The sequence below is a fragment of the Massilia pseudoviolaceinigra genome (assembly GCF_030846505.1).
In the GTDB taxonomy this organism is placed as follows: Bacteria; Pseudomonadota; Gammaproteobacteria; order Burkholderiales; family Burkholderiaceae_D; genus Telluria_A; species Telluria_A violaceinigra.
This window is the reverse complement of record NZ_JAVCWL010000024.1, coordinates 1-115,343: the sequence shown is the minus strand read 5'-3', so window position 1 is coordinate 115,343 and position 115,343 is coordinate 1. Positions and strand designations below refer to the sequence as shown.

Here is a 115,343-nt window from a genome sequence, read left to right as displayed (position 1 = left end):
CCGGCCCGTTCGACGAGGCGATGATCTTGCCGGTTCCGAGCAGGGTCAGGTAGCCCGGCAAGGTCGATTCCTGGCAGATCACGTTCTTCGTAAAGCCCAGCAGGTTCTTGGCCCGGATCGTCATGTTGGCCGCGTCCAGGTCGTAGCAGGCCAGGTCGTTGCCGTTGTCGCCCAAGATCAGCTGGCCATTGCCCTGCGCGACCACGAAGTTGTGGATGTACTTGGGCGCGTTAAAGGCGTGGCGCGCCAGCATGTCGACCACGCTGCTGCCCATGGCCTCGAAGGTCAGGTTGCCGTAAAAGGCAATCATCTTGCCCTTGCGGATGAAGATCTGGTCGTTCACATCCACCACGAAGGCAAACCGGTTCAGGTTATCGTTCTTGGGTAAATTCACTGGATTGTAGATTGTCATGATTTACCTCTCGCTCGCTTGAATGTAGACCGTGCCCTGGCCAGTGAATTTGACTTGATACGATTCGCCCGAGGCCTGGCCGACGAAGGTCTTCCAGTTCAGGTCGGTGATGATGGTCGAGCTCAACTGCCCGGTATGGCCAATGTAGGCTTGCGGATCGACGCAGACCGGCACATCGGGCGTGACCGGCAAGCCGATGGCGTTGCCGTCCGACAGGATCGCCACATCGCCCGTGCCCTGGAAGGTGCTGGTGAACAAACCCTGGCCCGACACGGCGCCGCGCGCCATGCCCTGGATGCCGCCCTGGTTGCCGAGGAACATGGTTCCGGCGGTCAGGCGCGCGTCGAAGGCGAGCACATTGTCGCTTTCGACGTACAGGGTGTCGCCGCGCACCGGGACGATGGTGACGAACAGGCCGTCGTAGGCGTAGTAGACCGAGCCGCGGCCCTTGGCCAGCATCAGCGAGTAGCCCTCGTTGGTGGCGGCGCGCATGGCCAGGGTCTGCACGCCCTGCCCCGCGAGGAAGGAACGGCTGAAGGCAATCTCGCCCTGGTACGAAATCATCGCACCCTTCTTGGCGAAGACTTCTTCGTTATTGAGTTTGACCTCAATCATTTTTTCGTTGATTTGCTGGTACGCCGGCATGGCATTCTCCACTTGATTCGATTATCGGTAGCGCGTCGCGCCGCCCTGTCAGCGTTCCGCAGGCTGGATGAAGACCACGCCCTGGCCGGAGAATTTGTGCTGGTAGGATTCGCCCGAGGCTTCGCCCACCATGGTGCGCCAGTTGACGTCGAACACGAATTCCTGGGTGATATTGCCCTTGTAACCGATAAAGGCGTCCGGATCGACGCGCAGCGGGGTGGAGGGCGTCACTTCCAGCATGATCAGGTTGCCGCGCGAGATGACGGCGATGTTGCCCTGCCCCTCGACCGTGGTGCTGAACAGGCCCTGGCCCGAGACCGCGCCGCGCAGGCCGGCGAAGCTGGTGCCGGTCTTGAGCGAGGTATCGTAGGCCAGCAGGCTGCTGCTTTCGATGGTCATTTTTTCGCCGGATAGCGGAATGACGGTGATTTCGGCCGCGTTCTGCGCGAAAAACACGGTGCCGGTGCCCGAGGTTTGCATCAGTTGCATGCCCTCGTTGGTCACCTTGCGCTTGAGGGCGCCGAAGATGCCCTCGCCGCCGAGAATGGATTTTTCGAATTTGATGGCGCCCGTGTAGGCAACCATGGAACCGGCGATGGCAAGCACCTTCTCGTTTTGAAGGGTCACTTCCAGCAGGCGATCGGAATTATTACGGAAACGGGTCACGGCTTACTCCTGACAAAAGCGGTCGCGGCGCGGCCGCCGGCAACCAGAACGTCTCATTCTGGTTGTGTCAGGCAGGTGTGTCAAGACAGCAATGCGTGGCTCGCCCCGGCGGACCTGGCAACCCCACCGGGCGCCCGGCGCGCCGGATCAGTGCTAGCGCGAGCGAGACCGGTGCAGACCGCCCGAATCGCTGCTCTCGCGCGCATCCTTGATGCGGAAGTCCGAGGCCGGGCTGGTGCCCGAGCGCTCGTCGTCGTTCTTGTGGCGCTGGTCGCGCTCGCGCTCGATTTCGCGTTCGATGCGCGAGGCCGGCCGGGGATCGGGTTTGGTGGTTTTCATATCACACGCTCCGGCGCGAGGTGCAGCGCATAAAATTGGCGATGCGGTCATTGCTGGAAACGGTCAACTGCGGGGTTTTCATGATGTCTTTCAGTGAGAACAATTACTGCATGAACTCAGTATGCGCACGCGAACCTGCGCCGTATGTTCGACTCTTAACACAAATCATTGAAATCCCGCACCCCTTGATCCTAATAGGCCTTTCCGGTCAGGCCCAGCTGTATTTGCCAGAGCGCGCCGGCGCCCGTGATGAACAAGGTCTTGCCGTCCGCGCCACCGAATGCCGCGTTGGTGATGTTGGCATCCACTTTGATCGTGGCCAGTTCCTTGCCGGCCGGCGAAAACACGCGCAGGCGCTGCGCCGTGTGTTCGGTCACGTAAATATTGCCCTGGCAATCGACGGTCATCCCGTCGGGCACGGCCAGGCCCTTGACCAGGTCGCGTCCCTCGCCCGGCACACCGCGCACGATCGGGTAGGCACGCAGCACGCCGTGCTCGCCGCCGCCATTCACATACAGGATATCGCCCGCCGGCGACAAGGCCACGCCGTTCGGGTTGGCGATGCCGCGTTCGACCACCGTCACCTTGCCGCCGGGCGCCACGCGGTAGACGCGGGGGGCGTCCTGCCCGCCCGGGGCGGCGTCGCGCTGGAAGGATGGATCGGTGAAATAGATCGTGCCATCGGCGGCAATGGCGAGGTCGTTGGGCGAATTGAAGACCTGTCCGTTGTAGGTGCCGGCGACCCGGGTGCGCTTGCCGCCGGGGAGAGCGAAGCGCGACACACCCTTGTATTTGTGGGTGCCGGCAACGATGTTGCCGCGCGCATCGACGGCCAGGCCATTGCTGCCGCTGTCGGCGATCACCGTGCCGACCTTGCCGTCCGGCCCCAGCCGCTGGATACGCGACGGAAAACCGGCGCCGAAGGTGAAGTCGGAAAAATACAGGGAATCGCCGATCCATACCGGGCCTTCGTACAGGCCCGCTTCCGCATGGGCCGGCGCCGTACCGGCCACGCGCGCGGCTGTCAGCACGCCGCTGGGGGCCACGCCGGCGCACTGCGCCGCGGCCGCGCTGTGCGGCACGGTCAAGCCAAGCGGCAAGCTCAGTGCCAGGGCCAGGCGCAGCGTCAGGCGCGGCAGGGAACGCAGGGGCAGGGTCGGCAGCATCGGTATCCTTGTGAAATGTTAGCGCTATCAAAATGATCATTGTAGCAGCGGTTCGTGCGCGCGGGCCGGCGTGGCCCGACTCGCCTATACTCCACGCATCGCCCTGACGCACCGTGCGCAGCGGCATCTGATCAGTGAGGAATCATGGAACGTGAACACCCGGCCGGCGCCACGCCGACCCTGTCGCAGGAGCACTTGGCCGAATTGCAGCAAGCCAAGCGCCTGCTGGAGCATCCCGGCTACGTGGCCCGCATCACCGATGTGATCGGCATGCCGCTCGAAGCGGCCGTCAAGGCCCTTCCCGCCGCGTGGACCAGCAAGATTGCCGCCGTCACCAACGCGTCGCTGACCAAATGCCTGAACGTGGCCAACGCTACCTTGCGCCCATCCGGCACCTCGTCGTTTCCCAAGCTGCACAGCGCGGCGGTGGCGCTGAGCGGCGCGGCCGGTGGCGCCTTCGGCATTGCCGGACTGGCGGTGGAATTGCCGGTGTCCACGGTCGTCATGCTGCGTTCGATCGCCGATATCGGCCGCTCGCAAGGCGAAAACCTCGCCTCGGGCGAAGCGCAGCTGGCCTGCCTGATGGTGTTTTCGCTGGGGGGCAAAACGGCCGCCGACGATGCATCGGAATCGGGCTACTACGCGGCGCGCATTGCGCTGGCGCAGGCCATGTCCGAGGCGACGGTCTATCTTGCCAAGCACAGCCTGGCCAGCGAAAGCGCGCCGGCGCTGGTGCGTCTGATCGCCCAGATCGCCACCCGCTTCAATGTGCACGTGTCGCAGAAAGCGGCGGCGATGATGGTGCCGATCATCGGCGCGGCCGGCGGCGCGCTGGTCAATACCCTGTTCATCAATCACTTCCAGGACATGGCGCGCGGCCATTTCACGGTGCGCCGGCTGGAGCGGCTGTACGGTCCGGATGCGGTCAGCTCCGCGTATCTGCAATTGCAAGGCTGAACCGCGAAGGTGCCCACACTGTTGTCTGGCGCACAGACCAGCAGTGACCGCGACAGGCACAGTATGTCCACGACAGTTACTCATGCCGCAGGACAAACATGCCTTACGACCGCACCGCCATGCCGAACCGTATTTCCACCTACACCGAGCCGCGCACGCCCGGCTGGGGCAGTATCGCCCTGCTCGCGGCCGCCGGCCTGGCCGCTTCGGCGATGTATGTGCAATCCAAAAAGCGCGAGGCCGAGCTGGCCAATCCGGCGCAAGGCAATGTGATCGAAGTCGATGGCGTGCGCCTGCACTATCTTGAGCAAGGCGATGGACCGCCGCTGGTGCTGCTGCACGGGAATGGCCTGCATGCGGACGACTTCGCTCTCAGCGGCCTGCTGGAAACCGCGGCCGAATCGCATCGCGTGATCGCGTTCGACCGCCCGGGATTCGGGCACAGCGAACGGCCCGACAACACCAGCTGGACCCCGGAAGCGCAGGCGCGCCTGATTTACAAGGCATTACGCATGCTGGGGGTGGAGCGGCCGGTCATTGTGGGGCATTCCTGGGGCACGCTCGTGACGCTGGCGCTGGCGCTGGAGTATCCGCGCTACGTGCGCGGCATTACGCTGGTGTCGGGCTATTACTATCCAAGTTTGCGTCTTGATGTGCCGCTGGCGTCGGCGCCCGCGCTGCCGCTGCTCGGGCAGGTGCTGCGCAACACCGTGGCGCCGCTGCTGGGCCGCCTGCTGTGGCCCGCCCTGACGCGGCGCATGTTCGGCCCGGCCGCGGTGCCGGAACGCTTCAGCGAGTTTCCGGCGTGGATGTCACTGCGGCCGGAGCAGCTGGGCGCCAGCGCCGCCGAAAGCGGCATGCTGGTGGCCGCAGCCGAGCGCCTGTCGCAGCGTTACGGCGAGCTGCGCCTGCCGATTGCCGTGCTGGCCGGCTGCGAAGACCGGGTTGTCAGCGCCGAAGGCCAGGCGGTACGGTTCCATCACGAAGTTCCCCATAGCGACCTGCAGCTGGAAGACGGCTGCGGGCACATGCTGCACTACGCTCGTCCCGACCTCATCATGGCAGCGGTTGCCAGGCTTGAGGTCGGGGCACGCGCGGGCCTCGCGCATATTCCGGCGTGGGCCCAGCACGACACCGGCGCGACGCTGCACTAAGGCGACGCCGCGCTTATCTTTTTTTCACTGCCACAAGGAGAACTACCATGACCCAATCGAAATCTGAAGGTACGCAAAACAAACAATCGGGCAGCCCGGAAACCGAAGCGGACGTTAATTCGGCGGCCGGCAAGAAGGATGACAAAAGCAGCCACGATGCCAAAAGCAATGTAAAAGCGGGGAGCGATGAAGGTGCGGGTGGCGGGGCGAAGCAGAAGCAAAACCACTAAGCTCACAACTGTCGTTTCCACCACTGGCGGAAACGATCCATCCGTCACTGGTGGAAGCGACTTTCCGCCAGTGGTTGATATGACAGTGCTAACTTACCCACGCTTTTGCGGCGTGTTTTTCGCGAGCGTCTTGCGCAGCAGCGCCGCCAGTTCAATCGGCACGAATTTGGCAATATAAGCATCGGCCCCCACGCCATTGACGTGGTTTTCATTCGCCGCGCCAGAGAGCGAGGAATGAATGATCACCGGGATCGTCGAGAACCGGCTGTCCTGCTTGATATTACGCGTGAGCGTAAATCCATCCATCTCCGGCATTTCCAGGTCGCTCAGCACCAGCGCCACCTTGTCACGCGCCGTCTTGCCCTCTTTTTTCGCCGCGATATCGATCGCCTCGAGCTTGTCCCAAGCCTGCTTGCCGGAATTGGTCATCACGTATTGCGCACCCATCGCCTGCAGCGCGTTTTCGATCAGCGCGCGCGCAATCACGGAGTCGTCCGCGGCAAGAATGACCTGGCCCTCGGGCAGGTTGAGCGGCGCCCCAATCGAATCGACGTCCACATCCGGTTCATCATTGCTGTGCAACTGGCGCAAAATCGATTCCACGTCGAGTACCTGGGCCAGGCGCGTATTGGGCACGTCGCCATCGACCTTGGCAATGCTGGTCACCAGCGCGCCGCTGGCCGTCTTATCGCCCGGCAGCACCGAGGTCCACTCCAGGCGCACGATTTCTTCCACCGCTTCGACCGCGAACGCTTGCGTCGTGCGGGCGAATTCGGTGATCAACAGCAGCTTGAGGCCCGCCGCCGGGATGCATCCCACCACCGCAGGAAGATTAATAACAGGAATAATCTGCTCGCGCAGATTTACAACACCCAACATGTGCGGATGAGAATCAGCGATCGGCGTGACATGCGGCATCGCGACGATTTCGCGAATCTTGAACACGTTGATCGCATACAGTTCCGAGTGGTTGCCGTCGGCATCGCCGCCCAGGCGGAACAAGAGCAATTCCAGTTTGTTGAGACTGGTGAGATTGCTTCTTTCGTCGATATCCTGTTGAACGTTATTCATCGTTTCCTTTTCCCTGCGCCCGGCCCCAACGGCGGCCGGCAGCAACTGTGTTAGCGCGTCGGGCGACGCGAACCTGGCGTTCTGATGCATCGGCGGGCTTGGGCCGACAGGCGGATCTGGGATCCCGGGGGATGGGGGATCAGGTAAGAGGTAAACCAGCCGGAGGCGGGGAAATCCCCAGTCCAGTCCAATCGATTATACGTGTAAATATTCCTGCGGCATCATCGTGATTCGCCTGCCCCCCCGGGTTTGTTGCGCCGTTCGTACGTTTAATGCCACAGAGCATTAAATTTCTTTCGATGCTACAATTTGTTGCATGAGCCCTGACCCGCTCGTCCCGGCCCTGGCGGCCCGCCCGATACTGTCCATCGGGCGGCCCCGCCTGCCTTGCTATTCGATGCCCATTCCCCGCATCCTTCCCTTGTTACCAGTGACAACGAGCGCATCGGATGGAATTGCGTTCACGATGTGGCCCGGCGCTCAGGGCAAAAAGGCATGCTTATGAACACCTGCAACGAATCCGACCGCCTGCTGGCCCTGCGCAAGCTCAACTTGCTCGACACTGCGCCCAGCGAAGCGTTCGACCGCATCACGCGCATGGCCGCGCGCGTCTTCGGCTTGCCGATTGCGGCCGTGTCCCTGACCGACAGCGACCGCCAATGGTTCAAGTCGCGCGTGGGCGTCGGCCACACCGCGATTCCCCGCGTCAAAGCGCCCTGCGCCACCGTGACCGATAGCGGCGCCATGCTGGTAATTAACGACTTGCATGAGGATGCGTTTTTCCGCGACAGCCATCTGGCCCACAGCGGCGTGCGCTTTTACGCCGGCGCGCCGCTGATCACCAGCGACGGCTACAAGCTCGGCGCGATGTGCGTGCTGGGGCTGGAACCGCGCGCCGTCAGCAGCACCGAACGCGATGCGCTGACCGACCTGGCGGCCATGGTCATGGCCCAGATCGAGCTGCAGCACACCCTGGGCCGGGTCGACCCGCTCAGCGGCATGCCGAACCGCAAACAATTCATCGAAGACTATGCCGACCTGCAAATGGACCGCCCGCACGGCGAGCGGCGCGTGGCGGTGCTGGTCAACATGGCCAATCAGGAACAGCTCAACAACGCCGCGCGCGTGATGGGCGCCTCCTACTTCGACGACCTGATGGACGAGGCGATCCGCTCCTACCGCGCGGTCATCGGCGAAGAGCACAAGGTGTACCAGCTGGCCGCGACCCAGTTCATCACCATCGCCCCGCCCGGCATCGACGATGGCGCCGAGGACGGCACTTACCGGGCGCGCCTGGCGCACTGGCTCGACAGCCGCGGCGAGTGGTGCACCTCGCGCTTCGTGACCACCCCCGCGATCGGCATGGCGCCCTTCCTGCTCGGCCGCACCGATTGCCTGGACGTGCTGCGCATCGCCCAGAACGCCATGCAGGACGCGCACCAGACCGGCCAGCTGATCGGCACCTATTCCTCCGAGCAGGACGCCGCCTACCGCCGCCGCTTCACCCTGCTCAACGCTTTCGATGCGGCGCTCCACGATACGCACCAGCTGCGCCTGGTCTACCAGCCCCGCATCGACCTCGGCACGGGGCGCTGCGTCGGCGCCGAAGCCTTGCTGCGCTGGCGCCATCCGGAGCTGGGGGACGTGCCGCCGGGCGAGTTCATGCCGGTGGTCGAGCAAACCTCGATGGTGCGCGCCGCCACCAACTGGGTGATCCGCGAAGCCGTGCGCCAGCTGGCCGCCTGGCATGGCGCCGGCCTGCAACTGCAGATGTCGGTCAACGTATCGGCCGCCAACCTGCTGGAAAAGGATTTCGTCAGCAACCTCGCCGCGCTGCTGAACCAGCACCGCATGGCGCCGGGCTGGCTGGAGCTGGAAGTAACGGAAAGCGCGATCATGGAAAACCAGGGCACGGCGCTGGCCACGCTGGCGGCGCTCGATGAAGCCGGCGTGCGCCTGGCGATCGACGACTTCGGCACCGGCTACAGCAGCCTGTCCTACCTGCAGAGCATGCCGGCGCACGTGGTCAAGATCGACCAGTCTTTCGTGCGCAACATGGCTGGCGGCGAGCGCAACCGCACACTGGTGAACACCATGATTTCACTCTCGCACGAGCTGGGTTTTCGCGTGGTGGCCGAAGGCATCGAAACCGATGACGTCCGGCAGTTGCTGCGCGATCAGGGCTGCGACGAGGGACAAGGCTACCTGTTCGCCAGGCCGCTGGCGCCGGAAGTCCTGTTGGCCTGGTGCGCACGCGAGCAAGCCGGGCAGGCCGCCCCGCGCGCGCCCTGGAAACCTATTTGCCCGCAGATGCCTTCGCCGGCGCGTCATACTGCAACCTGACCACCCGTCCGCTGCGGTCCTCGACCAGGAAAATCTCGCCGTCGCGCCCCTGCTTGACGTCGACCGGCGCTCCGGCCGACTGGTTCGGCTTGGCGGTCCAGTCGCTGATCAGTTCGATTTTCTTGCCCAGCGGCGCGCCTTGCGCATCGGGCAGGAAAGCCACCAGGCGGTGGCCGTGCTCGCGGTAGCCGTGAAATCCCATGATCAGGCTATTTTTGTATTGCGGCGGGAACATGTCGCCCGTGTAGAACGTCATGCCCAGCGGCGCGGAATGGGCGGGCAGCAGGCGCGCCGGAGCCCGGTAGCTGGCGCACTTGGCGGCCGGATACTCCGGACTGGCCACATTGTTATCGTAGCAGTAGGGCCAGCCGTAGTTGCCCTTCGCTTCGATCAGGTTCAGCTCATCGTGCGGCAGATCGTTGTCGTTCTTCAATCCCTTCATCGCCGCCTGGATCGCATCGCGCGAGTTTTCGCCCTGCCACACCGCATGCGTGACCGGGTGCACCGCCAGCGCCATCGAATTGCGCAAGCCCGTGGCGTGCACTTCCCAGCTCTTGACGGTGCCGGCCGGCCATTGCATCTGGTACTTGCGCAGCACGCCCAGGGCATTCGGCCCGCTGGCCTCGGCGCACGGTTTGGCCGGGTCCGGCGCCTTGCCGCCCTTGCCTTCGCAATGGTCGCTGCCCGAGCCGACGTTGACGATCAGGTCGCCCTTGGCGTCGAAGCGCAGGGCCGTCAGCGGATGACGGCCGATACCGGGCAGCGCCGCCACGCCGGACTTGCCGCCGATAATGTCCTTGGTGGTGCCGTCCGGATCGCGCGGGTCGAAGCGGAACACGCGCTTGATGGCGCCCACGTACACCAGCCCGTCCGGCCCCAGCACAATGCCGTTCGGACGGTCGATTTTCTTCATCAGCAATGTTTTCTGATACCCGGCCGCGCTCGGCCGCAGCGTCCAGATGCTGCCCTGATTGGGCTGCCAGCCGCCCAGGTCGACCACCAGCACGTCGCCATTGTCCAGCGGCTGCACGCCGCGCGCAAACTTGAAGCCGCCGGCGATGATGCCCGCGCAAAAGCCCGGCGGCGTCGTTACAGCCAGGCGCGGTGCGCCGCCGCATTTATCGGCCGCGGCGGCGCCACCGGACATCAGGGAAAGAGCGGCGGCCAGCGCCGGGCGAAGAAGATTGCGGGAGTCGAAAGGCGTCATGCGGCATCCAATGAAGAAGGTGCGGGAATTATAGAGTATTGAATGCACGCAGCATTTCCAGCGGCAATGTCTGAGCGATCACTCTATTATTGATTGGTCAATTTTGATGTGCGTCAATTTTTTTGCGTTCACTGTATGCGATTCTGCATGCCTCCGGACGATGCTGCGTCGCAACAAATGGCAGATGCCAATGTCGTCCGGAACTTGCCTGTCCGGATACACCGGACACCGATGCACCTTTTTGGACGATCCCCACATGAACAACAATTTACGCGCCTATCTGCTCGGCGGCGGTATCGGCTCGCTGTCGGCAGCCGCTTTTATGATCCGCGACGGCAATGTCCACGGTGAAAACATCCGCATTTATGAAGCCGCTCCCCTGCTCGGCGGCAGCCTGGACGGCGCGGGAACGCCCGATCACGGCTATTCGCTGCGCGGCGGACGCATGCTCACGTTCGATAACTACGAGTGCACCTGGGATCTGTTCAAGTCGATTCCCTCGCTCGCGGACGAAAACAAGAGCGTGTTCGATGAAACCGTCGACTTCAACGAGCTGCACAAGTCCCACTCGCAAGCGCGCCTGGTCGACAAGCGCCGCGCCAAGGTGCCGGTGACGTCGATGGGCTTTTCGATGCACGACCGCGCGCAGTTGCTCAAGCTGAGCCTGGCCGACGAAGAGACGCTGGGCGCCGACACCATCGGCGACTGGCTCGATCCTTCTTTTTTCGAGACCGAGTTCTGGTATATGTGGGCCACCACGTTCGCTTTCCAGCCTTGGCACAGCGCGGTTGAATTCAAGCGCTACCTGCACCGCTTCATGCTGGAGTTTTCGCGCATCGAGACGCTCGCCGGCGTACGCCGCACGGTCTACAACCAGTACGATTCGCTGGTGCGCCCGCTCCAGGAGTGGCTGCAGCAGCAAGGCGTGCAGTTCATCCTCGACTGCAAGGTGACCGACATCGGCCACGCCAGCGTCGATGGCAAGTTCGTCGTCACGGGTTTCGACTGCATCCGAAGCGGCAACAGCGAGCATGTGGACGTGGCTGCGGGCGACCTGGTGTTCTTCCAGAACGGTTCGATGACCGACGCGTCGAGCCTGGGCAGCATGACCAGCGCTCCGGAAAAACTCGACAAGACCGACAGCCATGGCTGGACCTTGTGGGAAAAGCTGGCGGCCGCGCAGCCGGGTTTCGGCAATCCGGCCGCGTTCAACAGCAGCATTGCGGAATCGTACTGGGAATCGTTCACCGTGACCCAGCAGGATTCGGCCTTCTTCGACAAGATGCAGCAATTTAGCGGCAATGAAGCCGGCACCGGCGGGCTGGTCACGTTCAAGGATTCGAACTGGTTCATGTCGATCGTGCTGGCGCACCAGCCGCACTTTGCCAACCAGCCGGCCGGCGTGAAGGTATTCTGGGGTTATGCGCTGTCACCGGACCGGATCGGCAATTTTGTCGCCAAGCCGATGTCGGACTGCACCGGCGAAGAAATCCTGCGCGAGCTGTGCGGCCATTTGCGCTTCGATCTCGATGCGGTGGAAACGGCCAATTGCATCCCTTGCCGCATGCCGTACATCACCAGCATGTTCATGCCGCGTTTGCACAGCGACCGTCCGCTGCCGGTGCCGAAGGAATCGAAAAACCTGGCGTTCATCAGCCAGTTTGTCGAGATTGCCGATGATGTGGTGTTCACGGTGGAGTATTCGGTGCGGGCCGCGCAGATGGCGGTGTATGAACTGCTCGATATCAAACGTGAAGTGCCGCCGATCAAACAGCACGATCACGCACTGAGCACGCAGTTTGAAGCCTTGTTCAAGGCCCTGAAGTAGACAAGGCTGCAGGCGTCGCGGCGGGAGCACGCCGCACGGAGTCGATTTGAATTACCAGCGGGTGAAAATAACCGCGCACGATCATCCGCTCGCCCTGGCGCAGGGCGGGCTGCACCTCGTCGACGCATAATGTCCGTATCCGTCGATTCGAAGCGTAACAAGGTCGCCGCCCGGTATCGGCAACTGTTGCATTTTCTGCCTGTGCATTCATGCGTCGCGCCGACTCTGAATTCCCGCTCCACCAGCGGCGGCGACATCAACAGCGCAACAATCCAGAGCGCGCTGGTCATCCATCCGTAAAATATCAGGCCGGTGATGCCGAGCATTGCCAGGTAGGTGACCCACGAAAAGCGCGTTCCACGCGGCAGGCTGGCGTGCGTGCCCGTCTCGATATCGCGTCGCGCCGTGCGCATCATTGGCAGCGCGAGCAGTACAAGGCCCATGCCGGCCGCTGCAAGACCAAGCCATATGGATGGCTGCGTAAAGTAAATGCTCCAGGAACAATACACTGCTATCGGGCCCCAAAACAGCACGATGATGAGCGCGATGGCGAGCACATTGCGAGTCAGGCTCACCGGGGCGGGGCGAGATGATTTGTAGCGCATGGGATGGACAAGCAAGATGAGCGAACACCATTCTACCCCGCGGCGGGGAGATGCTTTTCCATTTCCACGCAGTCCAGCGCAATGCCGCACGGGTGCGCATACACCGCATTGCGCAGCACGACAAATCCCGCCGCCCGATAAAACGCCACCGCATTGAGCGAGGCCGATAAATACAAGCGCGTGCAGCTGCGCTGCAGCGCCATCCGCTCCAGGGCGGCCAGCATCGTCTTCCCGATACCGCGCCCACCCGCCGCCGGATCGGCAAACACCGCATCGACTTCGCCGGCAATCAGGTCGACAATCGCATAGCCCAACATGGTGCCCTGCTCTTGCGCAATGACGGCACCGCCGCTGGCAACCAGCCCGGGATACGATCGCGGCACCGGGGCCGCCGACCATGTCTCGACCACCCCGGCCGGATAATGACCGGCGCAACCGATGCGCACCGCGCGTGTGCGCAGAGCCCACATGGCATCGATATCGGCCAGCGTGGCCGCCCGTAATGTCAGCATGGACCGCTCCTCAATCGACGATAAACAGCTTGGCGCCACTGCGTGTGCAGGAGCGATGCGCTTCGGCGTTATCGGCCACCTGGTAACTGATGCCTGGCGCGAGGATGAATTTGCGGCCGTCGGCCAGCTCGCTTTCGAGTTCACCCTCAAGGCATAACAGAATATGTCCTTTGCTGCACCAGTGATCGGCCAGGTAACCGGGGCTGTATTCCACCACGCGCACGCGGATGGCGCCGAACTGGCGCGTTTGCCAGTACGCCATGCCGGTTTCGCCGGGGTGCTCGGTGCGTTCCACGCTGGCCCAGTCGGTAATACCAAAGGGAATATCGGAGATGTTCATGCGCATGCCTTGTTCAATGCCGTCACTGGAACCGGACGCAGTATTGAGCATCCGTAACGGCATAACATAGCATGCAGGAAGACATTGCGCCCGGCCCGCCGTCGGTCGGCGGCCCTGGAAAATGAGGATGGCAGCGCGGGCGGTGATGTGCTGTCCGCGCCGCCAGGGTAACGGTTAAGCGTTATTCCAGGCCGTGTCGTGCATCTGCTCGAAACCGATCTTGCCGGCGCGGTAGCAGGTACCGGCGCAGTCTTCCAGGCCAGCGCGGTCGAGGATGGCGACGGTGCCGCGGCGATACTGGATCAGGCCGTCCGCTTGCAGCTTGCGCGCGGTCATGGTGATGGTTTCGCGGCGCACACCGAGCATGGTTGCCATGGTGTCTTGCGTGACCTTGATTTCGTCCGACAGCGAACGGTCCAGGCGGTCGAGCAGCCAGCGGCACAGCTTTTGTTCGATGGTGCAGTGGCGGCCACCGACGACGTTCTGGGCCAGCTGGGCGAACATGGCGAAGGTGTAGCGCATCAGCAGCTGGGCCATGGCGCCGCCGGAGGCGACCAGCTCGCGCAGCACGCTGCTCTTGAGGCGGTAAGCGTAGCCGGCGGTCTGCACCACGGCGCTGCAGGTAGCGCGCTCGGCTTCGTACATCGCCACGCCCAGCACGCCTTCGCGGCCGACCACGCCGATTTCGGTGGTGGCGCCGTCTTCCATGACATACATCAGCGAGACAATGGCGTTGGTCGGGAAGTAAGCGTAGTCGAACTTGCTGCCGAAGTCGTACAGATGCTTACCTGCCGGCATGGGAACCAGTTCGAGGTGCGGGAACAGGGCTTCCAGGTCCGTGCGGGACAAGGCACGCAGCAGTTCGTTCTGCTGGGCGCCAGCAACGCTGATCATCGGCTTCGCGGAGGCCGGCTTGGTGGCGGCGGTACCCAGGGCGATGGAGCGGATGGCGTTGGTGGCGTTGCTGTTCGAATCGATATTTTGCGTGCGGTACATGGTATGCCTCTGTGTTGTTAGGTTCAACTCATCAATGGCTCTACTGTAAAGCTCGCTAGAAAAACCAGCCATCGGACCAGTGGATGACACGCTGTAGGCATGAACAATGACTCTTTGTCATCTATATCCTACGTGGATGATGTGTCTCCCTCCCCACGGACATGGGCGGGAATGCGTCCGGGCCCCGTTTCCAGCACCCTGCGGTACTCCAGCATGCGCGTCCCGAGCGCGATCAGATCGAGCTTGCTCTTGCGCAGGCGCGGGAACATTTTTTCCTCTTCCTCGCGTGCATGGCGCGTCACCTGGTCCCACAGTACTTTGATGGTGGCATCGAACAATTCGTTCTCCGGCTCCATCTGACGTATGCGCCCGATCAGCTCACGCGCGCTGGCATGCTCGACGATGGCCTCGGCAACCAGGTCGGCATCCTTGAGCGTGGTCCGCACTGCGGGGTAAAGAATCTCCTGCTCCAGCAGGGCGTGAATGGTCAGGGCGTCGCAGATATCCTCGGAGATGCGTTTCTTGCTGTCTTTCGAGCGGACGCTCAGACCGCGGAACTGCTCGAACAGGGCAGTGACCTCCTCGTGTTCAATGATTAATATGTCAATCGCATCGTCTTGCATGCCTTCGATGTCCATGTTCGCTCCGAAACTATTAGTATAGATACAAAAGCATACCAAAAGTATACGACTGCGCCGAGTGGAATCCGCCAGCTGTGCATTCAGCGTAGTGCAATCGACAATACCGCGTGATAGACTCGCCGCGTCTTGCCGCGCGACATGGCTGCGGCAGCCAGCCAACGAAAGCCCCGACTTGATGAAGCCCACCTGCGCCCTGACCTTGCTGGCCCTGACGCTCGCCTGCGGTAGCGCCTGCGCCCAGGGTGCGCCTGTTTATCTTCCGCCGACAGCGGCCAGCACGCCGCTGACGGTCACGCCGGACCGCGCCGACTGGACCTATCCCCTGGGCGCGCCTGCCAGTGTGCGCGTGAAGCTCGCGCTCGATCCCTACCCGGCGGCCGGCGTGACGATCCGCTACCGCCTCGGTCCCGACATGCTCGAAGGAGCGCAGCGCACGGCCGTGGTGCCGGCCGACGGCCTGGTGCTGCCGGTACCGGCGCCGTCCACGCCCGCCTTCATGCGCATCATCGCCAGCGCCGACGTGGGTAGCCAGAGCCTGACCACGCTGGCCACGCTCGGCTTCGCGCCGGACAAGATCGTGCCTACCCAGGTCAATCCGGCCGATTTCGACGCCTTCTGGACCCGCCAGAAAGCGGCACTGGCGCAGGTGCCGCCCGATTACCGCCTCACCCCCGCGCCGGAACTGTCGAATGACAAGATCGAGGTGTCCTACCTCAGTTTCCGCAATGTCGGCGGCGGCACGCTGACCAGCCGTTTCTATGGCGTGCTGGCGGTGCCGCGCGGCGCCGGCCCCTTCCCTGCCGTGCTGGAACTGCCGGGCGCGGGCATCGAAGCGCGCACCGGAGCACGTGCCCTGGCCGAAAAAGGTGCCATTTCGCTGCAGGTGGGCATCCACGGCATTCCATTGAACCTGGCGCCGGAGGTCTACGAGTCGCTGGCGGGGGGCGCGCTGTTCGGCTACAGCCGGATCAACCTCGACGAGCGCGAAAACTATTATTTCCGGCGCGTGAATCTGGGCGTGCTGCGCGCGGCCGATTACCTGGCGACGCATCCCAAGTGGAACAGGCAGCAGTTGCTGGCCATGGGCGGCAGCCAGGGGGGCATGCTGAGCATCATGGCGGCGGCACTGGAGCCGCGCGTGACTGCCATCGTGGCCAACAATCCCGGCTTTAGCGACGTCACCGGCTATCTGAGCGGTCGCGCGGGCGGCTGGCCGGCCCTGTTCAAACCCGGCCCGGATGGCGCTCCCACGGACGCACCGGTCGCGGCCAAGGCGGCGACGAGCGCGTATTACGACACGGTGAACTTCGCGCGGCGCCTGCGCGTGCCGGGATTTTACTTTTGGGGTTACAACGATGTCCTTACCCCGCCCACCTCGACCTTCGCGGCCTACAACGTGATCACGGCCCCGAAACAGCTGACCGTGGCGCCGGCGCAAGGCCATGCCATGTCACCCGAGCAGCTGGACATGGTCCAGCAGTGGGTGCTGCGGCAACTGGGGCTGGCTAAATAGCGGCGAGCCGCGCGCATGCCTGTATCAGGCGCTGTGCCCCCGTGCCGTGCACGACTGTGAAAGGCACGCCGCGCCGGGTCAGCTCGTCCACATACCAGGCATGCTGGCGCTGGCGAAAGCCATCGTCCCGGCGCGTGCCATCCTGGACGAACGCAAAGTCGGGTGCGCACAGCAGCGTCACGTCATACGGCTGCGCGGCCAATTCGTGCAGGGCGGGATCGGTACGGCCGAACATCGCATCGCTGTAGAACAGGGTGGTCAGCGGGCTGGTATCGCACACCAGCCAGCGCGTGGCGTGCCGCAGCAGCGCCCGTTCGCGCGCGAGCTGGGCATGTCCGATCACCAGCATGTCGTCGAACACCAGCGCGCCATCCTTCTCGAGCCACAGTTCACGGCCGAACTCCGGTGCCCAGACGCTGTCCAACTGCTGTGCCAACGCTGCCGCCAGGGTGGTTTTGCCGCTCGACTCGCCACCGAGCAGGCACACCTTGCGCACGAAGCTGGCATACACCAGCGGATGGAGGAATGCGCGCATGGCGTGCGGATCGGCGCGGATGGCCGTGCCGGACACGGGCACCAGCGCACGCGCGCGGTCCACGGACACGTGCTGTACTGGCGCACCCGGCCCGCGCCGGGCATCGAAATAGCCGCTCAGTGCGCGCGCGAAGCCGTCGCCGTAGTCTTCGCTGGTAAAGACGGCATCGACCGTCACGCCCAGCACATCCATGCAGAGCCAGCCGCAAAAGTCGCGCTGGACCGCATCGGGCGCATCGTTGTGCGGCACCTGCACAACCGTGGTGCCGCCTTGGAGGCTGGCCAGGCTGGCGTCGTCGAGCACCAGCACGCGAACCTGCGGGTACAGCGCGCGCAGCCATGCCTCGCGCAGCGCCCTGCCGCAGCCGGCGAACTCCGGCTTGGTGTAGCTGATGACGATGACGTCATCGCAGGCGGCCAGCGCGCTATCGATCACCAGCATGTGGCCACGGTGCAGCGGACAGAACTTGCCCACCACGAGGCCGCGGCGCCGCTGTTTGGCAGGTGCGTTCATGCGCCCTGGCGCGCCAGCCGGCGCCACCACAGCCACGACACGATCGCGTTGAGCCAGTAGCAGGCGTACAGGAACGCGGTCAGGTACAGGCCGCGGCTGGCATACAGCGGCACGGCGACCGTGTTCACGAGAATCCAGAATGCCCAGTTTTCGACTTTGCGCTGCATCAGCAGCAACTGGGCCACGACGCTGAACACCAGCACGGCCGAATCGATAAACGGCGCGTACGCATCGGTATAGTGATGCAGCAGCGTGCCATACGCGGCGGCGGCCACCACGCCGGCCGGAACGATCCAGGCCAGCGCGCCAATCTTCGCGTGGCTGATCGGCAGCGCGCTGCCGTCATCACCACGGCGCCACTGCACCCATCCCACCACGCTCGAGACGATAAAAAAGCCTTGCAGCGCCACGTCGGCATACAGTTTCGACTGGTAGAACAGCACGCCGAACAGAGCGCAGCCGATGATGCCGGTCCACCAGGTGTGGACGCTGTTACGCCCGGCCAGCAGGATGGCTGCGGTAGCCCCCACGTTGGCCGCGATTTCAAGGTTGCCGATCACGCCGCGCTCTCGTCAGGCATGCTTGCTGTTCGCTTCATGAAAGCGGTCGAACAGGCGGCAGGCCATGTCGTCGATCTCGGCACGCATGCTGATCTTGTCAAGCCAGCCTGCCGGAATCGCGTCCACGCCGTACCAGGCGCCGGCGATCTGGCCGACGATGGCGGCCGTGGTATCGGCGTCGTCGCCCAGGTTGGTCGCGCGCAGCACGGCCGCTTCATAACTGTCGGTATGGAAGAAGCACCACAGCGCCGCTTCCAGCGAATCGACCGCGTAGCCGGTGCCCCGGATGTCGCTGTCGGCCTTGTCGAGAAACGCGCCGCTTGCAAACGCCGCCAGTTTCGGTTCGGTCGGCGTAAAGCCGGCGTTGGCCAGCAGCGCGCTTTTCGGCTGGCCGTCGAGCGCCGCGCTCAATATGCCCGCAAACAGCTGGCAGGCCTGCACCGCTTCCGGCGCGCCATGCGTGGTACGCGAGCTGTCGGCCGCATGCTGGAACACGCGCGCGCGGTCCGGATAGGCGAACAGCACCGCCGGCACGAGCCGCATCAGCGAGCCGTTGCCGGCGCTGCGCGGGTTGGTGGAGCCGCTGTATGGGTCGCCGGTGACGGCATAGCGCGACAGGGCATCCTGCACTGTCATGCCGATGTCGAAACAGGTGCCGGTCGAACTCAGGTAGCCCCACTGCCACCAATTGCGGTAGCGGTTGATCTGGTCGGCCGCATCGAAGGCGTCCTTGGTCAGAAAACTCTCGGCCAGGCACAGCGCCATCGAGGTGTCGTCGGTCCACTGGCCAGGTTTGAGCCTGAACGGACCGCCCCCGGTCATGTCGGTCACCGGGGCGAACGAGCCGCGCGCGGAAAACTCCACGGTGGTGCCGACGGCATCGCCGCAGGCCAGCCCCAGCAAGCTGCCGCGATAACGGTCGCGTGTGCTGATCATGATGGCTCCTCGCTCAGCGACAGGAACGAGTCGAGAATGTGGAAGTGGTCCTCGAAGAACTGGTCTTCCATGCCGGCCAGCTCCACGATGGGGATCCAGGCGGCGTGCGAGGCGTCGTCCGACGCTTCCACCGGCGGCAGGTTCTCGGTTTGCAGATCAAAAAAGTGAGCGTGGGTGATGGTGCGCCCGCGCTGGCTGCGGTCGGGATGGTCGAATACCTTGACATCGACCAGCATGCCTTCGAGCGTGGCGCCGAGCAGCGCCAGCTTGGTTTCTTCGGCCAGCTCGCGAATGGCCGCGTGCAGCAGGCGTTCGCGCTGTTCGACGAAGCCGCCCGGAACAGCCCACTGCCCTTTTCCGGGATAGCCGCCGCGCCGGATCAGCAGCACATTGCCGCCGCTGACCACCACGGCGTCGGCAGTGGTGAAAATCGGCGGGTACGGCGCGCTTTTCCATGCCGTTTTATAGGCCACGATGCGGCGGTGCTCTTCCACCAGAGCGGCATAGTGCGGCAGCAGCGCCCAGGCTTTCAGGTACTGGCGCACCGCGCTCGGCACCATGTCGTCTAACACGCTGAGCGAAATGTCGAGGTCTTCCGCTTCAAAGAACACGCGCCGCACGCAGGTGGCGTCGATGGCCCGTTCGGATTCGACGACGATGTTTTCCCATTTCGGAAAATGATTCAGGTAGTAGCTCGACGCATCCTTGAAGTGGCCCACCAGCGCCACGTGCGCCGCGTCCGGCGCGCTTTGCGCGACCGCCTTGCGCACCGCAGCAGACCACAGGGAATCGTCATAGTAGTCGCGCACGGCGACAAAACTGACGCGCGCCCGGTCTTCCGTGCTCAGGGTAGCGCCGATCATCGCGGCGCGCTCCTCCCAGGTGAACGGATTTTTCGCATTACGCGCCTGGAACGAGGAGCCGAGTACCAGCACCACGTGCGGTGCGCTCACCAGCGCGCGCTGCAGCAGCACCACGTGCCCGCGATGGAATGGCTGGAAACGGCCGATCAGAACGGCGACGTCGGTGGAAGTTTGGTTCATTTGTGCGTTCATGGTCATCAATAGTGAGCGGCAATCGGCAATTGACGGCCGCTGCCAAAGGCGCGCGAACGCACCCGGATAATCGGAGGCGCCTGGCGCCGTTTGTATTCATTGCGCGCAACCATGCCGTGGATGCGCTTGACCAGCGCCGCGCCACTCGCATCGGCCAGCAGGCCGGCGACGAACTGCCCGGCGAGCGCCGCTTCGGCGGCCGGCAGGCGGCGCCCTTCGATGTGCCATTTGAGGATCTCGTCGAGCACCTCGTACTCGGGCAGGCTGTCGGTATCCTGCTGGCCCGGCGCCAGTTCGGCCGATGGCGGCTTGGTCAGCACCGCGTCGGGAATGAGCTCGCGCCCGGCGCGCTGGTTCACGTGGCGCGACAAGGCGTAGACTTCGGTCTTATACAGGTCGCCGATCAGGCCAAGGCCGCCGTTGGTATCGCCATATAAAGTGCAGTAGCCGACCGAGATTTCGCTCTTGTTGCCGGTGGTGAGCAGCAAGGTGCCGGACGCATTCGAGTACGCCATCAGGATCGTGCCGCGCACGCGCGCCTGCAGGTTTTCCAGCGGCAGGCCTTGCAGCGGGCGGTCGAACGCGCCCTCGAAACCGATGCCGTACTGCTTGACCAGGTCCAGGATCGGATGCGTGTAGAGCGTGATGCCCAGGTTGCGGCACAGCGCGACCGAATCGCTGACCGAGCCTTCGCTCGAAAACGCCGATGGCATGGTCACCGCGATCACATTCTCCGGTCCCAGTGCGTCCACCGCCAGCGCCAGCGTGAGGGCCGAATCGATACCGCCCGAGGAACCGACGACGACCTTGGAAAAGCCGCAGCGGCGCGCATAATCCTGCAGGCCGAGCACGATCTGGCGGCGCGCGAATTCGGCCACCGGCAGGCCGTCGGCGCCGGGTGCTGGCAGCGCGAAGCCATCGGCTGCGCTGAAGCGGCCTTGCGTAAAGCCGATGACCTGAAAATCCTCGCTGAAGCGTTGCGCCTCGAAGGCAATGCCCTGCGAGGGCGACACGGCAAACGAGGCGCCGTCGTACACCAGCTGGTCCTGCCCGCCGACCTGGTTCACGTACAGGATCGGCAGTTCGTTATGGACCGACGCGGTGCGAAACAGCTTGTGGCGCAGTTCGCGCTTGCCGATATCGGACGGGCTGGCGTTGATGCTCACCACCAGATCGGGCCGGGCCTCGCGCAACGCGGTGAACGGATTGACTTTATAGTCGCGCCCTTCGTGGTTCCAGCCATCCTCGCAAATCAGAAAACCGATGCGATGATCGCCGACCTGAAGCACGCAGGCGCCTTCCGGCCCCGGCTCGAAGTGGCGGCGGTCGTCGAACACGCCGTAGGTCGGCAAGAGCTGCTTGTAGTATTCGGCGACGATGACGCCATCGCGGATCGCCAGCAAGGCGTTGAACAAGGGCTTGCCGGGACCGTCGTTGGCACGCACGGCGCCGACGACCGAGACCAGAGCGGGCAAGCCGCGCGAAGCCTCCAGCACGCGCTGCAGGCCAGCCTGCATGCGGTCCAGGAAAGCCGTTTCTTCCAGCAGGTCGCCCGGATAATAGCCGCACAGGGCCAGCTCGGTGAACACGGCCAGGTCGGCGCCCTGCGCGGCGGCGCGCTGCATGGCGGCGATGATGGCGCTGCTGTTGCCGTCGATATCACCGACGGTCGGATTCAATTGGGCGATGGCGATTTTCAGCATCGGATTCTTTCTGTTCTCAGGCAGCGGGGTGATTGAACACCTGGCGCAGATACGCCAGGAAGGTCTCGTCCTTGCACAGTGTTTTACCTTTCGAGTCGGACAGCTTGGCGACCGGCTGGCCATTGCAGGACATGAGCTTCATCACGATATTGAGCGGAGTGATGCCCACGTCATTCGACAGGTTGGTGCCGATGCCGAAACCGGTCATGGTGCGGTCGGCAAAATGGCGGTACAGCGAAAACGCGGTCGGCAGATCGAGGCCGTCGGAAAACACCAGGCGGCGCGTATGGGCGTCGAGACGCAGTTTGGCGTAGTGCGCCAGCGCCTTTTCGCCCCACTCCACCGGGTCGCCCGAATCGTGGCGCAGGCCGTCGAAGAGCTTGGCGAAATACAGGTCGAAGTCGCTCAGGAAGGCATCCATGCCCACCACGTCGGTCAGCGCGGTACCGAGGTCGCCCCGGTATTCCTGCACCCAGTCTTCCAGCGCGGCCTTCTGAAAGTCGCGCAGGCGCACGCCGAAGGACTGGAAGCTTTGCAGGTATTCATGCGCCATGGTCCCGATCGGCACGAGTTTGTACTTCATGGCGAAGTACACATTCGAGGTGCCCTTGAAGTACGCCGGCACTTCGCGCGCCAGGGTGGCGACGACTTCCTCGTGCCAGGCGCCGGAAAAGCGGCGGCGCACGCCGAAGTCGAAAAACTCGAACGGATGGCGCCTGGCCGGCTCGCTGGCCAGCTCGCGCAGCAGGGCGATCTTGGCCTGCAGGCGCTTGCGGCCCTCGGCCAGCGCGGCCTCCTGGTCGAAACGGCGGAAATACAGCTCGTTGACGATGTACAGGACGTAGATTTCAAAGCCCATCACGTGCACTTGCGGGCCGGTGGCGCGGATCTGCAGCTCGTCGCCATCGGTTTCCACGCTCAGGAAGTGGCGCTGGAAGCGGAACACGGTCAGGAAATCGGCAAAGTCGCTCTTGATGAAGCGCAGGCCGCGCAGGTACGCGATTTCCTCGGGCTTGAACGAGAGCGAACACAGATGATCGAGTTCGCGTTCCACGTCGGCCTTCAGTTCGGAGAGCGGATAGGCGCTCTGGTTGCGGCAGGTGAAAGCATATTCGGCCTGGGCGGCCGGGTGGCGGTGCAACAGCGCCTGCCACATCGTGAATTTATACAGGTCGGTTTCGAGCAGGCTATGGACAATCGGGGCAATCGGCGTCATATGGTTCGCGTAAGAACGCGTCGGAGAAAGGAAAGGGAAAAGACCGGATCAGCGCCGCGCGTTGGCAAGCAGCTCGGGCACGATATCAGCGGCCCGCGCAATCTGCAGGCCGCGCGAGCGCATGTCGCGCACGAAGTCGTCGTACTGGGCGTCGAAGCCAGTCACGGGACTCATGCAATCGGTCAGCAGCACCAGCTGCGCCAACTGGCGCGGGTCCCAGTTGGCGACGATATGCTCGGTGGTGGCGCGCACGCAGTGGCTGCCCGCTTCACCGGTGATATACACCTGGTCGGACCCGCGCAAGAGACTCAGGAAGGCTTGATTGACCTGGGTGCTGTCGTCATCGGCGTCCGGCACCTCGGCCTGCACCGCCGAATAGTGCTCGGTCCAGGGATTGCTGCCCTTGCTGATCTTGCCCACCATGCCCAGCGCGCTGTCTTCCCACGCGTTGTAGGCGGCACGCACGTCGGCGTGCACGTTGTGGCCCCACGAGCCCATCTCGCAGTGCACCGGCCAGGCCATCAGGGTGTAGCGGCCCGCCGCCTCCAGCGCATCCAGGTAAGCCAGCACGCGCGGCAGCGCACTCGCCTTGCGCGGCAGGTACTTGCCCTGCCTGACGTCGGCCGCCGTGATCTGGGTGAACGGGTTGATCGCGCCCTGCTGCGCATCCATCCAGAAGGAACTGTGCGCCACGTCGAAGCGGTGATGCGAGTCGAGCGTGATAGTGATGGCGGCCAGGCCATCCCGTCCGCTGCGAATCAGGTCGGCCACGCGCAGCATGTCGGCGTGCGCGCCGCTGACCGGCAGCGCCGGCGCCAGCGCGGCGTTGGCGCCCACGGGCGGCGGCAGATAATCGGCCGGCAAATCGCAGAAATCGTTTTGCGGATCGATCACGAGCAGATGGAGGTTGCGTTTCATTGCCTTGTCCTTGTGAGTACAGTACGACAAGCATAAGCTACTTAATTTACTTTTGCAACTAACTATGCAATAATTTGTTCATCCGATGGTTGGCCTGATCTATATGAAGGAAAAACAATGTCCGGGAAGTTAATTATGAGCAATTTTCAGCACAGCGCGACGGCGGCCGGCGCATGAGCGCGGTGATCTGCACTGTCGATATCGTGCTGCTCACCCTGGTCGGCGAAGAGTTGGCCGCCGTGCTGCTGCGGCGCGAGCACGCCCCCTTCCAGGGCGCGCTGGCCATACCGGGCGGCTATGTGCATCCGGAAGACGATTTGAGCGCCCACGATGCGGCCATGCGCGTCATCAAGGACAAGACCGGCATCGTCGCGCCCTATCTGGAGCAACTGGCTACCTTCTCGGGGGCCGAGCGCGATCCGCGCGGCTGGTCGTTGTCGGTCGCTCACTACGCGCTGGTACCGCACGAGCTGCTGGCCGCGCGCAATGACGCCGCCGTGCATGTCGTACCCCTGTCGCAGCTTGGAACGTTGCCATTTGACCACAACGAAATTATCGCCACGGCGCTGGAACGCTTGCGCAACAAAAGCCAGTATTCGTCCCTGCCCTGCTTTCTGGCCGGCGACACGTTCACCCTGCCGCAACTGCAGCGCATCTATGAACTGCTGCTCGGCGAGCCCCTGAACAAGGTGAGCTTTCGCCGCAAGATGAGTGAAATGGACATGCTCGACCCGGTCGACGGCCAGTTCGAAGCGGCCGGCGCCCATCGTCCGGCCCAACTGTACCGCCTGAAAGCGGCGGTGAGAAAAACCCTCACCCTGCTTGAACGTGGCCTGTAGTGGGGTTTCATGCAACAGCAATAGCATATTATCTTGCTATCTTTGCATTGCTGTCACGTATAATTATGAGACATGACTAAACGTAAAAATATAAAAGAACAATCATTTCATTTGATGAGCGACTCCAACCGTACCGTTGCAATCAGTAAATTCCTGTCCCTGATTCTCCGCCACAGCCCTGGCACCATCGGGCTCACGCTCGACCAGAACGGCTGGGCAGATATCGACGAACTGATTACGCGCGCCGCCAAGCATGGCAAGCGCATCACCCCCGAACTGCTGCTGGAAGTCGTTGCCGACAACGATAAAAAGCGCTTCGCCATCAGCGACGACGGCAAGCGTATCCGCGCCAACCAGGGGCACTCGGTGGCCGGCGTCGACCTCGCACTGGTGGCGGTGACCCCGCCGCCATTGCTGTACCACGGCACCGCTTCGCGCTTTACCGCGTCGATCCGCGACCAGGGCCTCATTCCCGCCTCGCGCCACCATGTGCACCTGTCGGCCGACACCGCCACCGCGCTGTCCGTCGGCCAGCGCCACGGCGTGCCGGTGGTACTGACGGTCCAGGCGCTCGCCCTGCATGAACAGGGCCAGGAATTTTATCTGTCCGCTAACGGTGTGTGGCTGACCGGCCCGGTGAACAAGCGCTTTATCACCTTCCCTTGATTTTTCTCTGCGGCAATTGATCGCAGCGCCCGGACAATGGCAAGGCATGCTCGTATTCGCTTTATGAAACAACAGACAAGCATTCCTTGAGTAAATATTTGATTCCAGTTCGCATGCGCTAAGGTAGAATGGCCGCTCTATTATTCAATCACCGCGCGTATCCGGTCAGCCCTGGCCAACTCGCCTTGCGGAGCTACGACGATGTGAGTGCAGGCGCCATGTTGCGATTCGATCCACACTGCATGAACACGCCGCCCGCCCCGGGCGCATCGCGCGCGCACGCGCCCCACGACACTTTCCGAACGCGACCTTCCCCGCCATGAAAGCTGATAAGCATGTACCGCCCGTGACAGACCTCGATGGCAAAAAGCGGCCGCTGATCGCTATTGCCGCGTCGTTTCTGCTCGTCGTCTGCATTTCGCTGGTGGCAGTGCAGGGCTGGAGCATTTACAGCGCGCGCGAAACCCAGCTGGCGCAAAGCGCGGCGGCGACCGCCAACATGGCGCGCGCCCTGGCCGACCATGCCGACAGCACCATCGAGCTGGTCGACACCATCCTGGCCAGCGTGGTCGAGAGCGTGCAGCACGACGGCATTACCCATTACGGCGAGCGCCTGCACCTGCACCTGATCGACCACGTCAGCCGCACGCCGTCGCTGCAGGGCATGACTATCTACGACGCCAGCGGCAACTGGGCCCTGCACTCGCTGCGCGAGCCGATCCCGGTCCTGAATAATGCCGACCGCGAATATTTCGTTTATCACAAGACGCACAAGGACAAGCTGGCCCATGTCGGCCCGCCGATCCGCAGCCGCTCGACCGACACCTGGGTGCTGCCGGTGTCGCGCCGCCTGGAAGACAAGGACGGCAATTTCATCGGGGTGGCCCTGGCCACGGTGCAACTGAGCTTCTTCCGCACCTTTTACGACAGTTTCGACATCGGCAAGGAAGGCAACATCACGATCGCCCTCGATAGCGGGGCGCTGGTGATGCGTCGCCCTTACGTGCAAGAAAACATCGGCACGTCGATCGCCAAGGAACCCATGTTCAAGCAGTGGCGCGCCACGCCCGCTTCGCGCGCCGTGCCGGTCGACCTCGATACGCTCGACCGCATGTACAGCTACCGTCCCTTGCGGCGCTACCCGCTGTTCGTGGCGGTGGGCCTGTCGACCGACGAGACGCTGGCGAACTGGTGGGCCAACGCGTATATTTCGACGGCTTGGGTGGTGATCCTGCTGCTGATCCTGATGTGGATGGGCTTGCGCCTGTTCCGCCAGGTGACCCTGCGCGACGAGCTGGAAGAACAGCTGCGCAACGCCCAGCTGGCGCTGGTGACCAAGAACCGTTCGCTCAAACTGCTGGCCCGCAACGACGGCCTGACCGGGATCGCCAACCGGCGCCTGTTCGACGCCCGCCTCGACGCCGAGTTCAACCGCGCAGTGCGCGACGGCACCTCGCTGGCGCTGGTGCTGCTCGACGTCGATTTCTTCAAGAAGTACAACGATCATTACGGCCATCCGGCCGGGGATGCCTGCCTGCAGTTCATCGGCCAGTGCATCCGCGCCGGGCGGCGCCGCGCCGGCAATCTGGCCGCGCGCGTGGGTGGCGAAGAGTTTGCGATCCTGCTGCCCAATACCGACCTGTACGGGGCGATCGTGGTGGCCGAGTCGGTGCGCAGGTCGATTGCATCGGCCGCGCGCGAGCATCAGGCCAATCCGGCCGGCATCGTCACCATCAGCTGCGGCGTGCACGCGCTGGTGCCGACGAAGGGAATGGAGTCGAAACAGCTGGTCGAAGCGGCCGACAAGGCGCTGTACCTGGCCAAGTCGACCGGGCGCAACCGGGTTTGCCCGGATGCGCCGGCGGTGTCCTCGCGGCGCGAGCGCGCGTCGATCCTGGGCAGCTAGGGACGGTTCGTTCAGCCGAAAGTGCACAGCGACGCGAGCGTACGGCTTGGTCCGGTCGACGGGTAAATGTTTCTTATGGCATGTTGCCTGCCGGCTTACAGCCCCCATGCGCGGGCCGCCGCCGGCTATGAAGCGGGGCACGGCTTCGGGCAGGAATGCACGGTGTTCGTGCCGCGCCAAGACCCGCTCGCGAAGCGCCCGATCACGACAACCCACGCCAACCTGCCCTGCTGAAACCATCCTGTTCGTCTGGCACGGCGCCCTCCCGGCGCAGGAAATCTACGCCGACAAGACCGTCCCCTACCTGTACGAGCCGGACAGCTTCGTGCCGCTCGCGCGCATCGAATCAGATGCAGGCATCGACAGCGACACGCGGGTGGACACGCATCTGGAGCAAAATGGAAGGAACGAATTACCGGTCGCGAGAAAATTATGAAGATTGACGAGGAGGGTTATTGCCGTTGAACGAAAAGTAAGCTGTACTTTATTGCAGAAACAAGTTGAGCATGTATACCCTCCCCCCACGAATACATGGCATGAACGTCGTCGTGGGGCACCTCGGCGCCAACCGCGAATGCCCTCAACGCGCGCCGCGCCGACCACCGCTGGGCCGACCGGTTTTACGCCATTCGCACGACAGGCTAACTTCTGCCGGCGGCGAGCGAGCCAGAATCAGGGACACCGAATGGAAAATCATATAGAAATAGAAAAGCAGATGGTATTGGAAGCGCTCACCGAGTTGAACTGGCTGGATACTAAATTATTCAGGCTCGGAACAGCGCTTGCCGCAAGCAATTCTTCTCAACAAGAAATTGCCGCGTCATTGCTAGATTTTTTCATTGAAAATGATGTTGGGAATAAAATAGCAAAAATAAAAAATTCCTTAAGGGAGGCAATTGAAGCTGACCTTGATTATGATGAATCAGGCATCAGCGAGCTTGAGCGAATGTATGAACACCGACTCGCCCAACCCTCCCCGACTTTGAGTGAACCCAAACCGGGCGAGCCTTAAGAACGAAGTCACGTCACGGTGCCCACCAAAAACATGCGCACCATGCAGTGCGCCGAAGCTGCCGATGAGATCCCCGGCCTGGTCAGGTCGACGCCGCGCTAGCGGGGCTGATCCGATGGGCCGGCCTCCTCGCGCCGCGAACGCGCCCTAGTGCGCAGCCGCCACGTCCTACGCCTCCCCGCTGCGCCAAGCCACAATATCGGCCACCGACAGCACCGGCAAACCCCGGTCCGCCGCAAAACGTTCGATCTGCGCCCCACGCATCATGGTCCCGTCCGCGTTCATCAGTTCGCACAGCACGGCCGCCGGGCGCAGGCCCGCCAACACCGCCAGATCGACCGATCCCTCGGTATGGCCGCGCCGCGCCAGCACGCCACCAGCCTTGGCCGCGAGCGGAAACACATGGCCCGGGCTCGCCACGTCGCCCGGCTGCGCGCTTGGCGCAACCGCCGCACGGATCGTGGCCACCCGGTCCGCCGCCGACACCCCGGTAGTTACTCCCTCCCTCGCCTCGATCGACACGGTAAACGCCGTCCCATGCCGGCTGCCGTTGCGCGCGCTCATGGGAACAAGCGCCAGCGCGCTCACCGTTTCCGGCGGCAGGCACAGACACACGATGCCGCTGCATTCGCGGATCATCAGCGCCATCGTTTCCACCGTCAGCCGCTCGGCCGCCACGATCAGGTCAGCCTCGTTTTCGCGGTCGTGATCGTCCATCAGGATCACCGGCACGCCCGCGCGCATCGCGTCGAGCGCGGCATGGATGCGATTGGCCAGAACGCTGGCAGGCAAGGTATCAGTGTGGTCCAACATAAGTTCCAACTCCCTTAACATAGAAAAATGATCAGGCGGGCCGGGTCGCCAGCAAGCGCAGCGCCACGAAGGCGGATGACGCCACCGCGACCGCGCCAGCCAGATACACGCTGCCCACCTCCCAGCGCATCGCCACCAGCCCCGCCAGCGGCCCGCTGACGGCCAGCGACATATCGAGAAAAGCGACATACGCCCCCATCGCGGCGGCGCGGCTTTGCGGCGGCGCGCGGCGTACCGCTTCCACCCCGAAGCCCGGAAACGCGAGCGAGTAGCCGAATCCGGTGATGGCCGCGCCAGCGCAGGCCAGCAAGGCCGACGGCGCGCTCCACATCAGCACCTGGCCGGCAGCTTCGATCAGCACGCACACCAGCGCCACGTTCGCGCCGCCAAGCGTATCGGGAAGATGGCCGAACAGCAGCCGCGCGCCGATAAAGGCAGCACCAAACGCCGTGAACGCCAGCGCCGCGTCGCCCCAGCCACGGGCGCCAAACAGCAACGCCACAAAGGCGGTAATCACGCTGAACCCCATGCTCGACAGCGCCAGGCCCAGACCGGGCAGCCATACCGCGCGCAATACCTTATAAAACGGCACGCGCACCGTGTGCGACGGCGCCAACGCCCTCACCGGCGCCACGATGGCCAGCGCCACCAGGGGAATCGCCACGCTGGCGAGCGCAATGCCGGCAAAGCCGTAGCGGCCGTACACGAACACGCCGAGCGGCGCGCCAGCGGCATACGCGCCGTACATGGCGATGCCGACCCACGCCATGACCTTGCCCGCGTGCTGCGGCCCGGCCAGACCCACGCCCCAGCCCAGTGCACCGGTCACGACCAGGCTTTCGGCACAGCCGAGCAGCACCCGCGCACCGATCAGGATCGCCACGGCACCGTACCCGGCCGGCGCCCCCAGCGACGCCAGGCAAGCGGCACCCGAACACGCGCCCAGCCCCAGGCCAAGCAGCACCGCGCGCTTGGCGCCGCGCGTATCGACGGCATTGCCGGCCCACGCCCGCGTCAGAAGCGCCGCCACGAACTGGCTGCCAAGCACAATCCCGATCACCACCGGACTCATCGACAACGCCGACTGCACATGCAGCGGCAGCACCGGCAACGCCAGGCCCAGCGTCAGGAAAGCGACGAACACGGTCAGTGAGATGGGAAAGAATTCAACGAACAGACTGCGCGGCGCGGCGGCGGCGTACGGCTGTAACTGCATGATGGCCTCACAGGAAGACGAGCAATTGCTCGGGATGTGAGAGAATACGAGCAATTACTCGTATTGAAAACTCGCATTCCAAGGACCGCATGCGCCCTCTTCCCACGCCCCGCAAAGCGCCGCGCCAGGCGCGTTCCCAGCACATGGTCGAGCAGATTTTGCAGGCCACGGCTCGCATTCTCGAAGAACGCGGCTACGCAGGCATGAACACCAATGCCGTGGCGGCCCGCGCCGGAGTGAGCGTGGGATCGGTCTACCAGTATTTTCCCAACAAGGATTCGCTGATCACGGCGCTGCACGAACGCCATGGCGCCCAGATGTACGCCGCCATCGACGCCGTGCTTGGCGGCGAAGAGCCGCGCACCCTGCGCGAACACCTGGCGGCCATGGTGCACGCCTGGCTGGTCGCGCACCAGCTCGAACCGGAACTGCACAAGGTGCTGGAAAAGGAATTCCCCTTTTTCGATGTGCCCAGCCAGGACAGTCCGGTGGACAATAATTCCTTTCAGCGCATTCTGCACCTGCTGGAACGGCACAAGGACGAGATCGGCCAACCCGACCCCGACCTCGCCACCTGGGTGCTGCTGCGCATGATGGAGTCGCTGGTGCACGCGGCCGTGATGGACGCGCCGGCGCGCTTTGCCGGCGCCGACATCGAGCGCAGCATCGTCGACGCGCTGGAAGGCTTCCTGCGTGCCGGCGCCGCCGGTCAGCGCGCGCTGGCGTAGCCACTATCGGCCAGGAAGCGCTTGAAATCCTTGGTACTCGGAATATCGATACCGGCCTGGCGCTTGTACCTGGCCTGCTTGTAGTACGCTTCGGTGATGCGAAAGCCCATGACGTAGCCCAGGTCGGCCGGGCGCTCGCCGTCCGCCGCGCCGCTGTACAGCCAGCGCGTGTAGTCAGTGCCGTCCATCGCCGCCAACAATTCCCTTTTTAGCTGCGCTTCATGGGCGTAGCCATAGCGATAGATAGCTGCGTCGAAATTGCCGTTCGCCACCAGCGAGGCAAGAAAATTGCACGAACCTTCCTTGATTGCATGACCGCGCGCCCGATACGAGCGGCACTGGCTGCATATTGATAGTCCATCAGCATGCTGGCGTAGCCGCTGTCGGCCGCCTGGCGAGAGGCGTCCAGCGCTGCCTGATGGTCCTGCCTGTCGCGTGCCACCTCGCCCGTATCGGCCCAGGCCCGTCCGGACAGTTGCCCCTGTGCCGGGCCGGCCAGCACGATGACAAGGATTACCGTGGTTTTTTCATGGATCCACGCTGGCGTTATGGATGAAAACGCCAGTCTCGCGGCGCCGGCGTCTTGCCGGGAGTACCCTGCGACAGCTTGCCGAATCAAGGGAACAGGCCGGTCAGGCCCTGCTCCCCGCCGGATCGCGCCCGATATCGTTAAGCCGGATGGTGGTCGCCAGCCCGCGGCTCAGGTCGGCGAGGGTATCGGCATCGTCGAGGTTGAAATGGATATCGCGGTCGTCATGGCTCATCACCCAGATGGTCCCGTAGAACGCGCCGTACTGACCAATCAGCGGTGCCACCAGCGCTTCGTTGATGGGAACGCCGGTTTGCGCCATCCACGCGAAATGGCGGTGCGGTTGAAGGAGCAAAAGTGTCTTGCGATACGAAAAGCACAGCCCGCACGGGCTGTTGGAGCGGGGAAAACGGCGCCCTTCAAAGGGCCCCAGCACCCCCACGGTGGCGGCCCAGGTCAGCTCGTCCAGGTCGTCGTTGTCGAAAATGCTGATGCCGGCCGACTGCGCCGAACAGCGCAGCAGCGCCTCCTCGCAACGTGGGCGCAAGGTGTCGCGCAAGCTGGCGCCATCGGACGGCATCGCGCGCGACATGGGGCGCGGTTCGGTCCGTGCCACTCCAGTGCGCGGGCGGAGTTCGAGTTGCTCAGTTGCAATGATATCGGACAGTGTCATGCATTCCCCGGTGGGTTGCCGCAATCGGCCTGAGTATCCAGCATACGCCGATTTTTTCGTCTTGACGATTCGCAAACAAAACCCTCTGTCGCATTTATGCATATACCTGCAGTTCAAGGCGCAGCGCCCCAGGGTTAGGCAACGCACACTGGCGCGCTGCGCCGCGCCGGATAATGGCAGCCCAGGTCGAATCACGCGAAAAACCCATGTCCAATGCCCATGCCATTGTCGTCCACGGCGGCGCCGGTACCTCCAGGGAAAACGAAGATGGCTGCACCCTGGCCGCCGGCCTGGCGCTGGCCGCCCTGCGGCGCGGCGGCGACGCGCTTGACGCCGCCGTGGCCGCCGTCGTGTCGATGGAGGACGACGGCCGCTTCAACGCCGGCACCGGCTCGGTGCTGTGCCTGGACGGCCAGACCATCGAAATGGATGCCGCCGTCATGGATACCCGGAGCCGCCTGGGCGGCGTGGCCTGCATCACGCAAGTGAAGAACCCGGTGCTGGTAGCGCGCGCGGTGGCGGACAGCCCGCACTGGCTGCTGGCCGGCGACGGCGCCACCCGTTTCGCCCGTGCCGGCGGCCACCCGCCCTTCCGCCAGCCGACCGACAAGGCACGCGCGGCCCATGCGCGGCTGCTCGCCTCGCTGGGCGAGCGGCCCGCATTCGCCCGCCTGTGGAACTACGAACGTCCGCTGGACCAGGCCGCAGAGAGCGCCTGCGACACGGTCGGCGCGGTGGTGCGCGGCGCCGACGGGCACTTCGCCGTAGCAAGCTCGACCGGCGGCGCGGCCCCTTCCCTGCTCGGCCGCGTCGGCGACACGCCGATCATCGGCAGCGGCTTCTATGCCGGCCCCGAGGGCGCGGTGGCAGCCACCGGCTTCGGCGAGCAGATTGTGCGCCACCTGCTGGCCTTCACGGTGTACCAGTGGATCGCGGCCGGCACCCCGCTGGAGCAGGCGCTACAGCGCGGCATCGGCCTGTTCGACCCGGCGGTGGCCGTCGGCCTGATCGCCGTGAGCCAGACCGATCAGGCAGCGTGCAGCAACCGCGCCATGCCGCGGGCAATAATCCAGGATCTCGCGTAATCGTTGTCTTACACAAGCACAGCTTGACCACCGATACGAGGCACGCGGGGCGGCAGCGATAATGAGGCCTCTCTGAAAAACCCAGACCTCGCACCCATGTCCAACATGCAAAGCACCGCGTTCGCCACGCCACCCGTCATCGCTGCGCGCCGCTGCGCGCCCGCCGCGACCAGCTGCCGTGCGCTGTACGAGACTCTTTCCCAGCCCGATGCGCCTGCCGGCGCCGCCGCCGACGCCCAGGCCTACCTGGTGGGCCAGCTGGCCCGTGCCGCGTCCCACCCGTGCGACCTGCCCGACACCGCGGCCGGCCTGAACGCCTGGATCGCGCCGCGCAGCGCCGCCATCGGCGCCCAGTACCAGCAATACCTGGCCAGCCGCCGCGATGGCGCCCCGCGCCGCTTCTTCACCAACAAGGCGCATGCGCTGTACTTCCTGCGCTGCGTGGCGCCGACCAAGCTGGTGGACGGTGCCTGGCTGTACGGCGCCCTGCAGCGCTGGCAGGAGAACGACTTCCGCCCACTGGTCAAGACCTATGTCGAGGAACTGGGCGATGGCCTGCCCGACAAGAACCACGTGGTGCTGTACCAGCGCCTGCTCGACAACCACGGCTGCGCCGAATGGGACGACCTCGATGGCGCCCATTTCACCCAGGGCGCGCTGCAACTGGCGCTGGCGCATGCGGGCGAAAGCTTCCTGCCGGAGATGATCGGCTATAACCTCGGCTACGAACAGCTGCCGCTGCACCTGCTCATCACCGCCTACGAATTGAACGAGCTGGGAATCGACCCGTACTACTTCACGCTGCACATCACGGTCGACAATGGCTCGACCGGGCACGCGCGCGACGCGGTCGACGCACTGCAACGGATTGCGGCGCGCGCCGCCGATCCGGCCGAGTTCTATCGCCGCGTACGAGAAGGCTACAAGCTCAATGAACTGGGCGAAAACACCAACTCCGTGATCGCTTCCTTCGACCTGGAAGAAGAACTGGTGCGCATCCTCGCGGCCAAGGCCGTGGTCGGACAGAACATGCACAGCGACTACTGCCGCGTGGCCGGAAAGACCATCAACGCCTGGCTGGCCGATCCGGAACAAATCCCCGGCCTGCTGCGCGCCTTTGAAAGCACCGGCTGGATCAAACGCGGTGCGGCGCCCCAGGAAAGCCGCTTCTGGGGCCTGCTCCAGGGCGACCATGCCGAAATGTTCGGCGTTTTCTCAAGCTACGAACAGCAGGTGCTTGCCGACTGGATCGCTTCCCCGGCGCAGCCGGGCGGCCCCACCACCGACGCTCCGCGCGTGGCCTCGTTTCGCGCCCGCCAGCGCGCGCTCGCCCCGGCCCGCAGCGCGCCGCCGAAAGCCCACGGCGCGCGCGCCCTGATCCGCTATCCGTACGCCGGCCATGCCGGCGAACATGAAGCCGAAAACGACCAGCTGCGCCGCCTCGAACAAGCCGTCGCGCTGGCGCCATCGACCAGCGCCGCCATGAAACTGCTGGTGGCGCACATGGCGCCATCCAGACACCACACCGCTACCGGCCTGATGGCAACGCGCATGTTCGTGCGCCTGCTCGGCTGACCGACAAAACCACAACGACAGGAACAGCATGAGCGCCTCCATTATCTCCATCGACGGTCACCGGCTCGACCAGGCGCCGCCCATCGGCATCGCCGGCGAGGAACGCAAGGCCGCGCTGCATGCGCTGGGCTGCGCCCTGAAGCAGCACGGCTACGCCTTCACCACCGTCACCCCCCTCACCCACAGCCGCGTCAATGCGCGCCTGGCCAGCGGCTGGGCACATGACCTGTCGGGCATCTTCGGCTGGAGCCGCGCCTTCAAGCCGGCCGTGGTCAACGCCACGCTGATAGACCTGATGCACGACGCCGAAGTGATCAACCACGACAACGGCATGCTGCGCAGCGTGCTGCGCGCCTCCACCCTGGACGGGCAGCTGTACCTGCATTCGGCCTATCCGACCACTGCGGCCGACGCCGTGTTCTTTGGCCCCGACACCTACCGCTTCGTGCGCGCCATGCGCGCCTCGCTGGCGGCGCGCACGGCGCCAGTCAGGCGCGCGGCGGACATCGGCTGCGGCGCGGGGCCTGGCGCCATCACGATCGCGCTGGTCCATCCCGGCGCCCACGTGTTCGCGGCCGACATCAACCCGGCCGCGCTGGTGCTCACCGAAATCAACGCCTGCATCGCCGGCGTGACCAACCTCACGCCCGTCGACAGCAACCTGCTGTCGGCCGTCGACGGCCAGTTCGACCTGATCGTCGCCAACCCGCCCTACCTGATCGACCGCGAGCAGCGCGCCTACCGCCACGGCGGCGGCGACCTGGGTGCCGGCCTGTCGGTGGCCATCGTCGATGAAGCCATCAAGCGCCTGGCCCCGGGCGGCACGCTCATGCTGTACACCGGCGCGGCCATCGTGGCCAATGCCGACCCGTTCCGCCAGGCGGTGGAACCGCGCCTGCGCGCCGCCGGCTTTCACTGGACCTACGACGAAATCGACCCCGACGTGTTCGGCGAAGAACTCGACGAAGCCCCGTACGCGTATGCGGACCGGATCGCGGCGGTGTGGCTGTGCGCCACCCGCCCCGACGGCAGGGCATGAGCGAGACGGCGCATGCCGATCCGCGCCGGGGCAGCCTCCTGATCATCGGCGGCAGCGAAGACCGCGAAGACGACATGCAGATCCTGGAGCGCTTCATCGCCCTGTGCGGTGGGCCGGACAAGCGCGTCGCGGTACTGACGGCGGCCAGCCGCGTGCCCGAGCGCATGTGGGCCATCTACGACGCCGCATTCGGCGGCATGAACGTGACCAGCCGCAAGCCGGTGCACATTGCCAGCCGCGCCGAGGCCAACGATGCGGCCATGGCGGCCGAGGTGGCGCAGGCGGACGGCATTTTCATCACCGGCGGCGACCAGAAACGGCTGCTGGCGCTGATCGGCGGAACCAGGCTTGACGAAGCCCTGCACGCGGCCCTTGCGCACGGGGCCTGCGTTGCCGGCACCAGCGCCGGCGCGTCGGCCATGTCGGCCCACATGCTGGCCGACGGCAAAGCCGACCTGCATCCGGAAAAAGGTACGGTGAGCCTGGGCGCCGGCATCGGCTTCGTGCAGCGCGTGGTGATCGACCAGCACTTCTCGCAGCGCCAGCGCCTCGCCCGGCTGCTTACCGTGGTCGCGCAAAACCCATATCTGCTCGGCGTGGGCATCGACGAAGACACGGCCCTGCTGATCGAAGCGGGCGGCGGCATCGAGATCCTGGGCGCCGGCGCCGTCACCGTCATCGACGGCCGTCACATGGTGTCGAACGTGGCTGACATCCGCAACCGCAGCGTGCCGGAAATGGTGGATGTGCGCCTTCACTTGCTGCCGTCCGGCTCGCGCTACGGTGCGGCCAGCGACAGCGCAACGCCGGCCGCCTTGTCCGACTTTTTGAAAATCGTAACCAACATCGCATAAATATCATGAACATCATCGAACAGCGCGTCCTGCGCGGTCCCAATCGCTGGTCCCGGCTGACCTGCCTGCAAACCATCGTCGATGCCGGCGAGCTCTCTGGCATGGTCCCTGGTTTCACTGATACGCTGCTTGCCCAACTGCCCGGCATCGCCGGCCGGCGCAGCTACGCAACGTTGGCGCATGCGGCCGAACAGGTCGCGTTGGAGCTGCAAAGCATGGCCGGTACGCCCGTCAGCTTTGGCTTGACCGGCAAAGTCGATGAAACGCGCTGGCGCATCGTGGTCGCTTACCAGCGCGAGCAGGTCGCCGTCGAGGCAATGGCCCTGGCGCTCGACATGGTGCAGGCACTGGCGCGCGGCGAAGCGCAAGACTGGAGCGGGCGTCTTGAAGCGCTTCACGAAGTGGCCGCACGTGGCGCCATCGGCACCAGCACGGCCGCCGTGGTCAGCGCGGCGCAGGCGCGCGGCATCCCCGCGGTACGCCTGACCGACGAAGCCAATCTGTTCCAGCTTGGCTGGGGCAGCCGCCAGAAGCGCCTGCAGGCGACCGTCACCGGCGACACCTCCACCATCGCGGTCGGTATCGCCAGCAACAAGCAGTTGACCAAGACCCTGCTCGAACAGGGCGGCATACCGGTACCCAAGGGCGGTGTGGTCGGCACGGCCGATGAAGCGGTGGCGCTGGCAACGCGCCTGCGCTTTCCCGTCACCGTCAAGCCGCTCGACGCCAACCAGGGCAAGGGCGTCACCACGCAATGCAGCGATGCCGACACGGTCCGTACCGCCTTCGATTTCGCGCGCCAGTACGGGCGCCGCGTCATCGTCGAACGCTTCATCGAAGGGCGCGACTACCGGCTGCTGGTCACCGGCGGCAAGCTCGCCGCCGCCTCGCTGCGCCGCCCGCCTTCCATCACCGGCGACGGCGCATCCACCGTGCAGGAACTGGTCGATCGTGAAAACCGCAATCCCGCGCGCGGCGACGGCCACGCCAACATCCTCACGCGCCTGCGGCTCGACGACCTGGCGCTGGCGCTGCTGGCGGAGCAAGGCTACACCCTCGATTCGGTGGTGCCGAACGGCGTCGAGGTGCAGTTGCGCGGCAACGCCAACCTGTCCACCGGCGGCACCGCCGAAGACGTCACCGACCGGGTGCACCCTGCCACGCGCGAAATGTGCATCCGCGCCGCGCAGATCATCGGCCTGGACGTGGCCGGCATCGACGTGATCTGCAGCGACATTTCGCTGTGCCTGCGCGTCCAGCGCGGTGCCCTGATTGAAGTGAACGCCGCGCCCGGCATCCGCATGCACGAATATCCGAGCCAGGGCCAGGCCCGCAATGCCGGCGAGTCCATCGTCGAGGCGATGTTCGGCGAAGGCGACGGCCGCATTCCCGTCATCGCCGTCACCGGCACCAACGGCAAGACCACGACCTCGCTGATGATCGCGCATGCGGCCCGCCTGGCCGGCCTGTGCACCGGCGTGACCACCACCGAGGGCGTGTTCATCGACGGCCACCAGATCATCGATGGCGACTGCGCCGGCTACCATTCGGCCCGCACCCTGCTCACCACGCCGAGCGTCGATATCGCCGTGCTGGAAACGGCGCGCGGCGGCATCCTCAAGCGCGGCCTGGCGTTCGACCGCTGCGCGGTGGCGGTGGTGCTCAACGTGTCGGCCGACCATCTGGGGCTAGACGGCGTCGAGACCGTGGCCGAACTGGCGGCGGTCAAGGCGGTGGTGGCCAATGCCGCTTCGCGCGCGGTGGTGTTGAATGCCGACGACCGGCTGTGCGTGGCGATGAGCGCCCAGGTGTCGGCCGACGTGGAGCGCATCTTCTTTTCCATGGAGCCGGAAAACCCGGTCCTGCTGCGCCACCTCGACAACGGCGGGCGCGCCACCTGGTTCCAGGACAATGCGCTGTTCCTCGACGACGGCTCGCGCAGGCTGGAACTGCTGCGCGCGCAGCGCATGCCGGCAAGCCTGCACGGCCACGCGGGCTACAACATCGCCAATGCGCTGGCGGCGGCGGCCGCGCTGATGGGGGCGGACTTCACCCCTGCCCAGATTGTCGCGGCCTTGTCCACGTTTGTGTCGGACCGCGACAACAATCCGCTGCGCTCGAACATTTACAGCGCACAGGGCGTGACCATCGTAGTCGACTATGCGCACAACCCGGCGGCCTATGCGGCCATGGCGTCGATGGCGAAGTCGCTCTCGGGCGGGCGCCGTATTGCGGTGCTTACCTGCCCCGGCGACCGGCGCGAGGCCGACCTGCTCGACATCGGCCACACCTGCGCCGAAGGTTTCGATGAACTGTTCGTGTACGAAGCCGACCCGCGCGGGCGCGCCAGCGGCGAGACGGCGCGCACCATTCTCGATGGCGCGCGCCGCGCCGGCAAAGAAGACCACCTGCTGCACGCTATCGTGCCGGTCAGCGATGCGTTCACGGCGGCGATGGCGTGCTGCCAGCCGGGCGACGTGCTGGTATTTGCCTGTGGCTCGGCCGCCACCGCCTTGCGCGAAACGGCGCGCTATGTTGACCCGGCGCCAGGGTTGCCAGCCGCCGCGCCATCAGTACATCAGGCGACCGTCCCGCTTGAATAAGGCGATATCGACGAATTCGGACATGGTGCTCTTGCGGTCGGACGACATGATTGTCATGCCGCCGATGTCGATCGGGGCACGGCTGGCGGCCATCGTCTGCAGGGCGCCGCGCCCGCCCGCTTCCATCTGAATCGCCTTCACCAGCGTCTTGGCGACGGCGAAGCCTTCGAGCGTGATGGCCGATACCGGCTCGTCGCGGAATTTTTTCATCATGTCGATATGCTCGGACTGCAGCCTTGAGGCGGTACTGCCCGGATTGGGCACCACCTGCGAAAACACGGTCCACTCGGTGGCGCGGGCGCCGGCGATTTCGCTCAAGGTGGCCAGGTTGATCAGCGAGGTGCCGGCGACAAACGTGCTCGCATCATGCTTGCGGAAGGCTTTCAGGAACTGCGACGCGCCGATGGTATCGGCGATCATCAGCACCACTTTCGCGCCGGAGCCACTTAACTGCTTCGCGTCGGCCTCGATATTGGCCGACACGCGCGCGGTGCCGGCCAGGGACATGCCGCGCTTGCGCACTTCCTCGGCGACCATCTGGTAGGTCTTCTGGTTCTGCGGCGTGTCCTGCAGGACGATGCCGACCTTCTTGAGTCCCAGCTTGTCGAAGTAGGCGAGGATGAACTGGCACTCGCGCTCCATGCTGGGGCGCCAGAAAATGACGCGCCCGCGCGGCGCCGCAAAGGCGTCGGTCAGCGGCGCGAACAGCACGTGGCGCGAGTCGGCAAAGGCCGGCGCGGCCAGGATGGCCTGGGTCGACTCGGCTCCGATGGCGCCGAGCAGGTAGTTGGCGCGGTCTTGCTGGATCAGCGAGGTGGCCAGCCTGGCCGATTCGGCCGCCACGCCGCGGTCGTCGCGCACGGTGTACACGATCTTCTTGCCGTTGATGCCGCCCTTGACATTGATACTGTCGAAATAGGTGGTGATGCCGGCCACGTAATCGCGGCCGATGCTGCCGTTGGGACCGGACAGGTCGATCGCATGGCCCACCACGATCTGCTCGGCGGCGCCGGCGCGGGTGGCCAGCAGGGTTAAACAGACACTCATTGCCAGCCACAGGGCACGGATACAGGACTTCACGGTCGACTCTCAGGGGTGAAAACCGCGATGGTACGCACGAGGTATGACAGCGTGATGACGTGATGCAACTAAGATTTCATTTTCACTTCAACCATATCAAAGTCACCATGATTCTCAGCGCCCTGCTATAATCCGCGCTCTTCGTTGTATTGGCTGCTGCCTCTGAAGAAACCGCCTTTTCGAAGGTGCGTTTTTCTTCGTCCCCTGAAAGCAGCCAAAAATGAGCACTACCGTATCGGCCAAACGCCTGGCCAAAGCCCTTGCCTCCCACAATATCTTCGCCGAACGCGAAGGCAATATCCTGCGTGTGCAGTCGACCTTGCGGTCCGACGTGCGCGCCGAAATCCTGCTGCCCGACAGCCTGCCGCTGGAAGCGAAAGCGGTCAGCCAGCTGCTGGCGTTCGCCGGCATGCGCCATCCGCACGGCGGGCATGTCTGCCGTGCCTGCGCCACGCCCGACTTCCATCCCGGCGCGCCGGTACCGGTGGGCAGCATCCTCGTCACCAACCACGACTTCGTGGTGCCCGAATCGATCGGGCGCGACATCAACTGCGGCATGCGCCTGCACGTGCTCGATGTACCGCTCGAACGATTTCTGGCACACAAGGAGCGCCTGGTCGCCCTGCTCAAGGGCGATCTGCTGGAGGCTGCGCGCAACGTGCCGACCACGCCGGCGGCCATGACGGCGCTGTTTTCCGACGGCCTGGGCGCTTTCTGGCGCGCCATGCGCAATACGCGCGAGGGCCTGTTCGCGCACGTCGACCTCGCCCAGGTCGAAGCGGAAACGGCGCGCCTGTTCGCGGCCTCGCACATCGCCGGCAACGCGCAGTATGCGCCCGAAGCGCTGCAGGATACCCGCCGCGGGCTGCTGCGCGATCCGGGCCTGGCCACGCTCGGCGCCGGTAATCACTTCTGCGAGTTTCAATATGTGTCGCAAGTGCTGGACCGCCACCGCGCCTTTGAACTGGGCGTGCGGCCCGGCCAGCTGGCGCTGATGGTGCACAGCGGCTCGCGCGATGTGGGTTCATACATCGGCACGCGCTGGATGGACCGTGCCAGGGCCGAGTGGCCATCGGGCGTAAAGCATCCGGAGTCCGGCCTGTATGGCCTGTGCGGGCCGCTGGCGGCCGAATACCTGACGGCGATGCACGCCGCCGCCCATTATGCCGACGCCAACCGGGCGCTGATCGTGGAACTGGTGCGCCAGCGCATCCGCCAGGTATTCGGCGACCAGTCGATGCCGCTGGTGTGCGACGTGCCGCACAATATCGTGCTCAGTGAAGCGGGCGGCAATGTGCACCGCAAGGGCGCCACGCCCGCGCATGCCGGGCAGCCGCTGCTCATTCCCGGTTCGATGGGCGACGACTCGTACCTGCTCGACGGCCTCGGTCACGAACGCTGGGCCAGTTCGGCCAGCCATGGCGCGGGACGGGCGGTATCGCGCATGGAGATGGCGTGGAAGTCGAAGCACGACGCGGGCGCGGGCACGCAGCGCCAGTTCGAGTGCATCACGCTGCGCGAGGAGCGCCGCATCGAAGAAGCGCCGGGGGCCTACAAGCCGATCGGGCCGGTGATCGAATCGCAGGTGGAAGAAGGACTGGTGCGCCCGATCGCCAAGCTGTCGCCGCTGCTGACCTTCAAGGCGTGACCGTGGCGCCGAACCATTCGCCGCCGCCGCGATCCAAACAGGATCGCCTTGCAGGACTGTCATATGAACGACGCCAGCCACCCTCCTCCCGGCGCCGGTGCCGCCGTCTACACCTGCCCGATGCACCCGCGGATTCGCCAGAGCGGGCCAGGCACCTGCCCGATCTGCGGCATGGCGCTCGAGCCGCTCATGCCGGCGCTCGACGACGACAATCCCGAGCTGCGCGTCATGCAGCGGCGCTTCTGGCTGTCGCTGCCCCTCACCGTGCTGCTGATGGTCGTGGCAATGGGCGGGTACCGGCTGCTGCCGCCCGGATGGCCGCAGCACTGGATCGAACTGGTCCTGAGCACGCCGGTGGTGCTGTGGGCCGGCTGGCCCTTCTTCGTGCGCTGGCGCGACTCGCTGCGCAACCGCAGTCCGAACATGTGGACCCTGATCGGCACCGGCGTGGCGGCCGCCTACGGCTACAGCGTGGCGGCGACGGTCACGCCGGGCATTTTTCCGGCCGCACTGGCGGCCGATGGCATGGCTGGCGTGTATTTCGAGGCGGCGGCGGTCATCGTCTCGCTCACCTTGCTCGGCCAGGTACTCGAACTGCGCGCGCGGGCCCGGACCTCGCTGGCGATCAAGGCGCTGCTGGGGCTTGCCCCCGCCAGCGCGCACCGCCTGCGCGAGGACGGCGCCGAGGACGAAGTGCCGCTGGCCGAGGTGCGGGTGGGCGACCGCCTGCGCGTGCGTCCCGGCGATAAAATACCGGTCGACGGCGTGGTGCTCGAAGGCGAGAGCGCCGTCGACGAATCGATGCTGACGGGCGAACCGGTCCCGGCCAGCAAGCGCCCGGGCGAGAAGCTGATCGGCGCCACCATCAATACCAGCGGCAGCCTGGTGATGCGGGCCGACCAGGTCGGCGCGCACACCGTGCTGGCGCGCATCGTCGAGCTGGTGGCCAGCGCCCAGCGCTCGCGCGCACCGCTGCAACGGCTGGCCGACGTGGTGGCGGGGTATTTCGTGCTGGCGGTCGCCGCCATCGCCCTGCTCACGCTGCTCGGCTGGGGATGGTTCGGGCCGCAGCCCGGCTGGGCCTACGGCTTTCTGAATGCGGTGGCGGTGCTGATCATCGCCTGTCCGTGCGCGCTCGGGCTCGCCACGCCCATGTCGGTGATGGCGGCAACCGGGCGCGCCGCCACGCAGGGCATCCTGTTTCGGGACGCGGCCGCCATCGAAGCGCTGCGCAAGGTCGATACCCTGATCGTCGACAAGACCGGCACCCTGACCGAAGGCAAGCCGGCCTTCGAGCGGGTAATCGCGGTACCGGGCGCGAGCGAGCAGGACGTACTGCGGCTGGCCGCCAGCCTGGACCAGGGGAGCGAACACCCGCTGGCCCAAGCGATCGTGCGCGAAGCGCGCCGGCGCGGCCTGCCACTGGCCACGCCCGAGAGGTTTGAATCGGCCAGCGGCATCGGCGTGCGCGGCAGCATGGCGGGCCGCCGTCTGGCGCTTGGCAACACGCGGCTGATGGAACAGGAACAGGTCGACTGGCTTGGCCTGGCGGCGCCGGCCGAAACGCTGCGCCAGCAAGGCGCCAGCGTCGTTTTCCTGGCAGTCGACGCACGCCTGGCCGGCCTGGTGGCGCTGGCCGATCCGCTCAAGGCCGGCACGCCGGAAGCCATGCGCGCTCTGCGCGATGCCGGCCTGCGCGTCATCATGGCCACCGGCGACGGCATGACCACGGCCAGGCACGTGGCGAACCAATTGGGCATCGGCGAGGTCATCGGCGAAGCACGGCCGGACACCAAGCTCGATCTGGTGGAACGGCTGCAGCAATCGGGCAAGGTGGTGGCGATGGCGGGCGACGGCATCAACGACGCGCCAGCGCTGGCCAGGGCAGATGTCGGCATCGCGATGGGTAGCGGCACCGATGTGGCCATCAACAGCGCCCACGTGACGCTAATCAAAGGCGACCTGCGCGCGATTGCGCGGGCGCGCCAGCTGTCGGTCGAGACGGTGCGCAATATGCGCCAGAACCTGGCCTTTGCCTTCCTCTACAACGCGCTGGGCATTCCGCTGGCGGCCGGCGCGCTGTATCCGTTCACGGGGCAATTGCTGTCGCCCATGGTGGCGGCGCTGGCAATGAGCCTGAGTTCAGTGTCGGTGATCGTCAACGCGCTGCGTCTGCGTGCGCGGCGCGCATGACAGCGTCAGACGTGCAAGACGCGCGTGCGGCGAGCGGCAGGCCCGCAGGCCGTCAGCGGCATTTACTGGACGGTCAATTGCTTGCCGCCGCCGCCCGGCTTCTTGGGCAGGGTCAGTTCGAGCACACCATCACGGCAGGTGGCGGTCGCCTTCTCTTCGTCCACCTGCTGGGGCAGCGTGAAGCTGCGGTATTGCTGGCCGCGGAAGCGCTCGCGCCACACGCTGCTGCCCTCCTTGTGCTCCTGCTCCTGGCTGACATCGGCGCTGATGGTGACTTCGTTGCCGTCGATGGCGACCTTGACGTCTTCCTTCTTGACGCCCGGCATGTCGGCCCGGACCACGAAGGCCTGATCGGTCTCGCTGACGTCCATGCGGATGCGCTCGGTGTCGAACGCGCGCAGGGGGCGCATCAGGTCGAAGGCGTTGAAAAGACTGTCGAAACTGCGGAAAGGGTCCATCCGGCTGATCGGGCCCACGGGGTCGAAACGGGTGAGATGACTGGCCATCGCGTTCTCCTTCAGTTGGGTTGTTCGGATTGGGGATTGTGGATCGGCGGCGGCTGAGGCTTGTGCCTTGTGCCGCACCCACGCCACTTCAGGTATCCGATCATAGACGCTCAATCGCCGCGTTATCTGAGCCAGCTCAAACGCGTGCCACTTTGTTGCGCTAAGCACTTATGCCCGCGCAAAGAGGGGATTCCCGCAGTTGCATCCCGCGCGTGCCTCACGCGCTTGCATCCCGTGCTTGCGCACGCCCTTACGCTAGCCCATGTATTGCCCACCGTTGATATCGAAGGTGGCGCCTGTGATGAATCCGGCGTCATCGGAAGCGAGGAACGCCGCCGTGCGGCCGATATCGGCCGGGGTTCCCATCCTGCCGACGGGTATTGCGGCAACGATGCTCCGCAGCGTGTCGGGCGCCAGGGCGGCGACCATCGCGGTATCGCAGTAGCCGGGCGCGATGGCATTGACCGTGATATTCCTGGAGGCGTTTTCCAGCGCCAGCGCCCTGGTAAAGCCGAGCACGCCCGCCTTGCTGGCGGCGTAGTTGGCCTGGCCCGCCTGTCCCTTGCGTCCGTTGACCGAGCTGATGTTGATAATGCGGCCGAAGCGCCGCTCGCGCATGCCGCCAACCACCTGGCGCGCCATGTTGAACATCGACCCGAGATTGGTTTGGACCACGTTCCACCACTGCTCGGGCGTCATTTTGTGCAGCATGGCGTCGGCCGTCACGCCAGCGTTGTTAACCAGGATATCGACCGGCCCCAGCTCGTACGCCACCTTCAGCACGCCAAGGCGGCAGGCGTGAAAATCGCCGACGTTCCACTTGTAAGCGGGGATGGAGGTGTCGTCCGTGAAGCGGAGCGCAGCATCGGTGTCGCGCAGGTAGACCACGGCCGGACGGTGCCCGGCGTCACGCAGCGCAAGCGCAATGGCCCTGCCCAGCCCGCGCGTGCCTCCGGTAACGAGGGCGATACGTTGCATGGCGTTGCTCCCGGCGTCAGGCTGCCATGAGCACCGGCAGCGTCATGGACTTGAGGACCGTCCGGGTGGCGCCGCCGAGCAGCAGTTCGCGCAGGCGCGAGTGGCCGTAGCAGCCCATAACCAGCAACTGCGCCCCGCGCTCGCCAGCCAGCGCGAGCAAGGCGCCGCCCGCGTCGCCGGCGCGCTCGCGCTGTATGACCTCGGCCCGTACCCCTTGGCGCGACAGGGCCTGGCCGATGGCCGTGACCGGGCGCAGCTCGCTGCCCGCTTCCAACTCGAGCGCCGCGGTGTCGAAGATCGCCACGTCGACCGCGCTGGCGCGCTGCAACAGCGGCAGCGCGAAGCGCATGGCGCGCGCGGCCTCGCGGCTGCCGTTCCAGCCGAGCAGGATGCGCCGGATAGGCAAGGCCGGTGCCTGCGCGCGCGGCACCATCAGCACGGGCGTTCCGCTGTCCTTGGCAACCTCGGCCGCCAGGCCGGCGCCCTGCGACGCGCTGCCCTGACTGAGGATGCACAGGTCGCAGTAGCGCGCCAGCGCGCTCAGGCCGTGGCCCGGCTCGTCATCGACGGCGCGCCGTTCGCAGCCGGCCAGCGTGAAGCCGGCCGCAGCGCGCTCGAACTGGTCGAGTGCGTGCGCGGCGCGCTCGCGCATGGTGTCGAGATAGGGCGCGATGGATGGGGCGGCGTAATTCATCGCGACCGTCTCGCGCAAAAAACGCGATACGCCGCTGCTGGCCAGGCCGATCAGATGGGCCTGTTCAACCCGCGCCAGCTCGGCCGCGAACGTGTAGCACGCCCCGGCATTGGGTATGTCGTCAACATGCACGACAATTGTTTTATAGCTCATGGTTCCCCCTCGCATCCACGACCGCAAAGGCGCGGTTCTCCGCCCTGCTCCGCTTCCACTGTATGGCGCAGGTCAAGCAAGGATTTGAGGGACATCAAGGTGCGCATCCGAACCAAACGGCGTGCGCGATGACGCACGCCGCCGGTGGGGAGCTTACGGGGCCATCACCTTGTCGGGCGTCATCGGCGTGCTGCGCACGCGGCGGCCGGTGGCGTGATAGATCGCATTGCAGACCGCCGCCGCCACGCCCACCTGGCCGATTTCGCCCACGCCCTTGGCGCCCAAGCGGCTGACGATGCGGTCATCCTCCTGCACGAACACGACGTCGATATCGTGGATGTCGGCGTTGACCGAGACGTGATATTCACCCAGGTTGTGGTTCATGAAGCGGCCGATGCGGTCGTCGGACTGGGTTTCTTCGTGCAGCGCCTGGCCGATGCCCCACACCACCCCGCCGATGATCTGGCTGCGCGCCGCCTTGGCGTTGATGATGCGCCCGGCCGCGACGGCGCTGACCACACGCGTCACGCGCACCGTGCCGAACGCTTCGTCGACGCGCACTTCGACGAACACCGCCGAGTGCGTGGCGCGCAGGTAATTTTGCTGCTTGAGCACATTCGGCAGCATCATGTATTTTTCTTCGAGCCGCCCGGCGCCATCGAACGCCACGATCGCCCCCAGCGGCACCGCCTGCGCCGGCTGCGCGCGCAGGCGCAGGGCGCCCCCTGCGAACTCGGCATCCTCGAAGCGCGCCTTGGCAAACGGCGAATCGGGCATCTTGCGGGCCAGCTTGAACAGGCTCTTTTGCAGCTTCTCGCACACGCCCTGCACCGCCGAGCCGACCGTGGCCACGTGCGAGGAACCGCCTTCGATGGGCGCGACCGGCAGGGTCGAGTCGCCCAGCTGGAAGCGCACCCGTTCGAGCGGCATGCCCATGGCGTCGGCGGCGATGATGCACATCGCCGTGTAGGTGCCGGTGCCGATGTCGGTGGCGGCGCTGCTCACCACCAGGTTGCCGTCGGCGTGCAGCACGGCGCTGGCGCGCGCGAACATCTGCATCGCGTCCCACATGCCGGTCGCCATGCCCCAGCCGATCAACTCGTGGCCTTCGCGCATCGAGCGCACCTCCCCCGGGCGCTGGGCCCAGCCGAAGCGCTGCGCACCCTGCTCGTAGCAGGCGCGCAGTTCCTTGGTCGAATACGGCAGTCCCTCGGTCGGATCGAGGTCGGCGTAGTTTTTCAGGCGCAGCGCCAGCGGGTCCATTTTCAGTTCGTACGACAGTTCGTCCATCGCCACTTCGAGCGCGTGCACGCCGTGCGTCGCACCGGGCGCGCGCATGTCGATGGGGCTGAAGCGGTCCAGCGCCACCAGTTTATAGCCGAGGCGGATATGCTCGCAGGCGTACAGCTGGCCCGACCAGTTGACCACCACTTCCACATAATCCTCGTTGCGCGACGTTTCGGCCAGCGCTTCGTGGATGATGGCCGTGAGCGTGCCGTCCGGGCGCGCACCGAGGCGCACCCGCTGGATGGTTTCGGGACGGTGCCCGAAGCTGAACATCTGCTGGCGCGTGAGCACCACCCGCACCGAGCGTTCCAGCTTGAGCGCGGCCATCACGGCCAGCGCCAGCTGGTACTGCGGGCGCAGGCCGGAACCGAAGGCGCCGCCCACGTACGGATTGCGCACCGTGACCTTGTCCTTGGACAGCCCGAACACGTGCGACACATACCAGCGGCTGTTCTGCGAGCTCTGGGTCTTGTCGTAGATGGTCAGGTGGCCGTCAAGGCCGCGCACCACGGTGGAGGCGAACATTTCGAGCGGGTTGTGGTGCTCGACGCCGCTGTAATACTCGCCTTCCATCCGCACCAGTGCCTTGTCCCAGACTTCGTCGGCAAAGCCCTTCGGTTCGGGCGGCGGCGTGTAGCCGGCCTTGAGACGGCTCGGCTTGTGGCTGCGTTCGACGTGGTCGAGCAGGCAGGTTTCGTGCGCTTCGGTCTCGTACGCGATCTCGACCAGCGAAGAGGCGTAACGGGCCGCCTCGAACGTCTCGGCCACCACCAGCGCGACCGGCTGGCCGCTGCTGTGGATCTTGTCGTCGTACAGCGGGCGGAAAGGCGAGCCGCCGGGTGCCGTCATGTCCTTGTAAAACAGGTCGAAGGAACGCAGGCGCGGACGGTTCTCGTGGGTGATCACCTCGATCACGCCGGGGACGGCGAGCGCCTTGCCGGCATCGATGGAGACGATACGCCCCTTGGTGACGGTGCCGCTGACGACCACGCCGTATAGCAGCCCCTCGGCCGGGTGTTCGGCGGCGTAGCGTGCCTGCCCGGTGACCTTGTCGCGGCCGTCGACGCGCGAGACGGCCATGCCGATGGTGACAGGGCCGGTGCCTTCGTCGGCGACCGGGGTGCGCAGTGCTTCAATCAGGTCGGTCACAGTGGCTCCTTGGCGGCGCTGTCGGCCGGTGCATGCATGTTGTCGATGGTACCGGCGGCGGCCTGTTCGAGCGCGCGCACCACGGCGCGGCGCGCCATCGGAATCTTGAAATCGTTTTGTCCCTGGCCACGCGCGCCCGCCAGCAGCAGATCGGCACAGGCCTCGAAGGTGGCGCCGCCGGCCTGCCGGCCAACCAGCAGCTCCTCGGCGGCCTGCACGCGCCACGGTTTGTGGGCCACGCTGCCCAGGGCCACGCGCGCGGCGCGCACGGCGCCGTCCGGGCCGATGTCGAGGGCGGCTGCGACGGACACCAGTGCAAAGGCGTACGAAGCGCGGTCGCGGAACTTGAGGTAGGCCGAATGGGCCGCGAACTGCCCGGCCGGCGGCAGTTCGATGGCGTTGATCAGCTCACCGGGCAGCAGCGTGTTATCGCGCTCGGGATTGGCCCCGGGCAGGCGGTGGAAATCGGCGAAATCGATACGCCGTTCGCCCTGCTCCGAGCTGACGTGGACCACGGCGTCCAGCGCCGCCAGCGCCACGCACATGTCCGACGGATGGGTCGCGATGCAATGCTCGCTCGCGCCCAGGATCGCGTGCTGGCGCGTCAGCCCGCCGATGGCCGAACAGCCGCTGCCCGGTGCGCGCTTGTTGCAGGGCACGGCGATATCGTAAAAATAGTGGCAGCGCGTGCGTTGCAGCAGGTTGCCGCCATCAGTGGCCATGTTGCGGATCTGGGGCGAGGCGCCGGCCAGAATCGCCGCCGACAGCAGCGGGTAGCGGCTGCGCACCAGCGGGTGGTACGCGGTGTCGGCGTTGCGCGCGGTGGCGCCGAGCAGCAGGCCGCCTTGTGCCGTCGTGTCGATGGCGTCGAGCGGCAGGTTGTTGATATCGACCAGCGCTGCGGGGCGCATGACGCCCTCTTTCATCAGGTCGATCAGATTGGTGCCGCCGGCGATGAAGGCGGCGTTGCCGCCGGCGGCCTGGCGCAGCGCCTCGGCGCTGGCCTGCGGCGCATGGAAAGTGATCGGGTTCATGCCGGCACCGTGCCGGGAATATAAGGGCGGTCCGGATTGTCCTTGTGTTCGGCCAGGCCCATCACCTGCGTAACGGCGGCGACGATCTGCGGATAGGCGCCGCAGCGGCAGACGTTGCCGCTCATCAGTTCGCGCACTTCGGCTACCGTGCGCGCTTCACCTTCCTTCATCAAGCCAATGGCCGAACACAGCTGGCCGGGCGTGCAGTAGCCGCACTGGAAAGCATCGTGATCGATGAAGGCTTGTTGCAGCGGATGAAGCCGGTCGCCATCGGCCAAGCCTTCCACCGTGACGATGTCCTTGCCATTTTGCATGACCGCCAGGGTCAGGCAGGAATTGATGCGCTTGCCGCCAACGAGCACGGTGCAGGCACCGCACTGCCCGTGGTCGCAGCCCTTCTTGGTGCCGGTCATGCTCAGGCGCTCGCGCAGCAGGTCAAGCAGGGTGACCCAGGCTTCCACCTCGACTTGCCGCTGTTCGCCATTAATGCGCAGACTGATGGGATAGGTAGCGGCGGCGGGCGTGCGCGCGGCGTTGGTGTGTGCGTCCATGGGATAGTCAACTCAGCTTGTGCGGGAGTTAACTTTATCCAGAATGCACTGTTTTATCTGTTAGCGAACGAACGTTCGTAAATTACGGTCAATAATTTTTGCGTCGTATCGTTCACAATTTTGGGAGAGACGCGCGGCTGGCTCAGCCGCAAGTTCCCTTGACGCTGTCGTGGAAATGAAACTGCTCCCAATCGGTGAGGCGGCGCGTCGCCGCGCCCAGGAGCACCCGCTCGGCCACGGCGACGGGCACTTCCGACGCGCGGAAATACGCAAGCGCCACCTGGCGGCTGAGAGTGCGGTCGTACGTGACGCCAAGGTCGACCAGTAAGGACAAGCCGCTGTTGTCGCATCGGCGGCGATCGGGAGCATTCAAGTGTCAGCCTTTCTGGTCGGGTTTCACTACCCTTTTTTTACGATAACCGAGATTTATCGCATTCACAAATAGTGCTTTGCTATTGATGATTTCCTAACTTGAAAATGTACAACAATTTCCTGACGCCATTGGTTCTGTTGAACCCACCCCTGTTGCTTAACTGTGTTGGCGTGCTTCATAAAGCAGTGTTAAATTGTCTACTTTTGGTAACTGAGGAGGCGCGATGGAACGCTATGAACGCCACTTCGTATCTCAGCGAATTGGCAGAGCGGTTGGTGCGGTGAAGTTTGATGGCGGTGGGTTGGGCGTGGTGGAAATCAGGGCAACGGATACGCCGGCGCGGATGTCGTTTTCGTTCACCCTGGCAGGCAGCACGGATGAGCAGCAGGCAACGCCGGTCCTGGCCGAAGTGCTGTTGAGGACAGCGATATCCCAGGTTCACAAGGAGCTCCTCAAGCCCCAGCCAATCGGGACGGACGGGCACCGCTGCCTGTCGAATGCGTGTGCTCCCTGGATCGGCGACCTGGAGGTGGCGCCGTACGGCGGTGCGACGTCCGGCTATGCCTCCCAGGCGGAGCGCGCGGGAGGTTAGCGCAGGCGGTGCGTCAAGACGGCGAGTCGGGACAGGATGCTCGTATCAGTGGCGAGCGTCGCGGCCGCCGCCGTGACTGTGACTGAGTGTTTCCACCGGTGCGCTGGCGCCGTTCACGCCTTCAAAAAAGAAGGGCTTGCGTGCTTTCGGGGTGGCGCCGACCTCGTTCATCGTCGCCGTCTCGTACACGCGGCCCCCGATCATCACGTGCGTGAGCCGGTCCGAGCTGCGAATATCCTTTACCACATCGCCGTCGATGATCGCCAGGTCGGCCAGCTTGCCCACTTCGAGCGATCCGACATCCTTGTCCAGCCCCAGGTAACGGGCGCCGTTGAGGGTGGCGGCGCGGATCGCTTCGAGCGGGGTCATGCCGCCGTTAACGAGCGACCACATCTCCCAGTGCGCACCCAGTCCTTCGCGCTGGCCGTGCGCGCCGATGTTGACCGGTACGCCCACCCGCTGCAAGGCTGTGGCCGTGCGCGCCACGCGGTGCACATTGAAGTCTTCTTCCGGCGCCGTCTCGCGCCGGATGCTGCGCGGCTCCAGCACCGCACGCGGCACGTAGCGCGACAGGATCGGATGGCGCCACACATCGGTGCGCGCGTACCAGTAATGCTCGCCATCGAGGCCGCCGTAGGACACCACCAGCGTCGGCGTGTAGCCTACCTTTGTCTGCGACCACAGCTGCTTGACGTCGTCATAGGCGTTTTCCACCGGCAGCGAGTGCTCGACGCCGGTGTGGCCGTCCACCACCATCGTCATATTGTGCTGGAACAGCGAGCCGCCTTCGGGCACCACCATCATGCCCGTCTGGCGCGCCGCTTCCAGGATTTGCTGGCGCTGCTCGCGGCGCGGCTGGTTGTAGCTCTTGACACTGATCGCCCCACCCTCCTTGAGGCGGCGCACATGGGTCAGCGCATCGTCCAGGCTGTCGACGGGCGCGCTGAAATTGCCCTTGGCGCCGTACAGGATCGTGCCGGTCGAATAGATGCGCGGCGCCACGATCTGGCCGCTGCGCTGCAGCTCGCTGTGGGTGAAGATGGTGCCGGTGTCGTTGGACGGGTCGTGCACGGTGGTCACGCCGAAGGCCAGGCCGGCGTAATCGACCCAGCTTTGCTGCGGCACGATGCCGTCCTCGCCCATCGCGCCGTGCCAGTGCGCGTCGACCAGCCCCGGAATGATGCTCTTGCCGGTGGCGTCGATGCGGGTCGCACCAGGCGGCACGGCAACGTCGGCCGCCTTGCCGATGGCGGCGATGCGCTTGTCGCGGATGACGATGCGCCCGTTCTCGATGACTTCGTCGCCCTTCATCGTCACGATGCGCGCGCCATCGATGACGACGGTGGCGCGCGGCGAGCTAGAAGGCGCGCGAAAGCCGATTTTCACGCCAGGCTGGGCCGCCAGCGCGATCATGCGCAGCTTTTCCTTCTTGGCGTCCGGGTCGCTCGGTGCAAAGGCGTTTTTGAGCTCGCGCGTAAACAGCTGCTCGCCCAGCGAATAATGCAGCGCGCTGCTGTCGCCCGACCAGTGCAGGTAGTCGCCGGCGTCGGCGTCGAGCTGGCGCACCGGCAAGGCTTCGGTCTTTTCGCCGATGGTGATGACCTTGCCGGCCAGCGGCAGCGGCGCCACCCAGGTGTGGAAACGCTCGCCGTAAGCGAGCCAGGCGCCGTCCGGCGACAGGCTGAAATTGGTCACGAACTCGCCCTTGGCGATGGCGTGCTCTTCATGTTTGTCGAGGCGGATGCGCACCAGCGAGGTCATCGCATCGACTTCGCCCGTGCTGGCCGTGCGCGTGACGTACACATGGTTGCCGTCGGCGGCGTATTGGGGCGCGCGGCCATCGTCGGTCACCAGCACCGGTTTGCCCTTGCCGTCGCTGGCGACCTTGTAGACGCCCGTGTCGAGCCCATGCCACGGGCTGAGCAGGAAGCGGCCCTGGCTCTTGACGTAGACCACGTCCTTGCCGTCGGGCGAGAACGCCGGCTCCAGGTATTTGCCGGGCGCCGTGGTCAGGGTGGTTTCCTTGCCGCTTTTCAGATCGAGCGTGCGGATCGAGCCCAGTTTTTCGTCATCCCAGGTGGCGAAGACGATGCGCTGGCCGTCGCGCGAGAACTTGGGGAAGTATTCAAAGTGGTCGCCCTGGCGCGTCAGGCGCCGCGGCTCGCCGTTGGGCAAGTCGCGCACATACAGATGACCTAGCGCGGAGTAGACGACTTTATTGCCCTGTGGCGCAACGTTGACCCAGCGCAGCTGGCGCACGTCGAACTGGTCCGGTGCGACGGCGTGGGTAAAGCGCAGCGCCTCGCGCACCTCGCGCGTGTCCTTGACGTGGAATGGAATTTCCCTGGCCGACTTCGCAAACGGATCGACGCGCCAGATCTTGCCCTTGGCCCAGACCACGATCTCCTTACTGCCCGGCATCCAGCTAAACGCCGGATACACGCCATGGACGGCCCAGGCTTCCTGCAGATCACGTTCCAGCCCATCCCAGACGGGCGTTTCGATGCCGCTGGCAAGATCCTTCAGGAACAGGGTCGACTGATTGCGTACCCGGCGCACGAAGGCCAGGTAGTTGCCGTCCGGCGACGGGGTCGGCCGCACGGCGCCGCCCGGGCCGCTGACGAAGGGCTTGGTTTTTTCTTCTTTCAAGTCGCGCCGGAAGATCTGGTAGATCTGCGCGTTGGAATTCTTGTTGTACTCGAACACCGTGCCGGCGGTCGTGTCCTGCGAGTAGTAGACGTAGCGTCCGTCCGGCGAAAACGCGGGCTCGCCCAGGTCCTTCTGCCAGTTCGGCTTTTCGTTGAGCTGCACCCCGCCGCCTTGGGTATGGAACATCCAGATTTCGCCGGAACCGAGCGAGCGCGTGCCGGAATAATGCTTGCGCGCGGCGATGAACTTGCCGTTCGGATGCCATACCGGGTTGTTCAACAGGCGAAATTTCTCCTTGCTCACTTCGCGCGCGCCGCTGCCGTCGACATTCATGATCCAGACATTGTCGCCGCCGGCCGCGTCCGACATGTAAGCGAGCTGCTTGCCGTCCGGCGAAAAGCGCGCCTGCATTTCCCAGGCCACCGAATGGGTCAGCGGTTTCGCTTCGCCGCCGGCAACCGGCAACAGATACAGGTCGCCGAGCAGGTCGAACACGATGTGCTTGCCGTCGGGGCTGACGTCGACGCTCATCCAGGTGCCGCTGGCGGTATCGATCTTGACGATGCTGGCCGTGCCGGGGGGATTGTTGACGTCCCACTTTTTCTTGTCGGCGTCGTCATCGGCGCTGGCGCCTGAGGCGAAGGAGGCCAGGATGGCGGCCAGGACGGTTGCGCGAAGTGGGTGCATGCGGCTCTGAGTGGAATGGGTTGACGGTGCGGCGGCGCGCTCGGGCGCTGCCTGGGAGCCACCGATTCTACGATGAGGAAGACGCGCCCGGCAAACCTTCGCGCGCCCCGGCGCCGTGTAAAGACGCACGGATGCGACAATGTGCCGCTAACGCATGCGCGCCAGGTAGTACACGGTCAAAGCAGGCGCAATTCGCGCGCCCGCGCAATCGCGGCGGTGCGGCTGCCGACTTGCAGCTTCTGGTAGATATTTCTCAAATACCATTTGGCCGTCCCTTCCGAAATGCCCATCTGCACGGCCACGCGCCGGTTATCCAAACCGCATTGCACCAGTTTCAAAATCTCGACTTCGCGCGCGCTGATCACCGCCGCGCCGAGTGCGGCGCCGAAGGCGCGCGTGCTGGCCACGGCAAAATTGCACGCGCTGAGCAGGCTGCCCAAGCCATCCTGCGCCGCCAACGGCGTGCGCCGGCGCAGTTCCTCCAGCACGGCCCGCACTTCCGGCCCCTCGTCCACGATCGAGCGGCACAAGCCGCCGGCGCTGGCCAGTCCGACCGCCGTGTCGAGCACGGCGCAGGCGTCGTCCATCCTGCCGGTCTGCTGCAGCAGCACGCTTTTCAGCGCCAGCAGGCGCACCGTCAGGCGCACGCGCTGCTGTTTGCGCGTCTGCATCAGCAAGTCGTCGATCGCCAGGCCCAGTCCCTGCAGGCGCCCGGTGGCCAGCCGCAGGCGCAGTTCGATCAGCACCAGATCGGACGAGCGCGCCAGCGCGCCCGCCTCGCCCGGCTGCGCCAGATCGATCCCGGCGCCGCGCCCGACCTTGAGCGCGTCGTCGATGCGGCCCTGCTGCAGGTAGACGCGCACGCGCTCGGCCTGCAAGGCCACGGTCAGGCGCGGCAGGCTGCGCTCGCGGCCGAGCGCCAGGCCCTCCGACAGACAGGCATCGGCCGCCTCGCCTTGCTGATCGAAGCGCAGCACGCGCGACGAGGTCAAAAAGGCAGCGATAAAATTGGTCACCAGGCCGTACTTGGACGACATGCCGAAGGCGCTGGCCAGCACCTTGCGCGCAAGGTCGACCTGGCCGCGCTCATACGCGGCATCGGCCAGTTGAATGCCGGTGTTGGCGGCAATGATCGAATAGCGCCCCAGCTCGCGGCAGTTTTCCTCGTACAGGGCGCTCAGGCCCCGTTCGGCCTCGCGCGCCTGGCCGCGTTCGAGCGCGATCACGTAGCGCATGCGGCGGCAGCCGGCCACGCCCGCATAATAATCGCAGCGTTCGTAAAACGCCTGCGCGCTCTGGCCCAGCGCCACGGCCTCGCGATAATCGTGTTCGATAAAGGCGAAGCACGCCGCCGCCAGCTTGACGCGCGCGATGTCGATCGGATTGCCGGTGCGCTCCCATTGCGCGCCCCAGGTCCGTTTGCTTTCGCGCACGCGCTCGACCCGGTTGCTGAACACATGAAACATATACCAGCAGATCTGCAGGTCGCCCAGGATGGCCGCATCGATCGCGTCCTTGCCGTCGTAGACGCTGACCGCATAGCGCAGCGCCAGGTCCGACTCGATCGCCAGCAGCGCGCTTTGCGCTTCGCGCAGGCGCCCGCTCCACATCACCGAGCGCACATACGACAGGCGCAGGGTGATGCGGTCGAACAGCGTCTCCTCCGGCAGGCGCTGATACCAGCGGATCACCTGATCGTGCTCGCCGCGGCGCTGCGTGACATCCTCGACGCAGCGCTCGATCAGGTCCGCCGCCAGATTCACGTCGCCGCTCTGGAAGGCGCAGCGGATCGCCTCGTCGCGCAACCCTTCGCGCGCGAACCAGGCGCTGGCCGCGCGGTTGGCCAGGCACACCTGGTCGGGCGCGCCGGCGGCGGTGGCGCCGCGCAGATAGTCGGACAACAGATGATGGTAGCGATACCACTGCCCGCCATCGTCGAGCACAATCAAAAACAGATTGTGGGCGCGAATCCACGCCATCGTCGCGCTAGCATCGTGCTGCCCCAGCGCCTCGCTGCACAGCGCCAGCGAAAAGCGGTCGAACAAGGCCGTCAGGCTCAGAAAGCGCATGACGGTCGGCGGCACCTGCGACAGCACCGCTTCGAGCAGATAGGCGCTCACGTCGCAGTCGGCGCCGGAAAATTCGTCGATGAAGGCGCCGCCGCGGCCGTCGGCCTGCAGCGCCATCGCCACCAGCTGCAAGCCGGCGGCCCAGCCCTCCGTGCGCTCGAACAAGGTGCGCACCTGGTCGGCGTCCAGCGCCGGCAGCTGCGCCGCGTGCAGGAAGCACGCGGTTTCGTCCAGGGTCAGACTCAGTTCGGCGGTGCCGATGTCGGCCAGCACCTGCTGGCGGCGCAGGTCGTCCATGGTGGACGGCAGCCGGTAGCGGCTGGCGATCAGCACGCGCAGGCAGTCCGGGCTCACGCTCAGCAGCCACGCCAGCACCGCGTGGATGGCTGGATTGTCGATCAGGTGATAATCGTCGAGGAACAGCGCCAGCGGCGTGGCGCGCGCGGCCAGGTCCTCGCACACCGAACGCAGAATCGCCTTGAGCGCGTCGACGTTAGCCTCGCACACGTCGGCCAGCCGGTACTCGCCGATGCCGGGCAGCGCGCGCTGGGCCGCTTCGATCACATACTGCAAGAAGCGCGCCGTCTCGTTGTCTTCCGGGTCCAGGTTCACCCAGCAGGTGGGGCAGCCGTCGGCGTCGAGCGCGCGGGCCAGTTTCAGCAGCGAGGTGGTCTTGCCGAAACCGGCCGGCGCGCTCAGGCACACCACGCGCCGCTCCAGGGCCGCCGCCAGCGCGCGGTCGAGCCGCGCCAGCGCCACCAGTTCACCCGCCACCGACGGCCGGCGGAACTTGGTTTCGATGAAGCGCCCTTCCGGGCGCGGCGCGCGCGGCATCGTCACGGCTGGATCGGGTGTGGCCATCTGGTCACAGCAGGTTCAGGCTGCGTGCGCGCGCGACGGCGCTGCTGCGGTTGCGCACCGCCAGCTTGGCGAAGATATTATGCAGATGCCACTTGACCGTCCCTTCCGAGACGAACAGCTGCGCGGCCAGCTCGCGGTTGGCCAGCCCGCGTTCGGCCAGTCTGAGCACCTGCACCTCGCGCGGCGACAGGGCATGCGCCTCCGGCGCCGCGGCCGGTGCCACCTCGTCCGCCGCGGCGTCGGCCGCCGTGCCGCAAGCAGCCAGCACCTGTGCCAGGTAGTCCGGCGTCACCAGGCGCGCATCGCGCCGGTGCGACTGCGACTGCCACGCACCGTGACCGGCGACGATGGCGCGCACGTGCGGCGCCTCGTCGGCGATCGAGCGGCACAAGCCACCCTCGTCGCCGATCAGCAGCGCCTCATGGATCGCCGCTCCCGCTTCTTCGTGCTCGGCCCGTCCGCCGTGGTAGCGCGCCTGCAGGCACAGGAGCTTGACCAGCATGCGCATGCGCCCCTGGAGTCGCGCGCGAGCGATCAGTTCCTGGAGCCGGGCGGCGATGGCATCGGCATCGGTCGCGCCCTGCTCCAGGCGCAGCCGGATGCGCGCGATGCCGACCGCGACTTCCTCGGCCTCGCCACGGCCTTGGACGGCCGGTCCGGCCGCCGCATCGATGGCATCGAGCGCGCTTTCGTGGCTGGCCGCCAGCGCCACATCGTCGCGCAGCAGCGCCAGCCGGATGCGCTCGGCCATCAGGATGCGCGCCAGGCGCAGCTGCTTGCACTGGAGGGCGCCGGCCACGCCGTTCGACAGCACCGCGTCGGCGGCGCCGGCCTGGCCCTGCACGCACAGCAGGCGCGCGCGGGTCAGGTAAGCGGCCATGTAGTCTTCGAGCAGTCCGAAACCGTTGGGAAGCGCGCTGCCCTCCCCGTCCGCCGGCAGGACCGGATCGGTCGGAATCGTCAGCGCGCTGTCGAGCGCCGCGTCGGCCGCATCGATCTTGTTCAGTTCATAGGCCGCCTGCGCCAGATGCACGCCGGTGTGCGAGGCCACCATCGAATCGGCGCCGAGCCGGGCGCGGTTGGTCAGGTACAGCGCCGCCAGTACCCGCTCGGCCTCGCGCGCCTGGCCTTGTTCGAGCCGGATGATGCTGATGAAACGCTCGGTCCACACCACGCCGGAATAGAAATCGGCGGCGGCGTAAAAGGTCTCGGCGCTCTGGTAAGACTGTTCGGCGACGGCGTAATCGTGCGCCACGAAGGCGCTGTAGCCGATCGCGATATGCGCACGCGCGATATCGGACGGCGGCGCCGACGGACCCCAGCGCTCCAGCCACGCGCGGCTGCGGCTGGCCGCCAGCGCGGTCTTGTCCTGGAACGCATACAGCAGGCACCACAGCATCTCCATGCTGCACAGGGCGGCAGCGGCACCGGGCACGGGAGGGCCGCTCCCCAGGTCGTATTCCAGCTCGGCCAGCGCGTTTTCGGCCTGCTCGAAGCGGTTGTTCCAGATGCTTGAGCGGATGAAGGTCAGGCGCAGCTGCACGCGCTGGGTCAGCAACCGGTACGGGACGGCGGACATCCAGCGCAGCAGGGTGTCGAAACCGGCGCGGCCACGGATAAGCTCATCGACACAGCCCGCGATCAGGTCGATCGCGCGCGTGCTCTCGTCGCCGGCCAGGGCATAGCGGATCGCTTCATCGTTGGCGCCGGCGCGCTCGCACCAATGGCTGGCGGCGCGGTAGTCGGCGCGCGCCGCGTCGGCGTCCGTGTCCAGGTAGCGCTTGCGCAGGTGGTCGCTCAGCAGATGGTGATAGCGAAACCACTGGCCGCGCCGGTCGAGCGGGATCAAGAACAGGTTGTGCGCGCCGATCCAGTCGATCAGTTCCGGCGCGTCGCGCAGCGCCAGCGCATCCTGGCACAAGCTGCTCGAAAAACGGTCGAACAAGGCCGTGCGCGACATGAACTGGTCGACGTGGGGCGGCAGGCGCGCCAGCACCGCGTTCATCAGATACGACGCGATATCGTGCGCGCTGCCCGAAAAATCGCGGATAAAACGTTCCCGGTCGCTGGCATTTTGCAGCGCGATGGCGGCCAGCTGCAGCCCCGCCGCCCAGCCTTCGGTGCGTTCGTACAGCACGCCGCCGTGAGCGGCGTCGAGCGCGCCCGCGCCCACCACGCCCATGAAGGCGCACGCTTCGTCGCGCGTCAGGCTCAAGTCGGCCGCGCCAAGGTCGGCCACGCCGCCGCACAGGCGCAGGCGGCTCAGTTTCAGGGGAATCCGGCTGCGCGATCCGATATACAGGGTCAGCTGGACCGGGCTGACCGCCAGCACCCAGTCCATCAGCTCGTGCACGGCCGGATTGGTGATGACATGGTAGTCGTCGAAAAACAGCGCCACGTCGCAGCTCTGGTGCGCCAGGCGGTTGCACATGGCCAGCAGTTGCGCGCGGCCCGTGGCGTGCGCCGTGGCGCTGGCCACCGGGGCGTGCGCGGCGGCCAGCGCGGCCGTCATGTGGTCCAGGAAGCACTCGACATCGTTGTCGGCCTCGTCGAGATTGATCCAGCAGGTGCCCACCGCGCGCGTTGCCAGCGCGGCCAGCTGCTGCGCCATGGTCGTGCTCTTGCCGAAACCGGCCGGGGCGGTCAGGCACACGATGCGGGCGGCCGCCACCGCCGCGATGCGCTCATGCAGGCGCGGAACGGGGAAAAACCTGGCCGGCAATGCCGGCGGATGAAATTTCGATTCGTTTTGCATGGGTCGGGCGAGCGAAAACACAGAACTGGCGGCTGCATATGCCACCGCCAAATCGTGAACCATGGCGGTTAGATTTGTGACAATTGCATTACATCTTAACCGAAAAGCATCTAACGAAAAGAGTGAATTGTTACTTTTTCACCGCACCGGCCTGCACGGCATGCACAATTGCCCAACAGAATAGTTCATGACGGATATACAAATTTGCAGGAGGAATTTAGTTGAATAAGCAGGGAAGCGAACCTAACTTTCGATAGGTAGCCATTGCGGCGCTTCATGCTCTGATGTACTCACGGGCGCCTTTCGCGACCGGCCCAGCGGCCAAGAGACTGCCGCCGTATCAAAAACAATCATAAGGATAATCTATGCGCGCACATATTTATGTTGGCGGAAAGCAATTGCATGAAAGCTGCATGGCAAACATTCGTGAGTTTCGCTCCGCTGGCGCTTGCAATGAACTGCTCGCCTTCACCGAACTCGACGTCTCGGTGCTCAATGTGCACGGCGGCAGTGCCGACTTCCTGTGCGACGCCAGCCTGGCCAATATCCTGCTGGTCGACAGCCGCGAATACCATCTGCTCGACGCCATCGCCCCGGCCCAGCGCATGGCGCGCGGCCTGGCCGGCCAGGGCCTCTGTCCCGCGCCCCTGATCCTGGCGGTCGATGCCCATCAGCCTCCGCCCGGCGCCACCGACAGCCTGGTACGGGCGGCCGACTGGGTATTCGCGCCGGTCAGCCCGACCGACCTGCTGCGCCGCGCATCGCTGCTGCTGCGCCGTATGCAAACGCTGTACCAGGGCACGCTCGACGCGGTCCAGCCGCGAGCGGCATTCCCGTCCGCGCCATCGCTGACGCTGCATGCCGCGTCGCTCTCGGTGGCCTACCAGGACCGCACCATCCGCCTGAGCCGCGCCGAATTCATGCTGGTCGATCTGTTTCTCAGCCGCACGGGCGGCGTGGTCTCGTTCGGCGAACTGTCCGAATTCTTCCAGACGCAGGGCAAGGCCGACACGCGCAGCAATATTCGCGTCGGCATCTTCGAGCTGCGCCTCAAGCTCGAACAACTGAGCGGTTGCGCGCTGGGCCTGGTCAGCATTTACCGCCAGGGCTATGCCTTGCGCCACACCAGCGGCCGCAGCCCGCGGCAGTGCGGCGACTACCTCACAAGCGGGTCAGGCAGCGACTGGCCTCGGCAATCTCGCGCTGAAACGGGTTGTTGACACTGCTGGCCTTCAGTTCATACCTGAAGACCACCTCGTCGACGTCGAAACTGAGCGCAAAGCGGTCCGCTTGCGCGGTTTCTTGCGGGCGCCCCAGGTCGAGCATGTGCAGCCAGGCCCAGGCCCCCTCGGTATGCAAGGCTGCGCCGGCGGCGGACCCGGGCAGCCGCCGCACTTGCTCGCTGCCTTTGCTGTCAGGCACCTGGAAGCGCGTCGCGGCGCTTGCCCCGGCGGCCCCATGGCTGAGAAGCTGGCCCTCGATATCGGGCACTGCCCTGGCCTCGGCCAGGTCGAGCAGCGTGACGGGATGCGATTCGGGTACAGCGACGCGGTGGTCGAGCTGGTGACGCTGCGTTGTACCGAGAGCGGGCCGGGCGGCCGGATGATCGATGCAATCCTGACCAACTCGATGCTGCCCGATTTCAGCCCCAGTTCCTCACCGGCGGAATATAATCTGCCGGAACCGCACGCTGCGTCGAATTCCCGCCGCCCGCCGAATGTGTGCCGGATGCACTTTCAGGCCCAAGGATGGGTAAGCGATTTTTGCAGACTTTGAAAAGTTCTACTGATGAAAATTTACGAATGGGAGCGGGAAATCGCTCGGGTTTTTTCGGCAGAAAAAGTTACCGCTGATTTTTATGCTTATGCAGAATTTGATGGCATGAACAGCGGCACCAATATTGTTTGCACGATTGATGACGTCACATATGAGGTTCCCATCGGCACGCCGCTTGAGATTGTAGCCAGAGTTATCCAGTTTAATTCTTGCCCATCATTTGCGGAGATACGAGTGGTAGCGGCAGTCGGCGGCGTTCTTGATGAGGAACAGCGTTTCGTACCGCACGCAAAGTATTTTTTCGCCAAGCTCTACTACAACGAAGACTTTAAAGTGTACAGCGCGGATGTGGAGAGGTTTCAATAGTCAGTTGATTTTCTTTCAAGGAGGCTAGAACTGGCGCTCAGCGACTGTCCCGCGCCAACACGTAAAAAAGCCCGCTGCATGGCGGGCCTGATTATCTGGTCGCGCACTGTTGCCGCCTACCAGAGAGCAACAGGGCGCAGCGCCAGCATAAGCTATCAGAAATCGAACGCCGCCGACAAACGCACAGCACGCGGCGCACCCAGATTCACACGCCCCGCTCCCCACGCGCTTTCAAAGTACTCCTTGTCGGCCACGTTGGTCACGTAGGCACGCAGCACCACCGGCATCGCGCCGAAGCGCGTCGCGTAACGCGCGCCAAGATCCAGGGTCGTCCACGAATCGAGCTTCAGGGTGATGTCCTGCGACAGCCACTGCGAACCGGTGTAGTTCACGCGCGAGCTCAGTTCCAGCCCCGGCACCGCAGCAATCGCGTGATCGACGCCGATGTTGGCCGTCAGGCGCGGAATACCGAACTGCGCCTTGCCCTGATTGAGACCCTTGGCGGTCTTGGTCTGCTCGGCCTTGGTGTATGCCATGCCACCGAGCAAGGTGATGTCCTTGCCGGCTTTGCCGAATACATTCCACTCCACGCCACGGTTGCGCTGCTCGCCGTCGGTCGTCATGCGGTTGTTCGACTCGATCAGCGCCGGTTTGCTGATCTGGAACAGGCTCAAGGTCTGCGTCAAGGTATTCATCGCCCATTTCACGCCAACCTCGGCCTGCTTCGACTTGTACGGCTTGAACGTTTCGCCTTCGTTCGCATACGGCGCCTTGACGGTGGTGCCGGCGCTCAGGCCTTCCACGTAGTTGGCATACAGCGAGACGTTTTCGCCCCACGGTTTGACCACCACGCCAGCGAGCGGCGTGACGGCGGTTTCTTCGTAGTTGCTCAGCTTCTGGTGCACCTTTTGCGCGCGCACGCCGATGGTGACCTGCAGCTTGCCGTCGGCAAACCACATCGAATCGGCGGCGCTGACCGCGGTCATCACGTCGTCGTTGAACTGGCTGTAGGTCGATGCATCCTTCCCGGCCGGCATGATGATCGGGGTCGGGTTGTAGATGTTGCTGTTGATGGCCAAGGTGCCGTTGCCGCGGCTGCCGCCCTCGTAATTCATCACATTGGCCGCCACGGTGACCTTGTGCGCAATGGCGCCGGTGGCGAACTGGCCACGCACGCCCGTTTCAAAGGTGGTGGTGTCGTACTCGCCCCACGAGTTGTAGGCGGTGCCGGTGGCCTTGCCGCTGTCGCCGCCCGACACCGGCAGTACCGGACGGGTGCCGAAGATGAAACCGTCATACGAATGCTTGGCCGTGCCGGCCGAGGCGAAGGCGCTCCAGCCGGCACCGAGCCCGACCTGGCCGCGCACGATCAGGCCCTGGGTTTCGGTGTTGCCGTACACATCTTCGCCGTAGAAGAAGTTGGTGGAGCCGTGCGGCGCCTTCGGCACGCGGGTCCAGCCGGTGAGGACAGGCTGCATCGGCGCGCCCTTGCATACCTTGTTGGTCAGCGAGTAGGCGTCCATTTCCACGTTCCAGCCCTTGCCTTGATAGTCGACGGCCACGTGGCCGATCTCGCGCCGCTTGGTCTGGTGGTCCAGCCAGGTTTTGCCGCCGGACAGCACGCCGTTGACGCGTACGCCCAGGCTCTGGTCCGCGCCGAAGCGGCGCGCCACATCGGCGTGCACGCCGACGTTCGATTTGGTCGCAACCGAGGTCGTCACGCGGGTCAGCGGGGTGGCGCCGGCGCGCTTGGGCACCAGGTTGACCGCGCCGCCCACGTCGCCCGCCGGCGGCAGGCCCATCATCATCGCGCCGGGACCCTTGAGTACTTCGACGCGCTCGAACATGTCGGTCGGGGTGTTTTGCTCAGGGGCCAGGCCGTAGGCACCATTGATCGCCATCGATCCCGAACTCACGCCAAAACCGCGAATATTGAAGTTCTCGACGAGGTGGCCTTCGTTGGTGGTGGTACGCACCGACGGATCATTCTTGAGCACGGCGCCAATGGTCTGGGCCTGCTGGTCGGCGATGGTTTGGGTCGTGTAGGCGGTGATGTTGAACGGCGTGTCCATCACGCTCACGTTGCCGAGCACGCCGAGACGGGCGCCCTTGGCCACTTTGCCGCCGGGCGCGGCCGCCGGAAGGCTGTCCGCCGTTTCAGCAGCGGCCTTGACGGTGATTTCTTTCATGGTCTCGACGGGCGCCTGGGCCATTGCCGGCAGGGCCACGGTGGCGATCATGGTCATACAGGCCATGGGAATAGCACGGAAAGCACACACAGGGACAACTCGCATTACATTTGCTCCATTCGGTTAGAAGTTATTTGGCTGGAATTGGTGTCAGGGGACGGCGCAAGCGGCTCCGGCTCGCGCCAGACGCTGTGCCGCTCGCCGCAGCGGCCGCGCCGGCGCACGCGCGCCGCCATCCACAGCAGCGCCAGGCCGCCAAGCAGCGACAGGCCGTCGATCCACAGGTAATCGGTTACGTACGGTTTGGCGATCGGCATGCCGGGGAACACGCTGGCCAGCAAGCTGGTCGCCGGAACCAGCAAGGTCGCCAGCGCCGCGGCGAGCGTCAGCCGGTAACCGGCCCAGGCCGCGCCCTTCACCAGCGCCGCCAGCAGGCCCACGCCGAGCGCGGTGTTAAAGACGGACAGGCCGATGCCGGCCATGTCCAGGCCCAGGCTGGCTTCCCAGCGCAATGCCACCAGGCCCAGCGGCAGGCCGATGACGGCGCCCAGGCACAGCCCGACCGTCAGCGCGGCGACCCAGCGCACGTGGCGCGGCTGTTCGAGGGGAACGGCAAGCTGGCGGTTCTTGCGCAGGCGCGATTCGATCCACAGCAGGTTGCCGGTGTAGAACAGGATCGCGCCGAGCACGCCCATCACGGCGTACGCCACGCGTACCGGTACCCCGCCAAAGCTGCCGAAGTGCAGCGCGAAGATGGCCGACAGGGTCGCTTCCCAGTTGGTCTGCTGGTGCGGCAGCAGGCTGATGCCCTTGTTGAGCTGGCCGGTGACGGGGTTGAAATTCATGAACCCGGCGCGCGGCGCGCGCATGTGGCCGCTCCAGTCTTCGCCGCCCATGTTCACTTGCGGTTTGGGGCTGTTCAGGCCGCGGTAGGTCAGTTCGGTCGGCGTGAAACTGGCGGAGCGCGCCCGGGCGCTGGCCAGCATGGCCGACGGCGCTGCCCAGGCTGCGCTGGCGCCGGGGCCGGCCTTGCCCTTGGCGCGCGGCGCCGCGTCGGCCTGTTTGCCGATGGCGTGAATGGTGGCGTCCTGCGTTTCGTAGACCCAGTCGTGCAGGCAGAAGCCGGCCGTGGTCAGGGCAATGGCCAGGTGGAACGGCAGGCTGGTGATGCCGATCAGGTTGTGCGCGTCGAGCCAGAAACGCTTGACGTTGGCGGTGATGCGCAGCAGCAGCAAATCCTTGACCAGCGACGGCAGCAGGATCACCACGCCGGAAATGAGCGCCAGCGCGTACAGCAGGGCCACGAAGCCGATGATCGGCTCGGCCACGGCACCGGCCAGCGGCAAGCCGCCGTTGCGGTGCACTTCGTCGACGAAATCGCCGGCCGGTCCGGTTTGCGCGGAGTCCGTTTGCAGCTGGCCGGCTGCGTCCAGGGTCACCTGCCAGCTGGCACCCTGCTTGTCGGCATAGCGCATGCGGCCGAAACCTGGCCGTTTGCGGTCCAGCACCAGCACGGCGCTGCCGATAGCGTCGTCGCGCGTGGCGAAAAATGCCCGGGCCAGCGCATCGACCGGCGAACTGGCGGCCTGCTGCGCGCTGGGGACCGCCTCGGCCCAGCGGCCGATTTCCGGCTTGAACATGGTGAACGCGCCGGCGTAAAAGGCGATGAACAGCATCACGCCGCCGAGAATGCCGACCCAGGTATGCACCGCTTTATAGGTGCGCACGATCTCCGGCTTCATGCGGCGCTCCCGCCGGCCTGCATCAGGAGGTAGCAGGCGGCAGCGGCCAGCGCGTTGGCCAGGGCCAGCCAGGTCCAGCAGGCGCGCTTGCTGCGCACCAGGAAAATCAGGGCGATCACGCTCACCCACAGCGGATACACGACCCACATCGTCAGTTGCCCGACGATCGGGCCGGCGTCCAGCCATCGCATCACCTGGTGCAGCACGCCGCTCAGGGCAATCGCCAGCGGGTAGCCCAATACCAGGGCGACGACGCCGTTATGCAGCAAGACCCGGTCGCGGTGCGCGGTATCCTTAGCCATGCGCCCTCCCCGCGTGCGCGCGGCGCACCGCACGCAGCACGCCGACAAGCGGCAGGGCGATCATCCAGATGGCCAGCACAGTCAGGATGGCAGTGAAGGTGCTCGCGCGCGCGGCGAGGATGACGACGGCCAGCAGCAGCGGCACCGCCCCCAGCGCCCAGCGCAGCGCGGGCGGCAAACGTGGTTCGGCCCTGGGTGTGCTGAAATTGCAGCACACGGCGGAGAGCAGCGTCAGGATCAGGGCAAGGGCGAACAACATACTGGCTTTCAACTCGCCCGTGGGACTGGGGAGACGGCCGCATCTTACCCCAAATGTAAATGATTCTCAATACGATGGTTGAGTAAAAGATATCTTTCAGAAGAAATTGCGTTCCGCACGGAAATTTTGTATAGTAATCGAACCCGATTTCCGGGTAGGACCAAGGCCCCAGCGCCGCCTGCGCGTCCACGCAATCACCGAATTCCCTCCGGCCATGCTCCCGCCGATCCTTTGCACTGTTGCAAAATGCTGACGCTGCGCGTCACTGACCGGGCTGGACCATGGACATCGACCTCGCTTTTTCCGACGACACCTGGCGCGTGCGCGCGCCCTGCATGCCCGACAGCGGGCAGGAAGAACGCTTCGACCGCCTGACCCGCCTGACCGCCATCGCCATGGCAGTGCCGATTGCGCTGGTGTCGCTGGTCGATGAAGAGCGCCAGTGGTTCAAGTCGCGCGTTGGACTGGACGCGACCGAAACGGCGCGTTCCATCGCTTTCTGCAGCCACGCGGTGGCCGAGCGCGAGATGCTGGTGGTCGAGGACGCGCTGCAAGACCCGCGCTTTCACGCCGATCCCCTGGTAACCGGCGCCCTGGCAATCCGCTTCTACGCCGGCCAGCCCGTGTTTTCGCACGATGGCGAAGCGGTCGGCACGCTGTGCATCATCGATACCGTGCCGCGCCAGTTCGACGACGCGGCGCGCCAAAGCCTGCGCGACTTCGCCAGCCTGGTCGAGGATGAACTGAACAAGGGCACGCTGATCGCCGCGCGCGTGAGTGCCGAAGGGGCGCTGCAGGCGCTCAACATCGAACTGGAAAAACGCATCGACGAGCGCACCGCCTCCCTGAGCGACGCCAACGACACGCTCAAGCGCGAGATCCGCCAGCGCCTCAGCGCCGAAGCGACCCTGCGCGCCAACGAGGAGCGCATCCGCACCATCATCAGTTCCTCATTCAGCGCATTCATCAGCACCGATGCGAATGGCATGGTGGTGGACTGGAACCCGTCGGCCGAGCGCACCTTCGGCTGGACGCGCGAGGAAGCGCTGGGCCGGGAACTGGCCACGCTGATCGTCCCGGAAAGCTACCGCGCGGCGCACCGCGCCGGCATGCAGCGCTTCACCCGCCATGGCGCGGGCAGCATGGTCAACACGCACATCGAAATGCCGGCCTGCACCCGCGACCATGGCGACATCACGGTCGAAATGACGATCAACGCCTTCGAGGCCGGCGGCGAGACCTTCTTCGGCGCTTTCCTGCACGATGTCTCCGGGCGCATCAAGGCCAAGCTGGCCTTGATGCAGAAGCAGCAACTGCTCGACTCCGTGCTCGAAACGCTCGATGTCGGCGTGGTGGCCTGCTCGGCCGACGGCGAGCTGACCCTGTTCAACCGCGCCGCGCGCGAATTCCATGGCTTGCCGCCGCAGGCGCTGCCAAGCGGCGACTGGGCCTCGCATTACAGCCTGTTTTCGGCCGATGGCACGCGCCTGCTGGAAGAGCGCGACGTGCCGCTGGTGCGCGCGCTGAACGGCGAAACGGTCAGGGATTGCGCCATGCTGATCGCGCCCAAGGGCCTGCACCAGCGCTGCGTGCTGGCCAGCGGGCGGCGCATGATCGGCCCGAATGGCGAGGCCCTGGGCGCGGTGGTGGCAATGAAGGACATCACGGAACTGAGCGAATCGCAGCGCAAGCTCAAACTGAACGAGCAGCGCCTGCGGGCGATTACCGAAAACCTGCCGGCGCTGGTTGGCCAGGTCGACAAGGCCGGCAATTTCACCTTCCTCAATTCGCAGGCGCTGCGTTTTTACGGACGCGAGAACGCCCAGCTGATCGGCCAACCGGTGCGCCAGGCATACAGCGCGCCGGAATTCGAGAAAGTCGAGCAGTTCATCAAGCTGGCGATGCAGGGCAAGCGCGTCTCGTTCGAGGATGAAATCACGGTCGAGGGGCGGCGCTCGTATTACCACGCCTCGTATATCCCCGACATCGACGCCGGCGGCTCGGTCAACGGCTTTTACGCGATGGCCTTCGACATCACCGCGCGCAAGCGCAGCGAGATCCGCCAGCACGACAGCGAGGAGCGCCTGCGCACCGTCACCGACAACCTGCCGGCGCTCATTTCGTACCTCGACATCGACCTGCGCTACCGCTTCGCCAATGCCATGTACAAACAGTGGTACGGCGTCGATCCGGCCGACATGGTGGGAAAATCCATCACCGACGTCTTCCCCGCGCAGTTCCGCGGCCAGCGCGAACAGCAACTGCGGCGCTGCCTCGAAGGCCACACCGTGCAGCTGGAACTGGAAGTCGAACACGGGGGTGAAAGCCGCATCCTTCACTCGGTGTACATCCCGCACATGCGCGATGGCGTGGTGCTGGGCGCCTACCTGCTCTCGACCGACGTGACGGCGGCGCGCCGGCACGAGGCCAACCTGAAGGCGCTGGCCAATACCGATACGCTGACCGGGTTGCCGAACCGCCGCAGTTACGAAGCCGAGCTGGAAGCGGCGCTGGCCCGCAGTGTGCGCAACGGCACCGGCATCGCCCTGATGTACCTCGACATCGACCGCTTCAAACAGATCAACGATACGCTCGGTCACGCGTGGGGCGACGAAGTGCTCAGGGAATTCGCCAGGCGCTTGCTGGGCGCGGTCAGGACGACCGATACGGTATCGCGCCTGGCCGGCGACGAATTCACCATCATCCTCGAAAGCGTGCACTCGTCCGAGGAGTGCGCGAAAGTCGGCGCCAAGATCGTGGAGACCATGCGCCCGCTGTTTTCAGTCGGCGCCATGGCGCGCCAGGTGTCGGCCAGCATCGGCATCGCCTGGACCGGCAGCGCCCAACCCGACGCGCGTGAACTGGCCAGGGAGGCCGACGCGGCGCTGTACCAGGCCAAGGCCGCGGGATGCAATCAATATTGTCTGGGAACGAAGCAAGCGTGATAGCGGGACGCCGGCGTGACCGCGCATATATAATGTCGCGACCTCTTGCCGGCTCCCGGCCCGCACTGCCGGCGCACAAGCATCCGGGCACGCGGCACCCGGATGCGTGCGCCTACCTGCTTGCGCCGGCCTGCCCCTGCGTCGCCACGGCCACGCCATCGCCGGCCCGCCAGCCGCCGCCGAGCACCTTGTAGAGGGTGACCCGGCTGGTCTGCTCGGCCAGCCTGACCGAAATCAGGCCTTGCTGCGCCGCATACAGCGCCCGTTGCGCGATCAGCGCATTCTGGAAGGTATCAGCGCCGTTCTTGTAGCGCGCCTCGTAAATCCGATAGCTCTTGTCGGACGCTTCCACCAGTTGCCGCTGCGCGTTCAGGCGTTCGTCCACCGTGCCGCGCTGCGCCAGGGCGTCGGCCACTTCGCGAAACGCGGCCTGGATGGTCTTCTCGTACTGCGCCACGCCGATATCGCGGTTGACCTTGGCCACCTCCAGATTGGCACGGTTGGCGCCGCCGTCAAAAATCGGCAAGCTGATCGACGGCGCGAAACTCCACACGCCCGAGCCACCGTCAAACAGGCCAGACAGACTGGAACTGGCCGTGCCGGCCTGCCCGGTAAGCGTGATGCGCGGGAAAAAGGCCGCGCGCGCCGCGCCGATGTTGGCGCTGCTTGCTTGTAGCGTGCGCTCGGCCGCGAGCACGTCCGGCCGGCGGTACAGCAGGTCCGACGGCAAACCGGCGCTGACCGCGGTGAGCGCGGTCACGTCCGCCAGGCCGGCATTCGGCAGCAGTTCGGCTGGTACGGCGGCGCCGGCCAGCAGGGTCAGCGCATTCTGGCCCTGCGCCACCTGGGCGGTGTAGGCGGCGGCATCGGCACGCGCCGATTCCACGGTGGTGCGGTCCTGGTACAGGTCCAGCCCGGCCGCCGCGCCGGCCTTGACACGGCTCTCGCTCAGTTCCAAAGAGCGCTGCTGGCTGGCCAGGGTCTGGCGCGCGAGCAGCAGGCGTTCCTGGTCGGCCATCAGGGTCAGATAGGCGTTGGCCACTTCGGCCACCAGAGAAATCTGCACGCTGGCGCGCGCTTCCTCGGTGCCCAGATAGGTTTGCAGCGCCGCTTCCGACAGGCTGCGCACGCGGCCGAACAGGTCTGCCTCCCAGGCGGCCACGCCAAGGTCCACGCCGTACTGCCGATTCACGGCGCCCTGCCCGCCCGCGCTCATCTTGTCGGCCGTGCGCTGGCCGCTCTGGCTGGCGCCGGCCGCCACCGACGGCAACTGCGCCGCGCGCTCGATGCGGTACTGGGCGCGCGCCTTGTCGATGTTCAGTGCCGAGACGCGCAGGTCGCGGTTGTTGGCCAGGGCTAGCGCAATAAGCTTCTTCAGGCGCTCATCGGCGAAGTAATCGCGCCAGGCGATGTCGGCGGCCGCTGCGGCGCCCGCGGCGGCGGGCGCCGGGTACGCCGTGCCGGTAGGCCAAGCCGCAGCGACCGGGCTGACCGGCTGCTGGTACTTGGGCATCATTGTGCAGCCGCTGATCACGGCTGCGAGTACGGTCAGTTTCAAGGTCGGACTAATTGAGCTATTCATTTCAATGCCCCTCCACGGAAGCGATGGCGGGCACAGGCGCCACCTTGTTTTTGCGGATCACGACAGCGCGGACCACCACGAAGAACACCGGCACAAAGAAGATGCTCAGGAAAGTCGAGGTCAGCATGCCGCCCAGCACGCCGATACCGATGGCATTCTGGCTGGCCGAGCCCGCCCCGCTGCTGATCGCCAGCGGCAACACGCCGAGGCCGAAAGCAATCGAGGTCATCAAAATCGGACGCAGGCGCAGGTGCACCGCTTCCAGGGTCGCTTTCCTCACATCCATGCCGCCATCTTCCAGTTCCTTGGCAAACTCGACGATCAGGATGGCGTTCTTGGCAGCCAGGCCCACCACCGTCAGCAGCGCCACCTGGAAGTACACATCGTTCGACAGGCCGAACAGCATGGTGCCGAGCACGGTACCGAGCACGCCCAGCGGCACCACCAGCAGCACCGAGAACGGAATCGACCAGCTTTCATACAACGCGGCCAGGCACAGGAACACGACCAGCAGCGACATGGCATACAGCATGGTGGTTTGCGCACCGGCGGCGCGCTCTTCGATCGACACCCCGCTCCACTCGAAGCCGATGCCTGGCTGCAGCTTGGCGACCAGCTTTTCCATTTCCAGCATGGCATCGCCGGAGCTGAAACCCGGTGCGGCCACGCCCTGGATGTTGAGCGATGGCGTGCCGTTGTAGCGCTCCAGGCGCGGCGAGGCGTAGATCCATTTGCCGGTGGCAAAGGTCGAGAACGACACCATCTCGCCGCTGGCATTGCGGGCGTACCACTTGCCGATGTCTTCCGGCGCCATGCGCGCATCCGAGGCGCCCTGCATGTACACCTTCTTGACGCGGCCGCGGTCGACGAAGTCATTCACGTACGCGCCGCCCCACGAGGTGGACAGCACGTTGTTGATGTCGGCCAGCGACAGGCCGAGTGCGCTGGCTTTTTGCTGGTCCACTTCCAGCTTGTACTGGGGCGAATCTTCCTGGCCGTTGGGACGGACCTGCACCAGCATCTTGCTTTGCGCGGCCATGCCGAGCAGCTGGTTACGCGCGCCCATCAGCGCTTCGTGGCCGAGGCCGCCTTCATCCTTGAGCATCAGGTCGAAGCCGTTGGCGTTACCGAGTTCCATCACCGCGGGCGGGGCGATGGCGAACACCATCGCATCCTTGATCTGGATGAAGCGGCCCATGGCCTTGCCGACGATGGCCGGGGCGCGCAAGAGCTCGCTGCCGCGTTCCTCGACATCCTTGAGCTTGACGAACGCCATGGCCGCGTTCTGGCCGTTACCGGCAAAGCTGAAGCCGGCCACCGAGAACACCGAGGCCACCGCATCCTTCTGGTCGTTCAGGTAATGCTGCTCGACCTGCTCGACCACCTTGAGCGTGCGCTCCTGGGTGGCGCCGACCGGCAGTTGCACCAGGGTGTACAGGATGCCCTGGTCTTCCGCCGGCAGGAACGAGGTCGGCAAGCGCAGGAAACCGACGGCCATCAGCAGCGCCAGCAAGGCGTACACCACCATGGTGCGGCCGGTGCGGGCGATCAGGGTACCGACCCAGCCTTGGTAGCGCCGGCTGCTCTTGTCGAAACTGCGGTTGAACCAGCCGAAAAAGCCCGTGGTGCCGGCCTTGTGGCCTAGTTCGACCGGTTTGAGCAAGGTGGCGCACAGCGCCGGCGTGAATACCATGGCCACCAGGACCGACAGCACCATCGCGGAGACAATCGTGATCGAGAACTGGCGATAGATCACGCCGGTCGAGCCGCTGAAAAACGCCATCGGCACGAACACGGCGGAGAGCACCAGCGCGATACCGACCAGCGCGCCGGTGATCTGGGTCATCGATTTTTTGGTCGCTTCTTTCGGCGACAAGCCTTCTTCGCTCATGATGCGTTCGACGTTTTCGACCACGACGATGGCGTCATCGACCAAGAGGCCAATCGCCAGCACCATGGCGAACATGGTCAGGGTATTGATCGAGTAACCGAGAATGCTGAGCACGGCGAAGGTGCCGAGCAGCACGACCGGCACGGCCATGGTCGGAATCAGAGTGGCGCGGAAATTCTGCAGGAACAGGTACATCACCAGGAACACCAGCACGATGGCTTCGATGAGGGTCTTGACCACTTCCTCGATCGATAGCTTGACGAAGGGCGAGGTATCGAAGGCGACCACGGCTTTCATTCCAGCCGGGAAATTCTTCTGCATTTCCTCGACCTTGGCCTTGACGTTTTTGGCCGTGTCGAGCGCGTTGCCGCCGGTGGCGAGCTTGATCGCCACGCCGGCGGCCGGCTTGCCGTTGAAACGGGCCACGATGTTGTAGCTTTCGCTGCCCAGTTCCATGGTCGCCACGTCGCTCAGGCGCACAACGGCGCCGTCGGCACCGGTCTTGAGCAAGATCGCGCCGAACTGTTCCCGGGTTTGCAGGCGGCTCTGGGCCGACACGGTGGCATTGAGTTGCTGGCCGGGACGCGCTGGCGCGCCGCCCAGTTCGCCCGCCGACACTTCCGCATTCTGGGCGCGGATGGCTGCGCTCACGTCGGCCGGGGTCAGCTGGTAGTTGAGCAGCTTGGCCGGATCGAGCCAGATCCGCATCGCGTATTGCGAGCCGAACTGGGTCACATCGCCCACGCCTTCCACGCGGCTGAGCGAATCGACCACGCTGGAAGCGACGTAATCGCCCAGGTCGGCCTGCTGCATGCTGCCGTTTTCCGAGACGAAACCGAGCACCATCAGGAAATTCTTGGTGGACTTGCTCACCACCAGGCCCTGCTGGGTGACGGCGGCCGGCAGCAGCGGCGTGGCCAGTTGCAGCTTGTTCTGCACCTGCACTTGCGCGATGTCCGGATCGGTACCGTTGCTGAACGTCAGCGTGATGCCGACCGAACCGCTCGAATCGCTGCTCGACGACATGTATTGCAAACCATCGATCCCCTTCATCTTTTGTTCGATGACCTGGGTGACAGCGTCTTCCACCGTCTTGGCGGAAGCGCCCGGATAGCTGCCGCTGATCGAAATCGATGGCGGCGCAATGCTCGGATACTGCGAAATCGGTAGGCCCAGAATGGCCAGCACGCCGCCGAGCATGATTACCAGCGCGATAACCCACGCAAAGATCGGACGGTCAATAAAGAAGCGGGCCATGGTTATGCTCCCGCCGGGGCCGCGCGGCCGGCAGCGGGACCGCCTGCCACGCCCGGGGCGCCTGCGGCGTTTGGTACTGCGACGGTGGCCGGGACAGCCACGGCCGGTGCGCCGGGACGCACTTTCTGCACCCCTTCGACGATCACGCGCTCGCCCGGAACCAGGCCGGCGTTGACCACCCACTGGTCGCCCACGGCCGCGCCGGTGCTCAGCACGCGTTGCTCGACCTTGTTTTCCTTGGTTAATACCAGTGCGGTCGCTTCGCCGCGCTGGTTGCGCGTGACGCCGACCTGCGGCACGGTGATGGCCTTGTCGTCCAGGCCGCTGCCGAGCACGGCGCGCACATACATGCCGGGCATCAGTTCGCCCTTCGGGTTCGGGAACAGTGCGCGCAGGGTGACGTTGCCGGTGCCGGCATCGACGCTCACATCGACGAACTGCAGCTTGCCGGGCGCGCTGTACTTGCTGCCGTCGGCCAGCAGCAGGCTGACCGTGGCCTGGCCGCCCTCTGCCTGTTTCAGCTTGCCGCTCTCGAAGCGGCGTCGCAGCGCCAGCAGTTCGGTGCTGGACTGCGTCACGTCGACATAAATCGGATCGAGCTGCTGCACGGTGGTCAGCGCACCGGCCTGGCCGGCGGTCACGAGGGCGCCGGCGCTCACGTTCGAGCGGCTGATGTGGCCCCCGATCGGCGCGTACACATTGGTGTACTTCAGATTGATATTGGCGACGTCGAGCGCAGCCTGGGCCGATGCGACGTCGGCGCGGGCCTGGGCTGCGCTGGCGAGCGCGTCTTCGCTATCCTGCTTGCTGACGCCTTCGATGGCCAGCAGTTCCTGGTAGCGCTTCGCTTTCGGCTCGGCCGCCAGCAATTTGGCCCTGGCGCTGGCCAGGGTGGCCTTGGCCGAGTTGACCGACGCAACGAAGCTGGCCGGATCGATCTGGTACAGCGCCGTGCCGGCCTTGACGGTGGAGCCCTCGACGAACAGGCGCTTGAGGATCAGGCCGCCAACCTGAGGCCGCACTTCAGCCACCTGGTAAGCGGACGTGCGCCCGGCCAGCTCGGTAGTAACGGTCATCGGCTGGGCCGCGACCGTGTGCACCACGACTTGCGGCGGGCCGGACGGCGGCGGTGCGGGTGGCGCTTTGTTGCTGCAGGCGGCGAGCAGGACGGCGGCGCCAAGGGCCAGCAGGACGGGAGCGCCGGCGGCCGGCTTGCCGGAGCGGGGAAAGAGGGTCGATTGCATGCTGGCTTTCGTTAGTTGAACGGTTGGTGCCTGTCGCGGCAAGCCTGGACTTGCCTTCAAGGCGCCAAACAAGCGTTTCAAACACGCGTTTAATACAACTGTATCAAACGGCTGTTTAGTTGTCAACGAGAAATTGTGAGTTGATAATGTGGCATTGCCCGCATTGCCGCCGCCGGACAATGGAAACGCATGGACAAGGCAGGGGCTGATATGTACAATTCAAAAACCAGAAATTAAACACACGTTTAATTCGCGAAAACCAGGAGTGTCTTGAAGATGAAAGCTGACGACAACGATGTCCGCAACCGCATCATTACCGCGGCCACGGAGTGCTTCGCCGAGAACGGTTTCAAGGCGACATCGGTGCGCAAGATCTGCGAGCGCGCCGGTGCCAACCTGGCGATGGTCAACTATTATTTTGGGAGCAAGGACGGGCTGTACCTGGCGATCATCGACCGCGAGGGCGGCAGCGCCGAGATGGACGAACTGACCGTGCCGGCGCGCGACGCGTCGGTACCGGCCACGCTGCGCCTGGCGCATCTGATCGAACGCCTGCTGGTCGACATGATGACCAGCGGTCCGCATTCACTGATCTCGCGGCTGATCAGCTGGGAACTGGTGGAGCCAACCGCCGCCCTGCGCCATATCGTCGACACGCTGATTGAGCCGCTTCAGGAAGTGATGCAGGAACTGGTGCGCGACATCGCCCCGCCGGGCACGAGCGAGGTCGAGATCCGCAACAATCTGTTCAGCATCCTGGGCCAGATGCTGTATTACAGCCACTCTAAGCCGGTCAATGAAATGATGGCACCGGACATCGTCTACGACGAAGCCGGCATCCGCGAGATCGCGCGCCATGTGACCGCGTTTTCGCTGCGCGCACTGGGCGTGGCCGATGGGGATCAAGGAACACGTTGATGCCGGCGGCCCGCCGGCGCCCACTGCGGCCCACCTCCGTCCGATTGAACGAGGCCGCATTGGCCGACACAGCCAATTGTCATGGCAAGGAAACGACGATAAAAGCGGTGAGGCGCAGGTCGCCTTACTGCGAAAACCATAAAATCAAACGCATCTCTTCCAGTTTGCCCAGGCCGGCAATTTGTTCGAGCAAGCGACGTGCTTCTTTGTCGTCGTGGGGCAAGGCCGCTACCGCGTCCCGGAATTCGGTACAAGGCAAGCAATGCTCGTCAAATGCTTCCGTGCCAAACGAGATGAAATGATTCTTGATTTCGGTACAACAAACGGCCGGCAAGCCGCGCAGCCCGGACGGAAAACGGCCAGCCACCCCGAACAGCTCCCACAACGGCGGGTTGTATTCGCTGTAGACGTCTTGGGGATAAAACCCGGTGAGATACGTCGTGTCGTTGAGCCAGTCTTGACGCGGGTTCTCATCATCAAAACCGATGGTCTTGATCATTGGCAGAACCAGTTGCCAGCGCCCGTCCCAACGCTCTTCAAGATAGACCTGGATATCGCTAGGCATACGATGCCCTCCGACGCAACGTTCCGGATCGCCCGGAAGAATTGGGTGACGCCGCTTTACGACGTTCAGACATGCATTGCCCGATATTCATCGATCATTCTCCGCTCGGCCAAGCGCCATGCTACCGCCCTTGCGTGAAACCAGCAAAGGCGGTGCCGCGCGGCGGGAGAAGTTCGCTTAGTTCAGCAGAATGGCCTTGCGGTACGGTGCCGTTGGGGGACGCGGGAACTGTACGCCGGCATACGCGTTGCGGAAGCAGCTTGCCTTGGCGTTCTCGACATCGGTCATGGTTTTGGTGACTTTGCCTTCCGCATCGAGGATCAGCACGATCGTGATCGGATATTTCGACTTGCCGTGGCAATTGCCTTTCTGGTCGAGCTTGCGCTCGTTATTGAAGGCGATCGATTCGTTCTCGTATTGGGTGGCTTTCGCGTTCGGAAACTGGGCATTGAACTTGGACATTTCGCCGGCGAAGTCCGGATTTTTTGGCGACGGTGCTTCGACGGCATTCGGGTCGGCCTGCTTCGTCCCGGTGGTTTCGCAACCTGCCATCAGTACCGCGGCGCACAGCATTGAAATTTTGATTAAGTGTTTACGCAAGTTATTCTCCGGTGATCATAGTGGGGCCAACAGGGCTGGACCCAGCCGCATGTTGTCGAATCGCTATTGTAGCGGGAAGTAACCTTCCTTTCATTTTGATTCCCGCACGGAAACTATCTCAGGCGCGCGGCCTTTGCCCCCCTGCGATGCGGCCAGCCGCGAGCGCATTGCCGCCGTCGTGTGCACCTTGCCCTGCGCATCGATCAGCATCACCTCGTCCAGGCCCATCCGCGCGGCCATCGCTTCCCAACCGGCCGGGCCGGTGATGAACAAGGGTTTCGAGTTGCCGTCCGACCGCAACCCGGCATCCCGCCCCCCCGACGTGACGATCGTGACCGACGCCACCAGGTCGATCGGATAACCGCTGCGCGGGTCGATGATGTGCGGGTGGCGCCTGCCATCCTTGAGAAAATAGCGCTGGTAATCGCCGCTGGTGCCCATTGCCTCGTTGTCGCGCAGGGTCACGTGCGCCACGGCGCCGGCCGCGCGCGGGTCCTGGATGCCCACCCGCCACGGGCGCTCCCCCGGCTGGCCGATGGCGATCACATTGCCGCCCACGTTCACCAGCGCCGCCTTGGCCCCGCCCTGGCGCAAGATCTGCGCCGCGCGGTCCAGCGCGTAGCCTTTGGCGTAGCCGCCCAGGTCGATCATCACCGCCTTGTTGGTGCTCGAAATCGTGTTGCCCTGGTAGCGCAGGTCCGACATGCGCGGGCGCGCGTCGAGCCAGCGCCGGATCTCCTGCGCCGGCGGCGCCTGGGGCGCGATGTCGCTGCTCTGGAAACCCCACAGCCGGATCAGGCGCCCGATGGCCGGGTTGAACAGGTTGCCGGATCGGTCGGCCACCACCGTCGCCGATTGCAGCAGCGCGGCCATCTCTGCATCGGCGGTGAACGGTTCGCCGCGCGCGATGGCTTCGTTGAGCGAGGTGAGCATGCTCGGCTGCCAGGAGTGGTATTTGTGGTGCAGCCGGTCGAATTCGTTCAGCACGGCGCCGCTGAGCGCATCGGCGCGTTCGGGCGAGCCGCCGTGGATGCTGATCTCGACCGCGGTGCCGAACACGTGCCCGCGGGTGCGATGGACCGTGTCTGCGCGCTGGCAGCCCGCCAGCGCCAGCAGGCACAGCGCCGCCGCGATCAGTGTTGCTTGAAATGCGCGCATGGTGTTCTCCCCTGGACAGGGCGGCAGCACCGCCCTGTTCGCGTCAGCGTCCCTTGCTGACCATGAAGTCGACCACCGACTTGATTTCCTCATCCTTGAGGGCCGCATTGCCGCCGCGCGGCGGCATCAGGTTCAAGCCATTCGTGGCGTTGGCATACAGGACGTCGATGCCCTTGGCGATGCGCGGCGTCCAGGACGGCTTGTCGCCCAGTTTCGGCGCACCCATGACCGCGGCGCCGTGGCAGGAAACGCAGGAAGCCGCATAGATCTTTTCGCCGGCGGCCAGGTCCGCCGGACTGGCCGCGGCAGGAGCGGACGCGGCGGCTACAGCGGCCGCAACAGGAGCCGGCACCGCTGCCGGCGCTGGCGCGTTCGTAGTCGGGCCGGACCCAGCGGCATCGGAAGGGGGCGCCTTGTCGCCGCAGGCCGCCAGGGCCGCAACGATCAACAGGGATAGCAAGGTAGTGGTTTTCATGATGTACTTCCAGTCGTTAAAAAAAACGGACAATCAATGGCGCATGTCGCCGGCGGCGTGGCCCGTGTCGAGCATCGCCACCGTGATCTGGCTGTAGGGCAGCACCTTGCCGCCCTCGGCTTTGGCAAACGCGGCCGCCTGGGCGGCATCCGAGAAGGAGCCGAAGGCCGGCCCCATGGAACCCTGCTTTTTGCTGCCGACCACATATAGCGCATCCTTGGCGGCGATCCAGTGCCCGCTCGGCTTGTCCCAGGCCGCCTTGCCCATGTCCTGCACGAACACGCCGGCGATGCGCCGCTTGTGCTCGGGCGCGAGCATCACCGTGAACAGTTCCATGAGGTCGCAGTAATAGTCGGCCTTGCCTTCGGCGTAGTGGATCTGCGCCTTGGGGCCGGGGAAATCGAGCAGCACCATGCCGTCGAGCGCGCAGGCGGTGTCACTGCCCGGCTCCTGGGCGGCGACGCTCAAGGCTTGCTCGCTGCAGGCGGCCAGCAAGCCGGCGGCGGCGAGCGCCGCCAGCAGGCGGTTTATCTTGAAGGACATTTGAAACTCCAGTTGGCAAGTAAGAAGGGAATGACGACCCACGCGGCCATGATGGCCAGCAGCACTACCGGATCGGTCAGGCCGCCGGGCATCACGGTAGCGAGGCCATACATGCTTTGCGCCTGCTCCGAGCTGAAGATGTTGAGCAGCCGGAACACATCGGCGGGGTTGAGCATGAGCAGTGCCGCGAAAGTGTCGCTGCCCAGGCGGCCCTGGCTCAGTACCAGTGCTCCCATCAGGAGCAGGTCGAAAATCAGCACGAAAAAGAACCACAGGCCGATTGCCACCCCGCTGGCGCGCACGCGGTCGAGCGCGAGCACCGATACCAGCATCGAGATGCTCAGGAAAGCCATGCCCATCAGGATGGCGCTGCCGACAAAGCCGGCGTAGTGGTAACCGTCGCGCACCGTCAGCTCGGCCGCCAGCGGCAGCAGGCCGGCCCCGAAACCGAGCACGGTGGAGCTGGCCAGGGCGGCGGCCAGGCCGCAATACTTGCCCAGCAAAATCTCGAAGCGAGTGATCGGCATCGACAGCATCAGTTCGAGCGAGCCGCGTTCGCGCTCGCCGACGATGGCGTCGTAGCCGAGAATGAGCGCGATCAGCGGCACCAGGTAGATCACCAGGCTGACCAGGCTGGCCACCGTCACATCGATGCTGCGAAAGCCGACCTCGCCCTGCTGCGACGCGCCAAAATAGGCAATCGCCAGCGCGAACAGGGCGAAAATGAGAGCCACCGCCACCACCCAGCGGTTGCGGATGCGGTCGCGAAATTCCTTGGCGGCGATCACGCGCACCTGGCCCCACTCAATGCGCGCTTGCATGATGGCCTCCATAGCCAAGGAACAGGTCTTCCAGCGAGGGTTCGCGGATCGTCACGTCGAGCAGCATCGGCGCCAGCGCGGCCAGCACCGGCGCCTTTTGCGCGGCCGCGCAGGCGATGCCGGCCCGGTCGCCATCGAGCCTGAGCGTTAGGCCCGGCAAGTGCGCCAGCGCCGCTTCCACCCCGCCCCCGCAGCCGGGCCGCAGCAGCACCTCGATATGCGACGGCAGCACCTGGCGCGAGCGCAACTCGGCCAGGGTGCCGAGCGCGGCGACCCGTCCCGCGTCGAGGATGACGAGGCGGTCGACCCGGTCCTGGATGTCGGCCAGGATGTGCGACGTAATCACGATGGTGGCGCCGCGCCCCTGCGCTTCGCGCAGGATGCTGTAGAAATCGGCAATGCCTTCCGGATCGAGCCCGTTGGTCGGTTCGTCGAGAAAGATCAGCGTCGGGTCGCCCAGCAGCACTTGAGCAAAACCGAGCCGCTGGCGCATCCCTTTCGAGTAGGTATGCAGGCGCCGCCCGGAGGCATCGGCCAGGCCGACCCGGCGCAGCACGCGGGCGCATTCGGCGCGCGCCACCTGCTTGAGGTCGGCGAACAGATGCAGCACTTCCAGGCCGGAGAGGTTGTCGTAGCTCACAAAACTCTCCGGCAGATAGCCGATGCGGCGCCGCACCTGGCGGAACCGCGCGCTGGAAGTGGCCACGCCGGCGACGCGCACAGCCCCGGCGCTGGCCGGCAGCAGGCCGAGCATCAGCTTGAACAGGGTGCTCTTGCCGGCGCCGTTATGCCCGATCAGGCCGAACATCTCGCCCTGCCCGATGTTGAGGGACACATTGCGGATCGCCTCGACCGCGCCGAAGGATTTGCTCACCGCGTCAAGTTCAATGGACATGTTTGTCATTCCAGCGCTGCCAGTGAGGATTGTTGGGCCGCATGCGCGGATGCCGGTCGACCACGCTGGGTGAACGCAGCACCGGGAACTGGCGCGCCACGAAACGCAAGGTGCTCACCGACGGGCTGGTCAGCAGCAGCTTGACCAGCGGGTATTGCCAGTTGAGGCGGTCGACCAGGTCGCTCGCTTCGTAGGCCACGTCGCCGGCGCCGTCGCCGCCCTGGTCCCAGCCGTTGTAGCCGCTCCAGTAGTTGCCGCGCGTGCGGCCCCATGCGACATCGCGCGAAGCGACGAACTTGACCGCTTCCTCATTGCCGATGAAGTCGTTGCCGTCCACCTCATTGTTCGAGGAACCGGCCGACAGGTGCACGCCGGTGCGGTTGTTGATGACCACGTTATTGCGCAGCACGTTGTACTCGGCGTCGTAGATGAAGAAACCGCGCCCATTGGCCGCCACCACATTGTTTTCGATCACGGAATCCTGGATGGTGCGCAGCATGATGCCGTGATCCTCGTTACCCCAGGCCACGTTGTTGCGCACCACCAGGTTGCGCACTTCCATCAGCGCCAGCCCGCCGCGGTTCTGGTAGGACTCGTTGTTTTCCCACGTGCTGTGATTGGTGTTCATGTAGTGCGTGCCGTAGCGCAGATGGTGGATTTTGTTGCCGCGAAACAGAGCGTGGCGCGAGAGGTCCACGTAGATGCCATCGCGCGCATAGCTGATGTTGTTGTCGATGACTTCCACGTGGGCGCTGTTGAAGACCTGGATGCCGTTGCCGCGCGCGGCCGACTGCAGATCGCGCTTGCCGGTGATGGTGTTGCCGGTCAGGGTGGAATGGTCCGATTTATCCAGGAATACGCCGAACAGGGCGTAGCTGACCACGCAGTTGCGCAGCACGAAACGGTGGGCCCCGGATACCACGTACACACCCGCATTCTGGCGGTCGAGGTCGGCGCCGCTGTCGCTGATGATGAGGCCGTCGATGGTCACATCGCTGCTTGTTACCCGGATCACGTCGCCGCTGTTCTGGCCGCTGATGGTCGGACGTTCCTGGCCGCGCAGGGTGAGCGGCTTGTCGATCAGCAGCCGTTCGTTGTAATGGCCGCGCGCGACCAGCACCGTGTCGCCCGCGCTTGCGGCGCGCACGGCGGCACCGATCGATTCTCCCGCGCGCACGTGCAGCACGGCGGCGCTCGCTGCGCCGGCGTACAGGGCCAGCATCAAGGCAAGGCTGGCGGCGCGGACAGTCACGGCTTTTCCCCGGCTGACGAAGTCGCCTTGGCCTTGAGCACGCCGCGCACCGAATCGAGGGCGATGAAGTAGCCGCCGGCATTGATGGGCGTGAGCGCCTGGCCATGCTTTTCGCGCAGCTTGCGTTCCTTGACCAGCGGCGGACAGGCATGGTCATCGTAGTAAAGAATCATGCAGTCGAGGCACAGCATGCACTCCATCTGGTCGATGCGGCCGGCGCTGTCGATCGCATGCGAGCCGCACCCGGCCGCGCAGGCATGGCAGGTCTGGCACTCGGCCTTGCGCTTGAGTCCGAACAGGCGGAACTTGCCCGGAATCGCCAGTCCGGCGCCGAGCGGGCACAGGTACTTGCAATAGGGCCGCTCGCTCAGGAACGACCAGCCCAGGATGGCGCCGATAAACACCCAGAACGGCCACGTACAGTTCCAAACGCCGACGATGAAGGTGGTCTTGAATGGTTCGACCTCGGCCAGCTGCTCCGCCGTTTCCATGGAATAGAACGACACTCCCAGCAGAACGGCGAAAATGAGGTACTTGAGCCACCTGAGCTTGTCGTGCAGCGGCTTGGGCAGCAGTTTCTGGAAGCGTCCCAGCCGGACCGCCTTGCCGATGCTGAGCGCCAGCTGCTGCAGCGATCCGAACGGACACAGCCAGCCGCAAAAGACGCCCCTGCCCCACACCAGCACGCTGACGATGATGAACCACCAGAACAGGAAAATGAACGGATCGGACAGGAACAGTTCCCACTTCCACTGGTGCAGCAGCGAATGGAACCAGGTCAGCACCTGGGTGATGCTGGGCTGGGCCTTGAGGTAAAAACCGAGGAACACCACGCTGACCAGCCACAGCACATGGCGCGGGCGCTCGATCCACGGCTTGTGCTTGCGTTTGGATGCGCGCACCAGCCGGTCGCGCTGCGAATACATGACGGCCGTAAAGGCCAGCACCAGCAGGAATAGTCCGATCTGGACAATCTTGCCCTTCCAGATGGCGCGCCAGCTCGCCTCGGGCTGGACGATGTGCGGGCGCCCGCCCTCGAGGTAGCGCGCCGGCAGCCAGTAAGGTGCGTTGAAGTGGACAAAGGTCTTGGCGCCGCTCTGCGCATCGGCCTTGTTGGCGAGGAAAGTGAGCTGCCATGGCCAGGCGGGATTGAAGTTGGCCGAGCGCACGATGAACACGGCCGACTCGGTAAACGCCGGCGCGCCGGGCGCATGCAGGCCGTACAGGTTCAGGTAATCGGTATCGCGGAAGGTGAAGCTTTGCGGGTCCTGGCGCACCTGGACGCGGTCGTAGATGCCGCCGCGCACAAACCCCGAACCCTTGAACGAGGCTTCGCCGTTGGCAATGATGAAAATGGCTTGCTCGTCCGGCTCGAGGTCGGCCATCAGGCGCCGGTACACCGGCTCGCCCAGCACGCTGATGCCCACCGTGGGCACGTTCAGGTGGCCAAAATACATGTCGATGTAGGTGGCGCCGCCCGCCAGGCCCACATCCTTGCGCTGCAGCTGGAAGCGCGCCACGCTGCCTTCATCCAGCAGTTGCTGCCAGCTCAGGCGCTCGTTGAGGGCAGTGTAGCGCGGCGCAGGACGCACCTCGGTCTTGAAGATGCCGACCTGGCGCCCGATGTCATAGGCGCTGCGCGAAATGACCTGGTTCTCGGCAATCACGGTGACGGTGGCGCCGCTGATGGCGTCCAGCCCGACAGTGCCGCTGGCCTCGTCGCCATGGCCGATTTCCAGCTTGGCGTCGCCGGATTTGCCGATGTACTGATGGATAAATTTGAGCAGGGTCGATTCGTCGATCCCCGCCAGCAGAATAGGTTCGGAGTGCTTCAGCACGCGCACCCCGGTAATGATGCCGCGCGTATCCATGCCGATCAGGGTGATGATGGGCTTGCCCGAATACGCGGGAATGTCGACCACGTCGGTCGACAGGAACACATAGCCGACCACGCGCTCGGCCTTGTCCGGCCCCACGGCGATGGCCTCGACATAACTCGGCCGGCCCTTACGCAGGGAAAACTTGTTCGCCTGAGGCATGACATCGCGGCAAGGCGCCTCGGTGCACAGGTCGGGGCCATGCAGCAGTTGCCGGGACAGCTCGGCCGAATAGACCGATGCGCGCGCCGGGCCCGCCGCCAGCAATAGCAGCAGGGCGAACAGGCGCAGGAGGACGTTCACGGCGCGCATCGGTGACCAGGCTTACGCTTCGACCAGCAGGCGGCTGCGCATTTCGAGGTGCAGCGCGTGGCAGAAGTGGGTGCAATAGATCCAGTAGGCACCGGCACGGTCGGCCTTGAACGTCACCGATTTGGTTTCCTGCGGGTTGACGATAAAGTTGATGTTATGCGTAGGAATGGCGCAGCCGTGCGTCAAATCTTCCACTTTGTCGTAGTTGGTCAGCGTCAGCGTGACCTCGTCGCCCACCTTGACTTTGATAACCGGCATGCTGAACGATGGCGCCTGCGACATCATGCGCACCTGCACCTTGTTGCCTTTGCGCTCGATGCCCGCGGTTTCCGGCGTGACCGCGTTAGGGAAGTCGGCCATGGTATGGATCTGGCGCGTCTTGACCACGTCGCGGCGCACGATGATGCCGTCGTGCGGTTCCGGATAGGCGGTATGGTCGGCCATCAGGCTCATCTTGGCGCCGCTGATGTCGATCAGCTGTTCGGTTTCGCAGTGCAGCGGGCCGACCGGCAGGAAACGGTCTTTCGAGAACTTGTTACCCGAGTTGAAATACTTGCCGTCCGCTTCCTTGGTCTCGCCCATCGATGCGTAGCCGTGGCCGGGCTGGTAATGCACGTCGATGCGGTCGAGCACGACCTTGGCCGCCTTGTCGCCCTTGAACTGGGCAATCGACGCATCCACGTTCCATTTCACGACCTGGCTGTCGAGGAACAGCGAGGTGAAGGCATTGCCCTTGCCGTCGAACGCGGTGTGCAGCGGTCCCAGGCCCAGTTCCGGCTCGGCCACCACGCAATCGCGCGGCTGCTTGACTTCGCCGCCGAACCAGCCGAGGACCTTGGTCAGTTCGATCACGGTCGCGGTTGGCGACAGCTTGCCGGCGCAAACGAAATATTTTCCGTCCGGGCTGGCGTTGACGCCGTGCGGGTTCTTACCGACCGGCACGTAGCAGGTCAGCGCGGTGGCAGGGTCGGCGTTGGCGGCCTTGCGACCGTCGACCACCGGCACCTTGGAGCCACCGATGGTGGTCGACTTGCCATCCTTGATGGCCGCTTCGATACGGGCCACGTTGAAGAACACGCAGGCATCGCGCTCGGCCGACATCATGCCGGCCAGGTCGGCGCCACCCTCGGTGTTGTACTGGGTGGCGGCGGCCAGCTTGCCGTCGTAGGACGACGCGACCAGCTCCATGTTGCCGTCGATGCGGCACTGCCAGCGCACTTCCATGCTGGCCGCGTCGACGCAGGTAAACAGGCAGCCCCACTTGCTCGGATCGTCCAGGTCGCGCCCGTCGTTCGGCAGCGGCATGTGGAATTCGGTGCCGCAGAACACGCGCGTGGTGTAGTTGATGGCGGCGTCGACCGGGTCGCGCTTGTCCGGGAAAATACCGTGGAAGCCCATCACGTTCGGCAGGCTGGTGATCTTGTCGCACTCCATCGTATCCATGCGGATGCGGGCCAGGCGCGCGTTGATCTTGTCGTTGACGAACAGCCAGCGGCTGTCGTACGTGCCGTCCTTGTAGCTGCCGTGCACGTGGTGGGTGTCGCCCGTGGTGTACTGCAGGCTGCCATCGGGCTTGGTGCCCATGATCGCCTTCGATTCGTTGGTGATGCCCCAGCCGACCATGCAATCGGTATTGAACACGGGGATGCGCTTGAGGGTACGGCCCGACGGCAGGCCGAGCACGCGCACTTCGCCGCCGTGGCCGGCGCTAATAAAAGCGTAATAGGCATCGAGCTGGCCGGGTTTGATGTGCTCGCCGGTGTCGGCGGCCTTGGCGGGTGCGGCCGCCTTGCCTGGCGCGGCCTCTTCCTTGCATCCCGTCAGTCCGATGGTGGCGCCTGCGGTGGCCAGGCCGGCCAGGGCGCTCTTGCCGAGAAAATTGCGGCGGCTGCCGGCAATGGCGGGACTGGGCGTTGCTGGACTGTTCTTCTTCATGATTTCACTCTCCGGTTCTGGGCAAGGGGGAACGCTCCCCCATATCGCTGATTCGCGTCGACCTTGGGGAAACGTATGCCGACTGGATAAGTGTAAGGACCGGACCCGGCATTGCCTATGCGCATGACGGTTGTGCGGGGAAGGAAAAAGGTGTAGGCACGGTACGCCGGAATGCGTATGGCGCTCATTACCGGGCAGGCGTAGGGACGAAAAAAAGCCCGCCGGGAACCTCTCCGGCGGGCTTTTGCGGGAACGATGGCTTACATGTTGATTGTCAGCGCCTTGCCCTCATAACTGACTTCCTTGTCGGCCTGATCGAAGTTATCCGAACTCGATACGCCGGCCTTAATGAAGCGCACCTTGAACTGGCGCTTGGCGACCATGCCCTTGTACTGGCCGGTGCGCTCGCCGATGGTCACTGTTTTGGTCTTGTCGTCATAACTGAGCGGAATGCGGGTAAATTCACCCCGGGTGTAGGCATTGGTGACGCCGTCATCCTCGTACAGGCTGAATTTGCCGTCGGCGCCGGTGTAGATATTGAGCGTGATCGGCGCGTCCGGTTTTTCATCGACATACTGCGTCACGGGTCCCATCGGCAGGATCGCGCCAGCCTTGACCAGCAGCGGCATGCGCGCGACCGGGGCCTGCATGGTTACCGTCTTGCCCCCCTGGTGCAGCGCGCCCGTGTAGAAGTCGTACCATGCAGCCCCTTTCGGCATATACACCGTGCGCTCGCGCGCCCCGTACACATGCACCGGCGCCACCATCAGATCGCGTCCGAACAGGTACTGGTCCTTGATATCCTTGACCTGGTCATCCTTGGGGAAATCCATCACCAGCCCGCGCATCACGGTGCCCGAGTGGTAATAGATATCCGAAGCCGAGGCGTAAATGTACGGCATCAGGCGATAGCGCAGTTTCAGGTACCACACCATCGAGTCCTGCGTCTCCGACTTGTCCGGCGCGATGTTGTAGATCTCGCGTTTGACCACTTCGCCGTGTGAGCGGAACAGCGGCGTAAAGGCGCCGAACTGGAACCAGCGCAGATTCAGTTCCTGCCACTCCTTCAGGTCTTCCGGCTTGACCGGGACGGTGCTGGTGGTGCGGTTTTCCTGGGCCGAGCCCACGTCGTCGCCCTGGAAGCGCACTTCCTGGGCGTAGCCGCCGATATCGTGGGTCCAGTTGGGAATGCCCGACATCGAGAAGTTCACGCCGGCCGAAATCTGGTCGTACAGGTTATTCCAGCGCCCCACCGTATCGCCACTCCACACCGCCACCGCGTTGCGCTGGATGCCGGCGAAACCGGAGCGCGACAGGATTAGCTGGCGCGTGTCGGGCTGGTCGCGCTTGAGGCCCTCGATCAGCGCCTGCGTGTGCGGCATGCTGTAGGTGTTGTAGGTGATTTCGCCAGCGCCGTACACGGTCGGCCCGATCAGCTTCTTGAAGTCCTCGGGGCGGGTATTCGACAGCACGTCCGGCTCGCTGTTATCCATCCACCACGAATCGAACCCGAGGCCACCGAGCTTGGTCTTGACCTGGCGATAATAGATATCGCGCGCTTCCTGCGTGTACGGATCGTAGTGGGCGTTTTTATAGCCCGGCCCGACCCAGTCAAGGTCGCCGTTTTCGACGTTCCTGGTCCACATGTGGCCCTTGGACGCAAATTCCTTGTAGTTATCCGTATCGGCGTAGAACTTGCCCCAGATCGACAGCATCACGCGCACATTGTTCTTGTGGATTTCATCGACCATGCCTTTCGGGTCGGGGAAGCGGGACTTGTCGAAATCGTGCGAGCCCCAGCCGTTTTCCGGCCAGTACAACCAGTCCTGCACGATGTTATCCAACGGCCAGCCGCGCTTGCGGTATTCGCGCACCGCGCCGAGGATCTGGTCCTGTGTTTCGTAGCGCTGGCGCGACTGCCAGAAGCCGTAGGCCCACTTGGGCATCATCGGCGCCTGTCCGGTCAGGTGGCGGTAGCCGGCGATCACGCTGTCCATGTTGTCGGCATTGATGACGTAATAATTGATGGCCTGGGCGATCTCGGACGAAAACGTCAGCGAATGGCGCTCCGCCGGCGGCAGCGGATCGTTGTGCGTGATCGCGATCATGCCGCCGGTCGGCTTCCATTCCAGGTGCAGCTTGACCGGCTTGTTGGCCACAAACTTCACCTCGAAATTGTGGTACCACGGGTTCCAGCCCTGGCGCCAGACGTCGAGCACCTGCTTGCCGTCGAGCGTCAACGTCGCGTAATCGGACGAATACAGCTGCATCTTGTGCACGCCGGCCCTGGCCGAACTGAGGGTGGCGTCCCACACCACCTTGACGTCCTTCAGGTCTTTCAGCGGGCCGAGTTCCTTCGGCCAGTTCTCGGCTACATCCTTGAGGTATTTGTAGTCGATGTCGGTTTCGTGGCGGGTCAGCACCAGCTTGTCGCCCACGTAGTAGCGCGCGGTCAGGCCGCCGGCCTTGCCGCTGGCGTCGACCAGTTTCAGGTCGCGCTTCATCGGACCGTAGGGTGTCGGGTCGCCGAAGCGCGAGATCGAATTGTTATCCCACAGGACGCCATAGTTTTTGTCGGAGATAACGAACGGCACCGCCACATCCATATTGTGCTGCGCCAGCAGAACGTCTTCGCCGTTCATGTTCATCTGGGCGTTCTGGTGCTGGCCCAGGCCGTAGTACGCATCTTTCAGGCCGGGATTGAAGCCCTGCTTGATCGCCAAAAACGGCTTGCCGTCGACCTTCACCGGCGTGAGACTCTCGGACGACTGGGTGAGGAATACTTCGCCCCTGGCGTTATAGAACTTCACCAGACCGGTTTTCAGCGATACCCTGGCCGAGATCTTGCCGGCGTTAAGCGTCACCACGTCCTTGTCGGCATCGCTGACCGTGAACTGGCACGCGCAAGGTTTGGCCACCGTCATCATCGAAGGCGTGAGCTCCTTGCCCGGCTGGTCGGACTTGACGACGTGGATGATGTTCTCGCTCATTACCTCAAGGCGCACTTCCTTCGCCGCGCCCTGGTCGGGCTTGACGACCACGCCGCTGCCGGTTTTCTCGAAAGTGCCCGCGAGGGCGTGGCCTGAGGCCATCAACGCCAGGCAGGAAGCGGTTCCCACCAGTGATTTAAGACGCATTCTGTTTTCTCCAATAGTTTTTAATACGTACCGATTCTGATTTTCAGGACCACCGGTTTGGCCGGCAGGTTAATGCCGTAATCGACCTGATCGCCATTCCAGTTGCGCTCCATGATCCATTTACCGGAGGGGTCGAAACTGCCCTCCTCCACCCGTGCCAGCATGGTCGGCTTGCCCTCGTTACTGCCGGCGCCGACCAGGCGCAGGCGCACCTGCTGGCCGACGACGATGAATTCGTTGTCGCCGATCTGGGCAATCGACACGCCGCCGCTCGGCTTCTCGGTATTTGCCGGTTCATCCTTGATTTCGGGATTCCATTCCTTTTCGCCGAAGCGCCACTGGCGAAACGACACCGTGGCTTTCCAGTTTTTCATGGCGATCGTTTGCTCGGTGCGCTCGTCGCTTTCGGCCACGCCGTAGGTGCGGCCCTCGAACGCCCATTTGGCCCACTGCCGCTCCATCGGCCGGAACACGGCAAAGATCGACCCGAACGGTTCGACCATCGTCTTGTCGGTCAGCTTGGAGCCGAGCGGGAAATTGCTGTAGTCGGCGTAATCGATGCCGAACGGCGCAAACCCCAGCGCGCCTCGCCCGAGCACCTGGTAGGTGTAGCGCGCGTAGGTGGCCGCGTTACCGAGTTCCGGTACCATCAGCGGATTGTCGGGCCGCTGGAAGCGCTCCAGCGTTCCCGTGAACTTGGCCGACTGCGGCATGTAGATATCCGGCGCGGCGAAATCGATCGCCGGTGCGGCCGCCTTGTAGATGTCGATGACATCATAGGTCGGCCCGCCGCTGGCGAAATTGCCCTTCCACGGCGCCATCGGTTCCAACGGGTCGCGCAGGGCGTTATTGACGTACATCGGCAGGTTGTAGACGGCACGCCCGGCCTTGGCGATATCGCCGATATAGCTGGCGATGGCATAGGTATGGAAATACTGCTCGGCGTAGTCGCCATACACCTCGGACCACGTGCCCTTGGCCGCCAGCTTCACCGGCGACTTCTGGCGCTCCAGCACCGACTGCGGAACCGCCTGCGCAAACGCCGCCTGCGCCTTCGCTCCATAATCGCGCACCAGGCTATACGTGCCGACTTCGTTCTGCACCTGCATCATGATGACCGTGCGATGCGCCTCATCGATCTTCTTGATGTGGGCCATCAGCGCGACAAAGGCTTTTTTATCGGCCTTGAGCGTCTCTTCGCCGAACGGCGACATGCAGTAATTGACCTTGCCGTCCTTGTCGACCATGCGCGGGAAGCGCTGGTTGTCGAACTTGACCCATTCCGGGCTGTATTGCGGATTGGTGTTCTTCCAGGTGGCGAACCACAGCAGCACGAGACGCACCTTGTTCTTGCGCGCCTCGGCCACCAGCGTATCGACATAGCTGAAATCGAACTTGCCTTCGACCGGCTCGATCTGTTCCCACGCCACGGGAATTTCAAGCGTATTGGCGTGCATGTCCATGATCGCCGGCCACACCTTTTTCAGCGCGGCCGGATAATTGCTCGAATTATGGGCCTGGGCGCCCAGCATCACGAACGGCGCGCCATCGACCATGAGCGCGTGGCGCCCATCCTTTTGCACCAGCTGCGGCAGCGGTGGGGCCGCCGCCGCGCTGGTGGCCGCCACGGCAAGCGCCGCGACGAGCAAGCGGTTCACGTGGCGCGCCATCAGAAGCTGTAGCGCATCTGCGCCGTGTAGCGTGGGCCCGTGACGAACCAGGCGCGCCCCTTGGTGCCGATTTCCTGGTCCATCTCCTGTTTGAACTTCGCATCGTTGATGTTCTGCGCTTCCAGGCCGAACGACAGGCGCTCGGTGATCTTGTAGAAAATCGATGCATCGAGCTGGCCGTAAGCCGCCGCCCAGGTAGGCAAACCGTAGCTCACATTGTGAGCGCCGGCCGTCGGACTGGCCGGATTGGTGTCGGTACCATCGTCGCCGCGGGTGCCGTTCACATTGACTCCCTGCAGGCTGCGCGAACGCCAGTTGTACGCCAGGCGTGACGACAAGGGGCCTTTGTCGTACATCAGCGCCAGGTTGTACGAACGGCGCGACTGGTTGTACAGCGGCAGATTGCCGAAGGCGCGGCCGTTGGTGTCGCAGCCGTTCATGTTCAGGTTCAGGTTGGCCGCGTTATTGCCGGCGCCACCGGTGCAGTATTCCTGGAACACCGACGAATACATGGTCTTCTTGCCGTCGACGAAGGTGAAGTTGGCCTGCACGCCCAGGCCCGACAGCCATTGCGGCAGATTGTCGAAGTACTGCTGGTATGCGACCTCGAAACCGCGCGCCCTGCCCTTGGCGCCGTTGATCGGTGCGGTCACCGTGAAGTCGTTCATCACGCCATTCACGTCAGGCAGCTGGAAATTGTAGCTCTGGTCGACGATGATGTCCTTGAGCTGCTTGTTAAACACCGCAACGGTCAGCGAGCCGGCCGGTGCGAAATACCATTCGGCCGTCAGGTCGACCTGGCGCGACGTGACCGGCTTGAGCGCCGGATTGCCGGAGCCTTCACCAGTCAAGGCCACGCTGTTCACGCGCACGATGGCGGCAGCGTCGTTGGAGGTGGTGTTCACTTTCTGCGACAGCGTCGTATAGCCCTGCAATTGCGAAAAATCCGGGCGCGACAGGGCCGAGGCGACAGCAAAGCGGAATTGCAGTTTATCGCTGGCCTTCATGCGCAGGTTCAGGCTTGGCAGCACATTGCTGTACGAGTTGCTGTAATCCTGCGGGCGCACGAACGCCGGAATGTTCGGGATGGCGGGACCGATGGTCTGGTAGCCTTCCGGAATGGTCGGGCGGGTGTAGCTGAACACCGTGTAGCCGCTCGCCTTCATGTCGGTCTTCACGTAGCGCAGGCCGATATTGCCATCGATCGGCATCGGCAGGTCGTCGAAACCAAAGCGCGCCTGCGTGTAGAAGGCGCCGGTCTTTTCGGTCTGCTCGTTCGAGCCGGCCGGCTCGGTGCCGTAGGATGCGGCTTTCCATGGCGCGCACTCGGGCGTGACGCCTTTGGCCGCGGCGTTTTCGTTACACAGGATGTCGTGGTATTTGTGTAGCCCCGCGTAGCTGTCGGGGTAACCCGTGGCCAGCGAGGTATTGGGCACCACCAGCGATGGCACCGACACTTTGCCGCCGAAGAAATTGTTAAAGTTGTGCACGCGCGTATTGCCGGCAAAGCGCGGATCGCTCATCGACGCCAGTTTTCCGATATTCCAACCCAGTTGCCACGGCTGCGAAACGGCGACCCAGTTATAGTCCGGGTTGGTTTTCTCGGTGACCGCGTCACGCTTGGTCAGGCGTACGCCGAAGCGGATATCGCGCAGCACCTTGTGATCGACATCGTACTGGGCATCGCCCTTCCACGCGGTTCCCTTGGCCTTGCTGCGGTCCGCGTGCTCCTGGGTGAAGGCCCAGTAATAGTTATTCGGATTGGCCAGGTAGGCCAGGTCGTCGCTGTCGAAAATCAGGTCCGGCCTGCCGCCGCCCAGGTCCAGCTGCTGCTTGGGCATCTGCACGCCGGTGGCCACCGTCGAATCGAGATTGGCGGTCTTGGCGCGGATGCTTTGCAGGTCCGACTTGAAGGTCCAGCTGCTGCTCGGGCGCCATACCAGGTTCCACGACACGTCCGTGGTATCGGACTTGCGGTTCGCAATGCGCGTGTCGCCCCCGTAGTTGATCCCCTTGTCGGCCGGGTCGGTCAGGGTGCCGCTCACGAAAGCGCCCTTGCCATCGTAGGTGGCGCCGGGGCTGACCAGGATATTGTAGGGGTTGGAGGCGGCAAAGATGGCCTGCTCGTCCCAGTCCATTTTGTAACGCGACTTGAAGTACGTCAGCGATGTGTTCAGGTCACGGTTCGGGCGCCATTGCAGGGCGCCGTATGCGCCTTCGCGCTGGCGCTCGAAATTGAGCGTGCGCCAGGAAGCGCCCTTGGGAATCCAGACGGTTTTGCCAGGGACGACATCGGCGCGCGGAAAGTACGGATCGACCTGCAAGGCATCGGTGCGGGTCGCGCTTTCTGAATAGGCCAGGTCGAACAGCGCGCCGACTTCGCCGATGCCGGTCTTCCAGCGGTTCGAGAACAGCATCGAGGCCGACGGCGAACTTCTGCCCTTTTTCAGCTCGGAGTACGTCGTCTGCCCCGACAGCGCCACCTTCATGTCCTTGTAATCGAACGGCTTGGCGGTGCGCAGATTCACCAGGCCGCCGATGGCGCCCTCGGTCTGCTCGGCGGACGGATTTTTGTAAATGTCGACACCTGCCATCAGTTCGGGTGGCACGTCCTCGAAATTGAGCGAGCGGCCGCCATTGGCCGAAAACGAATCGCGGCCGTTCAGTTCCGAGCGCACGTAGTTCAAGCCGCGGATCGACACGCCCGAGCCTTCCACCGAAAAGTGTTCCGGATCGGCCTTGCTCATGGTGCGGTCGATCGTCACACCCACCACGCGCTGCAGTACTTCCGTCACGGAGCGGTCGGGCAGCTTGCCGATATCGTCGGCGACAATCGAATCGACGATTTCGTCGGAATTCTGTTTGACTTTCTGCGCCGAGTTCAATGCCGCGCGCTGGCCGCTGACCACCACCACGGCGGCATCGCTGGTAGCGGATTCCCTGGACGGTGCGGCCTGGGCCATCACCACGTTGCTCGACATCAGTGCGATCTGGGCGACGGCCACTGCAATCGCTGTTTTCTTATGGTTTTTCAATTTCTCTCCTCTGTTTCCGATCGAATTTCGGCTGCATTTATGTTTGTGCTGACGGTGCTGCAAGATGTCGTTCATCGATAAAGGCAAGCCCCCACGACTCGATTGCCGGAATGAGCGGGGGCGGAGGGAGAGAAGGCCGCGCGGGCCTGCGGTTGATCATCATCGGTAGCGTCTCGTATTGGTTTTTATATGCGTCTACTGGTGCCGGGGTGGCCCGCAGCCGCGCTAATTTATGATTGTATTTTCCGAGCTACGCGCACCCACTGCAATTGCGAAAATGACCAAGATACGGAACGATATTAAGGAAACAAGGTCCGTTCGGCGGACGGCCATGCGCACCTGTCGCCATCGCGGCGCAAATACGTCAAAGCCGGCATACCTGCTTACTGTTTCTGGACCGCGAGCATGCTGCCCAGACGCGCGGAAGCGCCGGGTTTCAGGTTGAGCGCAACCACCTTATCGCCATAGCGAACCGTCGCGCCGCCCTGCCCCGCCACCGAGCGGATGGTCGCGCCGGTCAGCTTGCCGTCGGCCCAGGCGATATCGACCTCGAAGCCGCCACGGGCACGCAAGCCTTTCACCGCACCGTCGGGCCACGACGATGGCAGCGCCGGCAGCAGATGCAGCTCGCCCGTGTGCGACTGCAGCAGCATTTCGCAGATGGCCGCGGTGGCGCCCAGGTTGCCGTCGATCTGGAATGGCGGATGGGCGTCGAACATGTTGGCGTAGGTGCCGCCTGCATGTTGGTTTCAGTACCGGGGCCGGCCTGCTGGGCGGCGCGCGCCCCCGGCTTGGCCAGTTGCCCGCGCAGCATTTTGTAAGCGTGGTCGCCATCGAGCAGGCGTGCCCAGAAGGCGGTCTTCCACGCCATCGACCAGCCGGTTCCGGCGTCGCCGCGCCCTTCGAGCGACTTGCGCGCGGCGGCGGCCAGCGCCGGGGTTTTGGTCGGCGAAATCTGCCGCCCCGGGAACAGGCCGAACAGGTGCGATACGTGACGGTGCGTGTCGCCCGGGGTGTCGAGCACCGGGTCCTTTTTCTCTTCCATCCATTCGAGCAGCTGGCCCCAGCTGCCGATGCGCGGGCCAGCCAGTTGGTCGCGCATGGCCGCGATCTGGTCGCGGAAGGCCCTGTCGGTGCCGAGGACATCCGCCGCTTCCACGGTGTTGTTGAACAGGTCCCAGATGATCTGCTGGTCGTAGCTCACGCCATCTTCGATCGGCCCGTGCTCGGGCGACCAGCCGTTCGGCGCCACCAGCCGCCCATCGGGCAGGCGCTTCAGATGGTCCTGCCAGAACGCGCACACTTCCTTCATCATCGGGTAGGCCACCGTGCGCAGGAACGCACGGTCCTGGGTGAAGGCGTAGTGTTCCCAGAAGTGCTGCGCATACCAGGCGTTGCCGGTCTTGTTCCAGATGTAGGTCGTCGCCCCGAAAGGATTCGATTCCGTGCGCAGCGCCCAGCCACGTGCCGGCTTGTTCGCGGCGCCGAGGAAGCTTTCCTCGCCCGCCTTGGGCGGCTGTGCCAGCGCGCCGGCGGCGGTGTCGAGAATCAGCTGCCGGTACACGGGCGCCACGCCGGTGACAAAGTCGAAGAACGGCATAGCCGATTCGGCCAGGTTGGCCGGTTCGGCGGGCCAGTAATTCATCTGGATGTTGATGTTGGTGTGGTAGTCCGAATTCCACGGCGGCGTGAGACTGTTGTTCCACAATCCCTGCAGGTTGGCCGGCAGCGAATCGCGCGAACTCGAAATGAGCAGGTAGCGGCCGAACTGGAAGAACTGCGCTTCAAGGCCCGGGTCCTTGCCTTCGGCGGTGTAGGCCTCGATGCGCTGGTCGGTGGGCAGTGCGCGCCGCGTGGCCGATGCCTGGCCGAAGTCGACGCTCACGCGCTCGTAGAGGCGCTTGAAATCGTGCTGGTGCGCGGCGAGCAGCAGCGCCCACGGGCGTGCCGCCGCGGCACTGACCTGGCTCGACACGCGCGGCAAGGGGTGCGCGCCCTGAAATCGCTTGGCGGCGTCATTGACGTAGCTCGTGCCCGCGCCAAGCACCAGTACCAGCGCATCGCAGTTGGTGAAGACGATCCGGTTGCCTTCCACCGACAGGGTGCCGCCCTCGTTGATCACCTGCACCTGGCTGGCGTAATCCATCACGTTCGTCGTTGGTGCCGATGGCGGCGTGGCGGGCAGCACGAAGCCGGCCAGCGAACCTGTAGCGTAAATGCGGTTGCCGGCCACGCTGATGCGCGCGTCGTGCATGTCGGTCAGCTCGATCGAGCCGCTGTACTTGCCCGGCTGGTCGGCGCTCAGGCGCGCCACGATCGCCTGCGCCGGATGGCTGGCGAACATCTCGCGCTTGAACGCCACCCCGGCGTGCCTGTACGTGACGCTGTGCAGGCTGTTGTCCAGATCGAGCTTGCGCGCGTACTGGCTGACCCCGGCGGCGTGCCCCGGCAGGTTGATGAACACGTCGCCGAACGGCTGGTAGGCGCCCAGCGTCTTGTCGTCGCCGCTCCACAAGGTGATGTCGTTGAACTGGATGCGCTCGCGCGCCACCTGCCCGAAAATCATCGCGCCGATGCGGCCATTTCCGATGGGGAGCGCCTCGCGTTCCCAGCCCTCCGGCGTGTCCGGTGCCGGGCGGGCGTAACGCAAGGTGCGGTCGCTGGCACTGGCGTCATGCATGACGGCCGCGAACAGCAGCGCGCGGCACAGTGACGTTTTCATGGATTACTCCCCCATCAGGCGCTGCAGGGCCGGAGCCATCGCCTTTGCCCACGCTTCGTAGCTTTGTTCGTTCAGGTGCAGCAAATCGGGCATGACCTCGCGCGACAAGGTACCGTCGGCGTTGAGGAAGGTCTGGTTGATGTTCAGGAAAAAGATCCGCTTGCCGTCGTCGAAGCCCGCCAGGATCTTGTTGACCTCATCGTTGATGCGGCGCAGCTGGCTGTCCGGCTTGGCATCGCGCGGGAAGATCGCCAGCAGCAGGATTCTGGCGTTCGGCAGGCGCTGTCGCACCTCCTCGATATTGCGACGGATTCCAGCGGCCGTAGTCACCGGATTTTCGCGCCGGTCGCCGGTGTTGTTGGTACCGGCCATCAGCACCACGACTTTCGGGTCGAGTCCTTCGAGCGCGCCGTGCTGCAGGCGCCACAAGACGTTCTCGGTATGGTCGCCGCCAAAGCCCAGTCCCAATGCATTGTATCTGGCGTAGTAGCGCTGCCAGATCGGCGCGCCGGTTTTCTCCCAGCCCTCGGTGATCGAGTCGCCGATGAAGACAATGCCAGTTTTTTCGCCGGCGGCATTGCGGCGCTCGACTTCCGCTTTTTTTGCCTCGTGGCGCGGCAGCCAGTTGTTGACCGACCAGGATTGATTGAGCATCTCGGGCGTGACCGACTGCGTCTTGTAATCCGGGCACACCGCATTCGGCGTACCGGTTTTGAGGAAGCGGATATGCGCGATTCCCACCCTGCCGCTGCCGCTGCCTTCCAGCGCGAACGGCACGGTCACGGCGCGGAAGTCGTCGCCGTCGCGCGCAAAGCAGCGCATCGAAAACACCAATGGCTGCCAACCCTTGCCCGCCATGGCGCGCGCCGGCACCAGATAAGGCACCTGGCGTTCGCACTCCTTTCCACAACTGACCTTGAAGGACACCCCGCCCTGCGCCAGTTCCTCGACATTCAGCTCAAAAGCCACCACGCCCTCGGGAACATACGCATGCAGGTCGAGCGGCGCATCGCTTTCCACGCGCAAGTTGGCATACCAGGCATCCTTGAAGTGCAGCGTCATCGCATTGTCGCCGACATCGACCCCGACCCGGCTTTGCGCGACCTTGGGTACGGCCGGTTTAGGGACGAGGACGGAAGCGCCATCAACCCGCTGCATCGCTTCGAAATCGGCGACGAACACGTGCGATCCGGCGCGCGGGCCGGCCGAGTAAATCGTCAGTTCAGCGCTCTTCTTCGCGGCCGTGGCGCAGGCGCCGACGGCCAGCAGCGCCGGCAACACGAGCGACAGGCGCAGGGGCTTGGCTATACGTTTCATCATCGCGTCCCTGTGCTTGATCAGCGGCGCGCGGAGCGCGTGACCACGTCGACCCACACCGCCAGGGTGAGAATGGCGCCCTTGACGATCATCTGCCAATAGCTGTCGACGTCCAGCATCGACATGCCGTTATCCAGGCTGGCCATGACCAGCGCGCCGATCAGGGCGCCGTACACCGTGCCCGAGCCGCCGCGCATCGAGGTGCCGCCGATGAAGCAGGCCGCGATCACATCGAGTTCGCCCGAGGTACCGGCCGACGGCGAACCGGCCGCCAGGCGCGCGGTGTTGATCAGCCCCGCCAGCGCGCACATCAATCCCATCAGGCCGAAGATCCACAGTTTGACGGCGCGCACGTTCACGCCGGACAGGCGGGTCGCTTCCATATTGCTGCCGACCGCGTAGATGCGGCGGCCGAACACGGTTTGCGTGGCCACGTAGCTGAATACCGCGAGCAGGACCAGGAGCAGCAGCACCGGCAGCGGAATGCCTTCGTAGCTGTGCAGGGTACGTACCACCGAATAGAGCACCGCGCCAATCGCCAGCAGGCGCACGCCATCGCGCAGGGCGGTCGGCACCGGCAAGCCGTGGTGCGCCAGGCTGGCGCGCTGGCGCCAGGTCAGCACCGCGGCAAGCACGAACAGCAGCACGCCAAGACCGATGCTCAGGTCGGGCGACAGGTAGCCCTGCCCCAGATACACCATCTCGGGCGACACCGGCGCCACCGTCGTCCCGTCGGTCACGCCGAGCACGATGCCGCGATAGGCCAGCATCCCGCCCAGTCCCACAATGAAGGAGGGTATGCCCGCATACGCCACCAGGTAGCCGTTGAAGATGCCCAGCACCAGCCCGCACGCCAGCACCAGCAGCACGATCAGCGGCAGCGGCAGGTGATGGCTCACGTCGAGCACCGCCGCCACGCCGCCCAAAAGCCCGAGCAGGGAGCCGACCGACAGGTCGATCTCGCCGGCGATGATGACGAACACCATGCCGCAGGCCAGGATGCCGGTAATGGCCATCTGGCGCATCAGGTTCGACAGGTTGCGCGCCGAGGTGAAGCCGCCATCGGTTTTCCAGCTGAAGAACAGCCAGATGAGGGCTATCGCGGCCAGCAGGGCCAGGATTTTGTACTGCGTGAAGATTTGTTTGAATTTGATCGGGTTCATGTGTTCTATCGCGAAGGTAGCGCCGTTCAGTGCGCGGCTGGAGCGTGGTCGAGGGCGGCGGCGAGCAGGATTTCCTGAGTCAGGTTCTCATTGACGAAGTCGCCGCGCAGCTGGCCCTCGCCCATCACCAGCACACGGTCGGAAATGCCCAGTACCTCGGCCAGTTCGGAGGACACCATGATGATCGACATGCCGGCGCTGGCCAGCTCGAACATCAGCTTGTAGATTTCGTATTTGGCGCCCACGTCGACGCCGCGCGTGGGCTCGTCGAGGATCAGCACCTGCGGCTTTGTCAGCAGCATTTTGGACAGCACCGCCTTTTGCTGGTTACCGCCCGACAGGCTGGTAATGGGCAGGAACGGACTGGCGGTTTTCAGCCCGAGGCGGTTGATCTGCTCCTGCACGGTTTTCAGTTCGGCTTCGCGGTCGATGCGGGTCAGGCGCGAAAACGAATCGAGCACGGAGAGGGTGATGTTCTGGCCGACGTCGAGGTCGCGCACGATGCCGTGCTGCTTGCGGTCTTCCGGCACCAGCGCGAAGCCGGCGCGGATGGCCTTGAGCGGCGTGCCGGTATCGACCACGGCGCCATGCAGGCGCACCTCGGCCTGGCTGGCACCCGGATAGGCGCCGAACAGCGCCGATACCAGCTCGGTGCGCCCTGCCCCGACCAGGCCGGCGATGCCGAGGATTTCGCCCTTGCGCAGAGTGAACGAGACCTTGTCGACGCGTTTGCGTTCCGGCTTGTCGATGTCGTAGCAGGTGACGTTGCGCGCCTCGAAGATCACCTCGCCCAGCGCGCGCTCCTGCTTGGGATAAAGCTGGTTCATCTCGCGCCCGACCATCTGCGCGATGATGCGGTTCACATCCAGTTCGGCCATCGGCGTGGTGGCGATGTGCTTGCCGTCGCGGATGACGGCGATGGTGTCGCAAATCGCAGCCACTTCATCGAGCTTGTGGGAGATGTAGACGCAGGCGACGCCCTTGGCCTTGAGCTTGCGGATGATCTCCAGCAGGATCCTGATTTCGGCGGCAGTGAGCGACGCTGACGGTTCGTCGAGGATCAGCAGCTTGGCGTCCTTGTTGAGGGCCTTGGCGATTTCGATCAGTTGCTGGTGGCCGCCGCCATAGTTCATCACCGGCAGCACCACGTTCACGTCGCTTAGATTCAGGTCGGCCAGCAACTGCTCGGCGCGCCGGTTCATGGCGGGGTAATTCATGCGCCCGCCAAATCCGGTGATTTCGTTACCGAGGAACAGGTTCTCGGTCACAGACAGTTCCGGCACCAGCATCAGTTCCTGATGGATGATGATGATGCCGGCCGCCTCGGTTTCGCGGATGGAAGCGGCGCGCAAGGGTTTGCCTTCGAACAGGATGTCGCCGTCCCAGGTGCCGTGCGGATACACGGCCGAGAGCACCTTCATCAAGGTCGACTTGCCGGCGCCATTCTCGCCGCACAGGCCGATGCATTCGCCGGGACGAATCTGAAGATCGATGCCATCGAGCGCACGGACGCCGTCGAATTGTTTGACGATGCCCTTCATTTCAAGCAAATAGTCGGACATACTGGCTCTCGTTTTTTGAAAACGTTTTCACATCACAGGCCGTAATGAGCAATGGATTACGCTCCGTCATCCCCGCGCCAAGGCGGCCCTCGGCGCGGATCCAAGTATTTCGTGTCGGGGCCACAGGCGGCATGACGAACTTGGGTTCCGGCCGAGTGCCGCCGTGGCGCGGGAACGACGGTTTTAAGGCGTCAGGTCACAAGATGCTTTACTTGCCCGCGATCTGGGCCTGGGTATAAAAGCCGTCGGTCACGAGCAGATTGATATTTTCCTTGGTCAGCGCCGTCGGCTTGAGCAGGATCGTGCTCACCTTCTTGAAGCCGTTGTCATATTGACCGTTATAAGCGGGCTTCTCATTGCGCACCAGTTGCACCGCCAGCTTGGCCGCCTCGCCCGCCAGCAGCTTGAGCGGCTTGTACACCGTCATCGCCTGCGACCCGGCGATCACCCGGCGCACCGCCGCGATATCGGAATCCTGCCCCGACACCGGCACCTTGCCATCGAGCTTTTGCGAGGCCAGCGCCTGGATCGCGCCCCCCGCCGTAGCGTCGTTCGATGCCACGATCCCGTCGATCTTGTTGTTATTGGCGGTCAGTGCATTTTCGACAATGGACAGCGCTTCCGACGGGCTCCAGTCCTTGACCCACTGCTTGCCGACGATCTTGATATCGCCCTTGTCCACCAGCGGCTGCAGCACGGCCATCTGGCCTTCGCGCAGCATCTTGGCGTTGTTGTCGGTCGGCGCACCGCCCAGCAGGTAGTAATTGCCTTTCGGACGGACCTTCACCACGCCGGCAGCCTGCATCTCGCCCACGGCCTTGTTGTCGAAGGAAATATACGCATCCACATCGGCATTAAGTACCAGCCGGTCGTACGAAATGACCTTGATATTGGCCTTCTTGGCTTCCTTGATCGCGTTATTGAGCACGGTGGCGTTGTAAGGCACGATCACCAGCGCGTCGACCCCGCGCGAAATCAGGTTCTCGATCTGCGCGATCTGCTTTTGCTCGCTGGCGTCGGCCGACTGCACGAACACCTTGGCGCCCAGCTTGTCGGCGGCAGCCACGAAATAATCGCGGTCGCGCGCCCAGCGCTCAAGGCGCAGATCGTCGATCGAAAAGCCGATCTTCGGGTTTTTGGCATCGGCGCTGGCCTGGCCGCAGGTCAATATCATCATGGCCGATACGACCGCTACGCTCAGAATTTTTTTCATCTTGTTTGTCTCCATTATTGTTATACGACTTGGATGCTACCCGGCACGGCGCCGTGTTTTTGGCAACAGAATAACGGATTGCCGTAGCGGCCCTCCGCCATTCATTGCCATATCTACATTTATCTCGTCACGGATGTCATCACCGATGTCATCAGTGGTTATGCCTCGGCAAATCATGGCCGACGCCGCGGTACGGCAGCGCCATTTCCATGCAGCCGCCCTGCTCCAGCTGGCCCACGGTGGCGCGGTACAGCTCCTGCCACGGAGTCTGGCTCGGCGGCGTGGGCGGGATCGGTTCCTTCCTGCGTTCGGCCAGGATGGCATTGTCGACCAGCATGTCGCAGCGGCCCGTGTTCAGGTCGACACGGATGATGTCGCCGCTGCGCACGTAAGCCAGCCCGCCGCCGGCCGCGCTTTCGGGCGAGGCGTTCAAAATCGAGGGACTGTCCGAGGTACCCGACTGGCGCCCGTCGCCCAAGGTCGGCAGGTTGAGAATGCCGCGCCGGATCAGCGCGTCCGGCGGCTGCATGTTGACCACTTCGGCCGAGCCCGGCCAGCCGATGGGACCGGCGCCGCGAATGACCAGCATGCAGCTTTCGTCGATATCGAGCGCCGGATCGTTGATGCGCGCGTGGTAGTCGCCCGAGCCGTCGAACACCACGGCGCGGCATTCGAACACATTTTCGTGGCCGGGGCGGCACAGGTAGCGTGTGCGGAAGTCGGCCGAAATCACGCTCGTCTTCATGATGGCGAAGTCGAACAGGTTCCCTTTGAGCACGAAGAAGCCGGCCTTGGTTTTCAGCGGCGCGTCGTACGGATAAATCACTTCGCGGTCGACGCTGGCGCGCTCTTGCAGGTTGACCGCCATGGTGGTACCGGTGACGGTCAGGCGCTCGGCGCGCAGCTTGCCGGCCTGCTGCAACTCCCACATGATGGCCGGAACGCCGCCGGCGCGATGAAACCGTTCGCCGAGGAACTTGCCGGCCGGCTGCATGTTAAGCAGCAGCGGCACGTCGTGGCCGAATTCCATCCACGCGCTCGATTCGATCTCGACCCCGGCCTGGCGCGCCATGGCCATGATGTGCGGCTGGGCATTGGTGGAACCGCCGATGGCGGCGTTGACCACGATGGCGTCCAGAAACGCGTCTTTGGTGAGGATGTGCGACGGCCGGACATCCTGGCGCGCCAGTTCGACGATGCGCCGGCCCGTTTCATAGGCCATCTGGCCGCGTTCGCGGTACGGCGCCGGAATGGCCGAGCAGCCGGTGAGCGACATACCGAGCGCTTCGGCCAGCGCATTCATGGTCGAGGCGGTGCCCATGGTGTTGCAGTGCCCGGCGGAGGGCGCCGAGGCCGCTGCGATCTGCAGGAATTTTTCGTTGTCGATTTCACCGGCAGCCAGACGACGGCGGCCGTGCCAGATGGCGGTGCCGGAACCGGCCAGTTCGCCCTCGAACCAGCCGTCGAGCATCGGCCCGCCGGAGAGCACGATGGCGGGAATGTCGACCGTCGAGGCGGCCATGATCTGGGCCGGCGTGGTCTTGTCGCAACCGGTGGTGAGCACCACCGCGTCGATCGGGTAGCCGTGCAGGATTTCGACCAGGCCCAGGTAGGCCAGGTTGCGGTCGATGGATGCGGTCGGGCGGCGGCAATTTTCAAAAATCGGGTGCAGCGGGAATTCCATGGCAATGCCGCCGGCGTCGCGGATACCGTCGCGCACGCGCTTGGCCAGTTCCAGGTGGATGCGGTTGCACGGGCTGATGTCGCTGCCGCTCTGGACAATGCCGATGATGGGCCGGCCGGCGCGCAGTTCGTCGGCGGTGATGCCGTAGTTCATGAAGCGCTCCAGGTAAAGCGCGGTCATGTCGATGTGGTCGGGATTGTCGAACCAGTCCTGCGAGCGGTAGCGGCGTGGCGGAGTTGGGTGGGTGCTCAAGCGATATCCTGTAGCGAAATGGTGTGCTGGGCCAGGCCCGGCGTGTCGGTGCGGAAAGTAAACAGACCGCCGGCCAGCGGTTCGCCCGTGCGCTCTTCCACGCTCAAGCCCTTCCAGGCGGTGCTGACGAAGGCGGTGCGCAGGTCGGCGCCGCCGAAGGCTAATTTTGTGATGTTAGAGACGGGAAAGGCGATCGTGGCGACCAGTTCGCCGGCCGGGTTGTAGCGGTCGATGCGGGCGCCGCGGAACATGGCGACCCAGATGCCGCCGTCGGCGTCCACGGCCATGCCGTCCGGGTGGCCGGGGGCCTGCGTCGCGATGAACAGGCGCTTGCGCGTGGCCGTGCCGTCGGGCAGGACGTCGAAAGCGTAGATCTTCTTGCCCAGGGTGTCGGTGTGGTACAGGGTCTTGCCGTCCGGGCTCATGGCCGGGCCGTTGGTGATGATGTAGCCGCTGTCGACGGTGGTAAGGCGACCGCCGGGGTGCAGGCTGTAGAGCGAGCCGGTGGGGTCGGTTTCGCCGGCGTCCATCGAGCCGAACCAGAGCGAGCCGTCGGCGGCGGCAAAGCCGTCGTTGAAGCGGTTGCGGGGCAGGTCGGCTTCGATGTGGCGCAGTGGGGAGAACTGGCCGGTTTGTTCGTTGAAGTGGTAAAGGCCGTCGTCGAGGCCGATGATGAAGCCGGTGGTGCCGGTACGAACTTGGGCCCCCGCCGAGGGCCGCCTTGGCGCGGGGGCGACGGATCGTAAGGTAACGGCCTCAACGATATCCTCGTCGTTCCCGCGCCAAGGCGGCCCTCGGCGGGAACCCAAGTTTTTTGTACCGCCGCTATCGGTCGCCCCAACCGCCGGCACAATAAACCCCGGCCTCCCCGGCGCACTCCACGACTGCCGCCGCGTTCCATCCGCCGCGCAGCGATGCACCTGGCGCCCGCGGATATCCACAAAATATACAGACTTACTGGCAGCATGCCAGATCGGGCCCTCGCCCAGCTCGGCACCCACCGGCCATAGACAAACAGGCTGTTCCATGCTCATGCTCCGTACCATCCGGCGTCGACGAAATAATCGCGTCCGGTGCAGCGCCCCGCGTTACCCGAGGACAAAAACAGCGCCAGCGCCGCCACATCCTGCACTTCCACCCGCTCGCGCAGGCATTGTCCGGCCAGGATCCTGACCTCTTCATCCGGCGTGTGCCACAGCTGCTCCTGGCGCGGCGTGCGCACCGCTCCCGGAATGATGCAGTTGACGCGAATGCCATCGACACCCAGATCGCGCGCCAGCCCCCGCGTCAAGCCTTCGATGGCGGCCTTGGCCGTCATGTACAGGCTCAGGTTCGGCAAGGCCAGGTGCCACGAAATCGACCCCATGTTCAGGATCACGCCCGCGCCCTTGACGCGCATGCTTTCGGCCGCGGCCTGAGCGCAAAAGAACTGGTGGCGCAGGTTGACCGCCATGCGCTGGTCCCAATAGGCCGGGGTGACGTCCTTGACGCCGTGGCGGTCATCGTTGGCAGCGTTGTTGATCAGGATATCGACCGCCCAGCCGCCCAGCCCGATCCGGGCAAACACGGCAGCGAGCGCGTCCAGGTCGGTCAGGTCGCAAGGCAGGAATACAGGCGGATGAACGGCATCGGCGAGCGAATGCGCCAGTTCCCGCGACGCTTGCTCGGCAATGTCGACGAAAAACACGCGCGCGCCCTGGCGTGCAAAGGCGCTCACCATTTCCGCGCCGATACCGCTGCCGCCACCGGTGACCAGCACGGTTTTACCGGCCAGATCGGGGTAAATCGCGTAAGTTAGCTTGCTCTGTTCGCTCATTGGGTCATTCTCGGCAGGCCGCGGCGGGCCAGGTTGTCGAACAGCGCGCGCACGCCGAAGGTCCACGGCGCCACCTGGTCGCTGCGCTGGACTTCATTGACGAGCGTGCCGAGCGAGGGCGTGGAAATGCTGACGCGGTCACCCAGGTGATGGGTAAAGCCGGCGCCGGCGGCGTCACGGTCCTTGATCGGCGAGAACATGGTTCCCAGAAACAGCATGAAGCCGTCCGGATATTGATGGTGCTTGCCGCACACCTGGCCCACCAGGTCGAGCGGGTCGCGGCTGATTTCGCGCATGCGGCTCGCGCCTGACAGGTGAAAATCGTCATCGGCGCCTTCGATCAGCATGCTGACCTCGGCATTGCGGATGGTATCGATCGTAAAGTGCTCGTCGAACAGGCGGATGAACGGGCCGATCGCGCAGGAGGCGTTGTTGTCCTTGGCTTTACCGAGCAGCAAGGCGCTGCGGCCTTCGACATCGCGCAGGTTGACGTCGTTGCCCAGGCTGGCGCCGCGCACTTCGCCGCGGCTGTTGACGGCCAAGACGATTTCCGGCTCAGGGTTGTTCCACCTGGAATCGGGATGCAGGCCGACATCGGCGCCAAAACCCACGGCCGACATCGGCTGCGACTTGGTAAATACTTCGGCGTCGGGGCCGATGCCCACTTCCATGTAGGGCGACCACAGGCCGCGCGCGATCAGGTCTTGCTTGAGCTTGTCCGCCGCGGGCGAGCCGGGCTTGATGGCCGAGAGGTCGTCGCCGATGCATTCCTGCATGGCCGCGCGCAGCTCGCCGGCGCGGGCCGGGTCGCCCTTGGCCTGCTCCTCGATCACGCGTTCGAGCAGGCTGACGGCGAAGGTGACGCCGCACGCCTTGATCGCCTGCAGGTCGTTGGGCGCCAGCAGGCGGGTGCGGTCGGTTTCGGCCCCGGTCCCCGCCTTGGCCTTGGCCAGCAGCTCGTCCAGCGTGCCGAGCGCGACGCCGGGAGCGTTACGGGCAATTTCCGGGGCGTCGGCGCATTCGAGCAGCTCGGCCATGGTGGCGGCGTGCGCGCTGATGTCGATGAGCTGGCCGCGGCGCAGCACCACGACCGAAGGACCGGCGCCGCCGCGCCAGACGCGCCCGACCAGCAAAGCCCGTTCCGCGTCGACCGGCAACATCGATGTAACTGAATCTGTCATGTCTCTCTTCCCGATTGGTATCCATGCCGGCCTGGGATATCCCCTTGCCAGCATCACGGGATAGATGGTGCCCTGTGTGTTGGTTTTTTTCTATTATGAAATCCACCAAGGCTGATCATGATTATCAGCAGCGATTTCCACAGCCTGACGCGCCCGCCGGCGGTCCCCCAAGCCGGCGACTGTTGCTTCTTGGTCAGAATGGTGTCGCGACGTTTGACAAAAGTTGCCTACAGGCATAATCTTCCCGAACTCCAGTGCCGGACCGAAGGATGACCTTTAAGGAGGCCCGCACGCGGCGGCGGCACCCCACATCAGCAGCCCAAACACCCCAGAGGTTCCCCTTGAAAGACTATTTCCGCTCAAGCCAGTCGCGCTTCATCCTGCTATTTTCGGCCATCTTCATTGCCTTGCTGCTCATTACGCTCGGGGCCATCACGCAATTCATCACCCCGAAGTTGAAAAGCGCCGAAGGTCAACTGATCGGCAATGATGTCAACAACATTGCCGTCAAGATCACCGAGCAGCTCAAGCAGGTGGAAGCGCAGCAGCGCGCCATTACCCAGACCGTGGCGCTGATGGACAGCGCCGCGATCGATACCCTGCTGCCCGGCCTGGTGGACCAGTACGGCGACGTCAACGTGTTCGGCGGCGGTATCTGGCCAGTGCCGAAAAAACGCGATCCGGAAAAGGAAAAGTTCAGCACCTTTTATGCGCGCGACGCGGCCGGCAAGCTGCAGGTGAACACCCACTGGAACTCGCCCGAGTCGCTCAAGTATTTCGAGCAGCCGTGGTGGCAGGGCGGCGCCAAGGCGCCCAAAGGCCAGTGCGCCTGGGCCAAGGCCTACAAGGATGACGCCAGCGCGCAGCCGCGCACCAACTGCGCCATGGCGATCTACAAGGACAATGAGCTGTTCGGCGTCTCGACCGTCGACGTGACCCTGGGGTTCTTTAACCAGCTGGTGGCCGGCATGGAGGCCGCCGTGCACGGGCAGATCCTGATTCTCGAACACAACGGCAAGGTTGTCAGCAACAGCAGCTATATCAAGAGCGAGATCGTGCTCAAGAACATCACGGACCTGGCCGCCAGCTCGCCCATGGCCGCACAACTGGCCAAGGTGCTGCCGGAACTCGGTGACAAGCCCAGGCTGGAATCGGCTTACCGCAGCGACGGCAAGGACCATACCCTGTTCATCGCCACCATCGCGGGTAGCCCGTGGATCCTGGCCACCGGCTTGCCGAACAATCTGCTGAGCCAGCAGAGCGACCGCATCCTGCACACGCTGGGCATGGTGCAGATTCCGATCGCCATCGCCATGCTGGTGCTGATCGTCCTGGGGATCCGCATGATGATGCGCCGCCTGGCCGTCTTGAAGGGCAATATCGACGACCTCTCGACCGGCGACGCCGACCTGACGCGCCGCCTGCCGCCCGGCGGCGGCATGGAGTTCGACGCTGTCTCGAGCAGCTTCAACGCCTTCATCGAGCGTCTGCAAAGCATGCTTCAGCAAATCGGCATGAGCACCCAGTCGATCGCGCTGGCCTCGCGCGAGATCGCGGCCGGCAACCAGGACCTGTCCTCGCGCACCGAGGCGCAGGCCAGTTCGTTGGAAGAGACGGCGGCCTCGATGGAGGAACTCACCAGTACCGTCAAGAACAACGAAGACAACGCCAATCAGGCCAACCGGCTGGCGCGCGAGGCGTCCAGCGTGGCCGCGCAGGGCGGCGACATCGTCTCCAGCGTGGTGACGACCATGGGCTCGATCGAACTATCGTCGCGCAAGATTGTCGACATCATCAGCGTGATCGACGGCATCGCTTTCCAGACCAACATCCTGGCGCTGAACGCAGCCGTGGAGGCGGCGCGCGCCGGCGAGCAGGGACGCGGCTTTGCCGTGGTTGCCGCCGAGGTGCGCAACCTGGCGCAGCGCTCGGCGGCGGCGGCCAAGGAAATCAACGCGCTGATCAATGAGTCAGTGCTCAGCGTCGACAAGGGCGCCGCGCTGGTCACCGAAGCCGGCGCCACGATGCAGAAAATCGTTGCCAGCACCGACAAGGTGGCCGGCATCATCGGCGCCATCATGGGTGCCAGCGCGGAGCAGAACCTGGGCATCGGCCAGGTCAACCAGGCGATTACCGAACTGGACGACACCACCCAGCAGAACGCCGCCCTGGTCGAACAGGCGGCGGCGGCAGCGCAGTCACTGCAGCAGCAGGCGGCCAACCTGGAACAGATCGTCGGCGGCTTCAAGCTCTACGAAGGGCGCTGAACTGGTGGCGTTCAAGATTGGCGGCGGCGCGCCAGGCATGCCAGAGCGGAACGGCTCGCTGCGCGTTGATCGCGCCCGGGCTAACGTTGAAGGCGCGCCTGCTCGGCGGCGCTCAAGTCCGCAAACACGTGCTGCAATGGACGCGTTTCGGGCAGGATATAGACGATGCCGTTGGTGTTCTTGAAGGCCGGTGTCACGACGTTGTTGAAGAACGCGACCGGCACATTGATGCAGCCATACGAAATACGGTTGTCGAGCGAACTGGGCGTGGCCAGACGTTCGGCGCGCCGCTCTTTCGGATTGCCCGTCACGACCCGGTGCAGCGAAATGGCGGCGCCGTAGTCCACCCACAAAATGTCCTTGCCATGAAGGTTGCGGTCGATCGCCGCCACGAAACGCCCAGCCGGCGTGGTGCGTTCTTGCGGAAGAATGGTCGACAACGCGCGCTCGCCGATGCCGGGCACCGAATCGTCTCCGATCGCTTCGCCGAGCAGCACGGCCGCGGCGCCACGCAATTGGCCGTCGGGATGAAAAACAAAGACCTTGGCATTCTTCTTGTCGATGATCACGAAGGACAAGTTGCGATGATTGCCCGAATTAAGGACCCAGTCCGCCACTTGCACGGCATCGGCCGACGCGCTCTCGTGCTTGAAATTGGCGCGTATCGGTTGCTCGGCCAGATCAGCCGCGCGCGCGCACTGGGGCGCGAAAACAAGACCCAGCGCAGACAGGCACAGGGCGCCGGCAAGGGCCCGGGCAGCGGCGTTGCGCCTGTCCGGCAGCGCGACGCCGCGCGCCGCGCTCTGTCTGGGAACGGCGCAACGCCGTAGCTTGATCGTCATGATCGGGGCCGGTTCCTAGTTGCGGTCCTGTTTCGGTGGCCGGTTGAGCGGAACGTCCAGTTCCGGCGCCGGCTGCTCGACCAACGGCACAACGACGACATCGCGCGGCAGCTGTACCGATGGCAGGACCAGTGACGGCGCCGGCGGCTGTGCCGGCGGGGCCAGGGCGAACAATGGCTGCGTGTCAGCCGGATGCGGACGTACCGTGATGGGCGGCACGGTTGCGCCAGAAGATAGCGGGCGCGGCGGTGGTCCGATCATGTATCGGACGGATACAGGAGGAAGCGTGATGACCGGCGGCGCGACCGCCTCCACTGGCGGGGCCACGACGACGGGTGGCACGACCGCTGGCGGTTCGATAACGGGAGGCACGAGCACCGGCGGTACAACAACCGGGGGCGCCACAACGACTGGCGGACTCACAATGACAGGCGGTGGCGCGACGACCGGCGGCACCACCACTGGCGGCGGCGGTACCACGACCGGCGGTGGCGGTACCACGACCGGCGGTGGCGGTACCACGACCGGCGGTGGCGGTATCACGACCGGCGGCGGTACCACGACCGGCGGTGGCGGTATCACGACCGGCGGTGGCGGTATCACGACCGGCGGCGGTACGACGACCGGCGGTGGAGGCACAACGACCGGCGGCGGCGGCACCACAATCGGCGGTGGCAGCACAACCACTGGTGGTGGCACAACCACCGGCGGCGGTACCACGACAGGTGGCGGTACCACGACAGGAGGCGGCACCACGACCGGCGGCGGCACCACGACCGGCGGCGGTACCACGACCGGCGGCGGCACTACGACCGGTGGCGGCACCACGACCGGCGGCGGCACTACGACCGGTGGCGGCACCACCACCGCGCTGATATTGCCGGTGGTGCTTATCACGACCGTACCGCAACACGATTGCGGCAGGGCGTAGCTGCCGGCATTGGCGCCGCCGAGGCTGTAGCCCACCAGGGTGACTGCCTTGTCCTCTCCGACCTCCGCCGTGTCGAACGTGGCGCTGCTGCCAGGCGCGGCGATCAGGGTCACTCCGTTCGGCGTATCCTTGAGCGACGTCATCGTCGTGGCAGTGCTGCCGTCATAGGTCTTGTCTCCGCCGGCGGCAAATACCAGCATCTGCTGGGTCAGGGCGGCGCCCCCGCTCATTGTGAACATGGGCAGATAGTCGGTCGGCGCGTCATACGAGACCGGGTTGTACTTGATCGTTACCGGCGCATTCGGCCCGGTGATCGCGGACGGCAGGGCCTGGGGCGAAAAAATGAGCGTGCCGGCCCCGCTGCCGTTGGTACCGGCACTTAACACGAGGCCCAGCGGCAGGTCGAGACTCTGACCCGAGATGCTGCTGCCCCTGGTCAGGGTGATGGTCGCACCGATGTTCACGTTATTGCCCGCGCACATCATGACATTGCCGTCGGTGGTGGTCATGGCTGCCGTGCTGTTCAGATTCAGATCGCGGCCCGCCCCCAGCGACACGCTGCCATTGACCGTCGTGATGGCGGCGTTGACATTGATATCGCGTCCGCAACAGGCGACGAAGTTACCATTGGTGCTGGTTATAGCTTGATTGATGTTAATGTCGCGCACCGCGTTCAGGGTCAGCGTCGTCGGGCTGGTGCTGGCCGTCCAGCTGACGGCCTCGTTGACATGGATATCGCCGTTACCCGCGGTGTTGGTATTGAGGTTGCTTACCGGCGGGGTGCCCGCGACCACGGAATCGGGGCCGGCGGCCGTGGTAATGATGACGCTGTTGGTGACCAGCAGGCCCGACAGCGTGGCTCCGGAAATATTGTCGGTGGGGGCGCTGCCGATCGTGAAATCTTCCGGGTCGATCAGCCAGGTTCCCGCATGTCCGTTTGGTGCCGCGGTCGTGACCTTGGCGTCGGGCGCAATCGTCACCCTGGCGGCGGAAGTTTCGATGAAGCCGCCATTGCCGCCATCCGCCGCGCTGGCGTCGAGGCTGCCGCCAACGCTCATCGTACCCGACTGCATGTCACCCATCAGCCTGATGACGCCGCCATGGTTTTCCACCCGTTGGGCCCGGATCACGCCGGTATTGTTGACGGCGGTATGCAGCAGGTCGCCCGCCGCCTGCGTGGTCAGCAGCACGGCTCCGCCGTCGGCCTGGATCAGGCCACCGTTTTGCACCAGCGCGTTGAGCGCGCCCTGGTCGACCGTCACGCCGAGCAGCTGGTCGCCCAGGACGTCGAGCGTCATGCCATTGCCGGCCGCCAGGGCAACCATCCCATGGTTGGCCGAGATGCGTCCCTCGTTGCTCACGCTCGCCCCGAGCAGGGCCACGTAGCCGCCATCGGCCGCGTTCAGCGTGCCCTCGTTGCGCACCGCGCCGGGGCCGCCGCCGGAAAACGTGTAGTCGCCAGCCATGAAGTGCGCATCGGTGATATGCCGGCTCGAGGCCACCAGCGAGCCGACGTTGACCGATGCGCCCTTGCCGAACATGACGCCGTTCGGATTGACAAGGAATACCTTGCCGTTGGCGCTCACGTTGCCCAAAATGCTGGACGCATTCGACCCGACGACCCGGTTCAGCGCGACCGCGCTGGCGTTCGGCTGCACGAAGCGCACCGTTTCGCCCGCTCCGACGTTGAAACTCTGCCAGTTGATCGCCACGTTCTGGGTCGACTGCTGGATCGTCGTGCCGGCCCCCGCGCTGCTGATGCTGGCGCTGCCGGCGCTGACCACGCCGCCCGTTGGCTGCTGCGCCAGGGCGTCAGCACCGACCATCGCCAGCGATAGTGCGAGCATGTTCATGGCGCACAGCGCCCCGCCGGCAACCCCGGTCGCCGTTGCGCTGGCACGGGACGAAGTCCTTTTTCCTGCGCTCCTGGTGTGTTCGGACACGGCGACAAAGGTGCCGGTTTGGGCATTCCAGATCGATTGGAAGATGATGTTCATGGTGATTCCTTTTGCTTTAAGCGAAGGGCTTAGGGCGCGTTTGCTCGCGTCCGCCGCACTTAGAAATATTTCACTGCCTGGATCCAGAAGCGGCCCGATCTGTCGGGCGAGGAACTTGCTTTTTCACTCCCGAGCTTGCCGGCGTAGTAAGCCGTGATGAGGTAATTGTCACGCTCGGTTAAGACGATGCCAAACCCGGCGCCGCTCAGGGTCCGCTTGTTCGGACCGACAGTCCACGGGTTCTTGTCGCGCGTGACCGTCCCGGTGTCGGCAAAACCGACCAGTTGCACTTGCGCGTCAGGCAAGAGCGTCGATGTCGGCAGCCGCAAGCGCGCTTCCATGCTCAGCACATAACCCTGGTCCGCGTACGCTTCGCCTTCCGGATAGGCACGCACCGCGTTCATGCCACCCAGTTCCATTTTTTCCGAGACGTCCAGATTGCCCGATGCGATTTGCCCCTTGATGGAAGCCGACAGCGAGAGCACGTTGCTGATGTACTGCACCCGCTCGGCGCTGTAGGCAAGCTTGCCGTAATGGCCATCGCTGCGCGCTGTCGCCGCATCGACCGCCCGCAGCGCCGGGGTGACGATGTCGAGCTCGCCGGTCGACAAGGTGAGGGAATACATGGTTGCGCCCGCACCGCCCAAGGTGTCACGGGAATCGCCATACATACTGCCCATGATGACCTTGGTATGCTTGTCGCTGACCGAGCCGGTCAGGTCGACCTGGTTGAGGTAACCTGAGTTCTGTGGACACTTCTATTTGATAAACTTGTCAAAGGGAGTGAACTTG

94 protein-coding genes and 1 pseudogene (1 of these 95 running past the window's edge) are annotated in these 115,343 nt (G+C 64.7%); 26 read left to right on the top strand and 69 right to left on the bottom strand.

Annotation, left to right across the window (positions count from 1 at the left end; genetic code table 11):
* From RBA40_RS22575 to RBA40_RS22555, 5 genes are all read right to left on the bottom strand, one after another.
* A protein-coding gene (locus RBA40_RS22575) for an AIM24 family protein (RefSeq protein ID WP_099877557.1) crosses the window boundary here: on the bottom strand, window positions 1-412 show its 5' portion. The gene continues 326 nt to the left of window position 1, outside the view; 412 of the gene's 738 nt are visible here — the first part of the coding sequence; the start codon lies at window positions 410-412; its stop codon lies beyond the left edge, outside the window.
* 3 nt (window positions 413-415) lie between these two features.
* A complete protein-coding gene (locus tag RBA40_RS22570) occupies window positions 416-1,057 on the bottom strand; it encodes an AIM24 family protein (protein WP_306650126.1) in 642 nt (213 codons plus the stop codon).
* Between the two features lie 48 nt (window positions 1,058-1,105).
* Window positions 1,106-1,723 carry an AIM24 family protein gene (locus RBA40_RS22565; protein ID WP_208640158.1) on the bottom strand — a complete coding sequence of 206 codons (618 nt, stop codon included), beginning with the start codon at window positions 1,721-1,723 and terminating at the stop codon, window positions 1,106-1,108.
* A 153-nt stretch (window positions 1,724-1,876) separates the two neighbouring features.
* Window positions 1,877-2,062, bottom strand: a complete 186-nt coding sequence (locus tag RBA40_RS22560; protein WP_306650124.1) for a hypothetical protein — start codon at window positions 2,060-2,062, stop codon at window positions 1,877-1,879.
* A gap of 191 nt (window positions 2,063-2,253) precedes the next feature.
* The gene (locus RBA40_RS22555) at window positions 2,254-3,228 is read right to left on the bottom strand and encodes an SMP-30/gluconolactonase/LRE family protein (RefSeq protein WP_306650122.1); all 975 of its coding nucleotides are present in this window, start codon (window positions 3,226-3,228) and stop codon (window positions 2,254-2,256) included.
* A gap of 144 nt (window positions 3,229-3,372) precedes the next feature.
* Between RBA40_RS22555 and RBA40_RS22550 the strand changes: the two genes are divergently transcribed.
* The 3 genes from RBA40_RS22550 (at window position 3,373) to RBA40_RS22540 (ending at window position 5,569) form a co-directional block, all read left to right on the top strand.
* On the top strand, window positions 3,373-4,185 hold the full coding sequence (locus RBA40_RS22550) for an EcsC family protein (RefSeq protein ID WP_306650120.1): 813 nt from the start codon (window positions 3,373-3,375) through the stop codon (window positions 4,183-4,185).
* 98 nt (window positions 4,186-4,283) lie between these two features.
* Entirely contained in the window at window positions 4,284-5,339 is a 1,056-nt protein-coding gene (locus RBA40_RS22545) for an alpha/beta fold hydrolase (protein ID WP_306650118.1), read from the top strand.
* A 47-nt stretch (window positions 5,340-5,386) separates the two neighbouring features.
* Entirely contained in the window at window positions 5,387-5,569 is a 183-nt protein-coding gene (locus RBA40_RS22540) for a hypothetical protein (RefSeq protein ID WP_306650117.1), read from the top strand.
* A 93-nt stretch (window positions 5,570-5,662) separates the two neighbouring features.
* Here the strand turns inward: RBA40_RS22540 and RBA40_RS22535 are convergent, their stop codons facing one another.
* Window positions 5,663-6,640: a chemotaxis protein gene (locus tag RBA40_RS22535; protein ID WP_306650116.1), complete on the bottom strand. Its 978-nt coding sequence runs from the start codon at window positions 6,638-6,640 to the stop codon at window positions 5,663-5,665.
* Window positions 6,641-7,141: 501 nt separating this feature from the next.
* Here RBA40_RS22535 and RBA40_RS22530 point away from each other — a divergent pair.
* A complete protein-coding gene (locus tag RBA40_RS22530) occupies window positions 7,142-8,983 on the top strand; it encodes a putative bifunctional diguanylate cyclase/phosphodiesterase (RefSeq protein WP_306650114.1) in 1,842 nt (613 codons plus the stop codon).
* Here the strand turns inward: RBA40_RS22530 and RBA40_RS22525 are convergent.
* The gene (locus RBA40_RS22525) at window positions 8,937-10,190 is read right to left on the bottom strand and encodes a PQQ-dependent sugar dehydrogenase (RefSeq protein WP_306650113.1); all 1,254 of its coding nucleotides are present in this window, start codon (window positions 10,188-10,190) and stop codon (window positions 8,937-8,939) included. The genes RBA40_RS22530 and RBA40_RS22525 overlap by 47 nt on opposite strands.
* Before the next feature lie 256 nt (window positions 10,191-10,446).
* Here RBA40_RS22525 and RBA40_RS22520 point away from each other — a divergent pair, with 256 nt between their 5' ends.
* On the top strand, window positions 10,447-12,018 hold the full coding sequence (locus tag RBA40_RS22520; protein WP_306650111.1) for an oleate hydratase: 1,572 nt from the start codon (window positions 10,447-10,449) through the stop codon (window positions 12,016-12,018).
* Here the strand turns inward: RBA40_RS22520 and RBA40_RS22515 are convergent.
* The 5 genes from RBA40_RS22515 to RBA40_RS22495 all read right to left on the bottom strand — a co-directional run bounded on the left by RBA40_RS22515 (window position 11,970) and on the right by RBA40_RS22495 (window position 15,109).
* On the bottom strand, window positions 11,970-12,623 hold the full coding sequence (locus RBA40_RS22515; protein ID WP_306650109.1) for a hypothetical protein: 654 nt from the start codon (window positions 12,621-12,623) through the stop codon (window positions 11,970-11,972). The genes RBA40_RS22520 and RBA40_RS22515 overlap by 49 nt on opposite strands.
* 32 nt (window positions 12,624-12,655) lie before the next feature.
* A complete protein-coding gene (locus RBA40_RS22510; protein WP_306650108.1) occupies window positions 12,656-13,135 on the bottom strand; it encodes a GNAT family N-acetyltransferase in 480 nt (159 codons plus the stop codon).
* Window positions 13,136-13,145: 10 nt separating this feature from the next.
* Window positions 13,146-13,475: a DHCW motif cupin fold protein gene (locus tag RBA40_RS22505; RefSeq protein ID WP_306650106.1), complete on the bottom strand. Its 330-nt coding sequence runs from the start codon at window positions 13,473-13,475 to the stop codon at window positions 13,146-13,148.
* Window positions 13,476-13,649: 174 nt separating this feature from the next.
* The gene (locus tag RBA40_RS22500) at window positions 13,650-14,471 is read right to left on the bottom strand and encodes a Crp/Fnr family transcriptional regulator (RefSeq protein ID WP_374710535.1); all 822 of its coding nucleotides are present in this window, start codon (window positions 14,469-14,471) and stop codon (window positions 13,650-13,652) included.
* Between the two features lie 128 nt (window positions 14,472-14,599).
* Entirely contained in the window at window positions 14,600-15,109 is a 510-nt protein-coding gene (locus tag RBA40_RS22495) for a hemerythrin domain-containing protein (RefSeq protein ID WP_306650104.1), read from the bottom strand.
* Window positions 15,110-15,287: 178 nt separating this feature from the next.
* On the opposite strand from RBA40_RS22495, the gene RBA40_RS22490 reads away from it, so the two are divergent.
* Window positions 15,288-16,625, top strand: a complete 1,338-nt coding sequence (locus tag RBA40_RS22490) for an acetylxylan esterase (protein WP_306650138.1) — start codon at window positions 15,288-15,290, stop codon at window positions 16,623-16,625.
* Here the strand turns inward: RBA40_RS22490 and RBA40_RS22485 are convergent.
* Genes RBA40_RS22485 through RBA40_RS22455 form a run of 7 tightly spaced genes read right to left on the bottom strand, consistent with a single transcriptional unit; the run spans window position 16,618 to window position 24,061 of the window.
* Window positions 16,618-17,673 (bottom strand): AAA family ATPase, encoded by a 1,056-nt coding sequence (locus tag RBA40_RS22485; RefSeq protein ID WP_306650102.1) that lies wholly within the window; start codon window positions 17,671-17,673, stop codon window positions 16,618-16,620. The genes RBA40_RS22490 and RBA40_RS22485 overlap by 8 nt on opposite strands.
* Entirely contained in the window at window positions 17,670-18,233 is a 564-nt protein-coding gene (gene pnuC, locus RBA40_RS22480; RefSeq protein WP_306650101.1) for a nicotinamide riboside transporter PnuC, read from the bottom strand. The genes RBA40_RS22485 and pnuC overlap by 4 nt, the downstream gene beginning before the upstream one ends.
* A gap of 12 nt (window positions 18,234-18,245) precedes the next feature.
* Complete coding sequence (locus tag RBA40_RS22475; protein WP_306650099.1) at window positions 18,246-19,169, bottom strand: ADP-ribosylglycohydrolase family protein; 924 nt, start codon at window positions 19,167-19,169, stop codon at window positions 18,246-18,248.
* Window positions 19,166-20,212, bottom strand: coding sequence for a bifunctional nicotinamide-nucleotide adenylyltransferase/Nudix hydroxylase (locus RBA40_RS22470; RefSeq protein ID WP_306650098.1), 1,047 nt, complete (start codon window positions 20,210-20,212; stop codon window positions 19,166-19,168). Before RBA40_RS22470 ends, RBA40_RS22475 begins: the two co-directional genes overlap by 4 nt.
* Before the next feature lie 17 nt (window positions 20,213-20,229).
* On the bottom strand, window positions 20,230-21,927 hold the full coding sequence (locus tag RBA40_RS22465) for an NAD+ synthase (RefSeq protein ID WP_306650096.1): 1,698 nt from the start codon (window positions 21,925-21,927) through the stop codon (window positions 20,230-20,232).
* Between the two features lie 16 nt (window positions 21,928-21,943).
* Window positions 21,944-23,134: a nicotinate phosphoribosyltransferase gene (gene pncB, locus RBA40_RS22460; protein ID WP_306650137.1), complete on the bottom strand. Its 1,191-nt coding sequence runs from the start codon at window positions 23,132-23,134 to the stop codon at window positions 21,944-21,946.
* Between the two features lie 57 nt (window positions 23,135-23,191).
* Window positions 23,192-24,061 carry a cysteine hydrolase family protein gene (locus tag RBA40_RS22455; protein ID WP_306650094.1) on the bottom strand — a complete coding sequence of 290 codons (870 nt, stop codon included), beginning with the start codon at window positions 24,059-24,061 and terminating at the stop codon, window positions 23,192-23,194.
* A gap of 173 nt (window positions 24,062-24,234) precedes the next feature.
* Here RBA40_RS22455 and RBA40_RS22450 point away from each other — a divergent pair, with 173 nt between their 5' ends.
* The 5 genes from RBA40_RS22450 (at window position 24,235) to RBA40_RS22430 (ending at window position 28,484) form a co-directional block, all read left to right on the top strand.
* Window positions 24,235-24,900 (top strand): NUDIX hydrolase, encoded by a 666-nt coding sequence (locus tag RBA40_RS22450; RefSeq protein WP_306650092.1) that lies wholly within the window; start codon window positions 24,235-24,237, stop codon window positions 24,898-24,900.
* A gap of 114 nt (window positions 24,901-25,014) precedes the next feature.
* Complete coding sequence (locus tag RBA40_RS22445; protein ID WP_306650091.1) at window positions 25,015-25,566, top strand: RNA 2'-phosphotransferase; 552 nt, start codon at window positions 25,015-25,017, stop codon at window positions 25,564-25,566.
* Between the two features lie 346 nt (window positions 25,567-25,912).
* On the top strand, window positions 25,913-27,472 hold the full coding sequence (locus RBA40_RS22440) for a sensor domain-containing diguanylate cyclase (protein WP_306650089.1): 1,560 nt from the start codon (window positions 25,913-25,915) through the stop codon (window positions 27,470-27,472).
* Between the two features lie 106 nt (window positions 27,473-27,578).
* Window positions 27,579-27,908: a hypothetical protein gene (locus RBA40_RS22435; RefSeq protein WP_306650087.1), complete on the top strand. Its 330-nt coding sequence runs from the start codon at window positions 27,579-27,581 to the stop codon at window positions 27,906-27,908.
* A 249-nt stretch (window positions 27,909-28,157) separates the two neighbouring features.
* Complete coding sequence (locus RBA40_RS22430) at window positions 28,158-28,484, top strand: hypothetical protein (protein WP_306650085.1); 327 nt, start codon at window positions 28,158-28,160, stop codon at window positions 28,482-28,484.
* 168 nt (window positions 28,485-28,652) lie between these two features.
* Here RBA40_RS22430 and ribB read toward each other — a convergent pair whose 3' ends face one another.
* Both ribB and RBA40_RS22420 read right to left on the bottom strand, forming a co-directional pair.
* On the bottom strand, window positions 28,653-29,297 hold the full coding sequence (gene ribB, locus RBA40_RS22425) for a 3,4-dihydroxy-2-butanone-4-phosphate synthase (protein WP_306650083.1): 645 nt from the start codon (window positions 29,295-29,297) through the stop codon (window positions 28,653-28,655).
* Between the two features lie 31 nt (window positions 29,298-29,328).
* The gene (locus tag RBA40_RS22420; protein ID WP_306650081.1) at window positions 29,329-30,513 is read right to left on the bottom strand and encodes an arabinose transporter; all 1,185 of its coding nucleotides are present in this window, start codon (window positions 30,511-30,513) and stop codon (window positions 29,329-29,331) included.
* A gap of 89 nt (window positions 30,514-30,602) precedes the next feature.
* Between RBA40_RS22420 and RBA40_RS22415 the strand changes: the two genes are divergently transcribed.
* Entirely contained in the window at window positions 30,603-31,241 is a 639-nt protein-coding gene (locus RBA40_RS22415) for a TetR/AcrR family transcriptional regulator (protein WP_306650079.1), read from the top strand.
* Here RBA40_RS22415 and RBA40_RS22410 read toward each other — a convergent pair.
* Genes RBA40_RS22410 through RBA40_RS22400 form a run of 3 tightly spaced genes read right to left on the bottom strand, consistent with a single transcriptional unit; the run spans window position 31,223 to window position 32,443 of the window.
* A complete protein-coding gene (locus RBA40_RS22410) occupies window positions 31,223-31,429 on the bottom strand; it encodes a hypothetical protein (RefSeq protein WP_306650078.1) in 207 nt (68 codons plus the stop codon). The genes RBA40_RS22415 and RBA40_RS22410 overlap by 19 nt on opposite strands.
* 20 nt (window positions 31,430-31,449) lie before the next feature.
* Window positions 31,450-31,860: a hypothetical protein gene (locus RBA40_RS22405; protein WP_306650076.1), complete on the bottom strand. Its 411-nt coding sequence runs from the start codon at window positions 31,858-31,860 to the stop codon at window positions 31,450-31,452.
* 13 nt (window positions 31,861-31,873) lie between these two features.
* On the bottom strand, window positions 31,874-32,443 hold the full coding sequence (locus RBA40_RS22400; RefSeq protein ID WP_306650074.1) for a GAF domain-containing protein: 570 nt from the start codon (window positions 32,441-32,443) through the stop codon (window positions 31,874-31,876).
* A gap of 206 nt (window positions 32,444-32,649) precedes the next feature.
* Here RBA40_RS22400 and RBA40_RS22395 point away from each other — a divergent pair, with 206 nt between their 5' ends.
* From RBA40_RS22395 to cphA, 5 genes are all read left to right on the top strand, one after another.
* Complete coding sequence (locus RBA40_RS22395) at window positions 32,650-33,528, top strand: isoaspartyl peptidase/L-asparaginase (RefSeq protein ID WP_306650072.1); 879 nt, start codon at window positions 32,650-32,652, stop codon at window positions 33,526-33,528.
* A gap of 96 nt (window positions 33,529-33,624) precedes the next feature.
* Complete coding sequence (locus RBA40_RS22390) at window positions 33,625-35,103, top strand: iron-containing redox enzyme family protein (protein WP_306650071.1); 1,479 nt, start codon at window positions 33,625-33,627, stop codon at window positions 35,101-35,103.
* A gap of 28 nt (window positions 35,104-35,131) precedes the next feature.
* Complete coding sequence (locus tag RBA40_RS22385; RefSeq protein ID WP_306650069.1) at window positions 35,132-36,142, top strand: methyltransferase; 1,011 nt, start codon at window positions 35,132-35,134, stop codon at window positions 36,140-36,142.
* Window positions 36,139-36,996, top strand: a complete 858-nt coding sequence (locus RBA40_RS22380) for a cyanophycinase (RefSeq protein WP_306650068.1) — start codon at window positions 36,139-36,141, stop codon at window positions 36,994-36,996. Before RBA40_RS22385 ends, RBA40_RS22380 begins: the two co-directional genes overlap by 4 nt.
* Before the next feature lie 5 nt (window positions 36,997-37,001).
* On the top strand, window positions 37,002-39,599 hold the full coding sequence (gene cphA, locus RBA40_RS22375) for a cyanophycin synthetase (protein WP_306650067.1): 2,598 nt from the start codon (window positions 37,002-37,004) through the stop codon (window positions 39,597-39,599).
* Here cphA and RBA40_RS22370 read toward each other — a convergent pair.
* On the bottom strand, window positions 39,567-40,646 hold the full coding sequence (locus RBA40_RS22370) for an ABC transporter substrate-binding protein (RefSeq protein ID WP_306650065.1): 1,080 nt from the start codon (window positions 40,644-40,646) through the stop codon (window positions 39,567-39,569). The two genes, cphA and RBA40_RS22370, sit on opposite strands and share 33 nt — an antisense overlap.
* A 253-nt stretch (window positions 40,647-40,899) precedes the next feature.
* Here RBA40_RS22370 and RBA40_RS22365 point away from each other — a divergent pair, with 253 nt between their 5' ends.
* Both RBA40_RS22365 and RBA40_RS22360 read left to right on the top strand, forming a co-directional pair.
* On the top strand, window positions 40,900-42,327 hold the full coding sequence (locus tag RBA40_RS22365) for an RtcB family protein (RefSeq protein ID WP_306650063.1): 1,428 nt from the start codon (window positions 40,900-40,902) through the stop codon (window positions 42,325-42,327).
* 63 nt (window positions 42,328-42,390) lie between these two features.
* Complete coding sequence (locus tag RBA40_RS22360; protein WP_306650062.1) at window positions 42,391-44,520, top strand: copper-transporting P-type ATPase; 2,130 nt, start codon at window positions 42,391-42,393, stop codon at window positions 44,518-44,520.
* A gap of 62 nt (window positions 44,521-44,582) precedes the next feature.
* Here RBA40_RS22360 and RBA40_RS22355 read toward each other — a convergent pair whose 3' ends face one another.
* The 7 genes from RBA40_RS22355 to RBA40_RS22325 form a co-directional block, all read right to left on the bottom strand.
* Window positions 44,583-45,026 (bottom strand): Hsp20/alpha crystallin family protein, encoded by a 444-nt coding sequence (locus RBA40_RS22355; RefSeq protein ID WP_306650060.1) that lies wholly within the window; start codon window positions 45,024-45,026, stop codon window positions 44,583-44,585.
* Between the two features lie 255 nt (window positions 45,027-45,281).
* The gene (gene phbB / locus RBA40_RS22350; RefSeq protein ID WP_306650058.1) at window positions 45,282-46,004 is read right to left on the bottom strand and encodes an acetoacetyl-CoA reductase; all 723 of its coding nucleotides are present in this window, start codon (window positions 46,002-46,004) and stop codon (window positions 45,282-45,284) included.
* 16 nt (window positions 46,005-46,020) lie between these two features.
* Window positions 46,021-46,851 carry a universal stress protein gene (locus RBA40_RS22345; protein ID WP_306650057.1) on the bottom strand — a complete coding sequence of 277 codons (831 nt, stop codon included), beginning with the start codon at window positions 46,849-46,851 and terminating at the stop codon, window positions 46,021-46,023.
* Between the two features lie 153 nt (window positions 46,852-47,004).
* Entirely contained in the window at window positions 47,005-49,218 is a 2,214-nt protein-coding gene (locus RBA40_RS22340; RefSeq protein ID WP_306650136.1) for a xanthine dehydrogenase family protein molybdopterin-binding subunit, read from the bottom strand.
* A 65-nt stretch (window positions 49,219-49,283) separates the two neighbouring features.
* Window positions 49,284-50,321, bottom strand: coding sequence for an FAD binding domain-containing protein (locus RBA40_RS22335; protein ID WP_306650055.1), 1,038 nt, complete (start codon window positions 50,319-50,321; stop codon window positions 49,284-49,286).
* Window positions 50,318-50,872 (bottom strand): (2Fe-2S)-binding protein, encoded by a 555-nt coding sequence (locus RBA40_RS22330; protein ID WP_306650053.1) that lies wholly within the window; start codon window positions 50,870-50,872, stop codon window positions 50,318-50,320. Before RBA40_RS22330 ends, RBA40_RS22335 begins: the two co-directional genes overlap by 4 nt.
* Before the next feature lie 142 nt (window positions 50,873-51,014).
* Entirely contained in the window at window positions 51,015-51,245 is a 231-nt protein-coding gene (locus RBA40_RS22325) for a hypothetical protein (protein WP_306650052.1), read from the bottom strand.
* Between the two features lie 223 nt (window positions 51,246-51,468).
* Here RBA40_RS22325 and RBA40_RS22320 point away from each other — a divergent pair, with 223 nt between their 5' ends.
* Window positions 51,469-51,837 carry a hypothetical protein gene (locus tag RBA40_RS22320; RefSeq protein ID WP_306650050.1) on the top strand — a complete coding sequence of 123 codons (369 nt, stop codon included), beginning with the start codon at window positions 51,469-51,471 and terminating at the stop codon, window positions 51,835-51,837.
* A gap of 45 nt (window positions 51,838-51,882) precedes the next feature.
* On the opposite strand, the gene RBA40_RS22315 is transcribed toward RBA40_RS22320, so the two are convergent.
* The 3 genes from RBA40_RS22315 to RBA40_RS22305 all read right to left on the bottom strand — a co-directional run bounded on the left by RBA40_RS22315 (window position 51,883) and on the right by RBA40_RS22305 (window position 60,858).
* Complete coding sequence (locus RBA40_RS22315) at window positions 51,883-55,173, bottom strand: amidohydrolase family protein (RefSeq protein WP_306650048.1); 3,291 nt, start codon at window positions 55,171-55,173, stop codon at window positions 51,883-51,885.
* A gap of 176 nt (window positions 55,174-55,349) precedes the next feature.
* Window positions 55,350-58,103, bottom strand: coding sequence for a winged helix-turn-helix domain-containing protein (locus RBA40_RS22310; RefSeq protein ID WP_306650046.1), 2,754 nt, complete (start codon window positions 58,101-58,103; stop codon window positions 55,350-55,352).
* A 4-nt stretch (window positions 58,104-58,107) separates the two neighbouring features.
* On the bottom strand, window positions 58,108-60,858 hold the full coding sequence (locus tag RBA40_RS22305; protein WP_306650045.1) for a winged helix-turn-helix domain-containing protein: 2,751 nt from the start codon (window positions 60,856-60,858) through the stop codon (window positions 58,108-58,110).
* Window positions 60,859-61,271: 413 nt separating this feature from the next.
* Here RBA40_RS22305 and RBA40_RS22300 point away from each other — a divergent pair, with 413 nt between their 5' ends.
* Window positions 61,272-62,078: a helix-turn-helix domain-containing protein gene (locus tag RBA40_RS22300; RefSeq protein WP_306650043.1), complete on the top strand. Its 807-nt coding sequence runs from the start codon at window positions 61,272-61,274 to the stop codon at window positions 62,076-62,078.
* On the opposite strand, the gene RBA40_RS22295 is transcribed toward RBA40_RS22300, so the two are convergent.
* Window positions 62,020-62,349 carry a type VI secretion IcmF C-terminal domain-containing protein gene (locus tag RBA40_RS22295; protein WP_306650042.1) on the bottom strand — a complete coding sequence of 110 codons (330 nt, stop codon included), beginning with the start codon at window positions 62,347-62,349 and terminating at the stop codon, window positions 62,020-62,022. The two genes, RBA40_RS22300 and RBA40_RS22295, sit on opposite strands and share 59 nt — an antisense overlap.
* Here RBA40_RS22295 and RBA40_RS22290 point away from each other — a divergent pair.
* Window positions 62,317-62,634 (top strand): hypothetical protein, encoded by a 318-nt coding sequence (locus RBA40_RS22290; RefSeq protein WP_306650040.1) that lies wholly within the window; start codon window positions 62,317-62,319, stop codon window positions 62,632-62,634. The two genes, RBA40_RS22295 and RBA40_RS22290, sit on opposite strands and share 33 nt — an antisense overlap.
* A gap of 12 nt (window positions 62,635-62,646) precedes the next feature.
* Window positions 62,647-63,000, top strand: coding sequence for a hypothetical protein (locus RBA40_RS22285; protein WP_306650038.1), 354 nt, complete (start codon window positions 62,647-62,649; stop codon window positions 62,998-63,000).
* Between the two features lie 155 nt (window positions 63,001-63,155).
* Here the strand turns inward: RBA40_RS22285 and RBA40_RS22280 are convergent, their stop codons facing one another.
* Genes RBA40_RS22280 through RBA40_RS22265 form a run of 4 tightly spaced genes read right to left on the bottom strand, consistent with a single transcriptional unit; the run spans window position 63,156 to window position 67,492 of the window.
* Window positions 63,156-65,246 carry a TonB-dependent receptor gene (locus RBA40_RS22280; protein WP_306650036.1) on the bottom strand — a complete coding sequence of 697 codons (2,091 nt, stop codon included), beginning with the start codon at window positions 65,244-65,246 and terminating at the stop codon, window positions 63,156-63,158.
* 47 nt (window positions 65,247-65,293) lie between these two features.
* Window positions 65,294-66,931: a PepSY-associated TM helix domain-containing protein gene (locus tag RBA40_RS22275; RefSeq protein WP_306650034.1), complete on the bottom strand. Its 1,638-nt coding sequence runs from the start codon at window positions 66,929-66,931 to the stop codon at window positions 65,294-65,296.
* Window positions 66,928-67,233 carry a hypothetical protein gene (locus tag RBA40_RS22270; protein WP_306650032.1) on the bottom strand — a complete coding sequence of 102 codons (306 nt, stop codon included), beginning with the start codon at window positions 67,231-67,233 and terminating at the stop codon, window positions 66,928-66,930. Before RBA40_RS22270 ends, RBA40_RS22275 begins: the two co-directional genes overlap by 4 nt.
* Window positions 67,226-67,492: a hypothetical protein gene (locus RBA40_RS22265; protein WP_306650030.1), complete on the bottom strand. Its 267-nt coding sequence runs from the start codon at window positions 67,490-67,492 to the stop codon at window positions 67,226-67,228. Before RBA40_RS22265 ends, RBA40_RS22270 begins: the two co-directional genes overlap by 8 nt.
* A 281-nt stretch (window positions 67,493-67,773) precedes the next feature.
* Here RBA40_RS22265 and RBA40_RS22260 point away from each other — a divergent pair, with 281 nt between their 5' ends.
* Window positions 67,774-70,437 carry a sensor domain-containing diguanylate cyclase gene (locus RBA40_RS22260; RefSeq protein WP_306650028.1) on the top strand — a complete coding sequence of 888 codons (2,664 nt, stop codon included), beginning with the start codon at window positions 67,774-67,776 and terminating at the stop codon, window positions 70,435-70,437.
* A 112-nt stretch (window positions 70,438-70,549) separates the two neighbouring features.
* On the opposite strand, the gene adeC is transcribed toward RBA40_RS22260, so the two are convergent.
* From adeC to RBA40_RS22245, 3 genes are read right to left on the bottom strand one after another with little or no spacing between them, the layout of a single operon-like run.
* Complete coding sequence (adeC, locus tag RBA40_RS22255) at window positions 70,550-72,019, bottom strand: AdeC/AdeK/OprM family multidrug efflux complex outer membrane factor (RefSeq protein WP_306650027.1); 1,470 nt, start codon at window positions 72,017-72,019, stop codon at window positions 70,550-70,552.
* A gap of 1 nt (window position 72,020) precedes the next feature.
* Window positions 72,021-75,167: an efflux RND transporter permease subunit gene (locus RBA40_RS22250; RefSeq protein ID WP_306650025.1), complete on the bottom strand. Its 3,147-nt coding sequence runs from the start codon at window positions 75,165-75,167 to the stop codon at window positions 72,021-72,023.
* 2 nt (window positions 75,168-75,169) lie between these two features.
* Window positions 75,170-76,411 (bottom strand): efflux RND transporter periplasmic adaptor subunit, encoded by a 1,242-nt coding sequence (locus RBA40_RS22245; RefSeq protein WP_306650024.1) that lies wholly within the window; start codon window positions 76,409-76,411, stop codon window positions 75,170-75,172.
* Between the two features lie 276 nt (window positions 76,412-76,687).
* Here RBA40_RS22245 and RBA40_RS22240 point away from each other — a divergent pair, with 276 nt between their 5' ends.
* Window positions 76,688-77,329, top strand: a complete 642-nt coding sequence (locus RBA40_RS22240; protein ID WP_306650134.1) for a CerR family C-terminal domain-containing protein — start codon at window positions 76,688-76,690, stop codon at window positions 77,327-77,329.
* Between the two features lie 124 nt (window positions 77,330-77,453).
* On the opposite strand, the gene RBA40_RS22235 is transcribed toward RBA40_RS22240, so the two are convergent.
* The 23 genes and pseudogenes from RBA40_RS22235 to RBA40_RS22125 all read right to left on the bottom strand — a co-directional run bounded on the left by RBA40_RS22235 (window position 77,454) and on the right by RBA40_RS22125 (window position 108,514).
* Window positions 77,454-77,894: a hypothetical protein gene (locus tag RBA40_RS22235; protein ID WP_306650023.1), complete on the bottom strand. Its 441-nt coding sequence runs from the start codon at window positions 77,892-77,894 to the stop codon at window positions 77,454-77,456.
* Between the two features lie 177 nt (window positions 77,895-78,071).
* The gene (locus tag RBA40_RS22230) at window positions 78,072-78,494 is read right to left on the bottom strand and encodes a hypothetical protein (RefSeq protein ID WP_306650021.1); all 423 of its coding nucleotides are present in this window, start codon (window positions 78,492-78,494) and stop codon (window positions 78,072-78,074) included.
* A 90-nt stretch (window positions 78,495-78,584) separates the two neighbouring features.
* Entirely contained in the window at window positions 78,585-79,652 is a 1,068-nt protein-coding gene (locus RBA40_RS22225; RefSeq protein ID WP_306650020.1) for an FAD:protein FMN transferase, read from the bottom strand.
* Window positions 79,653-79,695: 43 nt separating this feature from the next.
* Window positions 79,696-80,127, bottom strand: coding sequence for a c-type cytochrome (locus tag RBA40_RS22220; protein ID WP_306650018.1), 432 nt, complete (start codon window positions 80,125-80,127; stop codon window positions 79,696-79,698).
* Between the two features lie 33 nt (window positions 80,128-80,160).
* The gene (locus RBA40_RS22215; RefSeq protein WP_306650016.1) at window positions 80,161-80,670 is read right to left on the bottom strand and encodes a nitrous oxide reductase accessory protein NosL; all 510 of its coding nucleotides are present in this window, start codon (window positions 80,668-80,670) and stop codon (window positions 80,161-80,163) included.
* Window positions 80,655-81,491, bottom strand: coding sequence for an ABC transporter permease (locus RBA40_RS22210; protein WP_306650014.1), 837 nt, complete (start codon window positions 81,489-81,491; stop codon window positions 80,655-80,657). The genes RBA40_RS22215 and RBA40_RS22210 overlap by 16 nt, the downstream gene beginning before the upstream one ends.
* The gene (locus tag RBA40_RS22205; protein WP_306650013.1) at window positions 81,475-82,386 is read right to left on the bottom strand and encodes an ABC transporter ATP-binding protein; all 912 of its coding nucleotides are present in this window, start codon (window positions 82,384-82,386) and stop codon (window positions 81,475-81,477) included. Before RBA40_RS22205 ends, RBA40_RS22210 begins: the two co-directional genes overlap by 17 nt.
* Complete coding sequence (locus RBA40_RS22200) at window positions 82,376-83,608, bottom strand: nitrous oxide reductase family maturation protein NosD (protein WP_306650132.1); 1,233 nt, start codon at window positions 83,606-83,608, stop codon at window positions 82,376-82,378. Before RBA40_RS22200 ends, RBA40_RS22205 begins: the two co-directional genes overlap by 11 nt.
* 26 nt (window positions 83,609-83,634) lie before the next feature.
* Window positions 83,635-85,827, bottom strand: coding sequence for a 4Fe-4S binding protein (locus RBA40_RS22195; RefSeq protein WP_306650012.1), 2,193 nt, complete (start codon window positions 85,825-85,827; stop codon window positions 83,635-83,637).
* Between the two features lie 12 nt (window positions 85,828-85,839).
* Window positions 85,840-87,762 carry a TAT-dependent nitrous-oxide reductase gene (gene nosZ, locus RBA40_RS22190; protein WP_306650010.1) on the bottom strand — a complete coding sequence of 641 codons (1,923 nt, stop codon included), beginning with the start codon at window positions 87,760-87,762 and terminating at the stop codon, window positions 85,840-85,842.
* Window positions 87,763-88,022: 260 nt separating this feature from the next.
* Complete coding sequence (locus RBA40_RS22185) at window positions 88,023-90,899, bottom strand: glycoside hydrolase family 31 protein (protein ID WP_306650009.1); 2,877 nt, start codon at window positions 90,897-90,899, stop codon at window positions 88,023-88,025.
* A gap of 20 nt (window positions 90,900-90,919) precedes the next feature.
* Window positions 90,920-92,557, bottom strand: a complete 1,638-nt coding sequence (locus tag RBA40_RS22180) for a GH35 family beta-galactosidase (protein ID WP_306650007.1) — start codon at window positions 92,555-92,557, stop codon at window positions 90,920-90,922.
* A gap of 11 nt (window positions 92,558-92,568) precedes the next feature.
* Window positions 92,569-95,604: a TonB-dependent receptor gene (locus RBA40_RS22175; RefSeq protein WP_306650005.1), complete on the bottom strand. Its 3,036-nt coding sequence runs from the start codon at window positions 95,602-95,604 to the stop codon at window positions 92,569-92,571.
* A 383-nt stretch (window positions 95,605-95,987) separates the two neighbouring features.
* On the bottom strand, window positions 95,988-96,323 hold the full coding sequence (locus tag RBA40_RS33590) for a glycoside hydrolase family 95-like protein (RefSeq protein WP_374710534.1): 336 nt from the start codon (window positions 96,321-96,323) through the stop codon (window positions 95,988-95,990).
* Window positions 96,324-96,433: 110 nt separating this feature from the next.
* Window positions 96,434-98,284, bottom strand: a pseudogene (locus RBA40_RS22165) (glycoside hydrolase family 95 protein); the annotation flags it as partial.
* A gap of 45 nt (window positions 98,285-98,329) precedes the next feature.
* Entirely contained in the window at window positions 98,330-99,646 is a 1,317-nt protein-coding gene (locus tag RBA40_RS22160; protein WP_306649999.1) for a GDSL-type esterase/lipase family protein, read from the bottom strand.
* Between the two features lie 17 nt (window positions 99,647-99,663).
* Window positions 99,664-100,806, bottom strand: a complete 1,143-nt coding sequence (locus RBA40_RS22155) for a sugar ABC transporter permease (protein ID WP_099877395.1) — start codon at window positions 100,804-100,806, stop codon at window positions 99,664-99,666.
* A 26-nt stretch (window positions 100,807-100,832) separates the two neighbouring features.
* Window positions 100,833-102,368, bottom strand: a complete 1,536-nt coding sequence (xylG, locus tag RBA40_RS22150; RefSeq protein WP_306649997.1) for a D-xylose ABC transporter ATP-binding protein — start codon at window positions 102,366-102,368, stop codon at window positions 100,833-100,835.
* 208 nt (window positions 102,369-102,576) lie between these two features.
* Window positions 102,577-103,581, bottom strand: a complete 1,005-nt coding sequence (gene xylF, locus RBA40_RS22145; protein ID WP_306649996.1) for a D-xylose ABC transporter substrate-binding protein — start codon at window positions 103,579-103,581, stop codon at window positions 102,577-102,579.
* A 151-nt stretch (window positions 103,582-103,732) separates the two neighbouring features.
* On the bottom strand, window positions 103,733-105,517 hold the full coding sequence (locus tag RBA40_RS22140) for an IlvD/Edd family dehydratase (RefSeq protein WP_306649995.1): 1,785 nt from the start codon (window positions 105,515-105,517) through the stop codon (window positions 103,733-103,735).
* The gene (locus tag RBA40_RS22135) at window positions 105,514-106,545 is read right to left on the bottom strand and encodes an SMP-30/gluconolactonase/LRE family protein (RefSeq protein WP_306649994.1); all 1,032 of its coding nucleotides are present in this window, start codon (window positions 106,543-106,545) and stop codon (window positions 105,514-105,516) included. The genes RBA40_RS22140 and RBA40_RS22135 overlap by 4 nt, the downstream gene beginning before the upstream one ends.
* A 2-nt stretch (window positions 106,546-106,547) precedes the next feature.
* Window positions 106,548-107,333, bottom strand: a complete 786-nt coding sequence (gene xylB, locus RBA40_RS22130; protein WP_306649993.1) for a D-xylose 1-dehydrogenase — start codon at window positions 107,331-107,333, stop codon at window positions 106,548-106,550.
* Window positions 107,330-108,514 carry a fumarylacetoacetate hydrolase family protein gene (locus RBA40_RS22125; RefSeq protein WP_306649991.1) on the bottom strand — a complete coding sequence of 395 codons (1,185 nt, stop codon included), beginning with the start codon at window positions 108,512-108,514 and terminating at the stop codon, window positions 107,330-107,332. The genes xylB and RBA40_RS22125 overlap by 4 nt, the downstream gene beginning before the upstream one ends.
* Window positions 108,515-108,855: 341 nt before the next feature.
* On the opposite strand from RBA40_RS22125, the gene RBA40_RS22120 reads away from it, so the two are divergent.
* Window positions 108,856-110,781, top strand: coding sequence for a methyl-accepting chemotaxis protein (locus tag RBA40_RS22120; protein WP_306649990.1), 1,926 nt, complete (start codon window positions 108,856-108,858; stop codon window positions 110,779-110,781).
* A gap of 80 nt (window positions 110,782-110,861) precedes the next feature.
* Here the strand turns inward: RBA40_RS22120 and RBA40_RS22115 are convergent, their stop codons facing one another.
* From RBA40_RS22115 to RBA40_RS22105, 3 genes are read right to left on the bottom strand one after another with little or no spacing between them, the layout of a single operon-like run.
* A complete protein-coding gene (locus tag RBA40_RS22115; RefSeq protein ID WP_306649989.1) occupies window positions 110,862-111,623 on the bottom strand; it encodes a hypothetical protein in 762 nt (253 codons plus the stop codon).
* A 15-nt stretch (window positions 111,624-111,638) separates the two neighbouring features.
* Window positions 111,639-114,551 carry a two-partner secretion domain-containing protein gene (locus RBA40_RS22110; protein WP_306649987.1) on the bottom strand — a complete coding sequence of 971 codons (2,913 nt, stop codon included), beginning with the start codon at window positions 114,549-114,551 and terminating at the stop codon, window positions 111,639-111,641.
* A 59-nt stretch (window positions 114,552-114,610) separates the two neighbouring features.
* Window positions 114,611-115,231 (bottom strand): ShlB/FhaC/HecB family hemolysin secretion/activation protein, encoded by a 621-nt coding sequence (locus RBA40_RS22105; RefSeq protein ID WP_306649985.1) that lies wholly within the window; start codon window positions 115,229-115,231, stop codon window positions 114,611-114,613.
* Window positions 115,232-115,343: the final 112 nt, after the last annotated feature.

What these genes read in the sequence shown, in the direction of transcription:
- RBA40_RS22320 (WP_306650050.1), top strand. Translation starts at nt 51,469, where the DNA reads ATGGAACGCTATGAACGCCACTTCGTATCTCAGCGAATTGGCAGAGCG.
- RBA40_RS22215 (WP_306650016.1), bottom strand. Translation starts at nt 80,670, where the DNA reads ATGTCCTTCAAGATAAACCGCCTGCTGGCGGCGCTCGCCGCCGCCGGC.
- RBA40_RS22160 (WP_306649999.1), bottom strand. Translation starts at nt 99,646, where the DNA reads ATGATGAAACGTATAGCCAAGCCCCTGCGCCTGTCGCTCGTGTTGCCG.
- RBA40_RS22540 (WP_306650117.1), top strand. Translation starts at nt 5,387, where the DNA reads ATGACCCAATCGAAATCTGAAGGTACGCAAAACAAACAATCGGGCAGC.
- RBA40_RS22500 (WP_374710535.1), bottom strand. Translation starts at nt 14,471, where the DNA reads ATGTACCGCACGCAAAATATCGATTCGAACAGCAACGCCACCAACGCC.
- RBA40_RS22495 (WP_306650104.1), bottom strand. Translation starts at nt 15,109, where the DNA reads ATGGACATCGAAGGCATGCAAGACGATGCGATTGACATATTAATCATT.
- RBA40_RS22515 (WP_306650109.1), bottom strand. Translation starts at nt 12,623, where the DNA reads ATGCGCTACAAATCATCTCGCCCCGCCCCGGTGAGCCTGACTCGCAAT.
- RBA40_RS22485 (WP_306650102.1), bottom strand. Translation starts at nt 17,673, where the DNA reads ATGAACGCACCTGCCAAACAGCGGCGCCGCGGCCTCGTGGTGGGCAAG.
- RBA40_RS22315 (WP_306650048.1), bottom strand. Translation starts at nt 55,173, where the DNA reads ATGCACCCACTTCGCGCAACCGTCCTGGCCGCCATCCTGGCCTCCTTC.
- RBA40_RS33590 (WP_374710534.1), bottom strand. Translation starts at nt 96,323, where the DNA reads ATGTTCGACGCCCATCCGCCATTCCAGATCGACGGCAACCTGGGCGCC.
- RBA40_RS22300 (WP_306650043.1), top strand. Translation starts at nt 61,272, where the DNA reads ATGGCAAACATTCGTGAGTTTCGCTCCGCTGGCGCTTGCAATGAACTG.
- RBA40_RS22520 (WP_306650111.1), top strand. Translation starts at nt 10,447, where the DNA reads ATGAACAACAATTTACGCGCCTATCTGCTCGGCGGCGGTATCGGCTCG.
- RBA40_RS22455 (WP_306650094.1), bottom strand. Translation starts at nt 24,061, where the DNA reads ATGAAACGCAACCTCCATCTGCTCGTGATCGATCCGCAAAACGATTTC.
- RBA40_RS22435 (WP_306650087.1), top strand. Translation starts at nt 27,579, where the DNA reads ATGCGCGGGCCGCCGCCGGCTATGAAGCGGGGCACGGCTTCGGGCAGG.
- RBA40_RS22355 (WP_306650060.1), bottom strand. Translation starts at nt 45,026, where the DNA reads ATGGCCAGTCATCTCACCCGTTTCGACCCCGTGGGCCCGATCAGCCGG.
- xylF (WP_306649996.1), bottom strand. Translation starts at nt 103,581, where the DNA reads ATGAAAAAAATTCTGAGCGTAGCGGTCGTATCGGCCATGATGATATTG.
- RBA40_RS22560 (WP_306650124.1), bottom strand. Translation starts at nt 2,062, where the DNA reads ATGAAAACCACCAAACCCGATCCCCGGCCGGCCTCGCGCATCGAACGC.
- RBA40_RS22245 (WP_306650024.1), bottom strand. Translation starts at nt 76,411, where the DNA reads ATGCAATCGACCCTCTTTCCCCGCTCCGGCAAGCCGGCCGCCGGCGCT.
- RBA40_RS22135 (WP_306649994.1), bottom strand. Translation starts at nt 106,545, where the DNA reads ATGGAACAGCCTGTTTGTCTATGGCCGGTGGGTGCCGAGCTGGGCGAG.
- RBA40_RS22270 (WP_306650032.1), bottom strand. Translation starts at nt 67,233, where the DNA reads ATGGCTAAGGATACCGCGCACCGCGACCGGGTCTTGCTGCATAACGGC.
- adeC (WP_306650027.1), bottom strand. Translation starts at nt 72,019, where the DNA reads ATGAATAGCTCAATTAGTCCGACCTTGAAACTGACCGTACTCGCAGCC.
- RBA40_RS22550 (WP_306650120.1), top strand. Translation starts at nt 3,373, where the DNA reads ATGGAACGTGAACACCCGGCCGGCGCCACGCCGACCCTGTCGCAGGAG.
- RBA40_RS22445 (WP_306650091.1), top strand. Translation starts at nt 25,015, where the DNA reads ATGAGCGACTCCAACCGTACCGTTGCAATCAGTAAATTCCTGTCCCTG.
- ribB (WP_306650083.1), bottom strand. Translation starts at nt 29,297, where the DNA reads ATGTTGGACCACACTGATACCTTGCCTGCCAGCGTTCTGGCCAATCGC.
- RBA40_RS22285 (WP_306650038.1), top strand. Translation starts at nt 62,647, where the DNA reads ATGAAAATTTACGAATGGGAGCGGGAAATCGCTCGGGTTTTTTCGGCA.
- RBA40_RS22525 (WP_306650113.1), bottom strand. Translation starts at nt 10,190, where the DNA reads ATGACGCCTTTCGACTCCCGCAATCTTCTTCGCCCGGCGCTGGCCGCC.
- RBA40_RS22530 (WP_306650114.1), top strand. Translation starts at nt 7,142, where the DNA reads ATGAACACCTGCAACGAATCCGACCGCCTGCTGGCCCTGCGCAAGCTC.
- RBA40_RS22475 (WP_306650099.1), bottom strand. Translation starts at nt 19,169, where the DNA reads ATGATCAGCACACGCGACCGTTATCGCGGCAGCTTGCTGGGGCTGGCC.
- RBA40_RS22185 (WP_306650009.1), bottom strand. Translation starts at nt 90,899, where the DNA reads ATGCGTCTTAAATCACTGGTGGGAACCGCTTCCTGCCTGGCGTTGATG.
- RBA40_RS22360 (WP_306650062.1), top strand. Translation starts at nt 42,391, where the DNA reads ATGAACGACGCCAGCCACCCTCCTCCCGGCGCCGGTGCCGCCGTCTAC.
- RBA40_RS22280 (WP_306650036.1), bottom strand. Translation starts at nt 65,246, where the DNA reads ATGACCATGATCGCCACCGTGGCCCTGCCGGCAATGGCCCAGGCGCCC.
- RBA40_RS22235 (WP_306650023.1), bottom strand. Translation starts at nt 77,894, where the DNA reads ATGCCTAGCGATATCCAGGTCTATCTTGAAGAGCGTTGGGACGGGCGC.
- RBA40_RS22115 (WP_306649989.1), bottom strand. Translation starts at nt 111,623, where the DNA reads ATGACGATCAAGCTACGGCGTTGCGCCGTTCCCAGACAGAGCGCGGCG.
- RBA40_RS22415 (WP_306650079.1), top strand. Translation starts at nt 30,603, where the DNA reads ATGCGCCCTCTTCCCACGCCCCGCAAAGCGCCGCGCCAGGCGCGTTCC.
- RBA40_RS22370 (WP_306650065.1), bottom strand. Translation starts at nt 40,646, where the DNA reads ATGAGTGTCTGTTTAACCCTGCTGGCCACCCGCGCCGGCGCCGCCGAG.
- RBA40_RS22240 (WP_306650134.1), top strand. Translation starts at nt 76,688, where the DNA reads ATGAAAGCTGACGACAACGATGTCCGCAACCGCATCATTACCGCGGCC.
- RBA40_RS22330 (WP_306650053.1), bottom strand. Translation starts at nt 50,872, where the DNA reads ATGGACGCACACACCAACGCCGCGCGCACGCCCGCCGCCGCTACCTAT.
- RBA40_RS22470 (WP_306650098.1), bottom strand. Translation starts at nt 20,212, where the DNA reads ATGAACCAAACTTCCACCGACGTCGCCGTTCTGATCGGCCGTTTCCAG.
- RBA40_RS22200 (WP_306650132.1), bottom strand. Translation starts at nt 83,608, where the DNA reads ATGCTGGCCCTGTACGCCGGCGCAGCGAGCGCCGCCGTGCTGCACGTG.
- RBA40_RS22225 (WP_306650020.1), bottom strand. Translation starts at nt 79,652, where the DNA reads ATGCGCGCATTTCAAGCAACACTGATCGCGGCGGCGCTGTGCCTGCTG.
- xylG (WP_306649997.1), bottom strand. Translation starts at nt 102,368, where the DNA reads ATGTCCGACTATTTGCTTGAAATGAAGGGCATCGTCAAACAATTCGAC.
- RBA40_RS22365 (WP_306650063.1), top strand. Translation starts at nt 40,900, where the DNA reads ATGAGCACTACCGTATCGGCCAAACGCCTGGCCAAAGCCCTTGCCTCC.
- RBA40_RS22345 (WP_306650057.1), bottom strand. Translation starts at nt 46,851, where the DNA reads ATGAGCTATAAAACAATTGTCGTGCATGTTGACGACATACCCAATGCC.
- RBA40_RS22335 (WP_306650055.1), bottom strand. Translation starts at nt 50,321, where the DNA reads ATGAACCCGATCACTTTCCATGCGCCGCAGGCCAGCGCCGAGGCGCTG.
- RBA40_RS22555 (WP_306650122.1), bottom strand. Translation starts at nt 3,228, where the DNA reads ATGCTGCCGACCCTGCCCCTGCGTTCCCTGCCGCGCCTGACGCTGCGC.
- RBA40_RS22250 (WP_306650025.1), bottom strand. Translation starts at nt 75,167, where the DNA reads ATGGCCCGCTTCTTTATTGACCGTCCGATCTTTGCGTGGGTTATCGCG.
- RBA40_RS22220 (WP_306650018.1), bottom strand. Translation starts at nt 80,127, where the DNA reads ATGAAAACCACTACCTTGCTATCCCTGTTGATCGTTGCGGCCCTGGCG.
- RBA40_RS22380 (WP_306650068.1), top strand. Translation starts at nt 36,139, where the DNA reads ATGAGCGAGACGGCGCATGCCGATCCGCGCCGGGGCAGCCTCCTGATC.
- RBA40_RS22410 (WP_306650078.1), bottom strand. Translation starts at nt 31,429, where the DNA reads ATGGACGGCACTGACTACACGCGCTGGCTGTACAGCGGCGCGGCGGAC.
- RBA40_RS22395 (WP_306650072.1), top strand. Translation starts at nt 32,650, where the DNA reads ATGTCCAATGCCCATGCCATTGTCGTCCACGGCGGCGCCGGTACCTCC.
- RBA40_RS22155 (WP_099877395.1), bottom strand. Translation starts at nt 100,806, where the DNA reads ATGAACCCGATCAAATTCAAACAAATCTTCACGCAGTACAAAATCCTG.
- phbB (WP_306650058.1), bottom strand. Translation starts at nt 46,004, where the DNA reads ATGCAACGTATCGCCCTCGTTACCGGAGGCACGCGCGGGCTGGGCAGG.
- nosZ (WP_306650010.1), bottom strand. Translation starts at nt 87,762, where the DNA reads ATGAAGAAGAACAGTCCAGCAACGCCCAGTCCCGCCATTGCCGGCAGC.
- RBA40_RS22260 (WP_306650028.1), top strand. Translation starts at nt 67,774, where the DNA reads ATGGACATCGACCTCGCTTTTTCCGACGACACCTGGCGCGTGCGCGCG.
- RBA40_RS22465 (WP_306650096.1), bottom strand. Translation starts at nt 21,927, where the DNA reads ATGCTGAAAATCGCCATCGCCCAATTGAATCCGACCGTCGGTGATATC.
- RBA40_RS22275 (WP_306650034.1), bottom strand. Translation starts at nt 66,931, where the DNA reads ATGAAGCCGGAGATCGTGCGCACCTATAAAGCGGTGCATACCTGGGTC.
- RBA40_RS22195 (WP_306650012.1), bottom strand. Translation starts at nt 85,827, where the DNA reads ATGCGCGCCGTGAACGTCCTCCTGCGCCTGTTCGCCCTGCTGCTATTG.
- RBA40_RS22110 (WP_306649987.1), bottom strand. Translation starts at nt 114,551, where the DNA reads ATGAACATCATCTTCCAATCGATCTGGAATGCCCAAACCGGCACCTTT.
- RBA40_RS22420 (WP_306650081.1), bottom strand. Translation starts at nt 30,513, where the DNA reads ATGCAGTTACAGCCGTACGCCGCCGCCGCGCCGCGCAGTCTGTTCGTT.
- RBA40_RS22450 (WP_306650092.1), top strand. Translation starts at nt 24,235, where the DNA reads ATGAGCGCGGTGATCTGCACTGTCGATATCGTGCTGCTCACCCTGGTC.
- RBA40_RS22510 (WP_306650108.1), bottom strand. Translation starts at nt 13,135, where the DNA reads ATGCTGACATTACGGGCGGCCACGCTGGCCGATATCGATGCCATGTGG.
- RBA40_RS22430 (WP_306650085.1), top strand. Translation starts at nt 28,158, where the DNA reads ATGGAAAATCATATAGAAATAGAAAAGCAGATGGTATTGGAAGCGCTC.
- RBA40_RS22205 (WP_306650013.1), bottom strand. Translation starts at nt 82,386, where the DNA reads ATGTCCATTGAACTTGACGCGGTGAGCAAATCCTTCGGCGCGGTCGAG.
- RBA40_RS22340 (WP_306650136.1), bottom strand. Translation starts at nt 49,218, where the DNA reads ATGGCCGTCTCGCGCGTCGACGGCCGCGACAAGGTCACCGGGCAGGCA.
- RBA40_RS22570 (WP_306650126.1), bottom strand. Translation starts at nt 1,057, where the DNA reads ATGCCGGCGTACCAGCAAATCAACGAAAAAATGATTGAGGTCAAACTC.
- RBA40_RS22265 (WP_306650030.1), bottom strand. Translation starts at nt 67,492, where the DNA reads ATGTTGTTCGCCCTTGCCCTGATCCTGACGCTGCTCTCCGCCGTGTGC.
- RBA40_RS22390 (WP_306650071.1), top strand. Translation starts at nt 33,625, where the DNA reads ATGTCCAACATGCAAAGCACCGCGTTCGCCACGCCACCCGTCATCGCT.
- RBA40_RS22210 (WP_306650014.1), bottom strand. Translation starts at nt 81,491, where the DNA reads ATGCAAGCGCGCATTGAGTGGGGCCAGGTGCGCGTGATCGCCGCCAAG.
- RBA40_RS22125 (WP_306649991.1), bottom strand. Translation starts at nt 108,514, where the DNA reads ATGACAGATTCAGTTACATCGATGTTGCCGGTCGACGCGGAACGGGCT.
- RBA40_RS22535 (WP_306650116.1), bottom strand. Translation starts at nt 6,640, where the DNA reads ATGAATAACGTTCAACAGGATATCGACGAAAGAAGCAATCTCACCAGT.
- RBA40_RS22490 (WP_306650138.1), top strand. Translation starts at nt 15,288, where the DNA reads ATGAAGCCCACCTGCGCCCTGACCTTGCTGGCCCTGACGCTCGCCTGC.
- RBA40_RS22310 (WP_306650046.1), bottom strand. Translation starts at nt 58,103, where the DNA reads ATGGCCACACCCGATCCAGCCGTGACGATGCCGCGCGCGCCGCGCCCG.
- RBA40_RS22505 (WP_306650106.1), bottom strand. Translation starts at nt 13,475, where the DNA reads ATGAACATCTCCGATATTCCCTTTGGTATTACCGACTGGGCCAGCGTG.
- RBA40_RS22305 (WP_306650045.1), bottom strand. Translation starts at nt 60,858, where the DNA reads ATGCAAAACGAATCGAAATTTCATCCGCCGGCATTGCCGGCCAGGTTT.
- RBA40_RS22105 (WP_306649985.1), bottom strand. Translation starts at nt 115,231, where the DNA reads ATGGGCAGTATGTATGGCGATTCCCGTGACACCTTGGGCGGTGCGGGC.
- xylB (WP_306649993.1), bottom strand. Translation starts at nt 107,333, where the DNA reads ATGAGCGAACAGAGCAAGCTAACTTACGCGATTTACCCCGATCTGGCC.
- RBA40_RS22545 (WP_306650118.1), top strand. Translation starts at nt 4,284, where the DNA reads ATGCCTTACGACCGCACCGCCATGCCGAACCGTATTTCCACCTACACC.
- RBA40_RS22385 (WP_306650069.1), top strand. Translation starts at nt 35,132, where the DNA reads ATGAGCGCCTCCATTATCTCCATCGACGGTCACCGGCTCGACCAGGCG.
- RBA40_RS22400 (WP_306650074.1), bottom strand. Translation starts at nt 32,443, where the DNA reads ATGACACTGTCCGATATCATTGCAACTGAGCAACTCGAACTCCGCCCG.
- cphA (WP_306650067.1), top strand. Translation starts at nt 37,002, where the DNA reads ATGAACATCATCGAACAGCGCGTCCTGCGCGGTCCCAATCGCTGGTCC.
- RBA40_RS22290 (WP_306650040.1), top strand. Translation starts at nt 62,317, where the DNA reads ATGGCTGAGAAGCTGGCCCTCGATATCGGGCACTGCCCTGGCCTCGGC.